This is a genomic window from Sphingomonas sp. CARO-RG-8B-R24-01 (genome assembly GCF_022662295.1).
Classification (GTDB): Bacteria; Pseudomonadota; Alphaproteobacteria; order Sphingomonadales; family Sphingomonadaceae; genus Sphingomonas.
The window spans coordinates 1-115343 of sequence record NZ_JAKNQI010000002.1 but is presented as its reverse complement, the minus strand read 5'-3'; the positions used below and the strand labels follow the sequence as shown (position 1 = coordinate 115343).

Sequence of the window (115343 nt, the reverse complement as noted above, 5' to 3'; positions counted from 1 at the left end):
ATCGTCGAACACGCTGTCTGGGACGGTCTCGCGGACGCGGACGCGGGTGAAGCTCGCGACGACGTCGTTGAGGCTTTCGACGTGCTGGACGTTGAGCGTGGTGTAGACGTCGATCCCCGCGTCGAGCAGTTCCATCACGTCCTGCCAGCGTTTCGGATGGCGACTGCCGGCGACGTTGGTGTGCGCGAACTCGTCGACCAGCGCGAGCTGCGGGGCGCGAGCCAGCAGGCCGTCGATGTCCATCTCATCGAGGCTGTGGCCCTGATAGGCGATCTGGCGACGCGGCAGGATTTCGAGCGGCGCGACCAGCGCCTCGGTTTCGGCGCGCCCGTGCGTCTCGACGATCGCGATGACGACGTCGGTACCGGACTTGAGCCGCTCCGCGCCCTCCCGGAGCATTTCGAAGGTCTTGCCGACACCGGGGGCAGCGCCAAGGAAGATCTTGAGCTTGCCCCGCGCCTCGCGTTTCGCAGCGCGGAGGAGGGCGTCGGGGGATGGGCGGTCGTCGGTTACCGGCACTTTGGGATCCTTGGGACAGCACGTCGCCCCCGCCTTCCGGCCACCTGCGCAAGACCTGTGCGAAGGTCGCCCGTCACCCCGGCGTAGGCGAGACCTCTGCGAAAATCGCACTGATGCCCCTGCCCGTCACCCCGGCGCAGGCCGGGGCCGCCATGTAAGGGGGCAAAACCGGTGATACCGCACCCAGCCGTCTCGCCGCGCCCGGATAACCACACGTCCCCGGCCTTCGCCGGGGTGACGGATGCGGGATCGGGCGACTTTCGCAGATGTCTCGCGAAGGCCGGGGCCGTGTGGTTACCTTGGTGCGGCGGGGCAACGGCATGCCGTATCGCCGGCCTCGCCAGCCGACATGGCGGCCCCGGCCTTCGCCGGGGTGACGGAAGGGGGTAACGGCGCGCCTTTTGCAAAGGCCTCGCCTGCGCGGGAAGGACGGAAGGGGGGCAGCGGCTAATCACCAACGAAGCCTAGGCACCCCGCCCCGACAACGCCACCGCGCACGCGCAAACCTTATGCGTTCTTAATGCCCCGCCCCCGCCTTACCCGGCGCACCTTAATGCCCCGCGCGCCTATCTCGCATCCCGGAAGCCGCCATTCGGGGCGGAGTCGCCGGGAAAGGCCCCAACATGCCCGATCTTCTCTGGCTCGCCATTCTTGGCGGGCTGTTTCTGCTGACCCTCGCCTTCGTCCGCCTGTGTGATGAAGCCTGAGATGACGCTGCACCTCGCGCTCGCCGGGCTGACCGCTGTCGCCCTCCTCCTGTATCTCGTCGCCGTGCTCGTCCGGCCCGAGCGGTTCTGAAGGACCTGCATCGATGACCATTCAGGGATGGGCGCTGATCGCGCTCTTTGTCGCCATCCTGGCGGCGATCGCCAAGCCGATGGGGATGTGGCTGTTCGCGCTCTACGAAGGGCGGCGCACGCCGCTCCACGTCGTGCTTGGGCCCGTCGAAACCGGCTTCTATAAGCTCGCCGGGATCGACCCGACCGTCGAGCAGGGCTGGCGTCGGTACGCTGTCCACATGCTGCTGTTCCAGCTCGTCACCGTGCTGCTGACCTATGCGGTCCTGCGGTTCCAGGCGTTCCTGCCGCTCGACCAGCGCGGGTTCGCCGGCGTCGCGCCGGACGGCGCGATGAACACGGCGATCTCGTTCGTCAGCAACACCAACTGGCAGTGGTATTCGGGCGAGGCGGTGATGTCGAACCTGAGCCAGATGCTCGGGCTCACGATCCACAATTTCCTCAGCGCCGCCACCGGCATCGCGGTCGCCTTCGCCTTGTTCCGCGGCTTCGCGCGGCGCGAGATGAAGACGATCGGCAATTTCTGGGCCGACCTGACGCGCGTCACGCTGTACGTGCTGCTCCCGATCTGCGTCGTCTATGCGCTGTTCCTGATCGTCAGCGGCGTGCCGCAGACGCTCGCCATGTCGGTCGACGCGACCACGCTGGAAGGCGTCAAGCAGACGATCGCGCTCGGCCCGGTCGCGAGCCAGGAAGCGATCAAGATGCTCGGCACCAACGGGGGCGGCTTCTTCAACGCCAATAGCGCGCATCCGTTCGAAAACCCGACCGCGCTCACCAACCTTGTTCAGATGCTGTCGATCTTCGCGATCGGCGTCGGGCTGACCTGGACCTTCGGCAAGGCGGTCGGCGATACGCGCCAGGGCTGGGCGATCCTCGGTGCGATGACCGTGCTGTTCGTGGCGGGCGTCACCGTCTGCTATTGGCAGGAAGCGCAGGGCAATCCGATCCTCCAGCACATCGGCGTCGCCGGTGGCAATATGGAGGGCAAGGAAGTCCGCTTCGGCACCGCCGCGTCCGCGCTGTTCGCGGTCGTCACCACCGCTGCCTCGTGCGGCGCGGTCAATGCGATGCACGACAGCTTCACGCCGCTCGGCGGGATGATCCCGCTGTTCAACATGCAGCTCGGCGAGATCGTCATCGGCGGCGTCGGCGCGGGTGTCTATGGGTTTCTGCTGTTCGCGATCCTCGCGGTGTTCGTCGCGGGGCTGATGGTCGGACGCACCCCCGAATATGTCGGCAAGAAGATCGAGAGCCGCGAGGTCAAGCTCGCTGTCCTCGCCATCGCGATCCTGCCGCTCTGCATCCTCGGGCTGACCTCGCTCAGCGCGGTGATGCCCGACGGGCTCGCGGGGCCGCTCAACAAGGGGCCGCACGGCTTCGCGGAGATCCTCTACGCCTTCACCTCGGCGACCGCGAACAACGGCTCGGCCTTCGCAGGCCTCTCCGCCGGCACGCCCTGGTACAACGGCATGCTGTCGGTCGCGATGTGGCTCGGGCGGTTCTTCATCATCGTGCCGGTGCTCGCGATCGCGGGCAGCCTCGCCGCCAAGAAGCACATTCCCGCCGGCGCGGGCTCGTTCCCGACCACGGGCGGGCTGTGGATCGGGTTGCTCGTCGCGATCATCCTGATCCTCGGCGGCCTCACCTTCCTGCCCAGCCTCGCCCTCGGCCCGATCGCTGATCATCTCGCGATGATCAACGGCCAGCTCTTCTGAAGGTCCTGACAATGGCAACCGCATCCTCCATGTTCTCGGCGAAGCTGGTCGTCCCGGCGATCGGCGACTCGTTCAAGAAACTCGACCCGCGCCAGCTGGTGAAGAACCCCGTGCTCTTCACCACTGCCGTGGTCGCGCTCCTCCTCACCGTCCTGCTGGCGATGGGGGGCGAGCCGCTCGCCGCCTCGTTCCAGATCCAGCTGATCGTCTGGCTGTGGCTGACGGTGCTGTTCGGCACGTTTGCAGAAGCGCTCGCCGAAGGGCGCGGCCGGGCGCAGGCGGCAAGCCTCCGCGCGACCAAGTCCGAACTCAAGGCGAAGAAGCTGATCGACGTTGCGGGGGCGTGGGAACTGGTCCCCGCCACGCAACTCGCCAAGGGTGACAAGGTCCTGGTCGAGACCGGCGACCTGATCCCCGCGGACGGCGAGGTCATCGTCGGCGTCGCCTCGGTCAACGAGGCCGCGATCACCGGCGAGAGCGCGCCGGTGATCCGCGAGGCGGGCGGCGATCGCTCGGCGGTGACCGCGGGCACGCGCGTGATCTCCGACCAGATCACGGTGCAGATCACCGCCGAACCCGGCCAGGGCTTCCTCGACCGGATGATCGCGCTGGTCGAAGGCGCCGAACGCCAGAAAACCCCGAACGAGATCGCGCTGACGATCCTGCTCGTCGGCCTGACGATCATCTTCCTGATCGCGGTCGCGACGATCCCGGGCTTCGCCAACTACGCCGGGGGCGGGATTTCGGTCGCGGTGCTCGCCGCGCTGCTCATCACGCTGATCCCGACGACGATCGCGGCGCTGCTGTCCGCAATCGGCATCGCGGGGATGGACCGGCTGGTCCGCTTCAACGTGCTCGCCAAGTCGGGCCGCGCGGTCGAGGCGGCGGGCGATATCGACGTGCTGCTGCTCGACAAGACCGGCACGATCACGATCGGCGACCGTCAGGCGAGCGAATTCCGCGCGCTTGCGGGGATCGACGTCGCGACGCTCGCCGAAGCCGCGATGACCGCGAGCCTCGCCGACGAGACGCCCGAGGGCCGCTCGATCGTCGTGCTGGCACGCGAGCAGTTCCACCAGAATGCGGTGCTCCCGGCGGATGCCGAGATCATCCCCTTCACCGCGCAAACCCGTGCGTCGGGGGTCAAGATCGGTCAGGTCACGGTGCTCAAGGGCGCGGTCGATTCGATCCTCAAGACGCTGCCTTCGGACGCGGCTGGCGCGGTCGAGCTCAAGCGCATTACCGACGAGATCGCGCGCGGCGGGATGACCCCGCTTGCGGTGCTCCGCGACGGGCGGCTGCTCGGTGCGGTGGCGCTCAAGGATGTGGTCAAGGCGGGGGTGCGCGAACGCTTCGTCGAGCTGCGCCGGATGGGGATCCGCACGGTGATGATCACCGGCGACAACCCGCTCACCGCCGCCGCGATCGCCGCCGAAGCAGGCGTCGACGATTTCCTCGCCGAAGCCACCCCCGAGGACAAGCTCGCGCTGATCCGCAAGGAACAGCGGGGCGGCAAGCTCGTCGCGATGTGCGGGGACGGCACCAACGACGCCCCTGCCCTTGCACAGGCCGATGTCGGCGTCGCGATGAACACCGGCACGCAGGCCGCACGCGAGGCGGGCAACATCGTCGACCTCGACAGCGATCCGACCAAGCTGATCGAGATCGTGGGGCTCGGCAAGCAGCTCCTGATGACGCGCGGGGCGCTGACGACCTTCTCGGTCGCCAATGACGTCGCGAAGTATTTCGCGATCATCCCCGCGATGTTCGTCGTGCTCTATCCGGGGCTTGGCGTGCTCAACGTGATGGGGCTGTCGAGCCCGAACAGCGCGATCCTGTCGGCGATCATCTTCAACGCCCTCATCATCCCGCTGCTCGTCCCGCTCGCGCTCAAGGGCGTCAAATACACGCCGATGGGTGCCGGGCCGCTGCTCGCACGCAACCTCGCGGTCTACGGCCTCGGCGGCCTGATCGCGCCGTTCATCGGAATCAAGCTGATCGACCTCGTCGTCGCCGGCCTTCACCTCGCCTGAGGATCTGAACCATGCTTACCGATTTCAAATCCGCGCTGCGCCCAGCGATCGTCCTGACGCTCCTGTTCGCGGTCCTGCTCGGCCTCGTCTACCCGCTCGCGCTCACCGGCCTCGGCCAGGTGATCGCGCCGGGGGCGGCCAACGGCAGCCTGCTCCGCGACGCGAAGGGGACCGTGATCGGCTCCGCGCTGATCGGCCAGGGCTTTGCAGGGCCCAGCTTTTTCCACGGTCGCCCGTCGGCGGCCGGCAAGGGATATGACGCGACCGCTTCGTCGGGCTCGAACCTCGGTCCCACCAGCAAGGCGCTGGTCGACCGGGTCAAGACCGACATGGCCGCGGTAAAAGTTACGGCACCAGGTTCTACTGTTCCCGCCGATCTGGTGACGGCCTCTGCCTCGGGGCTCGACCCCCATATCAGCCCCGAGGCGGCTTTTTATCAAACGGCGCGCGTCGCCAAGGCGCGCGGGATCGACGAGGCACGGGTTCGCCAGTTGGTCGAGCAGACCGCGGAGACTCCGCTGCTCGGGTTCCTCGGCGAGCCGCGAGTCAACGTGCTCGCGCTCAACCTTGCGCTCGACCGGATGAGCAAGCGGCCGTAACACGCACGCCATGCCCGCCCACAAAGTCCTGATCGTCGAAGACGACGCGCACATCCGCCGGTTGCTGCGCGTCGCCTTGGAACGCGCCGGGCACGCCGTGTCCGAGGCCAGCACCGCACGCGAGGGCCTGTCGCTGGTCGACATCGCCAAGCCCGATGCGGTGCTGCTCGACCTCGGCCTGCCCGACCGCGACGGGCTCGAGATGATCCAGCTGATCAAGGCGCGCTCGCAGGCGACGGTGCTGGTCGTCTCGGCGCGCGACGAAACAGCCGAGAAAGTCGCTGCGCTCGATCTCGGCGCGGACGATTATCTGATCAAGCCGTTCGATACCGAGGAACTGCTCGCGCGGCTGCGCACCGCCTTCCGCCACCGGCTCGCGACGCAGGCCGAGCGAGTCAACGTGACCGCGGGGGACGTCGAGATCGATCTCGAGCATCGCCGCGTGCGGCGCGGGGGCGAGGTCATCCATCTGCCGCCCAAGGAATATGACGTGCTCGCCGAGCTTGCGAAGCGGCCCGACCGGGTGATCGGCCATGCGCACTTGCTGCGCACCGTCTGGGGGCCGGCGCATGAGAGCCATGTCGATTACCTGCGCATCGTGATCCGCGGGTTGCGACAGAAGCTCGAGCAGGATGCGGCGGTGCCGCGGTTGCTGATCAACGAGCCCGGGGTCGGGTATCGGCTCGCGACGGGGGAGCGGTAGACACCTGCTCCGTCCCGTTCGAAACGAACGGAGAACACCCCCTTCCCTTCGCGCCCGCCCGCGCTAAGCTGCCCCCGACACAACCGGGGGGACGTGACGATGCAGGGCAAGGTCTTGGGGTTCGATACCAACAGCGGCGAGGGCATGATCAGCGCCGAGGACGGGCGCCGCTACGCCTTCACCCCCGCCGACTGGCGCCACCGCGCGCCGCCGCAGAGCGGGCAGCGCGTGGATTTCGAGGCGCAGGACGGCCGCGCGACCAGCATCTACGTCACCGGCGGCACCGCCATGGCCGCCGACAAGAACCGCTTCGTCGCCGCGCTGCTCGCTTTCTTCCTCGGCACGCTCGGGCTCCACAAATTCTACCTCGGCAAGATCAAGGCCGGGATCGTGATGTTGTGCGTCGCGGTGTTCGGATCGATCCTGTTCGGCGTGCCGACCGCTATCATCGGCGTGATCGCGCTGATCGAATGCATCATCTATCTCGCAACCCCCGACGAAGCGTTCGAGCGCAAATATGTCGAGGGCGATACCGCCTGGTTCTAACCCCGCCCGAAAGGTCGTTGATGAAAGTCGTCCTGCCCGCGCTTGCCCGCCAGTTACTCGAACCGCGGCTGCCCGCCGGGCTCGACATCAGCTGGGTCACGACGCGGGCGGAGGCGACCGCGGCGATGGTCGACGCGGACATCGGCTGGGTCGACCTGTACCCGCACGGGCTGACGCAGGAAGCGGTTGCCGCCGCGAAACGGCTGCGCTGGCTGTTCACCGCGATCGCCGGAATCGAATCGCTCGATCTCGTGGCGCTGCGCGATGCGGGGACGATCGTCACCAACGGCGCCGGGATCAACGCCATCGCCGTCGCCGAATATGCGGTGATGGGCGTCCTGGTCGCCGCCAAGCGGTACGACGAGGTGGTGCGGATCGCCGACCGGCGCGCATGGCCCGATTCGGCCCCGGGACGGCAGGAACTGTTCGAAACCCGCGCGCTGGTGGTTGGCTATGGCGCGATCGGGCGCCTGATCGGCGAACGGCTCGCGGCATTCGGGGTTGCGGTGACCGGCGTCACCCGCTCGGGCCGCGACGGAACGCTGACGCCGGATGAGTGGAAACCGCGACTCGGCGACTATGATTGGGTGATCCTCGCCGCGCCCTCGACCGGAGACACAAAGGCGGCAATCGGCGCACCCGAACTCTTGGCGATGAAAGCGAGCGCATGGCTCGTCAACATCGCGCGCGGCGACATGGTCGATCAGGCCGCGCTGATCGCGGCGCTTGGCGGCAAGACGATCGCGGGCGCGTTCCTCGATACGGTCGACCCGGAACCGCTCCCGCCGGAGCATCCCTTGTGGACCACCCCGAACGTCATTCATTCGATGCACCTCGCCGGACGCAGCCAGACCAGGATGTTCGTTCGTGCTGCCGAGCTGTTCCTGCGCAACCTCTCCAGATTCCAGGCGGGGGAGACGATGGAGAATGTCGTCGATCTCGACGCGGGCTATTGAAGCACGGCACACGAATCCGCGCGGGATAACGGTCGAGGTGGGCTGGCGAGCAAGGGTAATTGTCGAGCTCGCACGGCCGGGTACTACCCGGCACTAGCGACGTCTCCGTCGAAAGACGAACAACCGTGAAGGCCAGGCGCAGCAGCCGTGGCCTCCCAGCGATCCTGCTTTAGTTTGCGCCCTTGAGCGACTTGTCCAACATCATGAGTTCGATTGGGGTAAGGCCCGCCCGCGGATCGTCGTTCAGGCGTCTCGGAGCCTGGAAAGTACGCCGAAAAGAACCCGAGCCAAGTGTTTTACGCACCATTTTTTGTGCTTCCTGAAGAGCATGTTAACCAGTTGGGCATCGAAACGACGCATTCCGTCGGGGGTTCCCGCAAAGCGACATTCGGCGGCTGACAGCGTGTATCAGAACGGTACGGGCGGGGTCGTACGCGTGCCGGCGGACCCGACCCACGCAAAACGCATGTTTACCCGAATGTCATTGCCGGCGACCGCAAACTCGGTCCAGCCCGTCCCCACGAAAGAAATTGCGCTCGAATTACCCCACAAGGGAAAAACAGCGTTGCGCACTTTACCCCGCTTGGGTAATGCCCTCCACATGACAACGATGGCCGGCCTCAAGATCAAACGCTTCCGCGAAGAACGGGGCCTTACCCGCGCCGCCTTCGGGGCGTGGTATGGTGCGCCGGGCTCGACCGTCCAGGGCTGGGAAGAGGATGGCAAGCGCGCCAGCGGCCCGGCGGTCAACCAGATCGCCGCCAACGCCATCGCGGCGCACGCCGACTGGTATGTACAGATTCGCACGGAGAATGACATGAGCAGCTGGGCCCCCGATAGCTGGACCCGCGCCGAAGCGCGGCAAATGCCAACCTATGAGGATCCCGCCGCGCTCGACGCCGCGACCGCGCAACTCAGCTCCTTCCCCCCGCTCGTCTTCGCGGGCGAGGCGCGCAACCTCACCGCCGATCTCGCGCGCGTCGCCGAGGGCAAGGCGTTCCTGCTCCAGGGCGGCGACTGCGCCGAGAGCTTCGCCGAGCATAGCGCGAACAACATCCGCGATACGTTCCGTGTCATCCTCCAGATGGCGGTGGTGCTGACCTTCGCCTCCAAGCTGCCGACGGTGAAGCTCGGGCGGATGGCGGGGCAGTTCGCCAAGCCGCGCTCCGCCGATACCGAGACGATCGGCGACGTCACCCTGCCCGCCTACCGCGGCGACATCGTCAACGACATCGCCTTCACCCCCGAGGGCCGCGCAAACGATCCGCAGCGGATGATCCGCGCGTACAGCCAGTCGGCGGCAACGCTCAACCTGCTCCGCGCGTTCGCGGGAGGTGGGTATGCGAACCTTCACCAGGTCCATCGCTGGACGCACGATTACATGGGCCGCAGCCCGTGGGCGAAGAAGTTCGCCGACGTCGCCGACCGCATCGGCGAGGCGCTCGACTTCATGGAGGCGTGCGGGATCAGCCCCGAAACGGTGCCGCAGCTCGCGCAGACGAGCTTCTACACCAGCCACGAGGCGCTGCTGCTGCGCTACGAACAGGCGCTGACGCGGCAGGATTCGCTGACCGGCGACTGGTATGACACCAGCGCGCATTTCCTGTGGATCGGCGACCGCACGCGTTTCGAAGGCAGCGCGCATGTCGAATATCTGCGCGGGATCGGCAATCCGATCGGCATGAAGTGTGGCCCGAGCCTCGAGCCCGACGCGCTGCTGCGGCTGCTCGACACGCTCAACCCGTCGCGTATTCCGGGACGGATGACACTGATCACTCGCTACGGTCACGACAAGATCGAGGCGGGGCTGCCCAAGCTGGTCCGCGCCGTCATGCGCGAGGGGCATCCGGTGGTGTGGAGCTGCGATCCGATGCACGGCAATACCGTCAAGGCGGCGACCGGCTACAAGACCCGGCCGTTCGATCGCATCCTGGCGGAAGTCCGCGGGTTCTTCGCGGTGCATCGCGCCGAGGGGTCAATCGCCGGCGGAATCCATGCCGAGATGACGGGGCAGAATGTCACGGAGTGCACCGGCGGTGCGGTCGACGTGACGGAGCAGTCGCTGGCGGATCGCTATCATACGCATTGCGACCCGCGGCTCAACGCGGGCCAGAGTCTGGAACTGGCGTTCCTGCTGGCGGAAATGCTCAACGTGGAAATGGCGGAAAGGCGGCGCGCGGCGGCTTGAGCCACCGCGCGGCCGGCCGGACTATACCGCGGAGCGGCCCTGAAGCAGGCGCACGACCACGACGATCGCTGCGATGACGAGCAGAAGATGGATAAGGCCGCCGCCGATATGAACGGCAAACCCGAGTGCCCAGAGCACCAGCAAGATGACTACGATCGTCCAGAGCATGTAACGTCCCTTCTAAAAACCGGCCCCTCGCCGGAACGGACGACGGTTCGTCCGACCCCGAAACAAACGTGGCAATGCGGTTCGAGTTCCGGAGCGGAAGGATTGCGATCGGCAGTTGACGTCCTTGCGCAGCGTGCGTAAGGACGCCGCTTCGCTAACGGCCCCTTCGTCTAGCGGTTAGGACGACGCCCTCTCACGGCGTAAGCACGAGTTCGATTCTCGTAGGGGTCACCAGCGTCGTCAGGCTACCCGATATCTAGAAGCGTCCGCTGTAACCGTATAACCTACGGCCATTAGCCTTCGCTGCGGTGGCATGTCGTAGCAAACGCGCGCGACCCGTACCAAAGCTGAAATTGTCTCCGCGGTCACGCGCGACACTCGGGTGATGCCCGCGAAATATCGGTTCAAGGAAAAGCAGCGGCCGCGTGCTCGCAATCGCGAGATGCTAGGCCGCGTATCGTCTGCTCGATCACATAGACGCTGCTCAGGGTCGTCGCGGCGGCGCAGGTAACGTCCGCCTGAAGCCGACGCGGGTCCCGCAAGGCGGCGTCGCGCCACTGGCCGCGGGATGGCGCGACTCGCGCGCAAGCGGACGGACTCGTCGCTTCATATGATCGTCTTGCCGATAGCAGGAGCAGCGGACTGCAGCGGCCTGGTACGGTCCACGCGCATCGCGACATTTACGCGGCAAAGAACCGGGGGCGACGGCAGCCGCCCCCGGAAACCCGGTCAGAACGTAACGCGGGCGCCCATCGACAGGACCACCGCATGCGCGTTGCGCAGCAGGCCGTTTGTCACCACCGGGGTCTGCGCTGCCGTACCGGCATAAGCCGCGGTGACCCGATCGATCGTCGTATTGTCGAAGTCGACGTAGCTTGCAGCGGCGTCGAGCGCGATGTGCCTGTTCAGCTGGTAGCTGCCGCCGGCCGCATAGGTCCAACGGTTGGAATCCGGCACGCGCGCATCGCGCAGGCCGTCCTGAGTCGGCGTGATCGTGCGCTGCCCACCGGCACGCAGCGTCACCTTCGGCCCGACCGCATAATCGACGCCGCCGGCGAGGCTCCAGCTGTCACGGTAAGTCTCGGGGATCGCGACGTTCAGCGGTGCGCCAAGGCGGATCGCGTCGAACTTGCTCCAGTTATAGGCGACGACCTGCGCATTGAGCGTCAGCGCGTTGGTCGCGCGCAAACGACCGGCAACGATCACCTGACCCGGGGTGCGGAACTTGGCCTGGACCCCAGACAGCGAGACATTCGATGCGGCAAGCGGACCGACCAGGCCCGCGATGTCGAGGTTACCGGTCAGCGTATGCTCGATGCTCGACTTGTAGCTGATGCCGACGGTGGCGATCTTGTTGTGCAGTTGCACGCCCGCCGTCCAGCCGAAGTCCCACCCATGGCCTCTGAGCGTCTGGCTGCCGTCGGGCAGCGTTGCCAGGACGTTGGGCAGCGCGTTGCTCAGGTAGGCGTCGGTATATTCGACGTTGAGGGCGCCACCGACGCGAAGCCAGTCAGTCAGCACGACGCCGATCGACGGCTGGATGTCGATCGTGCGCAGGCGGGTCTTGTCCGCGCTGTAGCGCGCCCAGCTGTTCGCATCATAATCAGTGGTGAAGCTGAACGGCGACGTGATCGCCAGGCCGATCGCGATCCGGTCGTTGACCGGATAGGCGATCGCGCCGCTCGGCAGCACGCCGTTGTTGATCGGATCGCGCGACACCGCATTGCCGCCAACCGGCGCAAACGCCTGTCCCGGCCGACGGATCAGCGTGCCGTTGTCGACGACATCGCCCTTGGGCAGGATCGCGGTCGCGCTGACCGCTGCTTCCGGGTCGGTGATGCCGGCGATCGCGGCCGGGTTCCACCACAAGGACGACGGTCCGGTATCGGCCGCCTCGCCCGAGAAGGCACGCCCCGCGCCGCGCGCCGACTGCGCCTCGAGATAAAAGGCATCGGCATGCGCGATACCGGCGAAGCCAAATGCCGAGACGAGCGCGGTCGCGCCCAGCAGCGGGGCCTTGATACGATTGAACATGAAAAATTCCTGTATTGGTCTGGGGGGGAAATGCGGTTAGCGGACGCGCGTCCAGGTCTGCGTCTTGCAGAGCGGGAAGAACACGCAGCCGCGCAGTTTCAATTGGTTGGCGCCGAGGGGGGTGATCTTGCCGCTATAGGTCCTGCCGTCTTCGGCATTATAGACCTGGCCGTTGCTCCAGACGCCGTCTGCGTCCGGCTTGAAGCCGCTCAGCATCATCATGCCCTCGATCGGGCGGGACCGTAGCTTGGCATCCGCGTTCTTGGCGTCCTTCATCCCCGGATTCGCGCGCAGGGCATCGGACGTCAGGATCTTGCCGCAGATCGACGGACCGCAGCGGGTGATTTCGACGATGGCGTTGTGGGTTTCGGTCTTCCACCGACCGATGACGGTATCGGTGGCAAGCGGCGCTCCGGCGAGCAGCGCGCTGATGATCAGCAGGGACATCGTCTTTCCTCTCCATCCTCGCCGCCCCCTGTCGGGAGGACGGCTGCAGACTTTTCGTCCGGCGCCGCATCTGTACGGTCGCCACTGCACGCCTCGCGTCTTATGCGCGAGACAGATGCCGTATACGGCATGTGTCATCTCGCCTATAAGGATGAGCCGCCACGTCAAGGTTTGTCGTCCAGCGTGGCGACAATGCCCCCCTTTTTCACTGCGTTGCGTGGCCTTTTGGCAACGCCTGCACGAGCGCGGTCCACGCCTCGCCGGTCGGCGCAAGATGCCGCTTCCCCCGCGGTCGCAAATCCGCAACACTCCGATGAATGGCGCAAGCGCGGGCGACGATCCATACCGGGCGGAGTCACGACGCGATAAGAGGCGTCGCGGGAGGGACGGATTGGACGATCGGCAACCGGAACTTACCGGCATCAACGAGGTCGCGCGGATGCTTGCCATCACGCCGCGAACGCTGCGTTTCTATGAGGATCGCGGGTTGATCACGCCCGGGCGGGTCGGCGCCATTCGAGTCTACACCCGGCGGGAGATCGCCCGGATGCAGCTGATCCTTCGCGGCAAGCGGCTGGGCTTCACACTGAGCGACATCACCGAGTTTCTCGATCTGTACGATGCCGACCCGCAGCATGTCGAACAGATGCGCGCGCTGGCGGACCGCGTCCGGCAACGCATCGACCGGCTCGACGCGCAACGCGACGCCATTGCCGAAACGCTGGACGAACTCGAGAAGATCGAAGCACAGGCGCTGGAACGCATCGCGGCGTCGACGCCCGAACGATCGCGCGCAGCGGGGTAACGGTGCGGCGCGGAACGACCCGCTTACTCGCAGCGTCGCGCCGGCTCCACCCCCGTCACGACGCCTGAACAGTGATTGCCGAAGACGAATGACCGCAGAACCGCGGCGTCGTGGCGGGGAGTAGTGCGGTGTCTGGACCAGCCTCATGTGCCGCCTTGCGGGCAAGCCTGCCGCCCTCGGACGCCGGGCACCAGGCGTCGCACGAGGGTCGTCCCTAGCGCGCCGCGGCGGCGCTGCGCATGCGCAGCGCCAGCACCAGCACGAGCCCCCCGCCCGCCATCACCGCACCCGCGAGCGACACCGCGGGATAGCCCAGCCCCGCGCCGATCACCACGCCGCCCAGCGCGGCACCGATCGCGTTGCCGAGATTGAACGCGCCGATGTTCATCGCCGACGCAAGGTTGGGCGCGTCCCCCGCGGCGGTCATCACGCGCAGCTGGAGCGGCGGGACCAGTGCGAAGCTCGCCACGCCCCACAGGAAGATTAGCACCGCCGCAGGCACGGACCAGGCCATGGCAAACGCGAACGCCACCAGCAGCGCGACCAGCCCACCCAGGGTCACGATCAGCGTCGCGTCGACCGAACGATCCGCATAGCGCCCGCCGAGCCAGTTGCCGACCGTCAGCCCGACGCCGTACAGCACCAGCATCGCGGTCACGAACGCGGTGGAGGCGTGTGTCTGGGTCTGCAGGATCGGGACGATATAGGTGAATACCGTGAACATCGCGCTCGACCCGATCACCGTCAGCAGCAGGGCGACCAGCACGTCCCCGCGCGCGAGCACGCGCAGTTCGGCGCGCATGTCGCTGTCGGTGTCCGCCGGAATAACCGGGACGGCAAAGCGCAATGCCGCCATCGCCAGCACGCCGAGACCCGTGATCGCCCAGAAGATCGTGCGCCATCCGAACGCCTCCGCCGCCCAGGCCGCCAGCGGGACGCCGCCGACGTTGGCGATCGTCAGCCCCATGAACATCGTCGCCACCGCACCCGCGCGCCGCTCGGGCGGCACCAGCCGCGCGGCGACGACCGAGCCGACGCCGAAGAACGCCCCGTGGTTGAACGAGGTGACCACCCGCGCGATCAGCAGCGTCGCATAGCTGCCGGACAGGGCCGCAAGCAGATTGCCGACCGTGAAGATCGCCATCAACCCGATCAGCAGCGTCCGGCGCGGGATCCGCGCGGTCGTCAGCGTCATCAGCGGCGCGCCGATCAGCACGCCGACCGCATAGGCGCTGATCAGCAACCCCGCGGTCGGGATCGATACGCCGAGATCGGTCGCGATCACCGGGAGCATCCCCATGGGCGCGAATTCGGTGACGCCGATGCCGAACGCACCGACGGCAAGGGCGAGAATGGCGGGGTTGAACTTCATGCACTTCTTCCGATCTGTGATCCGTAGCAAATGGTCGAATGCGACGCCTTGCGGTAGTAGGCGCAAGGGACCAGCAGCTTTGCCGGGGAATCACAGATGGTGCGCAGGATCGACCGCGCGGGCGAGATGGAAGCCTTTGACGCGGTAGTGCGCGCAGGTAGCCTGTCGGCCGGGGCGCGAGCGCTGGGTCAGACGCCGTCCGCGCTCAGCCGGATCATCTCGCGGATCGAAGCACGGCTCGGCGTGCGGTTGCTCGTGCGGACAACACGCACGCTGACCGTGACGCCTGAGGGCGAAGCCTACTTACTGGCGGCGCGGCGCATTCTCGCGGACCTGCGCGAGTCCGAAGCGGCGATCGCCTATCAGGCGGCACCGCGCGGACGGCTGCGGGTAAGCGCGTCGCTCGCTTATGGGCGGATCACGATCGTTCCGTTGCTCGCCGATTTCGTCGCGCGTTATCCCGAAATCCTCGTCGACCTCAGCCTCAGCGACGAGCTGACCGACGTGCTCGGCGGCCAGGCGGACGTCGCGATCCGCTTCGGCCCGCTCGCCGACAGCCCGCTGACCGCGCGGCGGATCGGATCGAACGGGCGCACGATCGTCGCCGCGCCCGCTTATCTCGCGCGCGCCGGGACGCCGCGCGTGCCCGAGGATCTGTACGCGCACAATTGCCTCAACTTCAACTTCCGCCGGGTCGATCCCGGCTGGCCGTTCGTCCGCGACGGTGCGGCGTTTGCGCTGGACGTCGGCGGGACGATCGAAGCGAACAATGGCGAGACGCTGGTGCAACTGGCGCAGCAGGCGGTCGGAATCACGCGGGTTGGGAGTTTCCACGTTGCGGGCGATGTCGCGTCGGGGCGACTGGTTGCGCTGCTCGAAGTGTATAATCCGGGGGATACCGAAGACATCCACGCGATCTTCGTCGGCGGTGCGAGCACGCCGCGGCGGGTGCGGGTGTTCGTCGATTATCTGGTGGAGCGGCTTGCGGGGCAGAACTGACTCTCTGTTCTCCTGCGACGGCAGGAGTCCCGGGTTACGGGCGTCCTGCTCCATCCTCTGGCTCCTGCCTTCGCAGAAGCGCGCGCTCTACCCCTTCAGCCCCGCCTTCACCGCCGCGGGCGTGATCGGGATATGCCGCAGTCGCACGCCCGTCGCCGCGAAGATCGCGTTGCCGATCGCCGGCCCCACCACCGTGGTCGCCGGCTCGCCTAGCCCGACGGGGACTTCGGTGCTTTCGACGAAGCTGATGTCCATCTCCGGCACGTCGGCGATGCGCAGCGGCAGATAGGTGTCGAGGTTGGTGTCCTTAACCTGCCCGGCTTCGAATCCGGTGCCTTCGTGCAGCGCCATGCTCAGCCCCCACAACGCCGCGCCCTGCACCTGCGCGAGTGCGCCGTCGGGGTCGACGATCGTCCCCGCGTCGACGACCAGCGTCAGCTTCTGCACGCGGACGAAGCCGGTCGCGCGATCGACATGGACCTGCGCGACGCACGCCGACCAGGTCGGCATGTCGCGTTCCTGCCCAAAGCTCGTCGCGATTCCGAGCGCAGTGTCGGCGGGGAGCGTCGTTCCCCAACCCGCCTGCGCCGCCGCGCGCCGCACGACCTCGGCCTGCCGCAAGGCGCCGCCGACCGCGTTCGGCGCGGTACCCGCGTTGCGGCCCTTGCCGGTGAGCAGCTTGAGCCGGAACGCGACCGGATCGGTCTTGGTATGATGCGCCGCCTCGTCGATAAAGCTCTCGAGCGCCCAGTTGGTCCAGCCCGGCCCGACCGAGCGCAGCCAGCCCGGGCGGAAGGTGGTGTTGGCGAGATCGTTCGCGACCGCGCGCACCGTCTGATGCCCGACGTCATACCAGTGGTCCGCGCCCGAAATCGCGAACGGGTCGTATTGTCCGCCCTTCTTGGTCTTGGCGAGCAACGCCGGACCGGCGAGCACCTGCGTCGGCCAGCCCGCACACGCGTGATGCTCCATCGCCTGGATCTGCCCGTCGTTGCCGAACGCCATCCGCAGCCGTTGGACCGAAGGCGAGCGGACCGAATCGAACCGGACGTCGTCGGAGCGGGTCATGATCATCTTGACCGGACGCTTGAGCGCCTTGGCCGCGAGCGCCGCGGGCACGGTATAATCGCCGTTCAACCGTCGCCCGAACCCGCCGCCGAGCAAATAACTGCGCATCACCACCTTGGTCTCGGGCACGCCGAGCGCCTTGGCGAGCGTCGGCAGGATCAGGCTCTGCCACTGGTTGCCGGCGTGGATCTCGAACACGCCATCCTTCTCGAACGCGAGCGCGTTGAGCGGCTCGAGCTGGAAGTGCAGCACGGTCGCGGTCGTGTAGCGTTGCTCGATCGTCTGGCCCGCGGTGTTGCCGAAGGCGGGCGTCGAATCATCGTCGGCGATATCGAGCTTGATCCCGCCCTCCGCCTTGGCGACGAGCGCGGCGCCGTGATCGAGCAGCGCCTGCTGGGTCATGTCCGCGCCGGGGCCAGGGGTCCAGGTCACCGCGAGCAGGTCGGTCGCCTTGACCGCCGCCCAATAGCTCGTCGCGATCACCATCACCCAGCCGGGCACCGTATCCGACGGATCGTCGAGCACGAGATAGCGCAGATAGCCTTTCACGCCCTTGGCCGCGCTGTCGTCGACCGAGACGACCTTCGAGCCGTTGCGCGTCGGCGGCATCTTGGGCCGGGCATAGACCATCCCGGGAACCTTCGCGTCGATGCCGTAGATCCCGGTGCCGTTGATCTTCGCATCCATGTCGAGTGCATGGACCGGCTTGCCGATCAGGCGGCGGTCCTTGACCGGCTTGGTCGGGAGCGCCTTGAGGTCGTCGGGCGTGAACTGCCGCGCGACCGTCCCGCTCCTGGCGATATCGCCATAGGACATTGCGCGCCCGCCCGCATGGACAGCGCCCGCGCGCGCGGTGCAGCCGGCCGGGCTGACGCCCATCAGCTTCGCGCCCGCTTCGATCAGCGCGATCCGCCCCGCCGCACCCGCCTGGCTGAACACCGGATAGGTCTGCCACACCGACCAGCTGCCGCCGGTGACCATTAGCCCCCATTTGGGGTCGGTATCGACATGGACGATGCGGACCTTGTCCCACTCCGCCTCGAGTTCGTCGGCGAGGATCCGCGCGAGCGCCGTGCCGACATGCTGGCCCATCTCCGCGCGGATGATGTTGACGGTGACGATCCCGGCGGAATCGATTCCGAACCACATGCTCGGCTCGAACGACGGCCCGGTCGTTGCCACCGGCACGCTCCCCGGAACCGCCGGGTCGATCGCGGCGAGCACGCGCGAGAAGCCGAAGGCGACCCCGCCCGCCGCACTGGCGACGAGAAAGCCGCGACGGCTGAGCGCCTGGTCGGCGGCGGTGCGCAGCCGGCTCATGCCTTTGGCTCCACAGCCGCGTCGGTCTCGCTGACCGCCGACTTGCCGACCGCCTGCTTGATCGCGGCGCGGATGCGGACATAGGTCATGCACCGGCACAAATTGCCAGTCATCACCGCGTCGATCTCGGCATCGCTGGGTGCGGGAAAGTCCTTGAGCATCGCGGCGGCCTGCATGATCTGCCCCGACTGGCAGTAGCCGCATTGCGGCACCTGCAGCTCGCGCCACGCCTGTTGCAGTGGGTGGTTGGACGCCGGGTCGAGCCCCTCGATCGTCGTCACGTCCGCGCCCTCGACCGCGGCGACCGGCGTGATGCACGACCGCGTCGCGCGCCCGCCGACATGGACCGTACACGCCCCGCACATGCCGATCCCGCAGCCGAACTTGGTGCCGGTGAGGCCGATGTCGTCGCGGATTACCCACAACAGCGGGGTATCGTCCTGGACCGCGGTGGTGACGCGGCGTCCGTTGATCGTGAAGCTTGTCATTGGCCCCTGTCCTGCGCGCGGATCGCGGCGACCTTGTTCTGGAGATCGGCCCAGCCGGGCTTGCCGGTCCGGGTCGCGCGCAGCCAGTTGGCGAGGCGCGCGATGTCGGCGTCGCTGAACCCGCTGAACCCCGGCATCACCACGCCCGGCGCGCCATCCTCGGCGCTGACGCCGTGGAGGATCACGCGGACCAGATTGGTCGGATCGTCCATGCTGACCGCGCTGTTGAGCGCGAGATCGGGACGCAACGGGTTGAGCGCCTTGCCATTGTAATGACACGACGCGCACGCCCCCGCGTACAGGCGCGCGGCTGGGTCATATTGCAGACCGAGCCCGATGCCTTCGCGTGCCATCGCCTGGCGGATCGCGGCGTCGGCCTGTGCGCCCTGCGCCGCCGAGCCGTTCCGGCTCGCGAAATAGGTCGCGATCGCGGCCACGTCGGCGGGTGGCAGCTTCGACAGGCCGCGCGCCACCGCGCCCATCGGACCGGCGGCGGTGCCGTGATACTGGCTCACCCCGGTCGCGAGATAGGCGACGAGTTCGTCCTTCGACCATGGCACCGGGGCCTGGTTGGTCCTGGTCAGCGATGGCGCGACCCAGCCGTCGATCGGCGCGCCGGCATAAGCCTGGTCGTGCTTCTCCGCGCCCAGCGACCCGCGCGGCGTGTGGCAGGCGCCGCAATGGCTCAGCCCTTCCGCGAGATACGCGCCGCGATTCCATTCGGCGCTTTGCTTGGGATCGGCAACGAACCGGCCCGGATGGAAGAACAGCAGCTTCCACCCCGCCTGGAGCGCGCGGATGTTGAGCGGGAACGGGATGGTGGACGAGATTTCCTTCGCCTCGACCGGCGGGCGCGTCATGAAATAAGCGTAAAGCGCCGCGACGTCGCCGTCGCTCAACTTGCTGAAGTGATCGTAGGGGAACGCCGGGAACAGATGCGCGCCGTCCCGCCGGACGCCGTGCCGCATCGCGCGTTCGAACGCGGCCTCGGACCAGCCGCCGATCCCGGTCTTGCGGTCGGGGGTGATGTTGGTCGAATAGATCGTCCCGAACTGCGTCGCCATCGCATAGCCGCCGGCAAAGGGCTGACCGCCGCGTACCGTATGGCAGGCGGCGCAATAGCCAGCGCTGGCAAGGACTTCGCCCTTGGCGACCAGGGCGGGCGCGAAGCTCGTCGCTGCGGGTTGCGGGATCTTCGCGATCGACGGACGCCACGCGAACACGCCGAAGCCGACCGTCCCGAGCACCACGACGCCGATCACGATCAACAGGATCCGTTTCAGCATGACACCCGCGACTTCATCGATAACCCCTTGGCCGGTGACAGAGTATTTGCCTCCCATCTACCTCCCCTCGTCGAACGTCCAGTGGAACATGACGCGCGCCGCGCCTAAGGACCGGACGAGCCTCCGCGAACGGGCCGCATCAGGACTTTGACGATTGATGATAGGTACTTGGAATTCGGTAATATTTGACGAAGACGCGAAGCCGCAACGGCGCGGTGAGGGCGACACCGTGCTTTGGGATGTCCACCGCCATGATCTCGGCGCGATTGCCGAACGGGCCCGCCTGCGGCGGCTGCAGCCGCGCAGGGGAGTCGACTTCGCATCGAACGACTATCTTGCGCTCGCAACCTCCCAGCGGCTGCGCGATGCGGTTGGCGCGGCGCTCGATCGCGGAGTGTCGATCGGATCGGGCGGGTCGCGACTCCTGCGCGGCAACGATCCAGAGCATGAAGCGCTCGAGGCGGAGGCTGCGGCGTTCTTCGGCAGCGAGACCGCCTTGTTCTTCGCGAGCGGTTTTGCCGCCAATGCGGCGTTGTTCGCGACGCTGCCGCAGCGGGGCGACCTGGTCGTCCACGACGCACTGATCCATGCGAGCGCGCATGAGGGCATGCGGCTCGGCCGAGCCGAGACGATCGGCGCCGCCCACAACGACCCGGACGCCATCGACGCCGCCATCACCGGCTGGCGCGCACGCGGCGGGACCGGCTGCGTGTGGATCGCGGTGGAGACCCTCTACAGCATGGACGGCGACCGCGCCCCGCTCGCCGCTTTGGCAGAGGTCGCGGCGCGCCACGATACGATTCTGCTGATCGACGAAGCGCATGCCTCCGGGGTATTCGGGCCGGACGGTCGCGGACTGGCTGCGGGTCTGGAAGGACGTGAGAACGTCATCACGCTGCGGACCTGCGGCAAGGCGCTGGGGTGCGAGGGCGCTTTGCTATGCGGACCGGCCGTCGCGCGCGACTTCCTGGTCAACCGCGCGCGCGGCTTCATCTTCTCGACCGCGCCGTCGCCGCTGATGGCGAGCGCGGTGCGCGAAAGCCTGCGCATCCTCGCGGACGAACCCGAGCGCCGCGTCCGGCTCGCCGCGCTGGTGGCCTATGCCGAACGCGCGCTCGCCCCGTGCGGGGTGACGCCGACCGGATCGCAGATCCTGCCGCTGCTGATCGGTGACGACGCCGCGACGATGCACGCGGCGTCCGCGTTGCAGGCGGCGGGGTTCGACATCCGCGGCATCCGGCCGCCGACCGTCCCCGCCGGGACCTCGCGGCTGCGCATCTCGCTGACCCTCAACGTCACCGAGGCGGACATCGATCGCCTCGCCCATGCCTTGCACGAGATCCTGCCATGACCGCCCCGACCTTCATCGTCACCGGCACCGACACCGACGTCGGCAAGACCGTCTTCGCCGCCGCGCTCGCCGGCGCGCTGCACGCGCAGTACTGGAAACCGGTGCAGGCGGGGCTCGATCCGCGCAGCGATGCCGACAGCGTCGCCGCGCTGTCCGGCCTGCCGCCCGAACGGATCCTGCCCGAGGCATACCGGCTCGCGACGCCCCGCTCGCCGCACCGCGCGGCGGCGATCGACGGGGTGACGATCGACCTCGACCGGCTCGCGCTGCCGACGGTCAGCGGGCCGCTGGTCGTGGAGGGCGCGGGCGGTGTGCTGGTGCCGATCACCCCGGACCTGCTGTTCGCCGACCTGTTCGCGCGCTGGGGCAAGCCGGTCGTGCTGGTCGCGCGGACCGGGCTGGGGACGATCAACCACAGCCTGTTGTCGATCGAGGCGCTGCGTCACCGCGGCGTGCCGATCCACGGCGTCGCCTTCATCGGCGATGCCGAGCCCGACAGCGAGGCGACGATCGCACGGATCGGCGGGGTCACGCGCCTCGGCCGCTTGCCGCGGCTGGGCACGCTCGACGCGACGACGCTGGCCGCCGCTTTCGCCGAGCATTTCGACACGGCGGCGTTCCGATGAGCCACGGGCCGATCTGGCATCCCTTCACCCAGCACGGTCTCGGCGAGCCGATCCCGCGGGTCAGCCATGCGTCGGGCGCGATCCTGCATACGGCGGACGGGCGGCGGATCGTCGATGCGATCTCGTCCTGGTGGGTGACGACGCACGGCCATTGCCACCCGCGCATCATGGCGGCGATCGCCGAGCAGGCGCAGCGGCTCGACCAGATCATCTTCGCCGGCTGGACCCACGAACCCGCCGAGACGCTCGCGCGGGCGCTCATCGCGTTGCTGCCGCCCGTGCTGACGCGCGTGTTCTTCTCGGATTCCGGGTCGACCAGCGTCGAGGTCGCGCTGAAGATGGCGCTCGGCTATTGGGCCAACCGCGGCGCCCCGCGCGACCGGATCCTGGTGCTGGAGCACAGCTATCACGGCGATACGATCGGCGCGATGTCGGTCGGTGCGCGCGGCGTGTTCAACCAGGCGTACGGCGCATTGCTGTTCGACGTGGGAACCATCCCCTTCCCCGCCGCCGGGCACGAGCAAGCGACGCTCGACGCGCTCGAGGCGGCGTGCCGCGAGGCCCCCGCCGCGTTCATCGTCGAGCCGCTCGTGCTCGGCGCAGGGGGGATGCTGTTCTACCCGGCATGGGTGCTGGCCGAGATGCGCGCGATCTGCGCACGGTACGACGTGCTGTTCATCGCGGATGAAGTGATGACCGGCTGGGGCCGCACCGGCACGTTGCTCGCCTGCGAACAGGCCGCGGTGGTGCCCGATATCCTGTGCCTGTCGAAGGGGTTGACCGGGGGCGCGGTGCCGCTCGCGGTAACGCTCGCGACCGAGGCGATCTACGCTGCGCATTTCTCGACCGACCGGTCGAAGATGTTCTTCCATTCGTCGAGCTACACCGCCAACCCGATCGCCTGCGCCGCCGCCAACGCCAATCTCGCGATCTGGCGCGACGAGCCGGTCGCAGCACGGATCGCCGAGCTGGCCGCGCGCCAGACGGCGCGGCTCGGGGGACTGGCCGGGCATCGCAACGTTCGCGCGGCGCGGACGCTGGGGACGATCGCCGCGCTCGACCTGGTCGATCCGGCAGGCGGCGGATATCTGTCGACCCTCGGGCCTGCGCTGCTCAAACGGTTCCGGGACGCGGACCTGCTGCTGCGGCCACTTGGCAATACGGTGTACGTCATGCCGCCCTATGCAATCGAAGCGGACGATCTCGATCGCGTCTACGCCGCGATCGGCGAAGCAGCGGACGCCCTGGGGTGACCGGGTAATGGTCGGCCGGCGGCACTGCGGCCAGTAGCGCAGGATCGCCCGCTAACCCGTTCCCCTTCCGTTCGTTTCCCCCTATCAGACGTTAATGGAGCCGCCGCCCCGGAAAATCATCCACGTCGACATGGACGCCTTCTTTGCGTCGGTCGAACAACGCGACGATCCGTCTTTGCGCGGAAAGCCGATCGCGGTGGGGTCGTCCGCCGCGCGCGGGGTGGTGGCCGCGGCGAGTTACGAGGCGCGTGTGTTCGGCGTTCGCTCCGCCCTGCCCTCGGTGACCGCAGCGCGGCGCTGCCCCGACCTGATCTTCGTCCCGCCGCGATTCGACGTGTACAAACAGGTGTCGCGGCAGATCCAGGCGATCTTCCAGGACTATACCCCGCTCGTCCAGCCGCTGTCGCTCGACGAGGCGTATCTCGACGTGACCGCCAACCTGCAGGGGCTGCCGACCGCCTGGGCGACCGCCAAGGCGATCCGCGCGCGCATCCTTGCGGAAACCGGGCTGACGGCCTCGGCCGGCATTTCGTACAACAAGTTCCTCGCGAAACTGGCGTCCGACCAGCGCAAGCCGAACGGCCAGTTCGCGGTGACGCCCGACATGGGAGCGTCGTGGGTCGAGACGCTGCCGGTCGCGCGCTTCCACGGCGTCGGCCCGGTGACCGCCAAGAAGATGCACAGCCTGGGCATCACCACCGGCGCGGACCTGCGCGCCAAATCGCTGGAATTCCTGCGCGCGCATTTCGGCAATGCCGCCGATTGGTATCACGCGATCGCGCGCGGCGAGGACCATCGCCCGGTCGACCCCGACCGCATCCGCAAATCGTCGGGCTCGGAGACGACGTTCAACCGCGACCTGTTCGATCCGGTCGAGATCGAGGCGGGCGTGCAGCAGATGGCGGACGACGTCTGGGGCTGGTGCGCGAAGGCGCAGGCTTACGGCCGGACGGCGACCGTCAAGGTCAAATACGCCGACTTCCAGCAGATCACTCGCAGCCGAACCTATCCGACGGCAATCGACACCGAGGCAAAGCTGCGCGCGGCGAGTCGCGAGTTGATCCGGACCGTGCTGCCGCCGATCAAGGGGATCCGGCTGGTCGGCGTCACGGTCTCGACGTTCGACCCATTGGCGGAAGGGACCGTCGCGCTGCCGCTGTTCGACGCCGACGGTCCCTGAGCGCGCTCAGAACAGCCAGTTGCTCCATTGGGCGACCGCAACCCAGTCGTTGTTGCGGCGCTGGAACGCGTAGGTCGTCCCCCAATGCTCGATGTTGATCGTCACAAAGCCCATCGTGTCCGACCACACCGGATCCGAGATGACGTATTTGAGATAGCATTTTTGCGAAAGGCGCACGAGCGGCCACCAACGGGCATCGACCCTCGGCACGCCGAACCCACCACCCAGATCGACCGTCTTGCTCTGCCCCGTCCGCGACAGGACCATCGCCGCGCTGTTCAGCCGCTGCTGGTCGAGAAAGCCGAGCGCCGGCGTTGCGTTGACCGGGTCGGGGATGTGCGCTGGCTTGTCGACGATCGTATCCTGGTAGATCTGCCGCGCGGTCAGTGCCGCGTTCGATCGCAGCGGCGTTACGACGTGCCAGGCGAGCGGACGGCGCGACGGCGGTGGTGCCACCGACATGGTCGCGAAGATCGCCAGCGGCTTGCCGTTGGTACGATTGTCGACACAGATCGTGTTGCCATCATCGGTCAGGATTTTCAGCGTCGCGCGAACGAGTTTTTGCGAATCGTCGAAAGGCGGCTGCGGCGTTCGCGCGCATCCACCGATCGCCAGCACCGCGGCCATTGCCAACATCGCCCGCTGCATCCGGCTCCCCCGTCGTTGAACCCGCTCAGTCACAGATCGATCGCCGCATTCTTGATACTCCCTTCGGCTGAAACACGCCGTTTATTGCCCCCAACGTAAAGACTTAAATGCATTCCCCAGACGGACGAAGCCGTCCCGCAGCAGGATTCGACGCCATCAAAACTGTCGCAATCGTCTTGCAGATTGCCTATAGGGTAAGAATGGCTGTGCAGGTATCCGAATTTAACCGCGGCGAAAACAAGGCTCGCTCGCTGATCGTGGGGGCGCTTTCCGCCACGTTGTTGCTTGCCGCCCTGTTCCCGCAGAACACGCGCGCGGTGTTCATCACCGACGGCGGACTGCCCGGGGCCAAGGCCTTCACCGCAACGCTCGGCACGACGGGTCCGGGACAACGCAGCAGCTATCTGTCCGGCATCGCCGCACCGCGCGGTCCGCTGGACCGGCGCTCCGCTACGACCCCGGCCGCCTACGGTCCCGCGCGTCGCGCCGATACGCCGGCGGTAGCCTTTACACGCGGGGTTCCGCCGACGGCGCCGGTCGGGACCGGCCCTGTCGAAGTCGCCGCCAACACCGTCTCCCCGCCCGGGCGCGATGCGCTCGTCGACGCCGGTCTGGGAACGCCCGCGTCGGGCACCGCCCAACCGTTCACGCCCGCCATCTCCCAGCCCGTCGCGGGAGCGTCTGGCTTCAGTGGGGCAAATCCGGGAACCGGAACGCCCGGAACGACGACGCCGGGGACGACCACCCCTGGAACGACGACGCCGGGCACGACCACGCCCGGAACGCCGACGCCGGTGTCCGCCGTGCCGGAGCCTTCGACCTGGGCGATGCTGCTCGGTGGCTTCCTGATGGTCGGTTGCGCATTGCGGTTGCGCCGACGGGGCGTCCGCGGCTTTGGCGAGAGCGTCGGCGAAGCCTGACGCGCGACCGGGTCACTTGAGTTCGAGCGCGTTTCCGGAAATCGTGACCGGGCCAAGGCGCGAGAGCAGGTCCTGTCCCAGCAACGACACGCGCAATCCTCGCCGCACGACCGCCGCGTCGACACCGGCAACCGTATGCCCGGCAAGGGCAACCTGATCCAGCGTGACGCGATCGATGGCGGACGGCCCGGCCGCCGTCTCCATCACCGCATGCCGTGATGCCACCGTGTCGGTGGCGCCGACCCGCATGGCATCCCCGGGCGTAAGGACGACCATGGTCGCGCCGGTATCGACCAGGAACCGCACCTTGACGCCGTTCACGCGCGCGGTGACGTAGAACAGCCCGTCGGTGGCGCGCGTGAAGCGCCGCCGCATCGTCGGCGGCGCGTCCGAATCTTCCGGCACCGTCCGCGCGGCGACGATCCGGGCGGTCTGCGCCGACGCCGTGACCGACTCACCCGATGGCGCATGCGCGCTGAGCGAAAGCCCGGCAAAGGCCAGTAATCCGACCAGGCCGGGAGTCGCCAAGAGAGCTTTGACCGCGAACATGCCGCTGCAATGCCCCACCGGGCATAAACAGCGGGTGCGCGGGTCTGGTTAGCGCGGCCTTAAGCGTCCGCGGCACCCGTCTCCAGCAGGTCGCGTTCCCGCACGATCAGACGACGCCGCCGGAACCACTGGACCAGCGCCCCGATGCCGATCAGCAGGCCTGCCACCCCGAATTCCGACGCCCACACCCAATAGGGCCAGCGCATCGTCTTCAGCGACCGGAACAGGACATAATGGTCCGGCGCAACGCGGAAGCCGGCATAACGGTACAGCCGGAACAGTTCGCCCGGCAGGGCATTGCGCACCAATATCCCCTGTCGCGCGCTTTCGGTCGCGTTCTGCGCGGTTCCGTCGGTTGCCGACAGTTCGATGAAGTACCGGATATCGGACGGGTCGGCACCGACATCGACCATCGGCGCGAACCGCACGTTGCGCCGCGCCAGCCACAGATCCTCATCGAACGCGGACGTCCGCGTGTACAGGACGTTGCCGCGCAATTCGGTGAAGCCCTCTGCCGGAACGGCGGGAACGGTCGTGCTCGCGGTGATCCGTTGCAGCGGGCGTTGCACGCTTGGCAGCATCAGCACCATGATCACGGCGATCAGCGCCGCCACGAAACAGCCGCCCGCAATGAACAGCAGGACATTCAGAAACCGTGTCGCCTCGAGGATCGCACGGCTGAGGTTGTTGCGCACCGGCAGCACGTCCGTCGCGGGGACTGCCGCACTGGAGGCCGCCGCGGACTTGCGGCGCCGTCGCGTGAACAGGAAGGGCAGCGGGGCGAGGATCAGAACGAACAGCAGAAACGTCAGCAGCGGATGATAGACGCCGAATTCGTTGAACTGCCACTCGGCGAGCAGCGCCACCACGCCACGATAGGTACCGGCCTGCCAGGTGAAGAATGCCACCACCAGGATGATCCAGAGCGGCAACAGCACCCGCGACGGATGCCGACGCACCGAATGGAACCGTACGCGCATGCTACTTCCTACTCACACAACTACAACTGCTTAATATCAGGTTCATAAAGAGGATCACGCCGGTGTCAAAACACGATCGCGCGCCCAGCGCGCCTGGCATGTCCGAGTTCAGGAATGGTCGATCGGGACCCTCCGGTCGCCGCGGCGTTGCCGCACGATCGCAACCCCTGCAAAGCGCCTGCAACGAGAATTGGTCCATAGTGCGACCGCCCCATCAGCCCGATTTCGGAACAGGGCTTAGCGCTTTATCGAATATTTTCCAAAAGGTTAGAAAGTCGACATGTATTTCCTAGCCAAAACAGCGGCGTGATCCCCGGTGTAGCGCGGCTCGTCTTAACAAATACTCGCAACCACCACCGTAAAACTGTCCGTCATCCGAATGTATGAGACGATTCGGACCCGAACGCTTCACGTCGTCGTCGATTTACGACGTCCCGGAGCCCGACCGGCCTGCCTGACGCCTCCGGGTCTACGAGAGCTTGCGGATCGTCTCGTCGAGTGCGGCAACCCGTATCCCGAACTTGCGCACGACGAGGTGGTTCTGAACCAGTTTGCCGCCGGGCTGGAGGTACATCCACTGCTGCACGTCGAAGCCGCCCTTCAGCCGGAACCGGACATGGAAACGGTTGCCCGCCACATCGCCGCGCACCGGACCGATCGCATCGGTCAACCGGCCATCGAACTTCCCGCCCCCGACGGCGTGCAATGTCCATTGGCGATCCCGCGGTGGCTTGCCTTCGACCACGACATGCTGCGCAAGAACGATCGTGTCGGGCGCGGTGAGCGTACCCGTCCCCTGCACATGCGTCGCCTTGTGCCGGGACGCGATCCGGTGGAACACGCCCTCCCCCTCGGTCCGCCCCGCGAAAAAGGCGGTGGGGGAAAATTCCGGCGTCGCGGCGTCCGCCAACGCCGGAACGAGAGCGGAACCGCTCAGGAGCGCGATGATCCCGTATCCGTAGCGCATCCTCAGCCCTTATGCCGCGGTCGCCGGGGCGGGCGTGTCCGCGACGATCCGCACGGGGACGGACTTGCTGGCCGGTGTCTTGGACAGTTCGTCATGATGGCTGACCGGGACCAGCACGTTGCACTCGGGATAATAACCCGCCAGCGTCCCGCGCGGAATCTTGTACGCGGTCAGCGTGAGGTTGCCGAGCTGGCGGTCCTGCCCGTCGTCGACATCGGTGATCAACCGGATCTTCTGGCCATCCGACAGGCCGGCCTCGGCGATATCGTCGGGGTTCATCAGCAAGACGTCGCGAGTCCCCTCGATCCCGCGGAAGCGGTCCGAATAGCCGTAGATCGTCGTGTTGAACTGATCGTTCGACCGGAGCGTGATCAGCCGGAAACGGCCGGGCGCATCCTGGAAGCCGATCGAATTGAGTTCTCCGGGCGTGGTGAACACGGCCTTCCCCGATTCGGTCTTCCAGATCCGCTGGTGCGCGCCGTTGCCTCGGTAGAAGCCACCGGCCTGGTACATCCGCGCATTATAGTCGCGGAAATCGTCGGGATAGGTCTTCTCGATCAGGTCCCGGACGAGTCCGTAATCGGCGGTCCAGGCATCCCAATGGAGATGCTCGCTCGGTGGCAGCGTGGCCTTGGCGATCGCGGTGACGATCGCGAGTTCGCTCATGACCTTGTCGGACACCGGCGTGCGGTGCCCGATCGATGCGCTGATCATCGAGAAGCTGTCTTCGCTGGTGATCGTCTGCGCGCCGCCCGCCTGCTCGTCTTCCTCGAACCGGCCGAGGCACGGCAGGATATAGGCGAGCTTGCCCGGGAAGAGATGGCTGCGGTTGAGCTTGGTCGAGACCATCACGGTCAGGTCCTGCCCGGCCCAGGCCTGCTCCATGCGCTTCTGGTCGGGCACCGCCCGCACGAGATTCCCGCCGAGCGAGATGAACGCGCGCACCTTGCCCGCGAACAGCGCCTCGGTCGCCTCGACGATGTTCATGCCGTCCTCGGTCGGCGGGTCGAAGTGATACAGTGCCTTCAGCTTGTCGACGGGGATGAGGTGGATCTTCTCGGCGATGCCGACGGTCCGCTGCCCCTGGACGTTGCTGTGCCCGCGCACCGGGCAGCACCCTGCTCCGGGACGCCCTATATTACCGCGCAAGAGCAAAAGGTTGACGAGCATCGCGATGTTCAGCGCCCCGTGCGTGTGCTGGGTCAGGCCCATCCCGTACACGCCGATGACGTTCTTGGCCGCAATGTAGACGTTGCCCGCATCGCGCAGCGCGGCTTCCGTCAGCCCGCTTTCCTGCTCGATCTCCGCCCAGGTGACGGCACGGCACTTCTCCAGGAAGGAATCGAACCCGGTGGTGTGCTGCGCGATGAACGCATGATCGATCACCTGCGCCTTGCCGGCGGCCTTGGCGGCGTCGTCGGCCTCGACCACGACCTTGCACATGCCGAGCATCGCCGCGATGTCGCCGCCTGCCTTCAACTGGTGATACTGGTCGGAGATCTTGGTCTCCTTCCCGGTCAGCATCGCCGCCGGGCTTTGCGGGTCGACGAAGGACACGAGGCCCTGTTCCACGATCGGGTTGAAGGTGACGATCTTCGCGCCACGATCCTTCGCGTCCTTCAGCGGATGAAGAAAGCGCGGGCTGTTCGTCCCCGGGTTCTGCCCGAAGAAGAAGAAGGCGTCCGCCTCCGCCAGATCGTCCCACACGATCGTACCGACGGGCGACCCGATCACCTTGGTCAGTCCGACCGAGGTCGTCTCGTGGCACATGTTCGAGCTTTGGGGCAGGTTGTTCGTGCCATAAACCCGGGCGAGCAACGCGTAGAGATACGATGCCTCGAGCCCGGCATGGCCCGACGCGTAAAAGACCGCGCTGTCGGGATCGAGCGGCTTGAGCACCCGGGCGATGCCGGCGAAGGCTTCGTCCCAAGTGGTTTCGACATAGCGGTCGGTCGCCGCGTCGTAGCGCAGCGGATGCGTCAGCCGCCCGGTCTTTTCGAGATCATGGTCGCGCCAGCTGCGCAACTCGGTGACGCTGTGACCGTCTTTGTCCCAGAACGCCGGCGTACAGCGCGCGCTGGTCGATTCCCACAGCGTCGCTTTTGCGCCATTCTCGCAGAATTCGAAGGCCGAATAATTGACCGGCTTGGGCCAGGCGCAGGACGCGCACATCACGCCCTTTGGCTTGTTCAGCTTGCCCAGGCTCGAAAGCGCGGCCGGGCTGGCCCAGGTTTCGCCGAAAATCTGCGCAATGCCCTTGAGCGACCCCCATCCTCCCGCCGGACCCGGCGAATGTGGCAAGTCCTTCGGCAAGTTCGAAAGATCCGACGGCGCTTGCGACAGGTCCTTGTCCGACATGATCAATCCTATTCCCTCTCGCCCCATGGTCCGGGGCCCAGTGTCGAAGCGTGCGGGGAACGGCTAGGTTCCCGCTTGCGGATGGCATCCGCAATTTAACGCTGCTTCCACCGGTCCGCGCCGTGCGTTAGGCGAGGCAATGCCCGATATTGAACCTCCTCCCCGGTTGGAGACGATCTCCATCGATGGCCATCGCGCACCCGCCGCGCGGGGGATCGCGCAGGAAGTCGCGGTCGCGATCGAACTCGACGGTGTCGGGTTTGCCGTGATGATGGCGACTCCGCACGACCTGGAAGACTTCGTGACAGGTTTGCTGCTGGCCGAAAGCGAGATCGGCACGGCGGGCGACCTGGCAAGTATCGACGTAGCGCCGGTCGATGTGGGCGTGATCGTCCGGGCCGATCGACGGCGACCCGATCCGGTCGCGGTCCTCGAACGGATGCGCCCCCGCACCACCGATTCGGCCTGCGGTCTCTGTGGCCGCGACAGCCTCGACCGCGCGCTCGCCCCGCTGCCGCATGTTACCACGCACTCGCGCGCGGATGCGACCGCGCTGTTCACGGCGGCGGCCACCCTGCGCGACCATCAGCCGCTGAACCGGGCAACCGGTGCGGTGCATGCCGCGGCACTGGCGGCGCATGACGGGACGATCCTGCTGGTGCGCGAAGATGTCGGCCGCCACAACGCCTTCGACAAGCTGATCGGCGCGATGGCGCGGCAGGGGCTCGGCTGGGACGGCGGCTTTGCACTGCTCAGTTCGCGATGCTCGTTCGAGCTCGTCGACAAGGCGGCGCGCGCCGACTGCCCGTTGCTCGCGACGATTTCGGCGCCGACGTCGCTCGCGCTCCAACGCGCGGCCGGAGCCGGGCTGACGCTGGCGACGCTGGTGCGGCAGGACAGCCTGACCTTGCAGCTTTGCCCGGCGTCGGCACCCGGGTTGATCGCATGACGATCCTCGGCGTCGTTCTGGCAGGCGGCGAGTCGCGCCGTTTCGGCAGCGACAAGTTGGCGGCACGGCTCGGCGAACGCACCCTGCTCGATCATGCGATCGACTGGCTTCGCCCGCGCACCGATGCCGTGGCCGTATGCGGACGTACCCTTGCGGGGATCGCGTCGCTCGCCGATCGCCCGGCTGCCGGCCTTGGTCCGCTCGGCGGGCTCGCGGCGGCGCTGCACTATGCCGGGACGCAGGGTCACGACATGGTGCTGTCGATCCCGGGCGATACGCCTGACCTGCCCGAAGATCTGTTCCCGCGCCTGCTCGCGCTCGGGGCCCCCGTCTTCGTCCGGGGTTGCCCGGTCATCGGCTTATGGCCAGCCAGCGCCGCGGCGGCATTGGCGGCGCGGCTGGCGCACGACGACGATCGCTCGATGCGGGGGTGGGCGCGCACCATCGATGCGCAGGTGCTGACGCTGCCCGCCCCCATCGCGAACGTGAACTTCCCCGCGGATCTCGCCGCGCTGGGCGACGGCAAACCCTGACGATCCGCGCGGATCGCCCGGAGCTTCGATCCGGGATGCTCAGAACCGCAGCGTCGGCACCATCGTCCCGGCAGACAGGGCATCGCCATGCGCCGGGCGCACGACCAGACGGTCCGCTGCCGCCAGCATCATCTCGCCGGATCCGTCGCGACGGTCGAGCAGACGTACGCCCCCGGCCTCGGCCGCCGCGCACAGGAACGATTCTCGGGCGCCGTTCGCCGGGACCGGCGCGATCAATGGGAGCATCTCCCAGGCAAGCATCGCGGCAGCAGGGTCCCCGCCGAGATGCCCGATCAGCGGCGCCAACAGCAGGCGCGCAAGCGTCATTGCGGCCGTCGGATTGCCAGGTAATCCCAGAACGTGTGCCGATCCGATTCGCCCATACCAGCTCGGCCGGCCGGGCCGGATCGCCAGCCCGTCGAAGATCAGGTCGAGGCCGAGCGGGCGCAGTGCCTGCTGCGCGGCATCGCGGGCACCATGCGCTGCGCCGCCGGCGAGCACGATCACGTCGACGCCACCCCGCATAGCGTCCACCGCCGTGACGAGCGCCGCGGGATCCTCCCCGATGCGCACCGCACCGCCGGCTTGGGCGCCACATCCGGCCGTCAACAGCGCCAGCGCCCCGCCGAGGCTGTCGGGGATCGCGCCATCGCGCTCCGCTGCCAGTCCAGGCGCGACCAGCAAGTCGCCCCGCACCATCACGCCGACCCGTGCCACGCGACGGACCGCCACCGTTTCGACATCTGCGGCAGCGGCGGCCACCAACGCGCGCGGATCGATCCGGCGGCCGGCGGCAAGCGTGATATCGCCAACCCTGAAATCCGATCCCCGCAACCGGATGTGCGACCGTCCGTCCGGTTCCGCACAAGACACCCATGTGCCGGCCACCGTCGCCCGCTCGATCGGCACGATTCGTTCCGCTCCCTCGGGCAGCGTGGCTCCGGTGGCGATTCGCACGGCCTCGCCCGATGCCAGCCGACGGTCGGCCGCGATCGGGCCGGCGACGATCCGCCAGCGCAGGCCATTCTCCGCATCGGCACGCGCGAGCGCGAATCCGTCCATCGCCGCGGCGTCGCTGCGCGGAAAGTCCGTCCGCGCGCGAACCGGCGCCACGAGCATGCGCCCGCCCGCCGCCGCCAGCGGAACATGTTCGGCACCGAGCGGAATGGCCTCATGGGCGATGCGGCGGATCGCCTCCGCCAGCGTAGGCAGCAGCGCTGGTGCGGACATGACGGCGGGAGGATCGCGGGGCGGCATCGCCGCGCTATAGCCCCGGTTCATCGCTCCGGCGAGCATGGCGCACAACACCCGCTGCGCCGGCTTCGGACGGTTCACCCCCCATTAACAGGTTTTTGTCATGATTAGAGCCTAATACGCGACTTCACTCCAATCGTACGACCTTATGATGCCAGATTGGGGAATTCGCACATGCAATATGGCCTTCGTTCGGCTACACTACGCCTTGTCGCGGGACATTTCGCCCCTGCAAAGCGTGCGCGTAAACGATCGTTAGTCCCCAGGAATTTGCTGGAATGAACAACCCGTAGGGCCGCAAGATCGCTGTTGAAGTTACCAGATTGACCGATTATTCGAAGAGCCCGCATGCCTCAAAAGCTGTGCGTGGCGCTGAAGAATCTGCGCGAAAACAAGCAGTTCGCGCAGACTCTCGTACCGACCACGCCATGCTTGCACCGGAGTCTGCCTTAGACATGCTGCAAAAAGCAGACGGCGAAACAGAATTTCAACGCCTGCATGCCGGGGCGAAGCCAATGTCGAAGCAGGGGCGCCGGTTCCAGCTGTATGCGCTGCTGGCGCTGTTCGACGCGGTCGCGATCCTGCTGGCGTTCCTCGCCGCCGGGCTGCTGCGTCCCGAAATGACGTTCGGTGCCAACGGCCTGCGGCTGGCTTTGCTGATCACGCCGATCTATCTGCTCGTCGCGATCAACGGCAACGCCTTTGGCTATCAGGTGCTGGTCAATTGGAAGCGCGGGCTGGCCAAGGCGATCGGGGCGCTCACCTTTGCGATGGCCGCGGTGCTGTTCGTCGCCTTCTTCTCGCGCGCATCGCTCGAGTTTTCGCGGCTGGTGTTCGGCACCGGCGCGGCTGCGGCGATCGCGTTGGTGGCGGTGGGACGCTATGGCTTCAACGCTCTCGTCAAGCGGACGCTCGGCTCGGTCCTCCGTACGGAGTTGATCATCCTCGACAATTGCGAATTGCCACCGCTTGGCGACGCCTGGGTGATCGATGCGGCGGCTTACGGGCTGCGCCCCAATCTGCGTGACCCCAACATGCTCGATCGGCTGGGCACGGCCGTAAGCGGCGCGGATTTCGTGCTGGTGTGCTGTGCCGTCGAGGATCGCGCGGCGTGGTCGCTGTTGCTCAAGGGGACCGATGTCCAGGGTTTCGTCCTGGCTCCCGAGTTCGACGAGGCGGGCGCCAACCGGATTATGCGCTACGAAGGCCAGAGCGTCATGCAGGTCGCCTCGGGACCGCTCGACGTGCGGAGTCGCGCGATCAAGCGCGCGATGGATCTGGCCGTCACCGTGCCCGCGATCATCGCCCTGTCGCCGCTGTTGCTGACGGTTGCGATGGCGATCAAGCTGGACAGCAAGGGACCGGTGCTGTTCCGCCAGCAGCGGCTGGGTCGCTCGAACCGGCTGTTCTCCGTCTTCAAGTTTCGCTCGATGCACGTCGAACATTGCGACGCGGAGGGCAACCGCTCGACCACCCGCAACGATCGGCGCGTCACCCGGGTGGGGGCGCTGATCCGCGCGGTCAGCATCGACGAGCTGCCTCAGCTGTTCAATGTCCTGCTCGGCGAAATGAGCCTGGTGGGTCCCCGTCCGCACGCGCTCGGATCGCTTGCCGGCAAGGAACGCTTCTGGGAAGTCGACCAGCGCTATTGGCATCGCCACGCGCTAAAGCCGGGCATCACCGGGCTCGCCCAGGTCCGCGGGTTGCGCGGCGAAACGCGGGAGCGCGATGATCTCGTCAAGCGACTGCAGGCCGATCTCGAATATCTCAACGACTGGTCGCTGGGGCGCGACATCGCGATCCTGCTGGCGACGTTCCGGGTCATCGTCCATGACAAGGCCTATTGACGGGGCGCATCGCCGGCTCGTTTGCGCAATCACCGGCTCAAAAAATTGCCGATGTATTCATCGCGGTTATGAGGCTATTTACCGCAAGCAGCGTAGCTAGCCGAATTCGGCATACGTCCTCTTCGCGCGGGCAAGCGCGAAGATCGGGAGGGAAAAACTTGGAAACGCTTTATGATTGGCTCACGCTCGCAATCTTCGCAGGATTGATCATCCTGTTTTTGCAGCGCTCAACTGCCGAGACCCCAAGCGACCGCATGATCCAGTACGCGCCCCCCGCGATTGGATGCGCAGTCGCCAACTATCTCGGGAATCACGATCAGCACGCGGTGGCGATCGTCGCGATCGTCGCGATCGTCGCGTATATCTGGTTCGTCCTCAAGCCGTTGCAGCACACATGACGGCACGGTCGCCCCGACCCCGCCGATGATTCCCAACGCCATGACCTAACCGACTGAATTCGGTTTCTTTTATCCCGTTCGCGTCAAGGTACCGTGCAATGTTGACCACGATGTCTCCCCCTGGAATGGCCGTGACCCGTCCGCGTCAGTGGACGCCGGCGCTGGTGTTCCTGATCGTCGCGACGCTGGCGTTTCTGATCCCAACGATGCTGGACGTCGCCCGCGAGAGCTGGGGGACGGAACAGGGCGCGCACGGACCATTGGTCCTCGCGACCGGGCTGTGGTTGATTGCGCGCGAGCGGCACCGAATCGCGGCGGTCGCGCGCCCGGGGTCGGCAGTGCTGAGCTTCGGGCTGATGATCCCGCTGGTCATCCTGTTCGCCCTCGCGCGTATCACGTCGATCATCGAAATCGAGTCGATCGTGATGTACCTGAGCCTTGTCGTCGTGTTCTACGCGCTGTGCGGCGGCGCGGCGGTACGCGCGGTATGGTTCCCGCTCGTCTATCTGCTGTTCGTGTTTCCGCCGCCCGACACGCTGTTCGCGGCGATCACGCAACCGCTCAAGATCGCGATTTCGCAGTGGTCGGTCGATATCCTGCACGTGCTGGGGTACCCGGTCGCGGGATCGGGCGTCACGATCCAGATCGGCCAGTACGAAATGCTGGTCGCCGCAGCCTGCGCTGGCCTGAACTCCCTGATCAGCCTGACCGCGCTTGGTCTGTTCTACACCTATTTGCGGCATAGCTCGAACTGGCGGTACATGCTGTTGCTGGTGGCGTGCATCATCCCGATCGCCGTGCTCGCCAACCTCGTCCGCGTTCTGATGCTGCTGCTGATCACCTATCACTTCGGCGAAGCGGCCGGTCAGGGATTCTTCCACGAACTCGCGGGCATGACGATGTTCGTGACCGCGCTCCTCGGCATTTTCGTGATCGACTGGGTCTTCACGCCACTGCGTCAACGCTGGGCCCCGACAGGACAGACTCTATGACCGACGCCATCGTTACCCCCCGCGCGTCGAGCCCCCTCAGTGGCCCGGGCGCGTCGCGTCGCCAGCTGTTGGTCGGCGCGACGCTCCTCGCCGCGGCGGGCGCAGCCTATGCCTTCACGCCGCGCACGGTGATCCGCACGCTGGGAACGAGCAAGCTGGACGCGCTGGTGCCGCATGCGTTCGGTGGCTGGCGCTTCCAGGCGAGCAGCGGCCTGGTGCTGCCCCCGGCGGACCAGCTGCGCGACCGGATCTACAGCCAGCTCCTGACGCGGGTCTACAGTCACAGCGACGGCAGCTCGATGATGCTGCTGATCGCCTATTCGGGGTCGCAGGACGGGACGATCCAGGTTCATCGCCCCGAAGTCTGCTATCCGGCGAGCGGGTTCCACCTGTCCACCGTCGAGGATCGCAGCGTCCAGCTGGCGCCGAAGGTCGACGTGCCGTCGCGCTACATCGTCGCGGAAACCGAGTTGCGCACCGAACAGATGATCTACTGGACCCGCCTGGGACACCTGTTCCCGCGCAAATGGTCCGAACAGAAGCTTGCAGTGGTCGAGGAAAACCTGCGCGGCCTGATCCCGGACGGGGTTTTGGTCCGCATCTCCACGCTTGGCCAGGCCGACGCGCGGCCCAGCCTGGATGCGTTCGCCAAGGCACTGTTCGGCGCGGTAGGGCCGCAAATGAAGTCCGTCCTCATCGGTCCGGCCTGACGCCGGACCTTCCACCACCGACGCGATGATTCACCAAAGGGGTAAGAAAATGACGAGCAAGAAAACCATGCTGATGACGGGCGCGAGTGCGTTGCTCCTGCTCGTTGCGGGCTGCGAGAAGAAGGTCGGCGGCCAGGTCGTCGCGGTCGTCAACGGCGAGGAAGTCACGCAGCAGGAGGTCAACGCCGAGCTGCAAGGGGCCAACATTCCGCCGACAGCCGACAAGAAGGCGATCATGGCGCAGGTCGTGCAGCAGATCGTCGACCGCAAGCTGCTGGTGCAAAAGGCCAAGGCGGACGGGCTCGACAAGTCGCCCAGCTATCTGGACCAGCTGCGCCGTGGCGAAGACGCGCTGATCATCAATCTGTTGACGACCAAGGCCGCCAAGAGCGTTTCGCTCCCCGATGCTGCTGCGGTTGACAAGTTCATCGCGGACAACCCGACGCTGTTCAGCGGACGCAAGCGCTACGCGCTCGACCAGATCTCCTTCGCGCAGCCGAGCGATCAGACCGTGCTCCGTCAGCTCGAGCCAGCCCATTCGCTCGAGGCGGTCGCAGCCACGCTGTCCGCAGCCGGGATCCAGTTCACGCGCGGGACGAGCACGCTCGACACCGCGATGCTGCCCCCTCCGATCGCCGCAAAGATCGCCGCGCTCCCCGCGGGCGAGCCGTTCGTCGCGCCCGACAAGGGTCGCATCATCGCCAGCGTGATCACCGCGACCACGCCAGCGCCGACGCCCGAAGCCCAGGCACGCCCGGCAGCGCTCGAGTTGCTGCGTCGCCAGGCACTCGGCAATGCGATGCAGAAGCAGCTCGAGGCGGCGCGCGCGAGCGCCAAGATCACGTATCAGCCGGGCTTCTCGCCACCCAAGACGCCTACGCCGGTCGCGCCGGCAACCGCGCCCTGATCCTCGGGGGGACGCGCTGACCCACGGGTCAGCGCGTCAACGGATCGTTCGAAAGATGAAAGCTTGCGAGGACCGCCTGCGCGCGCGGGCTGATCTGCGATGCGCGAACCATGTCGCGCAACACCGTTCCAGCCTCGTCCCGACGTCCACTTGCAATCAGCATCGTGGCCAGTCGCGCGGCGGCGCGGCTCGAATCCGGTGAGACGCGTAACGCCTCGCGCATATTGCTTTCCGCCAGCGCCGGCTGATTCTGCGCCAGCAGAATGTCGGTCAGCGCCAGTCGCGCGGTGATATTGGCGACGTCGTCGCTGACCAGCTGGCGCCCGTCGGAAAGCGCGCCCTCGAAATTGCGGGTTGCGGCGCGGAGCCGGGCGCGGGTCAGCAGCGCGCGGGGCTGCGAAGGGTCCGTGTCGAGGATCTGTTGCGTCCGCGACAGCGCATCCTGCGCGCGCCCCTTCAGCCCGACCGCAAAGGCGTAGGTCGCCTTGGCATTCGAATTGCCGGGATCCGGCGCCGTTCCGGGCAGATCCGTTCCCAAGACCTGCAGCGCCAGATCGGGCTGGCCCGTCTCGTTGGCAAATTGCGCGAATGTCGCCTTCGTCTCCAGCGCGGCATCCGAACCGCCGAGCAGGATCTGCTGCGCGGTCAGCGCGTCCCGCCCTTCGTCCAGCCACATTTCGAGAATGGTCGATGCAATCGCGATGTCCTTGGGGTGTTGCCGGAATACCGCACGGACGATCGTGAACGCGCGGTCCGGTTGCCCGGTCTGGTACAGCCAGTCGGCGAAATCGAGCTGCATGCGCGAATCCGTCGGATTACGCTCCGCAAGGCGAGCGAGCGTCCGCTGATATCCATCGCTGTTGGCGCTTCGCTGATACAGGTCGCGCAGGAAAACGAGGCGCGAGGTCGGATCGCTTCCAGGCACCAGCGATTCCTCGATCAACTTCGCGGCAGCGGCATTGTCGCCGCGATAGGCCAGGGCCTGGCCTTTCAGGATCAACGCGCCGATGTCCGTGGCATTGGCCGCAAGCACCCGCTCTGCGAACACCAGGGCGTTCTTCGAATCCCCGCGTTGCAGCGCGGCGCCACCCTTCATCGTCAGCGGCAGCGAATCGTTCGGATTGATCACCAGCAACTGGTCCGCATAGCGGTCGACCTTGTCCGGTTGGCGGACGTTCAGCCCGAGCTGGCACAATTGGCGCAGCGCTTCGAGATTGCCACGATCGAGCTGGTAGACGTTTTCATAGGCTTCGAACGCCTTCGTCGGGTCCTTCATCGCCATCGCAACGCGCGCAAGCGTGAGCCAATAGTCGCTGACGTCGTCGCGGAAGCCGATGGCGGTCTGGATATTCTGCCGCGCGCGCTGAAGATCACCCTGCTGCAGGAACGCATCCGCCTTGGCGGCGGCGGCGGCGGCGCGCTCGTCTTTCGATGCGCAGCCCCCTGCCCCGCCCACCACGAGAACCGACGCGGCCAATGCCGCTGCCAACCGGACGAACGAAGATTTCATTGGGTCACGCAATCCGATGACGCGATAGGATGAGACGGACGGACCGTGCCGGGCGGCGACATGCCTTGTCAATGTCTTCATCTGGGATCGCTGGAACGCCTATAGCATCGCCGATCCTCAGATATAGGGCGCCGTGAAGGATGCTTTAACCTAGCATCCGATACGGCAGATGCGCTAGGAACCGCAAAACCGAGTAACAGGGAAATGACTATGGTATTGTCGGTACGGGCTGCGCGGTGCTGTGCGGCGATGGGTCTTCTGGCGCTTGCGACACCGGTCGTGGCGCAATCCGCGTCGAACGCCCCGGCACAGTTGCGCGCGTATCGCATCAACCCCGGCGATGAGCTGGAAATCTACGTGTGGGGCGAGGAGCGCCTCCAGCGCGAGGTCAAGGTCCTTCCGGACGGCACCTTCTCCTTCCCGCTGGTTGGTCAGGTCGATGCGCTGAACAAGCTGCCGAGTGATATCGAAGCGCTCGTGTCGAAGGGCCTTCGCTCGCAATATCGGGACGCCGTTCCGCAAGTTACGGTGTCGGTCAAGGCGCCGGTCGGCCTGCAGTTCAGCGTCGCAGGGAAGGTCAAGACGGCCGGGGCGTTCACCGCCGGTCGGTACGTCAACGTGCTCGAGGCCCTCGTCATGGCGGGCGGCCCGGCAGATTTCGCCGACGTCGGCAATGTCGCGATCCTGCGCAAATCGGGAACCGGCCTGAATGTCATCAAGGTTCGCCTGACCGACATTCTCAAGGGCAACCCAAGCGGGCGTGATCTTGCTGGCCTGCCGCAGCTGGAAAGCGGCGACACGGTGATCGTACCGTGAAGGCGGCCCGTTATGTCGCGCTGTGCGCGGTCACGATGGCAGTTCCCGCCTTTGCGCAGACGAGCGAAAAACGATTGAGCGCGGATGTGTCGAGCACGCTCGGCTATTCCAACAATCCGTTCGCGACCACGGGGTCCAATACGGGCGCTGGGTTCGTGCAGGTCGACATCCGCCCACAGCTGCGCATTCTCCGCCAGAACAGCACGCTGACGATCAACGCCGATGCGAACGTCCAGCAGTATTTCAGCCGGTATACCCGATCCGACAACTATTCGGGCGGCGTCGACTACAGCTTCATTCCGGCCGAACACGTCCAGGCGCACTTGAACGCCGGGATCGACAGCTCGCTGGTGGGATCGACCAACGACCTGGCGAACCGGTTCGTGACGGTTAATCCGATCGGGTCCGGAGCGGCAACGGGTGTCGGTACCGGTACCGTCGGGGTGAGCCCGATCAGTTCCACGCCGATCACGACGGGAACCGATATCGCGCTGTTCGGCATCGGCGCGCGTCGTCGGACCATCAACGGCGGCGGTGACGTTTCGGCGACCTTGTCCGCCCGTGACGTCGTGACGGCCAGCGCCTTCATCGTTAATTCGCGCTATTCGCAAACGGGGGCGACCAGCAGCCCCTTGAACCCGACCGGCGATTACACCGGCTACGGCGGCACGATCGGCTATAGCCGGCAGGTCACCGCCAATATCCAGGCCGGCCTGCAGGGATCGGTTTCGCGGTACGATTATGTGACCCCGGGCGCCAACACTAACGTCTATTCGATCCAGGCGACCACGACCGGGCGCATCAACGAATATTGGACGGTCAACGGCGCGCTCGGCATCTCGTTCGTCAACCGTCAGGTCGGTGGGAACCAGACGTCGCTGTCGGGCAACCTGTCGCTTTGCCGTCGCGGCATCCGCGTCGTCTATTGCCTGAGCGCCAATCGCGCGGTCCTGCCGACCGGGATCGCCGGTACGCAGGTCTCGACCTCGGCGGGGGGCAGCTACTCCTATCGCCTGACCGAACACAGCAATATCAATGCCTCGGCGGACTATAGCCGGAACAGCACCCCCGGCGGGCTGAACGGAACGGTCAACCCGGTCGGCTTCGGCATCGGCAACGAATATCTGCGTACGACGGTCGGCTATGACCGCCAGATCCGGCAGCGGCTGCGGCTGATCGCCTCGGCCAACTATCGCCAGATCTTCGGCGCCAATCTCAACCGCCCGAGTGACTTTGGCGGACAAATCGGCGTGGCGTATCGCCTCGGGGATATTCGATGAATGACGAACTCGACCTGGTCCAGAACCAGGAATCGGATGCCTCTTCGAACTTCATCGGAACCCTCCCGGTCATCCTGTGGGAGCGGCGCTGGCTGATCATCATTCCGTTCGTGATCCTGAGCATCGCCGGAATCGCGGCTGCGTTCCTGTTGCCACGGTCCTACCGGTCCAGCGCAACGCTGCTGGTCGAGTCGCAGAACCTGCCGACCGACACGACCGCGTCGGGCCCCGGCGACACGGTCATCGACCGTCGCATGGCGAAGATCCGCCAGCAGATCCTCAGCCGCCCCGATCTAGTCGGGCTGATCCAGGCGAACAATCTGTACGACGCATCGGCACGGCGCGAGCCGTTGTCGAAGCTGGTCGACCGTATGCGCAACGCGACCAACATCGCCGCGGTCGATGCCGATATCGCGCGCGGCGGCGGCAATGCCGGGTCGATCGCATTCGCGCTGACCTTCGACTATCCAAGCGCCCCCCAGGCGCAGCTGGTGGCACAGACCTTCGTCGACCGACTGCTCAAGCTCGACGCTTCGGAAACCCAGGCACAGGCGCAGACCAACGCGCGCTTCCTGGAGGACCAGGAAGCCAATCTGCAGGCACAGGTCAATGCGATCGAGACCCAGATCAACCGCATCACGGGCCAGAACGGTGCGGCGCTCGCCGCGTCGAACATGGGCATGACGGTGATGACCGGCGGTGGCGACTATGACGGCCAGATCGCCACGCTCGAGCGCCAGAATGCCGATCTGCAGGCGCAGACCGGCAAGCCTGCGGTCGGCCGGGATCCCAACGTCATTGCCGCCGAGGCACAGCTTGCCGCTGCACGTGCGCAATATTCCGACGATCATCCCGACGTGAAGCTCGCCGAGAGCCGCCTCGCCGCGGCCAAGACGACCGCGGCCGCCTTCCAGACCAACAGCGTCTCGTCGGTCGTCCAGCGCCAGATCGCTGCCAACAACGCCGCCATCGGCCAGTTGCGCAACGCCAAGTCGGCGGAGCGCGGTCGCGCCGCCACCATGGCGGCGGCGCAGGCCCGCGGCCCGGTGATCGCGCAGCAGGTCGCGCAGTTGCAGTCCCGCGCCGACGTGCTTCGTGCCAATCTCGGCCGGGTCCAGACCAGCCTGCTCAACGCGCGCTCGGTGGTCAAGATTTCGGACGAGCAGCGCGGTGAGCGGCTGACGCTGATCGATCCGCCGGTCACGCCCGACACGCCGACCCAGCCGAACCGCCCGATGCTGATCCTCGGCGGGATCTTCGGCGGCCTTGCCGTCGGGGTTGCGCTCGCGTTGCTGATCGAACTGATCGCGCGGCCGATCCGCAGCGTGGCCACGCTGACCCGCCTGACCGGCGTGCCACCGCTTGCCGTGATTCCGGTGATTTCGAAGAAGAAGGCTCGTCGCCGCTCGGGTTCCCCCAAGGCCGCAGCTTAACCAGCGCCTTACCTCTATCGACCTAAGGTATCCCAATGCCAAGTTCCTGGAACACCTCGATCAACGACGCGCCAGCGCCGGATCTGGTGCTGTCACCCGACAGCATCGCCGAACCGCTCGACCGGTTCGATTCGCCGCGGCGTGGCGTGTTCGGCTTCAACAGCCGCGATCGTCGCTCGCGCCCGTTCAACCTGTTGCGCTCGCAGATCGTCAAGATCATGCAGGCGAACCAGTGGAAGGTGATCGGCATCACCTCGGCCACGCCGCGCGTCGGCAAGTCGTTCATGGCAGCGAACCTCGCGGCATCGCTGTCGCGCATTCCCGGCACGCATACCCTGTTGTTCGATCTCGATCTGCGCCGCGGCTCGATCGCGGAGATCTTCGAAATTCCCGAAGGCGTTGGCATCAACACCTTCCTCGCCGGCGAAGTCGATTCGCTGGACGCTGCGTCGCGCGAGATTACCGGCACCGGACTGACGGTATTCCCGTCGTTCCCGACCGATCACAGTTCGGCCGAATTGCTGGCAGGCGAGCGTCTGCGCACGCTGGTCCAGGCGATGCGCAAGCTGCCCGACGACGTGATCTGCATCTGCGACCTTCCGCCCGCCTTCGCCAACGACGATGCGGCAATCGTCCTGCGCGAGATCGATGCGTATCTGATGATCGTCGAAGAGGGCAAGACTACCGCGCGCCAGGTTAAGGATACCCTTGAAATCCTGCGTCCGGCGCCGTGCATGGGAACCGTCCTGAACCGCTACAAGGGCGGCATCGGTGGTGACGATTATGGTTTCGGATACGGCACGCAGCGCTATTACGACGCCTATTATTCCTGATCGCACCGGCTGATCACGGACTCGGTAACGGGGGAACGCCGTGCGCATAGCCTATCTGGTCAACAAATATCCGGCGGTCAGCCACAGCTTTATCCGGCGCGAAATCGCCGCGGTCGAGGAAGCGGGCAGTTTCGTGCTGCGCTTTTCGATCCGCGCCGCGCCCGGTGCCCTGCCGGATGCGCAGGATCGCGCCGAGCTCGACCTGACGCGGGTCGTGCTGGCCAACGGGTTCGCCCCCCTCGCGCTGGATACGGTGCGGGTCGCCGCGGCCAATCCGTCACGGTTCCTGCGCGCGGCGCGGTTGGTCGGACGGGCAATTGCCGACGATCCGAAACGCGGGTGGAAACACCTAGCCTATCTGGCCGAAGCATGCTGGCTGGCACGCCGGCTGGACGGCGCACAACATGTGCACGCCCATTTCGGGACCAATCCCGCGGCCGTCGCGCGACTGGTCCATCATCTGACCGGCCTGCCCTACAGCTTCACCGTCCACGGCCCCGATGAATTCGACTCTCCCCGCGGGCTCGACCTGTCCGGCAAGATCGCCGACGCTCAACAGGTAATGGCGATCAGTTCCTATGGCCGCAGCCAGTTGATGCGCTGGAGCAGCCCGGCTGACTGGCACAAGATTTCGGTCGTGCGCTGCGGCGTGGACCAGCTTTTCACGGAAGAACCGCCACAGGCGGATCGCAGCCCGCCTATTTTGTGCGCGGTCGCACGGCTGAGCGCGCAAAAGGGTCTGCCGCTGTTGCTCGAAGCGGCCGCGCGGTTAAAGGCGCAAGGCCGGACGTTCCGGCTGGTGCTGGTCGGCGATGGCGAGATGCGGGACGAAATCGAAGCGCTGATCCAGCGCCGCGGCTTGTCCGAGACGGTGACGATCACCGGCTTCGTCGATGCCGGCCGCGTCCGCGAGATCCTGCTGACGTCCCGCGCGATGGTCCTGCCGAGTTTCGCGGAGGGTCTGCCTGTCGTGATCATGGAAGCGCTCGCGTTGCGCACGCCAGTGATCGCCAGCGCGATTGCCGGGACTCCCGAACTGGTCGACTCGACCTGCGGCTGGTTGATCCCGGCCGGATCGATCGACGCATTGGTCACGGCGATGGAGCAAGCGCTCGACGCGACGCCCGGCACGTTGCACGCAATGGGGGCGATCGGCCGGGGTCGTGTCCTGGAGCAGCATGATTCGGCGCGCAACGGCGCGCAATTGGCGGCTCAGTTCGCAGGAGCCGCGTAATGGGACCGTTCGACCTTGTCGCTGGCCTGGCCCTTGCCCCGATCGCGGCGATCGACGCGGCCTTCTTGCTCGAGACCGGCCTTGGCCTGTTGCCCGACCGCACCGTTCCGCCGCCGAAGCGTACCAAGCGAGTCGTCGTGCTGGTACCGGCCCACAATGAGGAACGGACGCTGGCGACCTCCGGCGCGGGGCTCGTGCGGTTGCAGGGGGCGTCGACCCGCGTGGTGCTGGTTGCGGACAATTGCACCGACGCCACCGCCGACACGGCACGCACGCTCGGGCTGGAGGTGGTCGAGCGGCATGATCCTGTGCGGCGCGGCAAGGGCTATGCTTTGGCGCATGGCCGCGACCACGTTGGCGCCACCCCGCCGGACGTGATCGTCGTGCTGGATGCCGATTGCGAGATCGATCCGGACGGCCTCGCCCGGCTGACCGATGCCGTGCTCGCCACCGGGCGCGCTGCGCAAGCCGCCTATCTGTTCCGCCCCGCCCCGACCGCGCCGCCGGTCGTCCAGATTTCCAACTTCGCGTTTTTCGTCAAGAACCGGATCCGGCAGCGCGGTATCGCGCGACTGGGCGGTGCTGCGATCCTGACGGGGTCGGGGATGGCGTTTCCGTGGAAGGACTATGCCGCGCTCGACCTGGCGACCGGCAACGTCGTCGAGGATCTCGCAATCGGGATCGGACTGATCGAGCTCGGGCATCCGGCGCAGTATCAGGACGGTGCGACCGTGCGATCGGATTGCAGCAGCGACGACGGATCGAGCACCCAGCGCGCGCGCTGGGAAGGCGGGTTTCTTGCGATGGCGCGACGGCACGGGCTTGGCTTGCTCGGGTCGGGGATCGTCCGCGGGAACTGGTCGCGATTCTGGATGGGGGTGCATTTGTGCGTGCCGCCGCTGTCGATGCTGCTCGCCGCGAATGTCGTCATGACCCTGCTGCTGGCGGTCGCCGCCCTGCTCGGCGTTTCGGCACTGCCGTTGATCCTTGTGGTCGTGCTGCTCGGGATGCTGGGAACGGTCGTGCTGCTCGCATGGGCGGGCGAAGGGCGGATGCATCTGCACCGCGATGCGGCGGTCCGGCTACCGCGCTATCTGATTTGGAAGCTCGCCATGTACGCCCGGCTGCTGACGGGACGACAGCGCGTAGCCTGGACGCGCACCGAGCGGATCGACCCCTAATTCGCGATTTCACCAGCGCGCTTACCCGGTAGATCCAGGTTTTCTTCAGCAGTTTGCCCCGCTCGTTCCCCGGTAGCCGTCAGTCCACGGCCATCCACGCGGGCGGCTGGTCGATCGCATCGTCCCAGCGCGCAACGTGCGGGCGGAGGTCGGCAGCGCTGGGCAAGATTCCGTGCCGCAAAAGGTCGCGTGCTTCGTTCGCTACCGGGACATGCTTGCCCCCCAGCCCGACCGTCCGGCGCGCCAGAAACAGTGCGTGCCCGACGACCCAGTAGCTGCCTGCCAGGATCGCGCCGGTCCGCCCCCGGGTCCGCGCATACATCCGGCGCCGCGCCTCATACCAATAGCGAGGCAGCGGCGGCAGCGTGCGGGCGACCTTGCGATCGTAATTGATTCCGGTCGATGCGCCGCCGATATGCCGGACGCGGCTGACGGGTTCGTGCCTGATGCTCCACCCCGCCTTGGCCAGCCGCCACATCAGCTCGACCTCCTCGAAATAGAGGAAGAAGCCGGTATCGAACAACCCTGCCTGCTTCAGCGCCGCCCCGCGGAACATGGTGCTGGCCCCGGTGACCCAATCCGCCTCGCCGGGTTCGGTCACCAGCATCGGCTTGATCCCAAGCACGCGACGCATCGCGTCAAGCCGCGCGCCGCGGACCAGTTCGCGCAACGGCGACATGGCGCCGAACGCGGATCCCGAAAGGCTGCCGTCCTCGTTGAGCAACAGGCTGCCGACCGCGCCGCACCGCGGATGGCGGTCGAGCACGTCGCGCAACGCGCTCACCGCGCCGGGCTCGACTTCGGTATCGGGGTTGAGGACGTGGAAATAGTCCGGCGCATCGTCGGATTGCAGCAGTCGCTGGATTGCCTGGTTGTTGGCCCAGCCAAAGCCGCCGTTGATCGGGAGCGCCAGCACGTCGACCCACCCGGCCAGGGCCGGATCGACGACACCGGCCTGCAGGACGTCCGCCGAATTGTCGCCCGATCCACCATCGACGATGACGACCCGGAGCGTGGGATTGCCGGCCCGTTCCGGGATCAGCGCGCGCGCTGCCGACAAGGCGAGCGCCGGTGTCCGATAATTGACGATGATCACCGCAATCTTCGTCGAAACGGCAGCTTCGGTCATCGAGCTTCCTTCATGATGCTCTTGGCCGGGATGCCGATTGCAACCGCGCCAGCCGGGACATCGCCCAGCACCACCGCATTCGCGCCGATCGCCGCGCCGTTGCCGATGCGCACGCGACCAAGAATCACCGCCCCCGCACCGACGTCGACACGAGTGCCGAGGATGGGCGCATCGTCGGGCGCATCCATCCGGCGAATCCCGAGGGTGCAATTCTGCCGGATGACGCAATCGTCGCCGATCACGCTGTTCCCGTGGATCACGATCCCGCCCTGATGCTCGATCACGACCCGTCGCCCGAGCGCGACCGAATAGGGCAGTTCGATACCATAGCCATTGCGACAGCGCCGGAACAGCATCCGGTACATCAGGCTGAACGGACCGCGCAGCGCCTTGGGGCCGATCCCCATGCGCCACACGCCGAAGCGGTGCACCGCAACCGCGCGGAACCCCGGGCGCGTCCAGTCACGACCATGGGCAACCCAGTCCTCGCGGATCTGCGCCCGTAACGATGCAAGACTGCTCATTCGTGTGCCGGGCCCCGATGATATTCGATCAGGTCCGACCGTCGCCCGGTCAGGCGCCCGACGTGAAAGCGTGCAAGGCCGATCATCTCAGAGACCTTGCCGATCATCAGGAACAGCCCGGTCAGCATGGCCTGCCGCAGCGGCAGGGTACGGCGCAGCCGGCTGCCGATGCGCAAGACCTGGGCCAGCCAGATCAGCGCCAGCGCAAACGCGGGCAGCAGCCAGATCGGCCCGAGCACGATTGCCAGCAGCAGCATCGCCACCACCACCGCGGGGTATATTCCGCCCCAAACGAGGATGCTGCGGCATTGTCTGCGCCAATAAGGGTCGTCCAACCCGGGATGGCGATCGGCGAGTTCCCCGAAAGCATGGCCACCGCGCTCTGCCCGGCGCCACCATTGCGCGAACCGCAGGATCGCGGCGTCGTGCACGGTCATCGCATGGTCGATCCGGTACAGACGCCAACCGGCCTTGCGCAGTCGGATCGACATGTCCGGATCCTCGCCCGCGATCATCGCTGGATCGTAGCCACCGATCGCGGACAGCGCATCGACCCGGACCATCACGTCGCCCCCACCCGACATCGCCTCGCCGATGGGGACATTCCATTCCTCATCGCAAAACGCATTGTAGAGCGAACGTTCGGGAAACCGCTCCCGGCGGCGGCCGAAGACGAGCGCCAGGGTCGGGTCCGCCTGCAGCGCGTCGCGCGCGGCGTCGAGCCAACCCGGGGCGAGCTCGCAGTCGCCATCGACCATCTGGACATAGGCAAGGCCCGGAAAGTCCTGCAGCAATCGCTCGAACCCGGCATTGCGTGCGCGCGCCGCGGTGAACTTGGGCGGGACCGCGAGTTCCACCACCGTCACGCCCTGTGCCCGGGCCCACGCGACGCTGTCGTCGGTCGATCCCGAATCGACATAGACGCGCGCGGCGACGGCGCTGGTCGAGGCGATGCAACGCCGCAGGCGCTCGCCCTCGTTACGGCCGATCATCACCACGCCGATCGTGGCGTCGCGCGAGTCCGGCAAAGGCGACACGATTCGATCCATGCGTTCGGCTAGCCTCAGTGGGCACCCGCTTGTCAACCGCTTGACGCCCCCCCGCTCGACCTGTCACCGGGACCGACGATCATGACGGGGGAAAGATTGCCGTGACGCCGACGCGACGACAGCCCGACTCCGTGGCCAGCCCCTTCCCCCGGACGAGCTTCCTGGGGCTCGATTTCGACACGCCGACCGCTGCGCAGGTTGTCGCGTTTCTCGAGACACGGCGCGCGAGCGATCCGTTCGGCTACATCGTCACGCCGAACGTCGACCATATGGTCCAGATCGAGGCTCATCCCGAGCTTCGGCCGCTCTATCAAGGCGCGATGCTGTGCCTCAACGACAGCCGCATTCTCGCTCGGCTCGCCAAGCTTTACGGTATTAGCTTGAGCGTAGTGCCGGGCAGCGACCTGATCGTCGCGCTGTTCGGATCTGTGTTGCAGGACGGGGACCGCCTGTGCCTCGTCGGCGGCAGCGATACGCTGGCGGGTCAATTGCGGTCGCGCTATCCGGGGATCACGCTGATCCATCACGCACCACCGATGGGGCTGCGTCGCGACCCCGTCGCGCGCCAGGCCGCGGTTGCCGCCGCGGCAGCGGCGCAGGCGCGTTTCACGCTGCTTGCGGTCGGTGCACCGCAACAGGAAATCCTGGCGGCCGAGATGGCAGCGGCGGGAACTGTCACGGGAACGGCCTTCTGCATCGGTGCGGCGGTCGACTTCATCGTCGGTGCGCAGGTCCGCGCGCCGCGAATCGTCCAGCGGGCCGGGATGGAATGGTTCTGGCGGCTTGCCGGAAACCCCCGCCGGTTGGGACGGCGGTATCTGGTGGAAGGTCCGAAGATTTTCCGTATTGCACTGCGCTGGCGCGCCGCGCAGCGACGCCAGCCCAGACCCTGAAACGGAGCCCTGCCGAGAAGCGGTCCGCTTCCGGCAGGGCCGGCCGATCAGAACACGAAGTCGCTGGCGAGGACGCCGCTCGTCGACTTCACGGTCAGCACGATGTCCGCGATCCCGTCGCCGTTGGTATCCGCGGACACCAGCCAGTCGTTTCCGCTCGCCTGCACGCGCAGCTCGCCCGCCCGCTTGGTGAAGTCTGCCGATCCGACGAAGCTGAACGCATCGCGGGTCGCGGTCGCGCCATTGGCGTCGATCGCACTAAGGTCGATCTTGTCACCCTGCCCCGCCCCGAGCACGACCGTCGCGGATGTTGCCGCCGTCGCGCCGAGATCGCCCGGCAGGAAGCGGTAGGTATCCGCCCCGGTTCCGCCGTCGAGATAGTCGTGACCGCCACCGCCATACAGGACGTCGTTGCCGGCATCGCCGAACAGCTGATCGTCGCCGGTCCCGCCGTAGAGTGTATCATTGCCGGCGCCGCCATGGATCACGTCGTTGCCGCCGCCGCCGCGCAGGATGTTGTCGGCGTAGTTCCCCCACAGCGTGTTGTTGCCGCTGTTGCCGGTGCCGTTGATCGGCGCGATGCCGTCCAGCCACAGCGTCTCGACATTGTCCGACAAGGTATAGCTGACCGACGCGTGGACCACGTCATTGGTGCCCCCGCCCGGCAGTTCGATCACCTTGTCGTTGACGTTGTCCACCATGTAGGTGTCGTTCCCGTCGCCGCCGTACATCGTGTCGGCGCCAGTGCCCCCGTCAAGCACGTCGTCGCCGGCATTGCCGTACAGCGTGTCGTCACCCGCGCCGCCCCACAGGTAATCGTTCCCGGAACCGCCCGTGATGACATTGGCGCTAGCCGTGCCCATGCCGATGAAATTGGAGGTGCCGAGATAGCGCAGGTTCTCGATGTTGGCCGACAACATGTACGTCGACAGCGTGGTTTCGACCGTGTCGGTGCCGCCGTTGGCGAGTTCGATCACCTGATCCGCGTAATTGTCGACGACATAGGTATCGTCGCCCGCGCCGCCGGTCATCTTGTCGGCACCGGTCCCGCCGTTCAGATAGTCATTGCCGTCGCCGCCGAGCAGCGTGTCGTTCCCGGCGCCACCGATCAGCGTGTCATTGCCCGCGCCACCCGACAGGATATCGTTGCCTGCGCCCCCGGTGATGACGTTGTCGAGCGCATTGCCCGTCCCCGTGAAGCCCGCGGTGCCGGTGTAGGTCAGGTTCTCGACGTTATCTCCCAGCGTATAGCTGGCAAGCGTCGTGCGCACTTCGTCAGTCCCGCCGTTGGCGAGCTCGGTGACCACGTCGCCGACATTGTCGACGATGTAGGTGTCGTTGCCAGCCCCGCCGCGCATCGTGTCCGCGCCAGTGCCGCCGTCGAGCACGTCATCGCCCGCACCACCGATCAGCGTGTCATTGCCCGCGCCGCCCGACAGCGTGTTGCCGTTCGCACCGCCGGTGATGACGTTGTCGAGCGCGTTGCCCGTCCCCGTGAAAGCCGCGGTGCCTGTGTAGGTCAGGTTCTCGACATTGTCCCCCAGCGTATAGCTGGCAAGCGTCGTGCGCACTTCGTCGGTCCCGCCGCCGGCGAGCTCGGTAACCACGTCGCCGACATTGTCGACGATGTAAATGTCGTTGCCGGCCCCACCGCGCATCGTGTCCGCGCCGGCGCCACCGTCGAGCACGTCATTGCCCGCACCACCGACCAGCGTGTCATTGCCCGCGCCGCCCGCCAGCGTGTTGCCGTTCGCACCGCCGGTTATGACGTTGTCGAGCGCGTTGCCCGTCCCCGTGAAGGCCGCGGTGCCGGTGTAGGTCAGGTTCTCGACATTGTCCCCCAGCGTATAGCTGGCGAGCGTCGTGCGCACCTCGTCGGTCCCGCCATTCGCGAGCTCGGTAACGACGTCACCCGCATCGTCGACGATGTAGACGTCGTTGCCGGCGCCACCGATCATGGTGTCGGCGCCGGTGCCGCCATCGAGATAATCGGCGTCGCTGCCACCGATCAACCGGTCCTGCCCCGCGCCGCCGCTGAGCGTGTTCTTGCCATTCCCGCCGACGATGACGTTGTCCAGCGCATTGCCCGTACCGACGAACGCGCCCGTACCGGCGAAGGCCAGGTTCCGTGTCGTGGCATCCAGCGTATATTGGTTCAGCGTGGTCGCCGCATCCATCCTGTCTGCGGAAAATACCGTCGCGACCGGCGCGGCGGCGACGTTGCCGGCCTTCGCCAACGCGACCAGCACATCGTATTTGACGCTACCGGTATCGTAGGTGCTGTCCAGCGCGCCCCATTCGCCCCATTTGGAAGAAGCCCCGACGTTGTTGAACGCGTTCAGCAATGTCCCGCCGGCGGCGGTGAAATCGGCCGCCATGATCTTATACAGGTCCGCCATGCGCGGGTCCGTGTTGATCTTTTCCATGAACGCCTGGATCTCCGGCTGCGCAGCAGCCGAATATTGGTACGACGTCATGGAGATCCCGCCTTCGTAGGCGACGAGGTTCAATCCGAGCTTCGACGCAACGGCGCCCTGATACTGCTCGACCGTCTTGTAATACGCCAGGTTACCCTTGAGCGCGGCGAACGCAGCATCAAGCCCCGAACTTCCCGATCGCGCCCACGACAGCAATTGGTCTTCGGTGGCGTTGTTCATATCGAAATAGGTCGTGATCGCGTAGTCGTCGAACAGTTTGGATACATTCCCGACCCGCGCGACGCCTTTGAGAATCGAATTTTCGAGCCCCGTATAAGCGGTCTGGGTAGCGAGCACGCCCTGCTCCCGGCTCGGCGCGTCCGAAAAGATCGATTTCGCGATCGTGGCGATCTGGGCGGACCGATAGCCGTAATATTGCATGTAGCCGTCGCCGACATGCTCGGCCGGATTGGACGAGTCGATCTTCCCGTCGCCGTTGACATCCTTGCCGAACAACTTGTCGCCCATTTCAAGGGCGTAATGCGACTGCGCAAATCCGAAGTTCCAGACTTCGTTGGAATATTCGACCTTCACCTTCAGCGCAGGGTCCAGGTTGTCGTGAATATACTGCATGGCCTTGGTGACATAAGCGTCGTCAGCCTGCGCCGGAACGTTGTACCACATGTCCGTATGGGTCTTGTTGGCCAACGCCACCATGACCTCGATCGGCACCGTCGACCAGGACGCCGAATTGACCGTCGTGCGGCTATCCCAAGTGGTCTGGCCCGACCCGTTCGTCGCGCCCCAATCCATGAACCGCAAATCGGCGAACGGACTGATCTTGTCGAGGAACGCCGGATTGAAGATCTCGCCGGCATCGAACATGGCAAGTTGGTCCTGCCGAACGATATGTATATTGGACGGCGGATTTGCGGCATTGATCGAATTGATGCTGAACTGCGCCTGATTTCCGCCGCTATACTTGAATACGATCTCACCCGGCTTTTTGCTGATGACCTGGCTCGACGAAATATCGAAGGTTGCTTCTCCGGTATACCGCAGGACATACACGTCCGGCATCGACAAGGACGCTGGATCGAGTTCGATCATTGCGTACATGTTCGTCGCTGACGACGGCATGGCGGTCGGGTACCCGTTTGCATCTAGGGGCGGGCTGCCCAGAGGTGTGTAGTTTTTGTCGCGAGCGGTCCACGATCCCGACGTCTTGTAGCGGTCCAAAAAGGGAAACTGACTGCCATAATAGCTTATGCCCGCCAGGTTCATGCCAATAGCAGTTGAGTCGGTCATCTTTTCTTCCCCAAAGTCAGCGCTCTGGCGGCTTTTCTAGCAAGGGCGGGGTGTCAGAATCGATATCCAGCAAGGTTAACGTGGCGAAAACGAGATGCCGGTCTGCCCTTCTGGGTATCGGCATGATCGGCCTCACCCGCCGCCGCGCGTCGGCAGACTTTCCTCAGCCGGCAAACGTCCGTAGGAGCGAGGCTTAGCCGCCTCCGATCGTCCATGGCCACCCTGACTCCGAGCACCTCATGCTAGCACTCGCCAAGAATTTTGCCTACCTAGAGATCATGCTCCTAATGGGCTGGGCGGCCTATTTCCTATGCTTGAGCACGCAGTCCAAAAAGGAGGTTGGCCACTTTCCGCTTATAGTGCTCTCGTCCTTCTACCTGTGCCTCTTCTTTTCACCGTTGTTTTTGCTGATCCACATTGCCCTGTTGTTGCTGCCATTGCTGCTGGCCCGCACGCGGGGCCAATTACTGACCGTAATGATCGTTGGCTGCCTGGGGATCCCCACGCTTTCCTTTTCCTTGACCACCGGCGGGATTTACTTGTTCGACTGGCCGACGCACGCAACGTTGGGTCTTGGTGGCCTGATGGCGTTGGCAACTACCCGTCGGGATCCTCGATCGGAGTCGACCCACCGCAATGTGTCGGTCATTATTTTCCTCGTCCTCATGATCTTTATCGCCCTGCGAGGAACAAGCTCGACGAACTGGCTGCGGCAGACGGCCGCAGTCCTTCTCACGTACGGCATTCCGGTGTTCGTCATCGGCAATTGCCTGCGATCGCCCGCCGACCGAAGGACGCTGCTTTCAACCCTTACCGGCATGGGAAGCATGCTAGCGGTCGTGCTGACCTATGAAGCACGCGCGCACTGGCCGCTATTCGTAAGCCTTTACAACAAATTCGATATCAGCCTGCCAGGGTTGGTGGCGAAGTTCCGCGGGGGCGCGATGCGCGCTTATGGTCCGCTCGACGAATCCACCGCGGCCGGCTTTGCCCTCGTCATCGCGTTTGCGGCCGCTCTGGCATGCGGCCAGGACTTCCGACGCGGGCCTGCGCGATACGCGATCCCCGCCCTGATGATGCTGGGGGTGTTGGCACCGCAATCACGGGGGGGCGTCCTGGGGATGGCGACCGTGATTCTCTGCTATGCCTTCTACCGATATGGCACCGCTGGGTTGCTGAAAGCAGTAGCCGTCCTAGTGCCGTTCGCCACCGCCTATCTCGTCCGCAACAGTTATAAAGCGGGGCAGTTGACCGACACTCAGGTAACTGTCGATTATCGACAGCAACTGTTTGCAAGGGGGGTCCAGGAGTTCTGGAAGCACCCCATTGCGGGCGACACCATGAGCAACGTGAGCAATCGATTGATCGACCTGAAACAGGGCGAGGGCATCATCGATTTCGTCAACAGCTATCTGTATTTTGCACTGGCAACGGGGTTCGTCGGCCTTTTGGCATTTTGCTTTGTCATGTTCTATCCGCCGGCCACCCTTTTCCTCCGTCGCCGGAAATGGGTCCGCGATCCGTCGACGATCGCCTTCGGCGCGTTCGCCTTCGGAGCGCTGATGGCCGCCAGCGTGATGCTGGTGTTCACGTCGATTCCCACGCGTCCCATGATCATAGTGCTCGCGATCGCCGGAGCGGCACTGGCGTTGCGTGCTCCCATGGCGCGACCAACGACCGCCGTAAAACCCCGTCGACCCGAACCCCGTGGCGCACCGGAAGCCGTCTAGCGCCAGCCGGGGATCAGCCTTGCGAACAGCGGTCAGAAATAGAAGAACTTTACCGCCACGGACATGACGACGATCAGCAAGAGGCACACGGCGTCCACCTTCGCGGAGAAAAGCCCCTCCTTCGCCGCCATATAGGCGACATAGGTGTACCCGAGGAACGTGCCCGCACCGCCGCCGATCAGCATTCCGATCGTGCCACCGATGTAGAATCCGGCAACCGTACCGACCACGCGCGTCACCATGAAGACCGCCATGAGATTGGCGTACAATCGCACCTTGCCCAATGCCATGAACGCGCTCTGATAACCGGCGGCCACGATACCAATCGGACCGGTAACGCAAAGCAACGCCATGAACCCTGCCGCCGCGTGATAGCGCCCGTCGTAGAGCGACCAAATGATCGGCCCGGCCGCAAGCGCCAGAACGAAAAATAGCGGCAACGAGCTGATCAGGATTCGCGTCCGGATCTTGTCGAACGTCCCGAGAAACCGCTCTTTCCCGTGGACGCGCGCTTCCGACAGCGCCGGAAACCCGACGAGGTTCTGCACCTGCGCGGCCAGTTCGGCTGGCATCGTCGCAAAGGTCTGCGCAATGCCCAGGATACCCAGCGTCTCGATGGGAATGAGGCCGCCCTGGATCGCGCGGATGCCTTGGCCGCCCAGGAACGTCACCATCGTCGACACGAAGATCCAGCGGCCGAAACTCAACAGCTTCTTTGCAGCCACGGGGTCGAGATAAAGACGATGACGGTGCCCCGGCAGGGCGACGAACCCGAGTGCGGTATAGGCCAGTGCACCCACCACCGCACCGTAGGCCAAGGCCCATACGGAACCCAGCAACCACGCGAACAGGGCAGTGATCGTCAACGTCATGAACTGACCGACGACCTGGACCGTCGTCAACGCGCCGAGATGCAACCGCTTTTCGCGCAGCGCCAGGGTGGTCGATCCAAATCCGTTGATCGCGGCGGTCGCTCCTAGGACGCACAGCAGCGGAAACAGGATCGGCTGACGGTATAGGAGCGCGGCGGGCCAGGCGATCAGGCAGCATACGCCCCACAGAATGAAGCCGCGAATGACCTGCACCGTCCAGGCGGTGTTGAGATAGCTCTCACTTCCGCCTTCTTCACTCTGCACGATCGCCGGCTTGATACCGATATCGCTGAACATCGCGATCCCGATCAGGATCACGTTTGCCAGCGTCATGAGCCCAAATGCTTCCGGGAACAGCAATCGTGTCAAAACGAGATTGGACGCAAGCTGCAGGACCCGCTGCAGCCCGAAGCCCCCAACCGCCCAGACGCTCGCCAGCGTTGCCCGCTGGCGCAAACTTTGTGCGTTGGAAGCCCAGTTCGTCAAGCGAGCAACAACCATCAGACATTCTACCGCTGGGAAAGGGACATTGGGGATCAGACAGAATAGCGCCAATTCTCGGCCGCCTGCGACGATACGTTGGTATTACGGTCGTAAACAGGGACACAAGGATGGCCAGCAAGGTTGGCCGCGTATATAGCTCGCCCATGCTGATCGATAGACGAAATCTTCTCCGCTGGTCCGGCGTCAGCGCGAGTGCACTGGTGTTCGGGGCTTGCGCGCGCGCCGGCTTGGGGGATGCCGCGTGGCCGGGGCCAGACGTTCCTGCAGGACAGGTTCCAAAACTGCCCATCGGGATGAACCTGGCCGGCGTCTCCGACTACGGCGCCGGCTTTCCGTTCCGCAATCTGATGTGGGGCGCTCGCATGTGGATGACGCACAATGCGGACGGCAGCGGCCCTTGGGACACCCAGAAACAAGATCTGTTTAGCTTCGATGCGGACGGCTACCCACGCGCGGTGCCGGTCAAGCAAGGCGGGTCCCTGCCGGACCAAGCCGTCTTCACGCTGCTGCCCAATACCCTCAAGAGCGGTAAATACGTCCTGCTGTATGATGGGGACGGAACGTTCGCCGGCGTGGCAAGCACCCGTGTCATAAGCCAGAGCCGTGGCAGAGTGGTGCTCCACATGTCGCATGACGGAAAGTTGGTCGAAGGCTTTTTCATCAACCGCTCCAACCCGGCGGACCCGGTACGCAACATCCGCGTGGTCGCTTTGGCAGATGAGCATATCGACCTTGCCGCCGACCCTTTCCTGCCCGAGTTCCTCGAATTCTGCCGCCCATTCCATGTCCTGCGCTTCATGGATTGGGGCATCACGAACGGATCGATCGAAGAGGAATGGAGCAACCGGCGCCGACCAACCTTCTATACGATGACCGGGACGAGCGGGGATCCGGACGATACGCAAGGCCATGCCCCGAACGGCTTTGCGCGCCATTTTGCCGGCGGCGTCGCCTACGAAATCATGATCCAGCTTGCCAATACCCTCGGGATCGATCCCTGGATCTGCATCCCTCATCGCGCGACCGACGACTATGTCGCGCAATTGGCGAAGCTCATCCACACAAAGCTCGACCCCAAGCGGAAGGTCTATGTGGAGGTTTCCAACGAGATCTGGAACTTTCAATTCTACCAGACGGGCTGGATGCTCCATTCGCGGCGCCTCGGGGATATGGTCGAGGCAAAGGGCGAAAAGGCGTGGGACGACGATGCCAAGACCAAGGGCACGAACCATCCGGCCCGGATCGGCGCGCTGTTCGGTCACGTGTTCCAGGTATGGCAGCGTGCATGGCCTGCAGCGGACCGGGCCCGCTACGTTCGGGTGTGCGCGACGCAGACCGCATGGCTCGATGTCGCCTTGCGGACCATCGACTCGTGCATGGCCCATGGCGGGTGCGATGCCGTCGCACAGTCCGGTTATTTCGGTGCGGGCGACGAGCAATATGCGCGCTGGGAAGCCCGCGGCGCCGCGCTGACGGCAGAGGAAGTCATCAACGACATGCGGATCGTCATCCGCAAGCAGGCGGAACCGGGAGCGGCGCTGACGGCTGCGCAACATGCCAAGAAGCTCGGGTTGCGGTACGTCGTCTACGAGGGGGGGCAGCATCTGCAACCCAAGGGGCAAGCCGACTTGCCCTATAACCCCGCCTTGGGTGCCGCGCAGAGCCAACCGGGGATGTATGACCTGTATTTGGATACATTGCGCCTAGAAGTGCATCTTGGCTGCGATCTCTTCTGTGCCTTCAACAGCATCGGGGGTCAGGGGTCGCGTTACGGAAGCTGGGGTGTCGTGAGCAGCTATGACCAGCCGAGTGCCACCGCCCCCAAATACAGGGCGTTGCTCGCGGCCAACACGGTCCGCGCTTAAACCTGCAACGGCGCAGCGTCAGGCGGGTCGGGGCCGGCAGCCGCAATGGCGCTTTCCCCGTTCGCCTCCGTATCGTCGGCGCGAGAAGCGGGCGGGCAAGAAGGGGTCCCTGTTCCCCCCCATCCCTGCCCGTCCCCTTCTCGGTTCGTCCTTAGCGCTCGTGCAGCGCCGTCCCGCGCGCCTCGTCGATCGGGCTGGTCAGATAGCTGAAGAAACTGCGGTCACCGGTCACGATGTCTGCGGTCACCATCATGCCCGGCGTGACCGGAACGTCGCGATCCCCCCGCGACATGCGCGTGCGGTCGAGCGCGACGCGCAGGACATAGACCGGACCGAGCTTGTCGTCATCGACCGCGTCGGGGCTGATCCCCAGCACATGCCCTGGAATCAGACCGTAGCGCGCGAATGGGAACGCATCGAGCTTGACGCCCACCTTCTGCCCGACATTGACGAAGCCGGCATCGCGATTGAGCAGTTTCACTTCGGCGACGAGCTTTCCGTCACCCGGCACGACCGTCATGATGGGCTTGGCCGCCTCGACCACGCCCCCTTCGGTATGCACCGAAAGCTGCCCGATCGTACCGGAAACCGGCGCGCGCAGCGCCTGCAGCGTTGCCCGTTGCGTCGTCTTCACCAACTCATCCTGGCGCAACCGCATTTCGGCGGTCGCCTTGACCAGTTCGTCCAGCAGGGCCGATCGCGCATCGGCCCGCGCCTTGGCCGAATTGCTCGCCGCACCGCCCGCCTGCGCTGTTGCGCGGCGGATCGATTGCAGCGCCGAGTCGCGGTCGCGAACCTGCGAGATCCGCTGGCGGCGCATCTCCAGCACCTTCAGTTTCGAGACGAACCCCTTGGCCAGCAATTGCTCGTTGGCGGAGATCTGTTCGTCGAGCAGCGGAAGCGTCTCGGTCAACTTGGCAGCTTCCGCCCGGGCCGCGCCGATCTCCGCGCTGGCAACGGCGTTCCCCGCGGCCTGCGCCTGGATCGAGGCATTGACCTCGGCGAGCTTGGCGCGCGCTAGCGAACCCTGGAGCGTGACTGTCGCCGCGTCCGTTCCCGCAGGCGCGGCGAAGCGGAAGCCCTTGCCATCAAGCGCGTCGATCACCGCCCGAGTGCGGGCGACTTCGAACGATACGGTGTCCAGCGACTTGCGCGCCTGCGCCGCTTCGGCCGTCGATACCGTCGGATCGAGCAGCACCAGCACCTGCCCCTTGCGGACATGGTCGCCGTCATGGACCAGGATGCGCCGCACCACCCCCGCCTCGGCAGGCTGGACCAGCTGAACCGCGCCGGTCGGCACGATGCGACCCTGTGCCGACGCGATAATGTCGGTCCGGCCCAGCGCCAGCCACAGGCCCAGCGCAGCAACCCCGGCCAGCAGCATCTTGGCGGTGACCCGGGCGGTGGGCGATACCGGCCGCTCGATCACTTCGAGCGCGGCCGGCAGGAACGCTGCGTCCTCGATCCGCAAGCGTCCGACGTTGCGGGCCTTTTCCTCGGCGATCGTGGCGGTGATCATCCGCCAGTTGGTCGTCAGCGCGTTCATGCGGCGATATCCTTCAGGCCCGATTGGCGACGGTGCAGCTCGGCATAACGGCCACCCAGTCTGATCAGCTCTTCATGCGTTCCGATTTCGACGATCTTGCCCTTCTCGAGCGCGACGATGCGGTTGCAGTCGCGCACCGCGGACAGGCGATGCGCGATCACGACGACCGTGCGCCCCTTGGCGATCGCGCTGAGATTGTTGCGGATGATCTCCTCGCTCTCGGCGTCCAGCGCGGAGGTCGCCTCGTCCAGGATCAGGATCCGCGGGTCGGTGACGAGCGCCCGCGCGATCGCGATCCGCTGGCGCTGCCCGCCTGACAGGTTGACGCCGCGTTCGACGATCGGCGTGTCATAGCCCTGCGGTTGTTGCAGGATGAAGCCGTGCGCGCCTGCAAGATTTGCCGCGCGCATCACCCGGTCGAGCGGCATCGCCGGATTGACCAGCGCGATATTCTCGCGGATCGAGCGGTTGAACAGGATGTTTTCCTGCAGGACCACGCCGATCTGGCGACGCAGCCACGTCGGATCGACCTGCGCGATGTCCATCCCGTCGATCAGCACGCGGCCGCTTTCGGCGAGATACAGCCGCTGGAGCAATTTGGTCAGCGTCGACTTGCCCGACCCTGAGGATCCGACGATCCCGATCGATTCACCCGGCGCGATGTCGAGCGAGACACTGTCGAGCGCCGGCGGGCTGTCGACCGCATAGCGGAACCGCACCGCATCGAAGCTGATTGCCCCCTTCATCGCCGGGAGCGTGACCCGCGACGACGCCTGCGGCTCGACCGGATGGTTGAGGATGTCGCCCAGCCGTTCGACCGAGATGCGTACCTGCTGGAAATCCTGCCACAATTGAGCGAGCCTGATGACCGGGCCGGACACACGCTGCGCGAACATGTTGAAGGCGACGAGCCCGCCGAGCGTGAGGACGCCGCCCATCACCGCCTTGGCCCCGAAGAACAGGATCGCGGCGAAGGTCAGCTTGGAAATCAGCTCGACCGCCTGGCTGCCGGTGCTGCCGAGGTTGGTGACCCGGAGCGACGCGGCGCTGGTGGCGGCGAGCTGGCGTTCCCAGCGATCCTGCCACTGCGGTTCGACCGCGGCGGCCTTGACCGTCTGGATGCCGCTGACGCTTTCCACCAGCAGCGCGTTGCTGGCGGCGCCGCGCTCGAACTTCTCTTCGATGCGCTGGCGGAGCGTCCCCGTAACGGCGACCGACACCACGATATAGCCGACCAGGCTGACCGCGACGATTCCGAACAGCGCGGGCGAATAGATCAGCATCGCGACCATGAACACACCGATGAACAGCGGATCGACCAGCACGCTGAGCGACGCGGTCGTCAGGAATTCGCGGATCGTCTCCAGCTGACGGACCCGCGTCACGGTGTCGCCCACGCGGCGCTTCTCGAAATAGCTGAGCGGCAGCGCGAGCAGGTGGCGGAACAGGCGGGCGCCGAGCTCGACGTCGATTTTCTGGCTGGTTTCGGAATAGACCCGGCTGCGGATCCAGCCGAACATGGTTTCCCACACGGAAACGGCGACGAAGCCGACCGCGAGCACGTTGAGCGTGGTCTGGGCATTGTGCGCCAGCACCTTGTCGATCACGTTCTGGAACAGCAGCGGCGCTGCCAGGCCAAGCAGGTTGAGCGCAAAGGTGATCAGCAGCACTTCGCCGATTAACCGGCGATACCGCACGATCTGGGGCACGAACCAGCTGAGATCGAAACGCCCCTTCCCCGCGCCGCGCGCCTCGCGCGTGGTGAGGAGGATGAGCTCCCCGTCCCACAATGCATCGAGGGCGGCGCGGTCGACCTTTTCAACCTGGTTGCCGGGCCGCTGGATCAGCACTCCGTCCTCGACCAGCCGACCGATCACGAACCAGCCTGCCGGCCCGTTGGCGAGCGCGGGGAGCGGCTGGCGGGACAGGCGACCGGGTTCGACCGTGACCGCCTTCGCCTTGGCGCCTTCCTGGCGACGTGCAAGCCGGATGATGTCGCGCGCGGTCAGCGCTTCGGCATGCCCCAGTTCGTGCCGCATTTGCGCGGGATCGACCGACACGTTCTGGATCGCGAACAACAGGGCTAGCGCGCGGAGGCCGGATTCGGGATCTGTTGGCCTTGCCTGTTCCGGGCCAAAGGCTTCGGACAATCGTTGTTCGACGCTCTCGTGCAGTTTCATGAATGCGGACCTGGCTGCCTTGGGATGCAGCCGATGTGCCTGACATTGGTAAAGATTATGGTAACGATGCCGGGCCGTGGCGCGCCCCGACACCGCGTGTCGTCACAGCACCAAGGCCTTCGGCGACGACGCTGCGAAGCCGCACCGGCTGTCGGCCGGCACGCACAATTTTGCGAAAGTTCCATGACTGTGGAAAAAAGTTTCCACAGGAGTACGGCGCCCCCTTTTCGTTTACGTTACCATATGCCACGGTCTGTCAACGGCGCACGGTAAACGATGCACCGCGATAAATTACTCCTAGGAGAGTGAGTTAGACGATGATGTTGGCTGCTACGCTTTCGCGTTCCGGACGCGCCGCCCGACGCATTCCAGCCGCCCGGCCAGCCACGCTGCGGGACGCGTCTCAGCAGCCGATCGATATTTTCATCGAAAACCTGTCCGCCGTCGGGTTTGGCATGTCGACCTTGGCCGATCTACCCCATGGCGCTCGCGTGAGCCTTCGACTGGCCGGGATCGGTCCACGGGAGGCGCAGGTCGTGCGACGGCTTGGCCTGAGTTACGGTTGCGAGTTCGCTCGGCCGCTCGACGCCAACGATTTGGCGACTGCGCTCGATGCCGGGGCGGTGGTCAATGGGCGTTTCGGCTCTGAAGACGAGAAGTCTTCCGGGAGCGCAGATACGACGCGCGTTCCCCCGCTCGGCCGCATCGCCGTTTTGTGCAGCGTGAACATCCTGTTGTGGAGCACGATCATCTTCAGCTTGCGGGCCTTCATCGCTTGACATCGGCTATAACGCGCAGAATTAACCTAATAGACCGATGTCGTCGCCTCCGCTTACACATACCAATAGTGCTCAATCCTAGTATTCTGAAAATGCTGATTTAATGGATGTGGCATCGGTCTTGCTTTAGCAGACGCGATGTCTTTGGTGTCCGTTATCGACCCCGGGCTCGAGTGAAGCGTTTGCAGCTGTTCTCGCGCAAGGGGTTTATCCATGATTCGCAATCTGTTTTCGTCCGCAATTCTCAAGAGCGCGCTCGGCGCGTCCGCCTTACTTCTCTCGACGACGTCGGCGCACGCCGTCGTGAGCACCTTTGCAACGTTCACCTCGCTGAACTCGAGCAAGAACATCAGCCTCGTCAACGCAGGACCGAGCGGCATCGGAGCGACCGTCTACTCGACCAGCACCGACACCGCGACGAGCGCCGGCGTATCCAAAGTCCAGTTCAGCTTCATTCAGCCCGGCATCAGCACGTATATCAACAATGTGGTTGCTGACTTCACTCTCAATGCGAACATCACGAAGCCGCTGACCGAGGTCGACGGGACCTTCACGCAGCCGGTCTTCTCGGGCACGATGACCTTCCTGAGCACGACCGCCATCACCTTCGTCGGCGCGGACTCGATCACACAGACGCTGGCTGCCGGATCGAACCTGCTCACGCTGAACTTCAACGCCAAGATCTCGGGCGATGAGTTCGGCAGCACCGCCACTTTTGGCGCCTCGACCGCAGCGCACAACTACAACATCACGTACACGTCTGACTTTCTTGATTTCTCCAGCGTGATCAACAAGGATTTCTCCACGTCCTTTACCGCGCTGACGCCTGCGCTCACCAAGGCAGCCAACGGCAGCCTGGACAGCTTCCGCGCCACCATCGGCGGACAGTTCTCCTCCGACCCGGCGCCGCTGATCGTCAGCACCGTCCCGGAGCCGGCAAGCTGGGCCCTGATGGTCACTGGCTTCATGATGCTCGGCGTAGCCTTGCGGCAGCATCGCAGCACGACCGTCGCGGCAGCCTGATCGCCACGGACGTGATCGTTCAGATCCTCGGTCGGGCAACGCCTGAACGAGCGTGAGCTACCTGGCCGGCGTGCCATGACGATGTCATGGCACGCCGGTTTTGGGACGTCCCGGACTGAGGTTGGCGTAGAGACGACCGCGCCTCCCCCGACGGCTTGATGCCTTGCTGGACCGATAGCTGCCGTGCTGGCCTTATATCCGGCCCGCCACGCGGTCTTCGCCTCCACGTCCGGATGGGGTCGCTGACCGGACCTCGGACTTGTTTCGACTCCTAGGTCCGACGCTGCTGGGCGGCCGCTCGGCATAGCCAAGCCAAGATCGAGACGGTGACGGGTCCGACACAACGCCTTTTTCTCGAAACCCGCGCCACGGGACGGCCACACGGGCCAGGTGAAGACATCCTTCGACCGGAACCACCTGCACCAAGTGTCAGCTGTGCTTACAGATAGAAAAAGACGGCGCACCTTACAGCTTTGATTCAGTTGCAATGACGTGTTTTGCACGATTATTGCAGGACGTATTGTTGGATCGACAGTGTATAGCCGTTACACCATCCGAGTTACGCGTTTTCAGCCATGAGCGTGTAAGGATTGTTGAAATGTCTCAGGGGATATTATTTCGACTTAAGATTGCTTTGATCGCCATGACCGCGTCGCTTGCGCCTGTCTCGGCCGCGAGCGCACAGGTGACGACGTTCGCGACTTTCAGTTCGCTGAATTCGCAGAAAGATGTCAGGTTGATCAACTCAGGTACCGCCGCCACGCGTACGGAAGATGCCCGGCTCTTCACCTCCAATAGTCCAAATTCTACGACGGTGGGGAGCACGCAGGTCAAATTCAGCTTCCTTCAGAGCGACCTCAGCCCTTTCGTGAACGGCGTCGTTGCGAACTTCACGCTCGATGCAAAAGTCGACAAGGGCGCACCGGCCACGACCATCGGGAGCGTTATCGTTCAACCGATCGTGTCAGGCAGCATGACGTTCATCAGTGCCAACGACATTACGGTCACCGGCCCCAACTTCGCGACGCACACCTATCTGGCGGGATCGAACCTTCTGACGGTTACGTTCGACGGATTCATGTCCGGGGGCAAAAACGGTAGCCAGACGACTCTCGGGGGCTCGACGGAGGCCGACAATACCGTGAGTTTCACCTCCGATTTCCTCGATTTTTCGGACGTGAGCAGTGGCGATCTGTCCGCAAGCTTCACGGCATTGACCACCAAACTGGGCTTGGGGGCGAACAACTCGCTTGCCACCTTCAGCGCTACCGGCGGCGGACAATTTTCTGCGGACCCGGCCCCGAAGATCATCGGCCTGGTCCCCGAACCCGCAAGCTGGATCATGATGGTCGCCGGTTTCGCGATGCTCGGCGTTGCCTTGCGGCGCCCCGTACCGCTCCGGCTTCGGAGTCGCTGATCATCCGCAGAACGGCGTATTCGGCCAATTCGGGCGCCACCATCGCCCGCGCGCACGAGACCTTCCGTGCCCCGATCGCTCCGGGGCACGTTTTTTTTGTTCGTTTTCCCCGTTGACCTTCACGGGCAATCGCGTCGACCAAATTGCCCCAAGGCTGCAACAATTCTATACGCTTCAGTCATGACTACGGTGTAGACACCGGCCGTGTTGTTGTTCTGGATCCTCGTCGCCGCTGGCGCCGCCTACGCCTTGCTGGCGGCCTGGCGCATATCCCTTGGCACCGGACCCGGCCGGGCGCCGCTGCTGGTGCTCGCCTTCGTCGGGATGTCGGCCTGGGCCCTGTCGGGACTGACGCAAAGCCCCCTGCTCGTGATCACCGCGTATTTCCTGCGCAACGTGACGTGGCTGGCCTATCTATCGACCGCCACCCAGCCCTTGGCGGATCCCGCTGGTCGTCGCACGCACAGCGCCGTGCTGCTGGCGATCCTCGCCGGCGCAGGCGCCTGCGCTGCTCTGATCGGGGCCATGCAAACGCCGGACTCGCCGGGCACGGTGCCGTGGCTGCTGGTGACGATCGGATGCCGGCTGCTCTTTGCGATCGGCGGGATCATCTATCTCCACAATCTGTACAACGGCTTGACCAGCAGCAGTGGCACCGGATTCCGGCTGATCCTGTTCGGGTTGGGCATGCTGTGGGCGTATGATCTCAACCTCTATACGGTCAGTCTGTTGGGTTATTCCGTAGCAAATCCGCTCGCGACGGGACGCCCGATACTCGCCTTGCTTCTGGTGCCCCTCTTTCTCGTTGCGGCGCGGCGGCAGGAGCATTGGAAGATCGCGCTTTCCCGCAAGGCGACGTTCCAGTCGCTTTCGCTGGTCGCGATCGGCCTGTACTTCGTCAGCATGTCGGTGGTTGCCCGCTCCGAATCGTTCTTCGCGGGTTCGGCCGGGCCAATGCTGGCGGTCGGCTCGGTTATGGGTCTTTCCGTCGTCGGAGCCTTCCTGCTCTTCTCGACCCGCGCGCGCGCCTGGCTCAAGGTCGTGATCGTCAAGAACCTGTTCAGCCACCGCTACGACTATCGCGCGGAGTGGCTGCGCTTCAGTGCGACGATCTCGGATTCGAGCGGCTCTGCCTTGTCGCTGGAAGAGCGCGTCGTGAAGGCCGTTGCCGATATCACCGAATCCCCGGCGGGCTTACTGCTGCTGACGAGCGACCGACAAAGCTTCGACGTGGCGGCCGGTTGGTGCTGGGGCCATCGTACCCCGCCCCCGAGCGGCTCGATCCACTTCCCCGAGGCGGAATTGAATCTGCTGCAGCAGGGCTTGATCGTAACGCTCGACCCGGAAGGCGGGCGCGGCGGTCCAACCCGGGAAGACCAGTCGGACCTCGCCATGATCGGGGATGCCTGGGTCGCTGTACCGTTGATCTGGCTGTCCGCGATGATCGGCGTTGTCATTCTCGCCAAGCCGCGGCTCCAGCGCGCGCTCGACTGGGAGGATTTCGACCTGCTGAAGGTGATCGGGCAACAGGCCGCCGTGCATATCTCGGATGCCCACAACCAGCTCGAGCTCGAGGAAGCGCGTCGGTTCGAGGAGTTCAATCGCCGTTTCGCCTACATCATCCACGACATCAAGAATGTCGTCAGCCAATTGTCGCTGCTTGCCAGCAACGCACAGCAGCATGGGTCCAACCCCAAATTTCAGGCCGAGATGAGCCGCAGCCTGACCAGTGCGGTCCAGAAGATGAACGTCCTGCTATCCCGCCTATCGCCCGACCGCGTGCTGCAATCGGCAGTGCCGGCCAGCATCGACGTGGATCGGCTGATCGACGCGATCGTGTCGAGCCGGGTCGACCGGCGCTCGCTGTCGGCCGGCACGCGGTCGGGCGCTCAGGCCCGCGGGGATCTCGAAAAGCTGAAGCTCGCTATCGAGCATCTTGTCCAGAATGCGATCGAGGCCAGTCCAGCGGATCAGCCCGTGATCCTGTCCGCGACCGCAGCCGGGTCGCATTGCCATATCACGGTTGCCGACACGGGCGTCGGCATGTCCGCGGACTTCATCCGGAAGGGCTTGTTTAAGCCTTTCGTTTCTACAAAAGGGGGCGGGTTCGGGATCGGCGCGGCAGAGGCCAAAGCCCTGGTCTCCGGAATGGGGGGATCCCTGCGGGTGGCCAGTACCGAGGGCCATGGCAGCATCTTCACGATCGAACTTCCGCTCAGCGACGCGCGTGATTAGGGTATGGCGGACATGGTCGACACAAACGGAAAACCGAAACTTCTGATCGTCGAAGACGATCTCGATCTCCAGGCGCAGCTCGAATGGGCCTTCACCGACTACGACGTCGTTGTTGCCGGTGATCGCGCCGCCGCACTGACCGCCCAGCGGACCGAAAACCCGGCCGTGATCACGCTGGATCTTGGGCTGCCGCCTGATCAGGACGGCACGTCCGAAGGGTTCGCAACGCTGCGCGAACTGATCGCGCACAATCCCGCGGTTAAGGTCATCGTCGCGTCCGGGCACGAAGCGCGCGAAAGTGCCCAGAAGGCGATCGCGCTGGGTGCGTATGATTTCTATTCGAAGCCGATCAATATCACCGACCTGAGCCTGATCGTCGCGCGAGCGTTCCACCTGGCGGAAATCGAGGCGGAGAATCGCCGCCTCGCGGAACAGGCCGACCAGCTTGCGAGTGCGGACGGAATCATCACCGGCGCACCGCAGATGTTGACCGTCCTGCGCACGATCGAAAAGGTCGCCGATGTCGATGCCTCGGTCATGCTGCTCGGCGCATCGGGCACGGGCAAGGAATTGCTCGCCAAGGCGATCCATACCAAGAGCGCGCGCGCGCGCGGCAATTTCGTCGCGATCAATTGTGCGGCGATCCCGGAGTCGTTGCTCGAATCCGAGCTGTTCGGACACGAAAAAGGGGCGTTCACCGGCGCCGTGAAGGCGACGATCGGCAAGATCGAGCTGGCGAACGGCGGTACGCTGTTCCTCGACGAAATCGGCGACGTGCCCTTCGCGATGCAGGTCAAGCTGCTACGCTTTCTGCAGGAGCGCGTGATCGAGCGGGTCGGCGGTCGCAAGCCGATCCCGATCGACGCGCGGGTCGTGACGGCCACGCATCAGGACCTCAAGACGCTGATGCAGGACGGACGTTTCCGCGAGGATCTGTACTTCCGGCTGGCCGAAATGGTGATCCGTATCCCGTCCCTCGCGGAGCGGCCGGGCGACGCGGTGCTGCTGGCCCGCTATTTCCTGCGCAAGATGAACACCGGGAAACAGGCGAAGATCAAGGGATTTGCACCGGACGCCCTCACCGCCATCAACAATTGGCCCTGGACCGGAAACGTTCGGGAGCTGGAGAATCGGATCCGTCGCGCGACGATCATGGCCGAAGGCTCGATGATCACCGCGCAGGATCTCGATTTCGAACAGACCGGTTTGGCAATGGAGCGCACCGAATTGCGCGTTGCACGGGAGCGTGCGGACCGTTCGGCCATTGCGTCGGCAATCGCGCTGAACGACGGCAATCTCTCGGCGGCGGCGCGCGATCTCAATATCTCGCGGCCGATGCTGTACGATCTGCTCAACACCTATGGCATGGCGAAAAGCTGACAACGCGTCGCGCGCGTCGAGGGCATGCGATGCTCCTGCGCAAGCAGCAGTCCAGGATTACGAGCGCGCCGGGCGCACGCCTGAACGGCTGCTTCCGCAGGAGTTGACGCGACCCTATCGGGTACCGAGCTTCGCGCGCTCGAGCATGGGCTGCCACCAGGCTTCGTTCGACAGATACCAGGCAAGCGTGTCGGCCAGGCCACCCGCGAAGTCGCGCGCCGGTGTATAGCCGATCTCCGCCCGTGCCTTGCGCTCGTCGATCGCATAGCGCCGGTCATGCCCCTTGCGGTCTTCCACGAAGGTCTTGAGCGTTTCGGTCGCCTCACCGCGCGCGGCAGGGGCGTCGGGGTAACGTTCGGCCAGCGACGGGTCCGCCGCGAAAGCGGCATCGACGCTCCGGCAGATCTCGTCGATCACGGTCAGATTCGGGACTTCTTCCCCGCCGCCGATATTGTAGACCTCGCCGGCGGTGCCGCGCTGCAGCGCTGCCTCGATTCCCCGGCAATGATCCGAGGTGTGAAGCCAATCGCGCACGTTCATCCCGTCGCCGTAGATCGGGAGATGACGCCCGTTCAGCGCGTTGATCAGGAACAATGGGATCAGCTTTTCGGGGAATTGGAACGGACCATAATTGTTCGAGCAATTGGTCGTCGTCACGTCCAGCCCGAAGGTGTGATGATACGCGCGGACCAAATGATCCGCCCCGGCCTTGGACGCCGAATATGGCGAATTGGGCGCATAGGGCGTGGTTTCGCTGAAGGCCGGGTCGTGCGGGCCAAGCGAGCCATAGACTTCGTCCGTCGAGACGTTGTGGAACCGGTGCGGCGTTCCGCTGCCGGTATCCAGCCAGACCGTCCGCGCCGCCCGGAGCAGGCTGTGCGTGCCAAGCACATTGGTCGTGACGAAGGCGTCAGGGTCGAGGATCGAGCGATCGACATGGCTTTCGGCGGCGAAATGGACGACCGTATCGATCTTGTGGTCGCGCAGCAGCGTCGTCACCAGGTCGGTATCGAGGATATTGCCGTGGACGAAATCGACGGCAGCGACCCCATCGAGATTTTCGCGATTCCCGGCATAGGTCAGCGCGTCGAGCACGACGATGGCGTCGTCGGCATGATTGGCGCGCCAATAATGCACGAAGTTCGCGCCGATGAAGCCGGCGCCGCCGGTGACGAGCAGATTAGCCATGCGTGTGAATCTCTTCGATCATGATGTGGAGGTTTTCGCGCCACGGCGTGGCCGGATGGCCGAGCAGCGCATACGTGGCCCTGCAGTCGAGTACCGAATAGGCGGGCCGTTGCGCGGGTGTCGGATACTCGGCGGTCGTGATCGGGATGATCGGCACGGCGGTGTCGAACAGCCCCCGCGCCATCGCTTCCTCCTGGATCGCCACCGCAAAGTCGAACCAGCTGGCCTCACCGCCGTCGCTGAAGTGATACACGCCGGTCGCGTCCTGCCCGGCCATCGCCCACAGCGCGGTGGCAAGCGCCGGCGCGTAGGTCGGGCAACCGATCTGGTCGGCAACCACTCGGACCTGCGGATGTGCCTGCATCAGACGCAGCATGGTCCTGACGAAATTCCCGCCGACCGGCCCGTAGAGCCATGCCGTCCGAACCACAAGTGCGTCCGGCCCGGCGGCGCGTTCACCCGCCAGCTTGGTACGGCCATAGACCCCGAGCGGCGCGGGGGCAGCGTCCGGCGCGTAGGGATGCCGGGCAGCGCCGTCGAACACGAAGTCGGTCGAAACATGCACCAGCTTCGCCTGCGCAGCCCGAGCCGCGGCGGCGAGAAAGCCAACGGCGTCCGCGTTCACCGCTTGCGCGCGCTCCGCGTCGCTTTCAGCCTTGTCGACCGCGGTATAGGCCGCCGCATTGAAGATGACGTCCGGATCGCTCTCGGCGACGAACGCCGCCACGCGCTGCGCGTCGGTGATATCGACGGTATCCTGATCGCAGGTGACGATCTCCACGCCCTCAGGCGCCGTCGCCAGGAGCGCATGGCCCAGCTGTCCGCCCGCGCCGACGATCAGCGCCTTCATGCTGCCGCGACCTGCGCTAAGGTCTGTGCAACGCGATCTTTCGCCGACAGCATCGGCTCGATCCCGTCGAGCGGCCATTCGATCCCGATCTCGGGATCGTTCCACAACACCGCATGCTCATCCGCTGGCGAATAGGCCTGGGTGCACTTGTAGAGGAAATCGGTGTCGTCCTCGAGGCTGAGAAACCCGTGTGCCAGTCCCGGTCCAATCCAGACCATGCGCTTGTTGGCGGCACTCAAATGGACTCCCACCCACTTTCCAAAGGTCGGCGACCCTTTCCGAATGTCGACCGCGACGTCGAACACCGACCCCGAAACGACGCGTACGAGTTTGCCCTGCGGATTGGGCTGCTGGTAATGCAGCCCCCGCAGCACACCCTTTGCGGAACGACTATGATTGTCCTGGACGAAATTCCAGTCGAGCCCCTGCGCCTTGAAGGTCGCGTCGTTCCAGCTTTCGAGGAAGAACCCGCGATCGTCGCCATAGACCTTCGGCTCGAGAATCAGGACGTCGGACAGGGCGGTCTCGACGATCGTTACCATGGTGCCTGCCCCTCTTCGATCAGACCCAACAGATAGTCGCCATAGCCGCTCTTGCGCAATTCGCCGCCGAGCCGTTCGAGCTGCGCGGTATCGATGAACCCCTTGCGCCAGGCAATTTCCTCGGGGCAGCAGATCTTGAGCCCCTGCCGCTCCTCGATAATGCGAACGTAATTGCTGGCATCGATCAGCGAATTGTGTGTGCCCGTGTCGAGCCAGGCATACCCTCGACCCATGATCTCGACGTTGAGGTCGCCAGCATCGAGATACATCCGATTGAGATCGGTGATCTCCAGCTCGCCGCGCGGCGACGGCTTCAACTGGTGCGCGAAGTCAACGGCGCGCTCGTCGTAGAAGTACAGCCCGGTCACCGCATAGTTCGACTTGGGATTCTTGGGCTTCTCCTCGAGATCGATCGCCGCACGGGTCTTGGGATCGAACGCGACCACGCCATAGGCGGAGGCATCGCGCACATAATATGCAAAAACCGTGGCGCCGGTCGACCGCGCGTGGGCCGCATCGACCAGGGCGGGCAGTCCGTGCCCGAAGAAGATGTTGTCGCCAAGCACCAGCGCGGACGGTTTCCCGCCAACGAAGTCGGCACCGATCAGATAGGCCTGGGCGAGCCCGTTCGGTTCCGGCTGAACCGCATAGGTGATCGAGATGCCAAGCCGGCTACCATCGCCCAGCAACCGCTGGAACGCCGACTGTTCGTGCGGGGTGGTGATGATCAATACCCGCCTGATCCCCGCAAGCATCAGCGTCGACAGCGGATAATAGATCATCGGCTTGTCGTAGATCGGCATCAACTGCTTCGACACAGCCTGCGTCAGCGGATGCAACCGCGTTCCCGAACCGCCTGCCAAAATGATCCCGCACCGTTCCACCGTCATGCTGTATCTCTCACCTGTTGCTCCGGAACGCATCCCCCACGCCACTGGCGTGCACTCTGTCGCCTATCCAAGAACCGCGTCGGTTCCTAGGCGCTATCGACCATTCGTGTCGGAATGGTTGCCGCACGCGCAGAGCCGTATGGCTGACTCGATCCCGGTGTTGCGGCGAGAGCAGGAAAAAGGTCTGCCATCGCCAAATGAAACCGTATATTTCCTAGTACAATACCCCGGCTTTTGACGTATTTGACAATACGGTTCCGACCACCGCAATGTCTTCGCTAAGCACTAAAAGTTTCCCGCCTGAAAAAACCTACCACGTTATTCGAAAACGTTACGCGGATCATGCCGTTGTTGCCCTCCCGAACAGCTTCGACCTGATTACGCCGCTTCCATACCGCATTTGTATGGTATGGCAAAGACGCCGAGCGCTGCTCGTTAGCCAGCTGCGTTACAGCCGTTCGGTTGTGCGCGCCCGCTTCAGAACGATATAGAGCGCTCCAGCCCCACCGTGACGCGGATGCGCCGCCCGCACCGCAGCGATCGATGAGGCGTGGCGCGATCCGGCAAGCCAATCCCCCGTCGCTGCGCGGATCGCTCCCCGGGCATGAGGGCGCTCGCTTGCCGGGCGCGGGGGCTTTCCGGTCACGAGCAAGATCATCCGGTCGCCCGCGCGGATCGCCATGGCCAGCGCCGCGTCCAGCAGGTCATAGGCGCTGGCCAGGGTATGGCCGTGGAGATCGACCGTGCGGTCGGGCGAGACCAGACCGCGCGACAGGCGGCGGTCCCACGAACCGTCGAGCGTGTTGGATGGCGCGGCCGGGGCAGCCCGAACAGTCCCCCTGGCGGCCTTGCCCAAAACACTCGGCGCGGGAGCCTTCGGGACGATCGCGGTTGGGGCAACGGCCTTGACCATCCTGGTCGACGGTGTGGTCTGCTTCTCCGGCTTCGACGACGTGCCAGGCACGGGCTGAGGTTCGGCCGGGCGACGCGCGATCGGCCTGACGCCCGCCATCACCCGGACCCACAAGGCGGCTTCGTCAGGGCTGAGGGATCGGTGCCCCATTGGCCCTCTCCCCGGTCAGGCGCGCGAGCGTACCGCTCGGCAGCAGCAGGAAGGCCGTACCGCGCGCCGCCATGCCACCCGCTGTAGCCTCGGCATTGGGGCCGGCACCCCAGAACGTGTCGATCCGGTTCGGTCCCTTGATCGCACCACCGGTATCCTGAGCGACCCAGAGCCGGCTCGCGTCCGTGCGATCCATCGACAACAGGACCGGCGCGCCGAGCGGCACGAACTTGGGATCGGCGGCGGCGCTGACACCCCCCGTCACTGCGACACCAAGCGCGCCCTGTGGTGCGCTCGCCTGTTCGCGGAAGAATACGTAGCTTTTATTTTCGCGCATGATCGAGGTCGCTTCCTCGGGATGCGCGTGCAGCCAGGCGACGATTCCCTGCATCGAGGTCTGCCCCGGCGCGAGCAGCCCGCGCCGCTTCATCAGCGCCCCGATTCCCGTATAGTCGCGGCCGTTCTGCGACGTATAGCCGATCCGTAATATCGATCCGTCCGGCAGTCGCAGCCGCCCCGACCCCTGGACCTGAAGGAAAAACAAGGCGACCGGGTCCGCGGCATAGCCAAGGATCGGGGCGCGGCCGTCCAGCGCGCCCTGTTCGATTGCGGTGCGATCGTCATATGGCACCAGGCTGGAGCCGGCAACACGACCGCGAACCTTCCGGCCCTTCAACGTGTCGCTGAACTGACCAAGATCGACGTCGATCAGATCGCTTGGTCGACCGTAGATGGGAACGTCATACCCGGGACGACGGTCACGCGAGGCCGCGATCTCTGGCTCGTAATAGCCCGTCGCGAAGGCCTTGCCGTCGCCGATCTGCACCGCTTCGAAATAATGCGTAAAAAACGCCACCGCGCCGCCTGCGGCGACGGTCGGCGCCGCGGCGCACGCCGGCTGCCAATCCGTACCGCGCGTCAGTCCGGAGGTGTCGGTGCGCCGCTGGACGGAAGCGCAGGAGAGGCGAAAGGCCGCAAGCGCACGTCCGGCGTCATCTTCCGCAAGACCGAGCTGGTCGATCGGCGGACCAGCGACGAAGCCAATGCTCGCGGCATTGGCCGCGCCCGCCAGAGCGACGTTAGGAACGGCCGGAATCGGCGTGGCCGCCACTGGCATTGCCACCGGGGCGGGGCGCGAGACGGCACCCGGATGGGCGACCTGCCCGCCGCAAGCCGACACCAACACGGCCGCGCCGATCACCAGCGCGCGCGAAACACTCCCCCCCCACACGATCGTCACACCTCGTCGGTGTCGGCGAGCTTCCAGTTCGGATCGCTGCTCTTGAGCGTCCGGGTGAAGGTCCAGGCGTCGTGCGTCTCGACCGCGTCGGTCATCGATCCCGCAATCACGACCGATTCGGCATCGCGCGTGACCGCGGCGATATCCGCATCGAACCGCACGGTAATTCGCGCAACCTTGCCCTCGAGTGTCGCGTCGGCGATTACCGCGCGCTCGATCGAAACGAGCCGGTTCTCCAGGCTATGACCGGCGGCGTTGCGCTCCGCGATGGCGGCGACGAAGGCATCGCGCACGCCGGGTTCGGCGAGCCAGCCAAGCTGCTCCTCGTCCCCCTGCCAGAACGCCTCAAGGATCATGCGATAGGCGGCTTGCGCCCCTTGCAGGAAGCGCGTGGCATCAAACGACGAATCCGCTGCGATGATCGCTCGGACGCCGGCTTCCGCCTTGGCCTCGACCATTCGGCTCGCGGGTTCGCGCGCATCGGCGATCGCCTCGATCGGTCGCGGCACGAGCGTCAGCGGCGTGCGCTCCTCCGCCGGTTTGGGCAAAGGCTGCTCATGTCCGGTGCGCTTACCGAGAACACGGTACAATTGGAGCGCCATGAAACCGGCGATCATCGCGAGGATAACTAATAGGAACACGCGGCCTCCGGCGGATTGGCAGACAGGGATACATAGGCGCAACGCACGAAGGTTTCAAATGATGCGCACGACCGTGGAGTTCGGCGCCCGTTGAACTCCGCTCGCCCCCCTGCTACGCGCGCGGCTTCGACTGCGCCACCCGTGGCGATACCTATAGTACGGACATTAAGGACGCGTTGCATGAGCGAGCAGGATGACGGCTTCATCACTTCGACCGGCGTAACCGGCGACTCCTTCGCCAACGGCGCTGACACGGCCCCGGCCGCGGGAATGATTTCCCAATATATTAAGGACTTCTCCTTCGAGAATCCGAACGCCCCGGCGATCTTCCAGAATCAGACGGCTCCCGCGATCGACGTTCAGTTCAACATCGCATCGGCGCAGGTCGGCGACGACGTGTACGAGATCGTGTTGCGGATCGAAGTGAAGGCGGAGGCCGACGGCCAGGTCGCGTTCCTCGTCGACCTTTCCTACGCCGGCCTGTTCGGGCTGCGCAATTTCCCCGCCGAGCATCTCCAGCCGTTCCTGCTGGCCGAAGCGCCGCGGCTGATGTTCCCGTTCGCGCGCCGGGTTCTCGCCGACGCGATTCGCGATGGCGGCTTCCCGCCCCTGCTGCTCGAGCCGATCGACTTCAGCGGCATCTTCCTGGCCCAGCAGGAAGCGGGCGCCGCGACGGCCAACCCGTTGGGCTCGGCCTGAGCACCCGCGATGCCCCCGGCGATTCGCCGGGGGCTTTCGGGCTGCGATTGGCGATGAATGTGAGAAGCGGTCCGATTTGACATGAAGCTTGTCCGTGCGCTGGGTTCGATCGGTGGCCTGACCCTCGCCAGCCGCATTCTCGCTCTGGTGCGCGATTCGCTCGCGGCGCGCTATGTCGGGGCCGGATTCGCCTCCGACGCCTTCAACGGCGTCGCCTTCCGCCTGCCCAACATGTTCCGCGCGCTGTTCGCGGAAGGCGCGTTTTCGGCGGCGTTCATCCCGCTCTTCAACAAGAAGGCGGCCGGACCCGGTGGCTTGCCCGCAGGCTATGCCTTTGCCGAACGCGCGCTCGCGGTGCTGTTGCCGGTGCTCATCCTGTTCACCGCCGGTTTGCTGATCGCCGCCTGGCCGATCACCTGGCTGCTGTCCGGCGGATTCGCACGGCAGCATCCGACGCACGACCAATTCGCCTTCGCGGTCCTGCTGTCGCGTATCACGCTCCCCTATCTGGCCTTGATCTCGCTTGCGTCGTTGCTGGGGGGCATCCTCAATTCGCTCGACAAATTTTGGGTCAATGCCGCAGCGCCGATCCTGCTCAACCTCGCGATGATCGCCGGGCTGTGGTTCTTCCACGGCCACGATGTCTATGAGACCGCGCGCGTCCAGGCGATTTCGGTGACGGTCGGCGGGGTGCTGCAACTGTTGTGGCTGATGCTCGCGTGCCATCGCGCCGGGGTCGACCTGCGGCTGCGGATGCCGCGGCTCGACGCCGACGTCCGCAAGATGCTCCGCCTCATCGTTCCCGCCGCCGCGGGCGCGGGCGCGTCGCAGATCAACCTGCTGATCTCGACCTCGCTCGCAGGCAGCCTGCTCGCCTCGGGGTCGATCACCTATATCTATTATGCCGACCGCCTGAACCAGCTGCCGCTCGGGCTGATCGGGATCGGCCTCGGCACGATCCTCCTGCCGACGATCTCGCGGCTGCTGTCGTCGGGACAGGAGCAGGCGGCGATGGACACGCAGAACCGCGGGATCGAGCTCGCGCTGTTCCTCACGCTCCCTGCGACGATGGCATTCCTGATCGCGGCGGAACCGATCGTCCGCGGGCTGTTCGAATATGGCAAGTTCGACGCGATCGACGCGCGCCGCTGCGGCTGGGCGCTCAGCGCCTTCTCGATCGGACTGCCCTCCTATGTGCTCGTGAAGGTGCTGACCCCCGGCTATTATGCCCGCGGCGACACCAGGACCCCGGTGCGCTTCGCGATGATCTCGATCGCGGTCAACATCGTCGGCAATCTGATCCTCATTCCGCTGATCGGCCATGTCGGCCCGCCGCTCGCGACCGCGCTGGCGTCGACCGTCAACGTCGCGATGCTGTACCGCACGCTCGCGCAGCGGGGGCATTTCGTCGCGGACGCCGCGCTGCGCCGCAAGGTTCCGCGGCTGCTGCTCGCGGCATTGCTGATGGGCGCGACCGTCTATGCGTTCGAACGGTGGCTCGACCCCTATCTCGGCGGCGCGATGGTCGTCCGCTATGCGGCGCTCGGCGTACTGGTCGGCGCGGGCAGCGCGGTCTATGTCGTGGCCTGCTTCCTCACCGGCGCCTATCGCATCGGCGACATCCGCGCGCTGCTCCGCCGCCGCGCCGCCACCCCCAAAACCGTCCAGGAATAAACCATGCGCGTCGTCTCCGGCATTCAGCCCACCGGCAACCTCCACCTCGGCAACTATCTCGGCGCGATCCGCCAATGGGTCGCGATGCAGGATGCGATGCCCGCTGGCGACGACTGCCTGTTCTTCCTCGCCGACCTCCACGCGCTGTCGCAGCCGGTCGTCCCCGCCGAGCTCGATTCGAACACGACCGAGATGGCGGCGACGCTGCTTGCCTGCGGGATCGACCCGGCGCGCGCGATCCTGTTCAACCAGGCGCGCGTCCCCGCGCACAGCGCGCTCCACTGGATCCTCGGCGGGACCGCGCGGATGGGCTGGCTCAGCCGGATGACGCAGTGGAAGGACAAGGCGGGCAAGAAGGGCGAGACGCAAAGCGTCGGGCTGTTCACCTATCCCGTGCTCCAGGCCGCCGACGTGCTGCTGTATCAGGCGACTCACGTGCCCGTCGGCGAGGACCAGAAGCAGCATCTCGAGCTCGCGCGCGACATCGCGGTCAAGTTCAACGGCGATTATGGCGAGACCTTCGTCCTGCCCGAGCCGCTCATCTCCAAGGCCGCCCCGCGAATCATGAGCTTGCGCGATGCGAGCGGAAAGATGTCCAAGTCCGATCCGTCGGATGCGTCACGAATCAATCTGGTCGACAGCGACGAGCTGATCCTCGCGAAATTCCGCAAGGCCAAGAGCGATGCGGATGCATTGCCGAGCGAAGTCGCCGGGCTCGCCGACCGCGCGGAGGCGCGTAACCTCGTGACGATCTATGCGGCGCTCGAGGGATCGACGCCCGATGCGGTGCTTGCGCAATATGCGGGCCAGGGGTTCGGGGCGTTCAAGCCGGCGCTGGCCGATCTGGCGGTGGCGACGCTTGCGCCGATTCGCGAACGGCTGACGGCGTTGCTCGATGATCGTGCGGCGGTGGGCGCGGTGCTGGAGGATGGCGCCGGGCGGGCGGCGACGCTCGCGGCCCCGACATTGGCGGCGGCACAGCGTGCGGTTGGGTTGCAGGTCTGAGGCTGAACGACCTCACTTGCGCTTCCCCGGCGAAGGCCGGGGCCCAGTCGAGGAACGGAAGACTGCTGGCGACTGCGCGCCGTTACCGCCGCCATCGCTAGTGGGCCCCGGCCTTCGCCGGGGAAGTGTAAAGGGGGAAGCAGACGTGAGGCGCATGCTTCCGCGTCCCCTTACCCCTCGAGCTGCCGCATCAGCGTGCGCACCGAGCTGTCGATCTCGTGGTCCTCTTCGCGCAGGTCCTCGATCCGGCGCACCGCGTGGATCACGGTCGAGTGGTCCCGCCCACCGAACTTGCGCCCGATCTCGGGGAGCGAGCGCGTGGTGAGGCGCTTGGCGAGATACATCGCGATCTGCCGCGGCCGCGCCACGACGACCGCGCGGCGGGCCGACACCAGGTCGATCGGCTTGATCTCGAAATGCGCCGAGACCGCCTTCTGGATCTCGTCGATCGTCACGCGGCGTTCCGCGCCGCGCAGCACGTCGCCAAGCGTCGCAATCGCGAAGTCGAGGTCGATCTCGACATTGCTGAGCTGCGCATACGCGACGACGCGGTTGAGCGCGCCTTCGAGGTCGCGAATGTTCGCGCTGATCCGCGACGCGAGCAGGTCGAGCACTGCGACCGGGACGCGCGCGCCCGGCATGTCGGCCAGCTTGCGGTCGAGCACGCGCCGGCGCAGCGCCAGATCGGGTGCCTTGATGTCCGCGACGAGGCCACACGAGAGACGCGAGGTGATGCGTTGCTCGACGCCGTCGAGGCCCTGCGGGCAGCGATCGGCCGAGATGACCAAGCGCTTCCCCGCGCCCATCACCTCGTTCATCGTGTGGAAGAATTCCTCCTGCGTCGCGTCCTTGCCGGCGATGAACTGGAGATCGTCGATCAGCAGCAGGTCGGCCGCGCGCAGCCGGGTCTTGAAGGCATGCGTCTCGCGGGTGCGGAGCGCCTGGACGAATTCGTACATGAACCGCTCGGCCGACATCAGCAGCACGCGTGCGTTCGGCACCGCCGCCAGATACGCCGCGCCGATCGCGTGCATCAGGTGGGTCTTGCCCTGCCCGGTGCCGCTGTGAAGGAACAGCGGGCTGAATCGCGGCACGCCCGGCTGCGCCAGCGCGACGGCCGCGTTATACGCCACCATGTTCGACGGATCGACCACGAAGCGGTCGAAGGTGAAGCGCGGGTCGAGCGACGGCTGCTCGATCGTCGGAACAGCTTCCCTGACGATCGCGGTCGGCGCGGCCAGCGTCTCGACCGTCACCACCTGTGCCGAACGCGCAACCGTTTCGATCGAAACGCTGCGCACTGCCGGGATCAGGACGCGAAATTCCTGCAACAGCCGGTCGGCGTAATGATTCCGTACCCAATTTGTCATGAATGCCGACGGCAAACCCAGACGCACCGCATCCAGGTCGCTTCCGGGAATCAAAACGATCGGCTTAAGCCACTGATCGAACAGCCGTACGCCCGACAGTTCGCGGAGATTCGTACGGACCGTGGCCCAGGCCTGCGCAACCATGTCGTCCTGCGTCTCGCTGGAACTATGGTTGTTCGCGATCGCTACCCCCTGCCCCAAAGATGCCACGACAAAACCCTTCCTTCGCCCCCCGGTCACACCGGCGGAGCCTTAATTTACAACGGACAAAAACCCCCACAGCCGGAATCGAGTCCGCCTGAACGTGCCATTCGAATTGAGTCGCGAGACGATCGTCTGCGCGGTGGAGGGCCAGTTATGAAGAACGGGCCGAGTCTATCAAGGCCTGCCCCTGTCAGATTTTTGAAATAATCAGCATTGACTCGGATTCAGCCAAGGATTCGCGTCAAAAATCGCATAAGTATCGGTAATTACTCAATTTAAAGTCGTTACACTTCCGTGAAGGTTATGCGAATCGCAGTAAAACCGAGCTTTCCCAAAACAGGACTGTTGAAGTTCTTGTGATGTTCTATTCGGACTGGAAGTGCGTGTTTTGCGACGCACAAAACACGACAAAAAGCCCGCCGGACGACGTCCGACGGGCGAATTTGTTACTCGGGAGAAACGGTTATGCGAGCGCGGTGAGGCGCTTCGTCAACCGTGCAAACTTCCGCGATGCGGTGTTCTTGTGAAGCACGCCCTTGGCGACGCCCCGCATGAGCTCCGGCTGAACCTGCAGCATCGCAGCAGCGGCTGCCGCCTTGTCGCCGGACTCGAGCGCCGCTTCGGCCTTCTTGACGAAGGTGCGGATTCGGCCGACGCGGTTGCCGTTCACCAGTGCCCGTGCAGCGTTGCGACGGATACGCTTTTTCGCCTGTGGCGTGTTCGCCATGAAGCCCTCTGACTTTAGAAATAAGAAAGGGCGGGAGATGTCTCCCGGCCCCGGAAGCCGCGTCCCTTAGCGAGAAGCATCCGGGTGGTCAAGAACACTCGCCACGATTAGCGCTGGCACGTGGGGCACCAGAAGGTCGACCGCCCCCCTTCCGCATAGCGCTCGACCAGCCCGCCACAGGCGCACGGCTGCCCTTCGCGGCCATAGACCGCGAACTGTTTGGAAAAATATCCGAGCTCGCCGTCCGGCTTGGCATAATCGCGCAAGGTCGATCCGCCCGCCTCGATCGCGGCGAGCAGCACCGTGCGAATCGCTGGGACGAGTCGCTCGAGCCGCGCGCGGGACACCTTGCCGGCGGCGCGCTTCGGCGAGATGCCCGCGGCGAACAACGCCTCGCACACGTAGATGTTACCCAGCCCCGCGACGATCCGCTGGTCCAGCAGCATCAGCTTGATCGACGCGATCCGGTCCTTGAGCATCCGGTGGAGATACCCGGCGGTCAGATCGGGCCCGAGCGGTTCGGGTCCGAGCGCCAGGAACGCCGGAAACGCCGCGAGCGATTCGGTCGCAACCAGATCGACCGAGCCGAACCGCCGCGCATCGTTGAGCGCAAGCCGGTGCCGCGCGGTCTCGAGGATCAGATGATCGTGCAGCAACAGCTCCGCCGGATCTACTCGCCAGCGCCCCGACATGCCGAGGTGGAAGATCATCGTGTCGCCGCGATCCGTATCGATCAGCCCGTATTTCGCGCGGCGCCCGAGCGCGGTCACGGTCGCGCCGGTCAGGCGCTGCCCGAGATCCTCGGGGAACGGCCGCCGCAGGTCGGGGCGGCGGATCTGCACCGCGGTGATGCGCTGCCCTTCGAGCACGGGGCGCAGGCCCCGCACGGTGGTTTCGACTTCGGGCAATTCTGGCATCGCAATCAGCTAGGTTGCGTTTGCCCGCGCCACAAGCACTGGCTAGAGCGGTCGCCATGAACGCCCCCGCACCCGATACCGTCTCCTTCGGCTACGAAGACATCCCCGCCTCCGAAAAGACCGCCCGTGTCGGCGGCGTCTTCTCGAGCGTCGCCGCGCGCTACGACATCATGAACGACGCGATGTCGGGCGGGATGCACCGCGTCTGGAAGGACCGCTTCGTCCGCCGTCTGAAACCGCGCGAGGGTGAGCAGATCCTCGACATGGCGGGCGGCACCGGCGACATCGCCTTCCGCATCGCCGAATCGGGTGCGAGCGTGACGGTCGCCGACATCAACCCGCAAATGCTCGAAGTCGGGATGGAGCGCGCGGCAAAGCGTGGTATCGACGGCCTCGTGTGGACCGAAGCGAATGCCGAGACGCTGGCTTTCCCCGACCGCTTCTTCGATGCGTACACAATCGCGTTCGGGATCCGGAACGTCACCGACATCCCCAAGGCTTTGCGCGAAGCGCACCGCGTCTTGCGGCGGGGCGGGCGGTTCTTCTGCCTCGAATTCTCGACGACCGTCTGGCCGGGCTTCGCCGACGTGTACGATGCCTATTCGCACAAGGTCGTGCCGCAGCTCGGCAAGCTGCTCGCGCAGGATGCGGACAGTTATCGCTATCTGATCGAATCGATCCGGCGCTTCCCCGACATGCCGACCTTCGAGGGGATGATCCGCGACGCAGGGTTCATCCAGACGGGGGTGGAGCCGATGCTCGGCGGGCTGGTGGCGATTCACCACGGCTGGAAGATTTGATGGCGTCGACGCTTATAGCCCCTCCCCTTCAGGGGAGGGGTTGGGGTGGGGCCGTAGTGGGCGCAACCGCCCAATTCGGCGCGACCACCCAGTCCTTCCCCACCCCCAGCCCCTCCCCTGAAGGGGAGGGGAGTCAGATATGACCGCGCCTGCTGTCCATCTCTGGCGCCTGCTCAAATGGGGCCGCATCCTTGCGCGGCACGGTGCGCTGCAGGGGATCGAACGCGATCCCAACACCCCCGCCCCCGTGCGCCGCCTCGCCCGGATCGCGCGGTTCGGCGCGCGCGTGCCGAAGGTGCCGCGCTATGCCGATGCACTCCAGGCGATCGGTCCGGCAGCGATCAAGCTCGGGCAGACGCTCGCGACTCGTCCCGACATGGTGGGCGATGCCGCCGCGCTCGACCTGATGCGGTTGCAGGATGCGCTGCCTCCCGTCCCGTACGAGACGATCCACGCCGCGCTGACTCGCGCGTTCCAGCGGGACCCGGCCGAGCTTTTCCGCTCGATCGAGCCGGTCCCCGTCGGCGCCGCGTCGATCGCGCAGGTCCACCGCGCGGTGACGACCGATGGCCGCACCGTCGCGATCAAGGTGCTGCGCCCCGGCGTGGAGGAAGACTTCACCCGCGCGATCGACACCTACGAATGGGCCGCCGCCCAGGTCGAGGCGATGGGCGGCGAACTTTCCCGCCTGCGCCCGCGCCTGACGATCGAGACGTTCAAGCGCTGGACCGCGCGCGAACTGGATCTGCGGCGCGAGGCCGCATCCGCCTCCGAACTCGCCGATTCGATGCTTGCCGAGCCCGACTTCACCGTCCCCAAGATCGACTGGCAGCGGACCACCGGCAAGGTGCTGACGCTCGAATGGATCGACGGGATCAAGCTGTCGAACCGCACCGCGCTGATCGCGGCGGGCTATGACCTGCCGCAACTGGCGAACACGCTGGTTCACGCCTTCCTGCGCCAGGCGATCGCGGAAGGATTCTTCCATGCCGACATGCACCAGGGCAACCTGTTCGCGCTGCCCGGAAACAAGATCGCGGCGATCGACTTCGGGATCATGGGCCGGATCGACCGGCGCGCGCGGGTGTGGCTGGCGGAGATCCTCTACGGGCTGATCACCGGCAATTACAAACGCGTCGCCGAGATCCATTTCGAGGCGGGCTATGTGCCCGCGCATCACAACGTCGCCGAGTTCGCGACGGCGCTGCGCGCGGTCGGCGAGCCGATGCGCGGGATGGCGGTCAAGGACATGTCGATCGGAATGATGCTCGACGGGCTGTTCAATATCACGCGCGACTTCGACATGCAGACGCAGCCGCATCTGCTGCTGCTGCAGAAGACGATGGTGATGGTGGAGGGCGTGGCCACCAGCCTCGATCCCGAGATCAACCTGTGGGATGCGGCAGCCCCGTTCGTGCGCGAGTGGATCCGTACCGAACTCGGCCCGGAAGCTGCCGTCGCGGACCGGATCATCACCGACCTGCGCACTTTCGCGCGCCTCCCCGACCTGATCCGCAATATCGAGCGGCGCTTCCCCAACCCGCCCGGCGCACCGCCCGAGCCGCCACTGCGACATATCGAGATCGTCCGCTTCGGGGGCTGGCGCTATGCGGCCGTCGCGCTGGTCAGCGCAACCGCGAGCCTCGGCGTCGGATGGATGCTGTGGGGGTAGCCACGCCACCCCCCGCCGCGCCGCGCGCGCCGCTATGGCTCGTCCTGCCGTCCCGCTTTGCCGCTCTCACTCGGCTGCAGGCACGCTGGGGTCTGGGGTTGGTCGCGCTGCTGCTGGCGGCCACGCTGCTGGCGCTGGCCAGCCCGCCCCCGCCCGCCGGCAATCCGGATGATCCGGCGCGCATGGAGGCGCAGACCGATCTCCTCTTGTACGATTCGATCGTCTCCGGTGTCCGGGGCGGCGGTGACTATTACAGCGTTGCCGCCAACGCCCTGCGCCGGGGCGACTATCCGCTCCGTCCGTTTGTAACGTTCCGCCTGCCAGCGTTGACGATGATCCAGGCGCACGTTCCGCCGACGGGCATGCTGGGTATCCTCTATCTGCTCGCGGCCGGCGTAGCAGCGGCGTGGTTCGTGCGGTTGCGCCCGGCCTTCCGGCGCACGCCGCCCCTGGTGTTCGCGATGCTCCTTCTCGCCGGCGGGATGGTTGCGTTTGTGCAGCGCGGGCTGATCGGTTTTCACGAAATCTGGGCCGGTTTGCTGATCGCCTTGTCGCTCGCGCTGCGCCGCGACGACCGATGGCTCACGGCGGTTGCGATCGGGCTGGTCGCAATGTTGCTTCGCGAAACAGCGGCGCTGTACGTCGGCATCATGGCGGTGCTCGCCTTCGCCGAGGGCAATCGGCGCGAGGCATTGGGATGGGGCATCACGCTCGTGATTTTCGCAGTTGTCGTCGCGTTCCACGCCCATGCCGTTGCCGCCGTCGTGCGCCCGACCGATCCGGCTTCCCCGGGCTGGGCGGGCTTGCTCGGCTTCGGTTATTTCGTCCGGACGATGACCCTGTCGACGGCGCTTGCGATCGCGCCGCTGCTGCTCGCCGCGCCGCTGGTGGGTCTCGCCTTGTTCGGCTGGGCGAGCTGGCCGGAACCGCTCGCGCTCCGCGCCCTGACGATTTTCTGCGGGTATGCGGCGCTGCTCGGGCTGTTCGGGCGGAGCGACACCTTCTATTGGGGATTGATGATTGCCCCGGCCCTCCTCGTCGGCCTCGCATTCGCGCCCGACGGGATCCGCGACCTGATCGCGCGCGCACGGGATCGCCGCAAGATCACCGTCACGCGGCTCGTGCGATGAAAATCCTTCTGATCATCGGCGGTGGGATCGCGGCCTACAAGGCGAGCGAACTGATCCGCCTGTGCCGCAAGGCTGGAATTTCGGTCAAATGCGTGCTGACCGCAGGGGGCGCGCATTTCGTCACGCCGATGACTTTGGCGGCGCTTTCCGAAAACCAGGTCCATACCAGCCTGTGGGACCTGAAGGACGAGGTCGAGATGGGGCATATCCAGCTCAGCCGCGAAGCCGATCTGGTCGTCGTCGCGCCTGCCACGGCCGACCTGATGGCGAAGATGGCGGCTGGCATCGCGGACGACCTTGCGACGACGCTGCTGCTCGCGACCGACAAGCGCGTGCTTGCGGCCCCCGCGATGAACGTGCGGATGTGGCAACACCCCGCCACCGTCCGCAACGTCGCGACGCTGCGCGCCGACGGCGTCACCGTGCTGGACCCTGACGAGGGCGCGATGGCGTGCGGCGAATTTGGCCCGGGCCGGCTCCCCGAACCGCCTGCGATCCTGACGGCGATCCAGCAGATGCTCGGGCGCTGAATGGCCGACGACGCGATGCTGAGCGGCACGCATATCCTGGTGACCGCCGGCCCGACGCATGAGCCGATCGATCCCGTGCGCTACCTCGCCAACCGCTCGTCGGGAAAGCAGGGCTTCGCGATTGCAGCGGCGCTGGCGCGACTCGGTGCCCGGGTGACGCTCGTGGCGGGGCCGGTAATGCTTGAAACGCCGTCGGGCGTCCTGCGCGTCGATGTGGAAACCGCGCTGGAGATGGCAGCGGCGGTCGAGGCGGCGTTGCCGGTCGACGCAGCCGTAATGGTAGCGGCGGTTGCCGACTGGCGCGTCGAGGGCGCGGCGCAGAAGATCAAGAAGGGCTTGGAGACGCCGGTACTTCGTCTGGTCGAAAACCCGGATATCCTGGCAACGCTCGCGCGAAGCGCGCTGCGTCCGCCACTGCTGATCGGCTTCGCGGCGGAAACCGAGCGCGTGGTCGAGCATGCCACCGCCAAACGCCTGCGCAAGGCCGTCGACTGGATCGTCGCGAACGACGTGTCCGGAGATGTCATGGGAGGCGATGCCAATACCGTTCATATCGTGACGGCGACCGGCGTGGAAAGCTGGGAACGGATGGCTAAGGACGTCGTAGCGGGACGTCTGGCCGAGCGAATCGCGAAGACCGTGATGGAGCATAAGCGAGGCTAAAGCATGCGCCTATCCGGCACCCCCGAATGGCCCGCACCAGTCCCGACCAAGGCCCACTCCGGCGCCAAGCCGGGGTGGGCAAACTCCGCTCTGCCTTCAGTGGCCGAGCTTCTGCTTCAGTTCGTCGATCATCTTGGAGGCATCTGCCTTGCTCAGGTTAGCGCTCGGTGCCTCAACCTTGGCTTCCTCGCACAAGGTGGTGAGATAGGATGCCTGCGCGCCCGTCATCGGGTCGCCGCCGGACACCCAATTGTCGGGATCCTTCTCGGTATTCGAATCGGGATGCTCATCGAGCTTCGGGTTGTGCAGCGGTTCATCCATGATACGTCTCTCGATGTTTCTTGTATGTTCCTAACCCGTAAGCGGCTCTACGGTTCCAGCGCAGACCACTGTCGGCGTGCCTTTAGGGCACGAAAGACAGACCCGTCTTCGCGCCGGGGCCAAGGCACGCTATTGGCAGTGGATGACGACTTCCCCGATCAAGATTCAGCTCAAGACCCTCGCGCATGGTGAGGGTCTGCCCCCACCCGCTTATGCGACCGACGGTGCCGCCGGCATGGATGTGGTCGCCGCCGAAGCCATGACGCTCGCACCCGGCACCCGCGCGGCGATCGCGACCGGCTTCGCCATCGCCATCCCGCCCGGGTTCGAGGTGCAGGTACGGCCGCGTTCGGGTCTTGCACTGAAGCATGGCGTGACGTGCCTCAACACCCCCGGTACGATCGATTCCGACTATCGCGGTGAGGTCAAGATCATTCTGGTCAACCTTGGGCAGGAGCCCTTTGTGATCGCGCGGGGCGACCGCATCGCACAACTCGTTCCGGCCTCGGTTCAACGCGCGACGCTGGAACGCGTCGAAATGCTGGACGATACCGCGCGAGGGGTTGGGGGTTTCGGGTCGACGGGACGATGATCGCCGCATTTTTCTTGCAGATGGCCGACGCGCCCCCCGCCGCGCCCTCGCTGCCGTCGGATTGGTCGGCGCTGCCGGCATTGCCGTATGTGGCACCGCGCCAGGCGACTCCGCAGGTTTCCGCCTTCGTCGCTGGGGAAATCGCTGCGGGACGGTGCGTGGCGCAGCGCCCGGCCGACGGGCACTACGTTCTCCGCGTCGATGTCGCCACGCTCGTCGGGGCCGACGGGACGATCCACCGGGTGGTCCCCCATGCGATCGCCTGCCCCACGATCGAGCAATATGCCGCTGGCCTGGTCACCGGGTTCGCGCGCGGGAATATCGCGCTGCATCCGGGAATGACCGATAGCTGGTACCGCACGACCATCGTGTTCGACTGGCGCGGATGAGCATGCTCGGCGACGCCGAACTCGATCGCTACGCCCGCCACATCGTCCTCCGCGAAGTGGGCGGTGCAGGCCAGTTGCGGCTCAAGGCGTCAAGCGTCGCGGTGGTTGGCGCCGGTGGCATCGGCAGCCCGGCGATCCAGTATCTGGCGGCAGCGGGAGTCGGGCGGCTCGTCCTCATTGACGACGATCACGTCGATCTTTCCAATCTCCAGCGTCAGACGTTGTTCGGCGACGCCGACGTCGGCACGGCGAAGGTTGCGGCCGCCCGCGCCGCTGCGTTGCGGATCACGCCGCATGTCACGGTCGAAACGTGCGCGGTCCGGCTCGATGCGGGCAATGCCACAGCCTTACTGGAGGGGGTCGACGTCGTCCTCGACGGCACGGACAGCTTCGCGACGCGCCTCGCCGTGGCCGATGCGGCGCATGCGCTGCGGATACCGTTGGTGTCGTCCGCCGTCGGCCAGTTCGAGGGCCAGCTGGGCGTGTTTCGCGGGTGGGAGCCGGACAAGCCGTGCTACCGCTGCTTCGTCGGCAACGCGCACGATGCCGCGGGCGACAGTTGCGCGGAACAGGGCGTGATCGGGGCGATGACCGGGGTGATGGGCAGCCTCGCCGCGCTCGAGGTGATGCGGAGCATCGTCGGCTTTGGCGAGGACAGTGCGGGCAAGCTGCTGCTGGTCGATGCCCTCGCCTTCCGCTTCCGCACCCTTACGCTGCCCAAGGATCCGGGATGTCCGTGCTGCGGTTAGCGCGGCTTTAAGCGATCCGCGCTAAGCCCGCCGGATGATCGACCGACCCGCCCCGTCCGTGCTCCGCAAAGTCCTCGTCATTTTCGGGACTCGTCCCGAAGCGATCAAGCTGTTTCCGGTCGTTGCAGCGCTTGCCGCGACCCCAGGGCTGATCGTCCGTACCTGCGTCACCGCGCAGCACCGCGGACTGCTCGATCAGGTGCTCGCGATTGCCGGCCTGGTCCCGGATATCGACCTCGACCTGATGGAGCCCGGCCAGTCGCTCGACCGGCTGACCGCGCGCCTCCTGACCAGCCTGGGCGACGTGATGGATGCGGAGCGGCCCGATCGCGTGATCGTCCAGGGCGATACCGCGACCGCGATGGTCGGGGCGCTGGCGGCCTATTATCGCAAGGTGCCCGTGTCGCATGTCGAGGCCGGGCTGCGGTCGGGCGACATCTACCATCCCTGGCCCGAGGAGGTGAACCGCCGGATCGTGGCGCCGATCGCGGACCAGCATTATGCGCCGACGGAAACCGCAGCCGAAGCGCTCCGCCGCGAGGCGATCGATCCGACGACCATCCACGTGACCGGCAATACGGTGATCGACGCCCTCCATGCCACACGTGCCAAGCTCGCCGCCGACCCGGCCCTCGGCGCCGGGCTTGACGCCATCGCCGAACGGTTCGCGGGGAAGCGCATCATTCTGGTCACCACGCATCGGCGCGAGAATTTCGGCGGCGGGATGGAAAATATTGCGCACGCCCTCGCCCGGATCGCGGCGCGCGACGACGTGGCAATTCTCTTCCCGGTGCACCCCAACCCCAATGTCGTGGCTGTCATGGATGCGATGCTCGGGAACCGGCCGAACATCGCGCGGATCGATCCGCTCGATTATCCCCATTTCATCCGTGCGCTCGATCTCGCGCATATCGTGCTGACCGATTCGGGCGGCGTGCAGGAGGAAGCCCCCGCGCTCGCCAAGCCCGTGCTGGTGATGCGAGAGACGACCGAACGCCCCGAAGGGGTGGCGGCGGGCACCGCGCGCCTCGTCGGCACCGACGCCGATCGCATCGTTTCCGAAATATCAACGCTCATCGACGACAAGGCGGCGTACCAGGCCATGGCCCGCGCCCACAATCCGTTCGGCGACGGCCATGCGTCCGCACGGATCGCAAAGGGTGTCGCCGATGGTTTCGGATTCTGAGCTTAACGTCGTCGTCGTCGGCCTCGGCTATATCGGCCTCCCCACCGCCGCGGTGATCGCGCGGACCGGCGCGAAGGTGCTCGGCATCGACGTGTCCGAGCATGTCGTCGAGACTGTCAATTCGGGGAAGGTCCATATCGAGGAAGTCGATCTCGACGGACTCGTCTCGGGCGTCGTCGCGCGCGGCTATCTGCGCGCCGCGACCCAGATCGAACCCGCCGACGTCTTCGTCATCGCGGTCCCGACGCCGTTCGCGGACGATCACGCTCCCAACATCGGCTATGTCCTGCGCGCCGCGACGACGATCGCGACCGTGCTCAAGGCGGGCGACGTGGTGATCCTCGAATCGACCTCGCCGGTCGGCACGACCGAGAAGGTCCGCGACCTGCTCGCGCAGCTGCGCCCCGACTTGAGGGTCCCCGGCAGGACCGGCGAAAGCGCCGACGTCGCGATCGCTTACTGCCCCGAGCGGGTGCTCCCCGGCCGCATCCTCGTCGAGCTGATCGACAATGATCGCGTGATCGGCGGCATCACCCCGCGCTGTGCGCGGAAAGCATTGCAATTCTACCGCCGCTTCGTCCGCGGCGCATGCGTGACCACCACCAGCCGCGCGGCGGAAATGACCAAGCTCACCGAAAACGCCTTCCGCGACGTCAACATCGCCTTCGCAAACGAACTCAGCCGCGTCGCGGATACGATGGAGGTCGACGTGTGGGAGGTGATCCGCCTCGCCAACCGCCATCCGCGTGTCAACATCCTGTCGCCCGGCCCCGGCGTCGGCGGGCATTGCATCGCGGTCGACCCGTGGTTTCTCGTCCACGCCGACCCCGCCAACACCCCGCTGATCCGCACCGCGCGCGAAGTGAACGACGCGAAAATCGACTATGTGGTGGAGCGTGCCGAGGCGATGGTCGCCGCCAATCCGGGGGTGACGGTCGCGTGCCTCGGGCTCGCGTTCAAGGCAAACATCGACGATTTCCGCGAAAGCCCCGCGCTCAAGGTCGCGACCGCGCTCGCGCAGCGCTTCGGCGACCGGCTGTGCGTGGTCGAGCCCTATACCAACACGCTTCCTGCCGCGTTCGACGGGACGGGCGCACGGCTTGCCGACATCGACACCGCGATCGAGACGTGCGGGATCATGATCGTGCTGGTCGACCATGACGTCTTCAAGTCGGTCCCGGTCGACGAACGCGCCGACAAGCTCGTCTACGACACGCGCGGGATCTGGCCGGACCAGCCGCGCCAGCCTGCGCGGATCGAGCCGATGCGGTTGGCGGGCTGACGTCAGGCGGTCGCGGTCAGCGCGGCACTTTCGGTTTCCTCGATCCAGCCGCCGCCGATGACCCGGTCCCCACCGTACAGCACCGTCGCCTGCCCGGGCGCGACCCCATATTCGGGGGACTCGAAGACAACCCGGTCCCCCTCGCGCCATGCCGGCACGGGCTTCGCCATCGAACGGACCTTGGCCGTCATCGGGCCGTCATAGCCGCCACCAAGCCAGTTGATTCCGCTGAGCCGCGCCGACCGGACCGCCAATGCCGCGCGCGGGCCAACGACGACGCGGCGGGATTCGGCTTCGAGCCGCAGGACATAGAGCGGCTCGGGCGTACCCCCGATCTCGAGACCGCGCCGCTGCCCCACGGTGAAATGGATCAGGCCCTGGTGTCGCCCCAGCACACGCCCCTGCGCATCGACGATTTCGCCTGCGGTATCGGCTTCGGGCCGCAGCTTCTTGACGAGACCGGCATAATTGCCGTCCGGGACAAAGCAGATGTCCTGGCTGTCCGGCTTGCCCGCGACTCCGAGCCCCAGTTCGGCGGCGATCTCACGGACCCGCGGCTTGGGTAGCCCACCCAGCGGAAAGCGAAGATAGTCGAGCTGCGCCTGCGTCGTTGCGAACAAAAAGTAACTCTGGTCGCGCGCCGGATCGAAGGCACGATGCAGTTCGGCACCCTCCGCCCCCTCGATCCGCCGAACGTAATGACCGGTCGCGAGGCAATCCGCCCCGAGGTCCCGCGCCGCCGTGAGCAGGTCGGTGAATTTCGGGCCCATGTTGCATTGGATGCAAGGGATCGGCGTCCGCCCTGCAAGGTAATCATCGGCAAACCGATCGATCACCTGGTCGCGAAAACGGGATTCATGGTCGAACACATAATGGGCGATCCCCAGCCGGTCGCACACCGCCCGGGCGTCACGAATGTCGCGTCCCGCGCAGCATGAGCCGGCCCGGCCGACCGCTTCGCCATGGTCGTACAGCTGCAAGGTAATGCCGATCACCTCCGCCCCGCTGCGCGCCGCAAGCGCTGCCACGACGGAACTGTCGACGCCGCCGGACATCGCGACGACGATCCGCTTGCCCGCCACGTCGGGCCCCAGTTGAAAATCTGCGTCTATCATGATGGGCGGGAGATAGGCGTTCCCGCCCTCACATGCAAAATCCCGCGAAAAAGACGACGTGCTTTACGTCGCCTTTAGGACCTTTCCTTTAAACATCCACGAATCGCTAGTGGAAGTGTGTGCGTGGACCTGAGTTTTTCCCGATTTGAAGCCGATGGACCGGCGGTGGCACTGCCACCCGACCTGGCCGTGCTGATGGTCGGTGTGGCGGCGCGTCAGGCGGCAAGCCCCACGGCAATGGTCCAGGCGCGTCTGCCGCGACCAGATCGAAACGATCCGTTCACCCCCGCCCACGGGGCGTTCAACCTGCTCGTCTGGGAATTGATCGAAATGCGTGCTGACCGGAGAAAGGCATGAACCCGTCGTTTACCCCGACGCTTTAGCGAGCGTTCAAGTCCGGTGGTTATGACCGTAACGATTGAGATGCAAAGGGGCCCCGCCCCGAGACAAGGTCCTTCAAGAATGATCGAGAACCAGAAGATCCGCCCCGCAAGAGTGATCGGCCCGCTTGGAGAGCCGCTGACTCTCGAATCGCTTCCGCCACCCGAAACGACGCGATGGGTCGTGCGGCGCAAGGCCGAGGTCGTCGCCGCGGTCAATGGCGGGCTGCTGTCGGTCGACGAGGTGTGCGAACGCTATGGACTGACGGTCGAGGAATTCGCCAGTTGGCAACGGGCGATCGATCGTTCGGGCATGCCCGGCCTGCGCGTTACGCGGATTCAGCACTATAAGTCCTTGTACGAGCGTCAGCAAAAATACTGATTGCGGTTTCTGTCGGCTTTGCTCGATCCGGAGCCGGAACAAAAATCGCCAGTCGAGAGTCTTGTCTCCGTCATCCCGGACATAACCGGGCAACGGAGGGTAAAATGGTTGGACTTATTGTTTGGCTCGTCGTCGGTGGCGTGTGCGGTTGGCTTGCCAGCATGATCATGCGTACCGATGGCCAGCAGGGGATCGTTCTCAACGTCGTCGTCGGCATCATCGGTTCGGTGATCGCATCGTTCCTGTTTGGCGCAGGAATCAATGAAGCGATCACGATCAACACCTTCATCTATTCGCTGATCGGCGCGGTCATCCTGCTCGCGATCGTCAACCTGGTTCGTCGCGGCACCGTCCGCTAAGATCCTTTGTCCAACCGGACGATCGGGCCGCTGGGGAAACCCAGCGGCCTTTTTCATGTCCGTCGTTATTTGAGCAGGAAGCGGACCGAGACGGTGACGCTCACTTGCGTTTCGCCCGCTGCAATCGGGGTCGACTCACTATTCTTCATGACCCGCGCTATGGCGTACATCGGCGGTTGCGGCGACGACCCGTCGTTCGCGCCATTTTCGCTGATGGTCACGATCCGCGCCACGCTCAAACCCGCCGCCTTTGCGTAGAGCTCCGCGCGCGACCGCGCGATCCGTACCGCGTCGGTCCGGGCCTCGTCGAGCGCGGCTTCGGGCTTGTCGAGCGACAGCGTCGGGCCATCGATCTGGTTCGCGCCTTGCGCCACCAGCGCGTCGAGGATGCTGCCAGATTTGGCGACGTCGCGGAACCGGATCGAAACGCTGTTGCTTGCCTGATACCCGGTGACGGCCGGTGGCTGGCCGTCGGTGTAGCGATACTGCGGGCTGAGCGAGACACTGGCGGTACGTATGTCGCGCGTCGCCACCCCGGCCTGTCGGAGCGCGGCCAGCACGCGGGTCATGCGCGTGGCATTTTCCGACAGCGCCGCCGCCGCGGTCTGGCCCTGCGTCACGACCCCGGCACGAATGGTGGCAACGTCCGGCACGCGCGAGGTCCGCCCCTCGGCGGAAACATCGAGCAACGTGCCATCGGGCACCATCGTCGGCGCCGTCTGTGCGAGAGCGGGGGTGGCCGCCGCCAGAACCGCGGGCGCCAGCAGCATGATCGTCGAACGCATCGTCTTCTCCCAGTGTGCCCGGCAGGATAGGCCCGGCATGGATCCCTGGTGGCAGCTTTGGCTGAAACCCGCGATGAACAATCGTTCCGCTGGCCAATCCGTTTGGCAACACGCGGCAGTGGAATGACCGCCTCCTGCAACCGCCCGGGAAACCTAGCGTGGCGCGCTGGTTGCGATCGCGGTGCGGCGTTGGCGGCCCCAGCTTTCCCGCCCGGTGAGAAAGGCATGCCAGCCCCATACCGCACCGGCGTGGCGCAACAGCTGGAAACTGAACGGCTCGGCCAGCGCAGCGATCAGGGCGGGGACAAGCGACAGCCCTTCCCGCTGTCCGGTCCAGCGCTTGTAGATGCCAAGCGACCAGAGGTGGAAGCTGAGATCGACGGTGATCTTCGCGACCATCACGATCAGGATCGGAAGGGCGACGGTGAAACGCCCGCTGGCCACCAGTCCGACGAGAATCGCGAAGGCTGCGAGGCCATAGATCGGCTGTAGCGTATCGAGCGCCTTGACCGGCAGCATCGCGGTGCCGAGCCACCCGAAACGCCGTGCGCCCACCATGTCTCGGTTCCAATATTGCGTCTGCAGAAAGCCCCCGAACCAGCGCCGGCGCTGGCGCAGGAACGCGAGCGGGCTGGCCGGCGCATCGGTCCGTGCCAGCGCGCCGCCCACGACCCGCACACGCCAGTCGCGCCCATGATCGACCGCGTGCCGGTGCAGCCGGTGGATCAATTCGTAATCCTCCACCATGCAATCCGGATCGAAACCACCGACCTCGACGACCGCATCCCGTCGGAACGCGGCAAACGCCCCAGAGATCAGCAACAGGCTGCCGAGTTGCTCCCAGGCATGTCGGGACAGGAAATTGCGGACATATTCGTAGCTCTGGAACCACTGGAACAATCGCCCCTGCAGGTCCGGCCCGCATATCGGCGCCAGGACCCCGGTGGCCGCGACGAGTTCGGGTTCCGCTGCAAACGCAGCGCGCATCGCGACGATCGCGCCCGGTTCGAGCAACGTATCGGCATCGACCGTCAGCACCACCTCCGTATCGATCCGCAGCATGGCGGCGTTCAGCGCGCGCGCCTTCCCCCCATGCGGCAGGCGGAGCCATTCCACCGTCGACGCGCCGACGACCTGACCGGTCATCGATCCGATCGCCGGCATGGCAAGCGCGTAGCGCTCGGCCAGCACGTCCGCGGTCGTGTCGCTCGATCCGTCATCGGCGATCAGGATCACGTCCGGGGGTTGCGCTTGCCCCGCGAGCCGATCGATCGCGGCGGCAATCACCCCCGCTTCGTTGTGCGCAGCGACGATCACGCCGAAGCGCGTCACCGTACCCGCCGCGCGCGGCGGCGCATGCCGTAGCCCGCGAATGTTCCACGCGGTGAACAGCAACAGCAGCGTGTCGTAGAGAATATAGGCGATCCCGACCGACCATATCGCCAGCCCTTGGCGCGAGAAGGCCTGGATGGTCAGGACGATGAACAGAATCGGGCCGACCGCACCGATCAACCGGCTGACCAGCGGGATGGCGCGGGGCGTAAGGCGCGGCGACTCGACGACGAGCGTCTGCGAAAGCGTGGTCATTGCGCGGGCGATACCAATGGTGGATGAACCATGGCTGACGGCGCTAGCCTGTCGCGCGCGACGCGACTAGGCTTGCATCCAATTAACGATTGCGGAGCAGAGAGTTGATCCAGCGCTACACCCGAACGGCGATCGTCCTGCACTGGGCTATCGCGTTGCTCGTGCTGCTCAACATTGCCCTGGCGTGGAGTTGGCCGAACTTTCTTCCCGATGCGCAGGTCCGCCCGGCGATCGACCTGCACAAGTCGGTCGGGGTCACGATCCTCGGGCTCGCGCTCCTGCGGTTGCTATGGCGCTTCGGGCACCGCCCCCCGCCCTTCCCGCGCGGCTATGCACGGTGGGAAGTGAACGCGGCGCATGCCACGCATTTCCTGCTCTACGCGATCCTGTTCGCGATGCCGTTGACCGGCTGGATCATGGATTCGGCCTATGAACATGCGGCCGCAACGCCGATGTACTGGTTCGGCCTGTTCCAGTGGCCGCGGCTCGGCGTCATCATGAACCTCGACCCGGTGACCAAGAAGAGCGTCCACGACACGTTCGGCGCGGCCCACGAGCTTATTTCCTATCTCGTCTATGCCCTGTTCTTCATCCACCTCGTCGGCGCGTTGAAGCATCAGTGGCTCGACCGCACGCAGGAATTGCAGCGGATGTGGCCCGGGCGGCGGTAGCGTCGGACTATTTGCCGCGGCGCTGCTCGAACACCGCCTTGGACAGCGCGACGTGGACGCCCTTGTTGCGGTCGACCAGCTCGGTCACCTCGACATCGCCCGCGACGCTCAGCAGCATATAGGCGTCGTCGCGGGTCATGCCCTTCTCCGCGACGAGGAAGTCGATCATGTTGCGCAGCGCCTTGCGCGTCGCGTTGCTGAGATCGTCGTCGAACCCCATCGCGATATAGTGGGTCGGCGTCTCGGCGCGTGGATAGGACGTCAGCTGGCGCTTGTGCAGGATGAACTGTAGCCGCCCGGTGAGCGAGGTTTCGAGCGCGGTGATATCGACCTCGCCATTGCCCTGCGCGGCATGGCCGTCGCCGACCTGGAACAGCGCGCCCGCGGCATGGACCGGGAGGAACAACGTCGTCCCCGCCACCAGCGCCTTGTCGTCCATGTTGCCGCCGTTGATCGTCGGCGGCGCGCTGTCATAACGCCCGAACGACGGCGGGGGCGCGACCCCCATGCTGCCGAAGAAGGGATGGAGCGGCACCGTGATGCCGGGCCCGAACCGCGCGACCATCGCCTTGGCGTCGAGCGGGACGATCTTGGTGCGGGCGTAGGGGAAGTCGTCGGTCAGGAACCCGGCCCCATAACGGAAGCCGTTATAGGCATAAGGGACCGCGAGATCGACCTTGAGGATCCGGACCTCGAGCGTGTCGCCGGGCTCCGCCCCCGCGATCGCAATCGGTCCGGTCAGGATATGGCCACCCGGGCCGCGCTCGGACGCCGGGACGCCGGCGAATACGGCGCGTAGCGCCGGTTCGACGTCGGCAGGCGCTACGCCCGCCTTCTCGAGCCCGGTCGGGCTGTTGGTGAGCAGTGTGTGGACGATCACCGTATCGCCCGAATCGATCGTCAGGACGGGCTTGGAGGTCGCATCGTAATGCCCCCAGGCGACGGTCGTCGGGGTCGCCGGCAAATCGACCGTTCTCGCCGCAAGCGGCGCCGCCACAATCAGCCCCATAACCGCCGCCAGATACCGCATCCGCTTGTCCCCATTCGCTTTTCGATGCGACCGAGGATGGCGGATGCCGCCGTCAGCGTCCAGCCAGGATCGCCGCGATCGCCTCGGCCACCCCATCGTCATTGTTGCTCGCGACGACATGGGTCGCCTTGGCGCGGACCGGTTCCGGCCCCTGCCCCATGGCGTAGGAAATCGCGGCGCGGGCGAACATCGGCAGGTCGTTCGCCTGATCGCCGAACACCGCGATCTGGTCGAGTGGAACGCCCATCGCCTCCGACAATGCCGTCAAGCCATCGCCCTTGTTCCCCGACAGCGGGGTGACGTCGAGATAGTAAGTCTGCGACTGGACGATCGTCGCGGCATCCGCGAACCGGTCCATCCGCCCGCGCAGGTCGATCAGCAGGTCGGGATCGTCGCTGACGAAGGTGATCTTGTCCGCCCGGTCGAGCAGGTCGGTGAAGTCCGTCGTGACGACCGGCTGCTGATTGGACGCGCGGCGTTCGCTGTCGACATGGCCGCCGACGTCCGTGGTCGCATACCATTGGTCGTCGGCGAACACCCAGGTGTCGACCGCAGCGCCCTTAGCCGCGGCCAGCGTGCCGTCGACCACCGCCCGGTCGATCCGGTCCGCGTTGAGCACCGTGCCGTCGCGTTTGAACAGCGTACCGCCGTTGAAGGCGCCCATCGGCGCGTCGATCCAGAGCGTCTCGGCAATCGGCATCATCCCCGAACGCGGCCGCGCGCTGATGATGCTGAACCCGATGCCGGCGGCGCGCAGCTTCGCGACCGCCGCCTGGACGCCAGGCGTGACCTGCTTCTTGCCGTCGACCAGCGTCCCGTCGACGTCGGAGACGACCAGCCTGATCGTCCCGGTCTCGTGCTGCCGATCGCTCACTGCGGCATCTCGACATGCCCGCCGAAGCCGAAGCGCATCGCCGACAGCAACTTGTCGCCGAACGTATGATCGACGCGGCTGCGGTAGCGCGCGAACAGTGCTGCCGACAGGACGTAGACGGGGACCGCCTCTTCCATCGCCGCCTCGACCGTCCAATGCCCCTCGCCCGAATCCGCAACCTTGCCGGAGAACTGCTCGAGCGACTGGTCCTTCGCCAGTGCCGATGCCGAAAGATCGAGCAGCCATGACGAAATCACCGATCCGCGCCGCCACACTTCGGCGATGTCGGTCAAGTTGAGATCGAAGCGCTCGTCCTCGGGGAGCTTGTCGGACGCCTTGCCCTTGAGCACGTCGAAGCCCTCGGCATAGGCCGCCATCAGCCCGTATTCGATGCCGTTGTGGACCATCTTGACGAAGTGGCCCGCGCCCGGGGCGCCCGCATGGATATAGCCCTGCTCGGCGCGCGGGTCTTCCTTGTCGACGTTGCGGTCGGGGGTGCGCGCGATCGTGCCCATGCCCGGTGCCAGCACCGCGAGGATCGGGTCGATATGGTCGACCGCCTCCTTCTCGCCGCCGATCATCATGCAGAAGCCGCGTTCCAGGCCCCAGACGCCGCCCGACGTGCCGACGTCGACATAGCGGATGCCCTTTTCCGCGAGCATCTTCGCACGGCGGATATCGTCCTTGTAGAAGCTGTTGCCGCCGTCGATCACGATATCGCCCGCCTTGGCGAAGCCGCCGATCGTCGCGACGGTCTGCTCGGTCGGGTCGCCCGCCGGGAGCATTACCCAGTAGATAGCGGGACTGTCGAGCTTGCCGGCCATGTCTTCCAGTGACGTGGCACCGACCGACCCGTCGCCGACGAGCTTTTCGACTGCCGCGGTGTCGCGGTCGAACACGACCGTCTCGTGCCCCGCGCGCATGATCCGGCGCGCGATGTTGCCGCCCATTCGGCCAAGGCCGATGATACCGATTTTCATGTCGCGCGCACTCCTGAGGGGATCCGAGAAAAAAACGTCCGCCCCGGAGAGTTCCGGGACGGACGGCTAAACGTGCAAGGTCGCTTTAGGCTGCAACCGGATGCTTGGCAGCGATCGCGCCGAGCAGATCGTCGAACGCCTTGGAGAAGGAAGCGACGCCCTCGTCGACCAGTTCGTCGGTGACGCCGTCGAGATCGAGCCCGAGGCGTTCAGCTTCGGACAGGACATGGCGGGCACCCGCGATATCCTGCGTCAGCGTTTCGGTCGCGGTCCCGCGCAGGCGGTAGGCGTCGAGCGTCTTCGGCGGGATCGTGTTGACCGTGTCCTTGCCGATCAGCGAGTCGAGATACAGCGTGTCGGGATAGTCCGGGTTCTTCGTCCCGGTCGATGCCCACAACAGCCGCTGGACCTGCGCACCCTTGGCCGCGAGCGCCTGCCAGCGCGACGACTTGATGAACTCCTCATACCACGCATAGGCCAGCTTGGCGTTGGCGATCGCGACCTTGCCCTTGAGCGGCTTGGCGGCATCGCCACCGACTCCGGCGTCGATCTTGTCGTCGATCTTCGAATCGATCCGGCTGACGAAGAAGCTCGCGACGCTGGCGATCCGGTCGATCGGCTCGCCGCGTGCGGCGCGCTTTTCGAGACCCTCGACATAGGCTTCCGCCACCGCCTGATACGCGCTCTGCGAGAACAGCAGCGTGACGTTGACGTTGATCCCGGCGTCGATCGTCGCTGCGATCGCGGGGACGCCAGCCGGCGTGCCCGGGATCTTGATCATCACGTTGGGCCGGTTGACTGCCTTCCACAGCTTCTGTGCTTCGGCGATCGTCGCATCGGTGTCGTTCGCCAAATAGGGCGAGACCTCGAGGCTGACATAACCATCCTTCGCATCGAGCCGGTCATAGACCGGGCGCAGCGTGTCCGCCGCCGCCTGGATGTCGAGGATCGCGAGATGCTCGTACCGGTCGATCGTCGGCGCGTCGGGGTTGGACTTGTCATAGGCGGCGAGCTCGGCGTCATACGCGTCGCCATGCCCCATCGCCTTCTCGAAGATCGACGGGTTGGAGGTCACGCCGGTCAGCGCGTCCTCGTCGACCATCTTCTGAAGGCTGCCCTCGGCGAGGAACTTCTTCTCGACGAAATCGAGCCAGACTGCCTGGCCAAGCGCGGCCAGTTCGTTGAGCTTGCCCATCAGTTCTTCTCCCGCAGTTCGTTGGCGATCTTCACGATGTGCTCGACCGTGAAGCCGTATTTGTCCTGGAGTTTGGCGATCGGCGCGGACGCCCCGAAGGTCGCCATCGTCACGGTCTTGCCGTCGAGCCCGACATAGCGATCCCAGCCGATCTCGCCCGCCATCTCGATCGCGATGCGCGCCTTGACGCTCCTGGGCAGGACCGATTCCTTGTACGCCGCATCCTGCAGCTCGTAGCGATGCCAGCTCGGCATCGACACGACGCGCGAGGCGACGCCGCTTTCCTTGAGCTTCTCGTGCGCCGCGACTGCGAGCGAGACTTCTGAACCGGTCGCGATCAGGATGACCTCCGGGTTCTCGTCGCCGTCGAGGACATAGGCGCCCTTCTTGAGCCCATCGGCGCTTGCGTACTTCGTACGGTCGAGCGTCGGCAAAGCCTGGCGCGACAGGACCAATGCGGTCGGATGGCTCGCATCCTCGACCACGGCGCGCCACGCGGCGGCGACTTCGTTCGCGTCGCCCGGACGGATCGTATCGAGCCCCGGGATCGCGCGCAGCGTCGCGAGATGCTCGATCGGCTGATGGGTCGGGCCGTCTTCGCCGACGCCGATCGAGTCATGCGTGAACACCCAGACCGAGCCAACTTCCATGATCGCCGACAGGCGGATCGGCGCGCGCATGTAATCGCAGAACACCAGGAAGGTGGAGCCATAGCCGCGCAGGTGCGACAGCGTCATGCCGTTGACGATCGCGCCCATGCCATGCTCGCGCACGCCGAAGTGGAAGTTGGTCCCGCCGTAATTGTCCGCCTCAAACGAAGGCGCACCCTTGATGTCGGTCTTGGTCGACGGCGCGAGATCGGCGGAACCGCCGAGCAGCCACGGCAGCTTCGGCGCGATCGCGTTGAGCACCTTGCCCGACGAATCGCGCGAGGCGACGCCCTTGGCATCGGCTTCGAAGACGGGAATGTCGGCGTCCCAGCCGTCCGGCAAGCTGTCCGACAGCATAGAATCGAGCATGTTGGCGAGCTCGGGATGCGCCGCGCGATATTCGACGACCTTGGCTTCCCATTCCTGCCGCAGCGGGCCGGCGCGGTCCAGCATCGACGCCTTGAAGCGCTCGGCGACGCCTTCGGGGACGTAGAACTGCTTGTCTTCGGGCCAGCCGTAGGCCTGCTTGGTCAGGCGCACGTTCTCAACGCCGAGCGGCTCACCATGGGCCTTTTCGCTGCCCGCCTTGGGGCTGCCATAGCCGATCACCGAATGGACGACGATGAAGGTCGGCTTGTCGGTGGTCGCCTTGAACGTCTCCAGCGCCGCGCTCAGCGCCGCCGTGTCGTTCGCATCGTCGACGTGGATCACGTTCCAGCCGTAAGCGACGAAGCGCGCGCCGACGTCTTCGTCGAACGCGAGCGCGGTGTTGCCCTCGATCGAGATGTGGTTGCTGTCGTAGATCCAGCACAGGTTGGACAGCTTGAGATGCCCGGCGACCGAAGCCGCCTCGGCCGAAACGCCCTCCATCATGTCGCCATCGCCGCACAGCGCGTAGACGTCATGGTCGAACAGCGTGAAATTCGGCTGGTTGAACTTCGCCGCCAGCCAGCGCTCGGCGATCGCCATGCCGACCGAATTGCCGCAACCCTGGCCGAGCGGACCGGTGGTAGTCTCGACGCCCGTCGTGTGACGATATTCGGGATGGCCCGGGGTCTTCGAATCGAGTTGGCGGAACTGCTCGAGGTCGTGGAGGCTGAGCGCGGGCTTGCCGGTCTTGTTGCCCTCGGCATCGATCTCCTCGATCCCGGCAAGGTGGATCAGCGAATAGAGCAGCATCGACGCATGGCCGACCGACAGGACGAAGCGGTCGCGGTTGGGCCAGTCGGGCGTGGTCGGGTCGTAGCGCAGGAACTTGGTCCACAGCGTCTGGCCGACCGGAGCGAGCGCCATCGGCGTGCCTGGGTGCCCGGAATTGGCGGCCTGTACCGCATCCATCGAAAGCGTGCGGATCGTGTCGATCGCGAGCCGATCCGGGCTGCCGTCTTCGTGGACGCCGGCGGCTGCGGCGGGCTGGGTCTGGGTATCGGCCATGAAGGGGGTTCGCCTTATCGTTTCGCCCTGAACGCTCGCGCGTCGGTCGGGTTGCGGTGGTGAGCGGGCTTTAATCTGCAGTTGCGTCGCGTTCCAGTCGCGTCACGACGCCGTGGTCCGCAATATAGGTAGCGGACACCTCGGTTAAAAACAGGCCGTGCCCCAAAGCGCCGGGAATCGTGCTGATTTCGGCGGCAAGGCGGGCATGGTCCGCGTCAGGCGGAAAAGCGCAGTCGAGCACGACATTGCCCTGATCCGTGGCGAACCCGGCCCGCTGCGTCACCACGGCGCCAGCCGCGGCGAGTCGGTCGGCGACGAACGCCGTGGCGAACGGCAGCACCTCGACCGGGATCGGCGCGGCTCCGATCGCGGCGACGCGTTTCGATGCGTCGGCGATCACGATCATCCGGGCGCTGGCGGCGGCGACGACCTTCTCGCGCAGCATCGCACCGCCCGCGCCCTTGATCGCGCGGAGCCGCGAATCGATCTCGTCCGCGCCGTCGATCGTCAGGTCGATTCGCGCCGGGAGATCGATCAGCGCGATCCCCGCAGCGCGCGCGGCCGCGGCGCTGGCCAGGCTGGTCGGGACCGCGCGGATATCGAGCCGCCGTTCGCCAAGGGCAGTGATCGCGAACGCCGCGGTCGACCCGGTGCCGAGCCCGACGATCATCCCGGCGCGGACTTCCTCGATCGCGGCGAGGGCGGCCGCGCGCTTGTCGGACTCGTTCATGGGCGTGCCTTAGCACCACGGCGGGGCACGGGAACCCGGGAAAGGCGCGGACACGGCATTCCGCTACCCCTCGACAGGGGGCGAGGGGCAAGATGGCTTCAGGGCGGCCGCGTCCTCCGCAAATTCCACTGGCTCCCTGCGCGTCGGCAGGGCAAAGCCCCGGTCCATGTTCGAGAAAATCCTGGCCACGCTCGCCACCTTCACCATCTGGGTCATTTCCAGCGGCGGCTATGTCGGCATCGCGCTGCTGATGGCGATCGAGTCGGCGTGCATCCCGCTGCCGTCCGAGATCATCATGCCGTTCGCCGGCTATCTCGTCTCGGTCGGGCGGTTCAACCTGTACCTCGCCGCGACCGCCGGCGCGATCGGGTGCAATCTGGGGTCGATCGTCGCGTATGAGATCGGGAAACGCGGTGGACGCCCGCTCGCCGAGCGCTGGGGCCGGTACGTGCTGGTCGGGCCGGGCGAGCTCGATACGGCGGATCGGTTCTTCGCGCGGTTCGGCGGGCTGGCGGTGCTGATCGGCCGGCTGCTGCCGGTGGTCCGCTCGTTCATCGCCTTTCCCGCCGGCGTCGCGCGGATGCCGCTGATCCCGTTCCACCTCTACACGTTCCTCGGCTCGTGGCCGTGGTGCTTCGGGCTCGCCTGGGTCGGCATGACGCTCGGCGACAAGTGGAACAGCGACCCGCGGATCAAGGCGGCATTCCACAGCGCCGATCTCGTGATCGGGATCGTGCTGATCGCGGCGGTCGGTTTCTACATCTGGCACCGTGTACGCGGCTTGAAGCGGCGCTGACGCATCCCGACATCCTTTTCATGGCAGACGCGTAACTTCGCCGGTGCGGCCGACGAATAGCATGCTGCTCCAGAAAAGGTTTTCGCGATGCTCAAGCCCGTTCTCATCACCGCCGCCCTGGCCGGCGCCGCCGCGTTCGTTTTCGCCGGTGGCGCGGCGCAAGCCGAACGCGCCGTTCCGATCCCAGCCGCCGCGGCCGACGTGACCGGCGTTTCGGGGCCGCAGACCGCCGTCTTCGCGGGTGGCTGCTTCTGGGGCATGGAAGCGGTGTTCGAACATGTGAAGGGCGTGCGCCAGGTCACCGCGGGCTATGCCGGCGGCACGCGCGACACCGCAACCTACGACCAGGTCTCGACCGAGACGACTCGCCATGCCGAAGCGATCCGCGTCGTCTATGACCCGGTCAAGGTCAGCTATGCGACGCTGCTGCGGGTCTATTTCTCGATCGCGCACAATCCGACCGAGCTCAACCGGCAGGGTCCGGACAGCGGCCTGAGCTATCGCTCGGCGATCTTCCCGCAGACGCCCGCCCAGCGCGGCGTCGCGGCGGCCTATATCGCGCAACTCGGCAAGGCACATGCCTTCCCCAAGCCGATCGTCACGAAGATCGAGACCGGCGGGTTCTTCCCGGCCGAGGCCTATCACCAGAACTTCTTCGACCGGAACCCCAACCACCCGTATATCGTGACGTTCGACAAGCCGAAGGTCGCGGCGTTCCGTGCCGGGTTCCCGCAGCTGGCGAGCTGAGGGAAGCTATTCCACCCCTATCTGCTACTTCCCCGGCGAAGGCCGGGGCCCAGTAGCGAGACCGAAGAATGCAGGTGGCTGCGCTTCGTTACCTCGGCCACCTCGACTGGGCCCCGGCCTCCGCCGGGGAAGGTATCTAAAAGAACTAAAGTCCTAAGCCGCCAGCCGAAACCGCAGCAACCGGTCCTCGACCGGGATCAGCGCCTCCGCGCCCTTCCCCACCGCGCGGACGATCTCGGGATGCTGCGCGTCCAGCCCGCCGGTAAGCGCGCCGAACGCCGGCAGGATCAGCTTGGTCGGCGTCGCGACGAAACACCGCCGCGAGACATTCTGGCCGCGCACCCGCAGCCGCAGCTTGGGGTGGAAATGCCCGGAAAGTTCGGGCCGCGTCTCGGTCGGGTCGGCCTCGTGCCGCAGCACCAGGGCATCGACCACCGCCTCGTCGACCACCGCGCCGCCGCAGCGATCGACCAGCCCGCTGTCGTGGTTGCCCGTGATCCAGGTCCAGCGCGTCGCGCCGGTCAGCTCCCGCAACCGCTCCTGCGCGATCGCCGGGAGCCGATCGCACCCGCCGTCATCGTGAAAGCTGTCACCAAGGCACCAGACTTCCCGCGCGCCGGTCGCCGCGACGTCCTCCGACAGCCCGCCCAACGTGACAAGCGAGTCATACGGCGGCAGCATCTGGCCCCGCTGAGCGAACCAGCTCGCCTTTTCGAAATGCAGGTCGGCGACGAACAGCGCCGCGCGTTTCGCCCAGAACACGGCGCCGCTACGGAGCGCTAGCAAATCATGTCCGGCGAACGAAAAGGGAACCATGTCGCCGCCCATGCCTCAAAGGATGGCTTCATGCAACGTTCACGAAAGCGCTTGCGCTCCGTGTCCACAAGCGTAAAGCGCGCCGTCCTTCCCGGCAGGTCGCCCAACCCCTTATGTCTGCTGCCACCGCCACGTCCACCGCTTCCCCGTCGCATGGCGCGACGCCGCATCCCGCGTTGTTTGCGCTGACGATCGGCGCGATCGGCGTCGTGTTCGGCGATATCGGCACGAGCCCGCTCTACGCGTTTCGCGAGGCGCTCGAGCTGACCGCCAAGGACGGGCTCGACCCGGGCGAGATCCTCGGCGTGCTGAGCCTCGCGATCTGGTCGCTGATCCTCGTCGTGACGATCAAATATGTCGTCTTCCTGATGCGGATGGACAATCAGGGCGAAGGCGGCGTGCTCGCGCTGACCGCGCTCGCGCGGCGGGCGCTGGGCCGCCGGTCGCTGATCGCGCTGGTGCTGGGCGCGGCGGGCGCCTCGCTCTTCTATGGCGACGCGATCATTACCCCCGCCCTGTCGGTCCTGTCCGCGGTGGAAGGGTTGAAGACCATTCCGGGCATGGAAAACGTCTTCGACGAACAACTGATCCTGCTGATGACGATCGTCATCCTGATCGCGCTGTTCGCGATCCAGAGCCGCGGCACGGCGAGCGTCTCGCGCCTGTTCGGCCCGGTCTGCCTCGTCTGGTTCCTGGTGCTGGGCGCGCTCGGCCTGTGGCATATCGCGGACGAGCCCTCGATCCTGCGCGTCATCTCGCCGCATTACGGCGCGCTGTTCCTGCTGCACCACGGCGTGACCGGGCTGTTCGTGCTCGGCGCTGTCTTCCTGACGGTGACCGGCGCGGAAGCGCTGACGGCGGACATGGGGCATTTCGGTCGCCTGCCGATCCGGATCGGCTGGTTCGCGCTCGTCTTCCCGTGCCTGATCTGCAACTACCTCGGCCAGGGCGCCTTTGCGCTCAATGCGCTCGAGGCGGCGAAAGCGGCGGGGCAGCCGTTCCACAACCAGGACTGGTTCTTCCTGATGGCGCCCGTCGGCCTGCGCCCGTATCTGATCGTGCTCGCCATGGCGGCGACGGTGATCGCGAGCCAGGCGGTCATCACCGGCGCCTATTCGCTGACGCAGCAGGCGATCCAGCTCGGGCTGCTCCCCCGCCTCCGCATCCGCCAGACCTCGGCGACGCAGGCGGGACAGATCTACCTTCCCTCGATCAACTGGCTGCTGCTGTTCGGCGTGCTGGTGCTGGTCGTCCAGTTCCGCACCTCGTCCGCGATGGCGGCGGCGTACGGGATCGCGGTGACGGGGACGATGGTCGTCACCACGCTGCTCGCTTATATCGTGGTGCGGCATCGCTGGAACTGGGGCCGCCCGCTCGCGCTCGCGGTGATCCTGCCGTTCCTGACGCTCGACCTGATCTTCTTCGGTGCGAACATCCTGCGCGTGATCGAGGGCGGCTGGGTGCCGCTGGTGGTCGCGGGCGCGATCGGGCTGGTCATCTATACCTGGAACCGCGGCCGCGGGATCGTCCGCGCGTTCGAGGCGCGGCAGAGCGTCCCGCTCGCCGACCTCGCCGCGGCGCTCGCCAAGCGCCCGCCCGAGCGGGTCGAGGGGACCGCGGTGTTCCTGACCGCCAACCCCGACAGCGCGCCGGGTGCGTTGCTGCACAACCTCAAGCACAACAAGGTGCTCCACGAGAAGAACCTGATCGTCAGCATCCGCACCGCCGACCGCCCCTCGGTCGCGCCCGAGGAACGCGCCGAGATCCGGCAGGTCGACCCTAATTTCACAATCGTCGTGCTGCATTACGGCTTCATGGAATCGCCCGACGTGCCACGCGACCTCGGGCTCGAGGCGACGTCGCACAAGAAGGTGCTCAACCCTGCCAAGACGAGCTATTTCATCGGCCGCAACACGATCAAGCCCGCCGCTGACCAGGGGATGCCCTTGTGGCAGGACCGGATCTTCATGTTCCTCCAGCGCAACGCGAGCGACCCGACCGACTTCCTCAAGATCCCGCCGGGCAAGGTGCTGGAACTGGGCGAACAAGTTACGGTCTGAGGCGATCCTCGCAACGGTTGGGTACTCGGAAGGTTAGGGGAAAGTTAGGCGGAATGCGTTCCGCGTTCCGCGCCCCGGCCGGCGGAAGGTCGTCCCAGCGTTGCATTTTGCGGATCGGTGCCGAGCGTGTCGCGCGCGGCCGAGGCGCAGCGTTGCGCCCTGCGTGCAGGTGCGTGCCGACGGTTTCAAAGAGCGGGGACGAGCTATGGCAAATCCTCCGCTTGTAGGACAGGCTTCTGACCAGGGTGCGCGCAGCGGTGGCGGTGGCTGGAAACGACCACTTGCGGACATTGTCACCCGGTGACACTCTGACGGAATGCAAAGCTACCGTCGCTTACAAGTCGTTGCTTCGCTCTCCTTCTTACTCGTCGGTGCTTGCGACAGCCATCAGCTTAGCGAAGAAAAACGCGGACAAATTCGGACAGAAAGCATCAATGCGGACACCTGCTTGTCTGGTTTAGTTGTTCCAAGCAATCCCGAACTGGCTGCTAAATCAGCGATAGCACGGCATGATTATCGTCTTTTTAGATACTCTGAAAATGGCGAAGCTGCGGAGATCTACGAAGCCGGCTATGAGAGCTGCCATGGGAATGCACTGGAGATATACGGAAGTCCGTCGCCGCCTACGATCGATTTGGGGGCATATGACCGGGACACACTCTTCTTAGACGGGATAAGAGACCGATCCGTTCCGCGGCCGTGCGTTGCGGATTGCGATCAGCCGATATCAAAGTGCGGTCGCAAGCGACTAAGCTATGCCAGCCGGTATAACCACGCTGTAATTAATTCAGGCGTTCGTGGTGCGCAGCCGATATGCCGTAAGCCTAACGGTTCACTCGATCCTTTGCGCTAACGTCTGCTTGCCACCAACTTTCGCCGTTCAGCCTGACAAGTCGCGGCTGATTTTCAAAGGATCACTGCCCCCCTTCCGTCATCCCCGCGACGGCGGGGATCCATACTGGCTGGCGGCGCAGGACAGGACGGACGGTGCCAATGGATTCCCGCCTGCGCGGGAATGACGGACGGGTTTCGGACAGTCTCCCCTCCCCACCGTCATCTCCGCGAGGGCAGCGCCCCACCACACCACGACAATCTACTTCCGTCAGCCCCCGCCACACGCCACCGCCACACCGCACCCCACCTTTGACCGCAACGCCGCACCACAATAAGCGCAACACCACCGCTGCTCCGCGAGGATCGGCCCCGCTCGCAAGGAGGCGCTATGTCCGACGATTACGACCACGGCCGGCGCGATGGACTGCGGCTGGCGCTCGCCATCCTGTCGGCGGAGGAAGCGAAATGGGCCGCGCTGCTCGGGGAAAGCAAGTCGTGGCGGACCAACCAGATCCGCGAGGTCCGCCACAAAGCGTTGCAGGTCGCACAGAAGCGGATCCAGACCGTGCTGAACCGTCTGTCGCCCAAGGAGGAAAGCGGGATCAGCGACGAACTTGCAGCGGCCCTCGACATCGCGGGGCTGTGAGAAGCTCGCCGGGACGACGCTCGCCTACCCCGCATAAGCCTTCACCACGTCGAACAGATAATCCCGTCCATCGTACAGGGACTTGACGTTCATCCGCTCGTTCAGCCCGTGCGCGCGATTGATATCCGCCCCGATGAACAGCCCCGGCACGCCATAGACCGGGATCCCGATCGCCTCGAAGAAGACCCCGTCGGTCGCGCCGGTCGACATCAGGGGCAGGATCGCGATCCCCGGGAAATGTTTGGCCGCGACCGCCCTGGCGGGTCCGAGGATCTTGGGGTCGAGCGACGGCGGTACCGCCGTCGGGCGGACCGGCTGGTTGGCGGTGACGGTCACCTTGGGGCCGGCCAGTGCCTTCAGCCGGGCCAGCGTCGCATCGACCGTCTCGCCCGGGAAGATCCGGCAGTTGACGTTGGCGGTCGCGCGCTGCGGCAGGGCGTTTTCGGCATGGCCCGCGCTCAGCAGGGTCGCGACACAGGTCGTGCGCAGCATCGAATGATAGGTCTTGCTGGCACTGACCACCGCATTGGCCGCGCTGTCCGCCGGATCGGCCAGCAGGCGCTTGATCGCATCCGCCATCGGCCCGGGCTGCGCGGCGGCGTTTCCGGCAAAGAAGGCGCGCGTCGTGTCGGTGAACCGGATCGGGAATTCATAGCCCTGCACGGCCTTCAGCGCATCGGACAGTTCGTAGATGGCGTTGTCGGGGGTCGGCTGGCTGCTGTGCCCGCCGGGGTTGGTGGCGAGCAGCGTGAAGTTCTGCGCGGCCTTCTCGCCGACCTGGAGGAACAGCGTCTTGCGCTGCCCCTCTTCGGTCAGCAGTCCGCCGCCGCCCTCGTTGAGCGCGAATTCCGCGGCGATCAGGTCGGGCTTGTTCTTCGCCAGCCATTCGGCACCGTTGAAGGCGAAGGTCGTCTCCTCGCCACAGGTCAGCGCAAGCTTGATCGTGCGCTTTGGCCGATATCCGCCCGTCTTGAAGCGCACCATCGCGTCGGCCCAGATCGCGGCCTGCGCCTTGTCGTCGGTGCTGCCGCGCGCGTAATAATAGCCGCCGTCCTCGACCAGCGTGAACGGATCGCGAGTCCAGTCCTCACGCTTGGCCTCGACCACGTCGAGATGCGCCATCAGCAGCATCGGCTTGGCGCGCGCGTCACTGCCCTTCAGCATCGCGACCAGGCCGCCTTCCCTGGGGTGATCGGGCACCGAGAAATAGGTGATGTCGGAATCGGCGTAACCCGCCGTCTTCAGCCGTGCGCCGATCTGCGCCGCAGCCTGGGTGCAACTGCCCGAGGACAGCGTCGTGTTGGTTTCGACCAGTTCCTTGTAGACCTGGAAAAATGCCTTCTGGTCGGGGCGATCCTGCGCCGACGCGGCGGGTGCGAGCGACGCCCCGATGGCCGCGGTGCCGAGAAGGATCGCCAGAGTGATCGTGCGCATGGTGCCCCCTAAATGCTTATCGGGGGAGGCTAACGCGGTGCGCGGGGAACGCAACGGGTTCGTCCCCGGCGCGGCCTGCCGCCGGGCTGCGCTAGAGCGGCGCCGGGCCCGGCTTCGGCCGCGCGAGGTGCAGTTCGCGGTTGGCGAAGTCGATCCGCACCTGCCCGAACAGCCGCAGCGCATCCATCCCGAGGAGCAGGGCCGGCCGCTTGCCCAGCCCGAACCGCTCGAACGGGGCGGCGTCGGAAAACGCGATCGGCAGGTTCGCCAGGCCGATCTCGCCGATCCGCACGCCGGTGACCACGCCGTACTGCGCGTTCAGGATGGCGCCGGTAACGCTCAACAGACGAACCCCCGTCATCTGGCTGCTCGTCCTCGCGACCAGCCGCTGGAGCGCGACGTTGCCCATGCTGACGACCGACCCCGTGTCGATCACCACCCGGATCCGCCGTCCTTCATAGGTCGCATCGGTGACCACCAGCTGGCCGAACAGGCTGCGCGCCCGGATCACGATATCGTTCGGCCCGAAACGCTCGGCGCGAGTCCGCCGGGAGGCCGGCGACACCGTCATCGCCTGCCGCGCGAAGTCGATCGTCACCGCCTTGCCCTGGAGCGTATCGATCCCGACCAGCCCGTCCGCGCCGAGGTTGCGCCGTTGCAGGGCAGGTGCCTCGATCCGGTTCGCGACGAGCATCGCGCCGGCGCGCGGCAGGCCGACCACGATCTGCGGCACCAGGACGGTCGCCGTCCACATCGGCCCCGCCATCGCGGTGACCTTGACCGAGCGCCCCGGCGCAAGCCGCAACGTCGCGCCGAGCTCGCGTGACACCACGGTGCGTTCGGAGCCGGTGTCGACGATGAACCGGAACGGGCCCGCTGCCCCGATCGTCACCGGCACCGTCATGCGGTTCTCGCTGGTTCCGAATTCCAGCTCCTCGGCCGCCCGTTGCTGCGGGTCCGTCGGTGGCGGCGGCGACACGGTCTGGCCGGGGCTGAACAGCGCAGCCAGCGGGACGGCGAGGAACAGCGCCGGGATCATGCGCGAAAGATACGCTCGTTCCGGGTCGACAACAAGCGATCTCAATCGAGCCGCATCGCCTCCGCCGCCAGCACTTCCGCCTCCTCGAGCAGCGCATCGTCCGACAGCCCCTGCGCGACCTTCTCGCGGCCGATCAGCGTCAGCACCGGCACCGCGAGCGGCGAGATCCGCTCCAGGTCGACGTGCAGCATCGTGTCCGCCGCGCGGTCGAGCAGGCTGGCGAGCCGCCCGACATCGGTCATCCGCGCGCGCGCATCCGCCCAGGCGGCTTGCAACAGGATATGCGCGGGCTCGTACTTGCGCAGCACGTCGTAGATCAGGTCGGTCGAGAAGGTCACCTGCCGCCCGGTCTTGCGCTTCCCCGGGATCTGCCGCTCGACCAGCCCGCCGATCACCGCGACCTCGCGAAACGCGCGCTTGAGCAGCGCGGATTGCTGCACCCATTCGACGAATTCGTCCTCGAGGATATCGGGCGAGAACAAGGCGGCGGGATCGGTGATCGGATCGAGCCCGTAGCAGGCGAGCGCATAGTCGTTCGACACGAAGCCGATCGGCCGCAGCCCCTGCGTCTCCATCCGCCGCGTGACGAGCATGCCGAGCGACTGGTGCGCGTTCCAGCCTTCGAAGCTGTAGGCGACCATGTAATGCCGCCCCTCGCGCGGGAAGGTCTCGACCAGCAACTGCCCGGGGCGCGGCATCGTCGAGCGCGCCTGCTGCACCTCCAGCCATTCGCGCACGTCGTCCGGGAAGCGCGCCCATTCCGACGGATCGGCAAGGAATCCGCGCACGCGGTTGGCGAGGTTGGTCGACAGCGGCATCCGCGACCCACCATAGCTCGGGATCCGCGCCGGACGGGCGGTCGCGCGGACCACCAGATCCTCGGTGTCGATCCGCTCGACCTCCAGGCTCATGCCCGCAAAGAAGAAGGTGTCGCCCGGGCTCATCGTCGCGGCAAACGCTTCCTCGACCCGCCCCAGCGTCCGGCCGTTCTTGAAGCGGACGCTGAGCATCGTCGCCTCGACGATGATGCCCGCGTTGAGCCGGTGCTGGCCGATGAACTTGGGGTGCGTGATCCGCCACAGGCCATCCGCGTCCTGCGTCAGCCGCTTGAACTTGTCATAGGCCTGGAGCGCATAGCCGCCGTCGCTGACGAAGCGCAGCACCTGGTCGAACGTCTCGGCGGTCAGCGCGGAATAGGGCAAGGCCGAGCGGACCTCGTCGAGCAGGGCGGCCTGGTCGAACGGCGCGGCACAGGCGCAGGCCATGACATGCTGCGCGAGCACGTCGAGCGCGCCCGCACGGAACACGTCCTCGTCCAGCTCCCCCGCCTCGACCGCGTCGAGCGCGGCGCGCGCCTCGAGATATTCGAAGCGGTTGCCCGGCACGACGATCGCCTCGGACGATTCGTCCAACCGGTGGTTGGAGCGTCCGATCCGCTGCAGCAGCCGCGACGATCCCTTGGGTGCGCCCATCTGGATCACGCAATCGACGTCCCCCCAGTCGACGCCGAGATCGAGGCTCGCGGTCGCGACCAGCCCGCGCAGCCTGCCATCCGCCATCGCGCCCTCGACCTTGCGGCGCGCCTCGAGGCTCAGCGAACCGTGGTGGACGCCGAGCGGCAGGTTCATCGCATTGGCCTTCCACAGATCCTGGAAGATCAGCTCGGCAAGCGCGCGGGTGTTGCAGAAGACGATCGTGGTCTTGTGCGTCTCGATCTCGGCGATGACCTGCTCGGCGGCATAGCGCCCCGAATGGCCCGACCATGGAATCCGGCCCTCCGGCAGCAGGATCGCGATATTGGGTGGCGCGCCGGGGTCGCCGCGCACCAGCTGGACCGTATCGATGTCGCCATCGGGCGCGAGCCAGGCGCGATAGCCGTCGGGATCCGCGACCGTCGCCGACAGCGCGACCCGTCGCAGCCCGGGCGCGATCGTCTGGAGCCGCGCCATCCCGAGCGAGAGCAGGTCGCCACGCTTGCCGGTCGCGAAGGCGTGGACTTCGTCGACGACGATCGTGCGCAGGCCCGCAAACATCGTCGCGGCATCGGGGTAACTGAGCAACAGGCTGAGCGATTCGGGCGTGGTCAGCAGGATTTGCGGCGGGCGGATTCGCTGGCGCGCCTTGCGGTCGCTCGGCGTGTCGCCCGTGCGCGTCTCGATCCGGATGTCGAGCCCCATCTCCGCGACCGGCGCGAGCAGGTTGCGCTGGATGTCGACCGCCAGCGCCTTCAGGGGCGAAACGTAGAGCGTATGGAGCCCCTCGCTGGGCGTTTCGATCAGCTCGGCGAGCGTGGGGAGAAACCCCGCCAGCGTCTTGCCCGCCCCGGTGGTGGCGACGAGCAAGCCGTGCGCGCCGGACCGCGCGACCGCGAGCATGTCCAACTGGTGCCGGCGCGGTGCCCAGCCCTTTTCGGCGAACCAGTCGGTCAGGACAGCGGGAAGAGACGGCGCAGGATCAAGCACCTGTGTCATATGGGGCGTGCGGTGCGGCGGGGCTAGGATCGAATTGTTGGCAGCGTTCGGGCTCCCGGATTTGCAGATACCGGAAGCCGCTATCGTGCTCCTGCGCAGGCAGGAGCCCAGAGTTACGGGCGTGGCGTTTGCGACTCTGGGCTCCTGCCTACGCAGGAGCACGGTCGCGTGCGTCACTGCACCGCCCGCTCAGTTCTCCCACGCAGGCGGGAGCCCAGGGTTACGGGCGTAACGTCTGAAACTCTGGGCTCCTGCCTGCGCAGGAGCACGGTCGCGTGCGTCACGGCACCGCCCGCTCAGTTCTCCCGCGCAGGCGGGAGCCCAGGGTTACGGGCGTAACGTTTGAAACTCTGGGCTCCTGCCTGCGCAGGAGCACGGTCGGGTGCGTCACGGCACCG

General features: G+C 65.8%; 102 protein-coding genes, 1 tRNA gene and 1 pseudogene (1 of these 104 running past the window's edge). 58 read left to right on the top strand and 46 right to left on the bottom strand.

Features of this window, described 5'->3' with window-relative positions:
- On the bottom strand, positions 1-519 hold the beginning of the coding sequence (locus L8G49_RS05215) for a sensor histidine kinase KdpD (protein WP_242182981.1). The gene continues 2109 nt to the left of window position 1, outside the view; the window shows 519 of its 2628 coding nt (coding positions 1-519); the start codon lies at positions 517-519; the stop codon falls past the left edge of the window.
- A 696-nt stretch (positions 520-1215) separates the two neighbouring features.
- Here L8G49_RS05215 and L8G49_RS05210 point away from each other — a divergent pair.
- The 8 genes from L8G49_RS05210 (at position 1216) to L8G49_RS05175 (ending at position 10059) form a co-directional block, all read left to right on the top strand.
- Entirely contained in the window at positions 1216-1317 is a 102-nt protein-coding gene (locus L8G49_RS05210; RefSeq protein ID WP_242139376.1) for a potassium-transporting ATPase subunit F, read from the top strand.
- Positions 1318-1330: 13 nt separating this feature from the next.
- Positions 1331-3034: a potassium-transporting ATPase subunit KdpA gene (gene kdpA, locus L8G49_RS05205; protein ID WP_242182978.1), complete on the top strand. Its 1704-nt coding sequence runs from the start codon at positions 1331-1333 to the stop codon at positions 3032-3034.
- Positions 3035-3045: 11 nt separating this feature from the next.
- A complete protein-coding gene (gene kdpB, locus L8G49_RS05200) occupies positions 3046-5067 on the top strand; it encodes a potassium-transporting ATPase subunit KdpB (RefSeq protein ID WP_242182976.1) in 2022 nt (673 codons plus the stop codon).
- 11 nt (positions 5068-5078) lie between these two features.
- Positions 5079-5666 (top strand): potassium-transporting ATPase subunit KdpC, encoded by a 588-nt coding sequence (gene kdpC, locus L8G49_RS05195; protein WP_242182974.1) that lies wholly within the window; start codon positions 5079-5081, stop codon positions 5664-5666.
- Positions 5667-5676: 10 nt separating this feature from the next.
- Entirely contained in the window at positions 5677-6369 is a 693-nt protein-coding gene (locus L8G49_RS05190; protein WP_242182972.1) for a response regulator, read from the top strand.
- Between the two features lie 99 nt (positions 6370-6468).
- On the top strand, positions 6469-6915 hold the full coding sequence (locus tag L8G49_RS05185) for a TM2 domain-containing protein (protein ID WP_242139371.1): 447 nt from the start codon (positions 6469-6471) through the stop codon (positions 6913-6915).
- A 20-nt stretch (positions 6916-6935) separates the two neighbouring features.
- A complete protein-coding gene (locus L8G49_RS05180) occupies positions 6936-7871 on the top strand; it encodes an NAD(P)-dependent oxidoreductase (protein ID WP_242182970.1) in 936 nt (311 codons plus the stop codon).
- Between the two features lie 817 nt (positions 7872-8688).
- Positions 8689-10059 carry a 3-deoxy-7-phosphoheptulonate synthase class II gene (locus L8G49_RS05175; protein WP_242183751.1) on the top strand — a complete coding sequence of 457 codons (1371 nt, stop codon included), beginning with the start codon at positions 8689-8691 and terminating at the stop codon, positions 10057-10059.
- A gap of 21 nt (positions 10060-10080) precedes the next feature.
- Here the strand turns inward: L8G49_RS05175 and L8G49_RS05170 are convergent, their stop codons facing one another.
- Complete coding sequence (locus L8G49_RS05170) at positions 10081-10227, bottom strand: lmo0937 family membrane protein (protein WP_010162657.1); 147 nt, start codon at positions 10225-10227, stop codon at positions 10081-10083.
- Between the two features lie 159 nt (positions 10228-10386).
- On the opposite strand from L8G49_RS05170, the gene L8G49_RS05165 reads away from it, so the two are divergent.
- A tRNA-Glu gene (locus tag L8G49_RS05165) sits at positions 10387-10461 on the top strand.
- A gap of 495 nt (positions 10462-10956) precedes the next feature.
- Here L8G49_RS05165 and L8G49_RS05160 read toward each other — a convergent pair.
- Positions 10957-12261, bottom strand: a complete 1305-nt coding sequence (locus tag L8G49_RS05160; RefSeq protein WP_242182969.1) for an outer membrane protein transport protein — start codon at positions 12259-12261, stop codon at positions 10957-10959.
- Positions 12262-12297: 36 nt separating this feature from the next.
- A complete protein-coding gene (locus tag L8G49_RS05155) occupies positions 12298-12708 on the bottom strand; it encodes a DUF2147 domain-containing protein (protein ID WP_242139368.1) in 411 nt (136 codons plus the stop codon).
- A gap of 391 nt (positions 12709-13099) precedes the next feature.
- Between L8G49_RS05155 and L8G49_RS05150 the strand changes: the two genes are divergently transcribed.
- The gene (locus L8G49_RS05150) at positions 13100-13513 is read left to right on the top strand and encodes a MerR family DNA-binding transcriptional regulator (RefSeq protein ID WP_242139367.1); all 414 of its coding nucleotides are present in this window, start codon (positions 13100-13102) and stop codon (positions 13511-13513) included.
- 214 nt (positions 13514-13727) lie between these two features.
- Here the strand turns inward: L8G49_RS05150 and L8G49_RS05145 are convergent, their stop codons facing one another.
- The gene (locus L8G49_RS05145) at positions 13728-14885 is read right to left on the bottom strand and encodes an MFS transporter (protein ID WP_242139366.1); all 1158 of its coding nucleotides are present in this window, start codon (positions 14883-14885) and stop codon (positions 13728-13730) included.
- A 96-nt stretch (positions 14886-14981) separates the two neighbouring features.
- Here L8G49_RS05145 and L8G49_RS05140 point away from each other — a divergent pair, with 96 nt between their 5' ends.
- Positions 14982-15884, top strand: coding sequence for a LysR substrate-binding domain-containing protein (locus L8G49_RS05140; RefSeq protein ID WP_242182967.1), 903 nt, complete (start codon positions 14982-14984; stop codon positions 15882-15884).
- Between the two features lie 87 nt (positions 15885-15971).
- On the opposite strand, the gene L8G49_RS05135 is transcribed toward L8G49_RS05140, so the two are convergent.
- The 3 genes from L8G49_RS05135 to L8G49_RS05125 are packed head-to-tail and all read right to left on the bottom strand — an operon-like array spanning position 15972 to position 20046.
- On the bottom strand, positions 15972-18272 hold the full coding sequence (locus tag L8G49_RS05135) for a molybdopterin cofactor-binding domain-containing protein (protein ID WP_242182964.1): 2301 nt from the start codon (positions 18270-18272) through the stop codon (positions 15972-15974).
- Positions 18269-18760, bottom strand: coding sequence for a (2Fe-2S)-binding protein (locus L8G49_RS05130; protein WP_242182962.1), 492 nt, complete (start codon positions 18758-18760; stop codon positions 18269-18271). Before L8G49_RS05130 ends, L8G49_RS05135 begins: the two co-directional genes overlap by 4 nt.
- Entirely contained in the window at positions 18757-20046 is a 1290-nt protein-coding gene (locus L8G49_RS05125; RefSeq protein WP_242182961.1) for a cytochrome c, read from the bottom strand. Before L8G49_RS05125 ends, L8G49_RS05130 begins: the two co-directional genes overlap by 4 nt.
- A 154-nt stretch (positions 20047-20200) precedes the next feature.
- Between L8G49_RS05125 and L8G49_RS05120 the strand changes: the two genes are divergently transcribed.
- The 4 genes from L8G49_RS05120 to dinB all read left to right on the top strand — a co-directional run bounded on the left by L8G49_RS05120 (position 20201) and on the right by dinB (position 24456).
- Positions 20201-21397 carry an 8-amino-7-oxononanoate synthase gene (locus tag L8G49_RS05120; RefSeq protein ID WP_242182959.1) on the top strand — a complete coding sequence of 399 codons (1197 nt, stop codon included), beginning with the start codon at positions 20201-20203 and terminating at the stop codon, positions 21395-21397.
- On the top strand, positions 21394-22023 hold the full coding sequence (gene bioD, locus L8G49_RS05115; protein WP_242182957.1) for a dethiobiotin synthase: 630 nt from the start codon (positions 21394-21396) through the stop codon (positions 22021-22023). Before L8G49_RS05120 ends, bioD begins: the two co-directional genes overlap by 4 nt.
- Positions 22020-23276: an adenosylmethionine--8-amino-7-oxononanoate transaminase gene (locus tag L8G49_RS05110; RefSeq protein WP_242182955.1), complete on the top strand. Its 1257-nt coding sequence runs from the start codon at positions 22020-22022 to the stop codon at positions 23274-23276. Before bioD ends, L8G49_RS05110 begins: the two co-directional genes overlap by 4 nt.
- A 94-nt stretch (positions 23277-23370) precedes the next feature.
- Positions 23371-24456, top strand: coding sequence for a DNA polymerase IV (gene dinB, locus L8G49_RS05105; RefSeq protein ID WP_277923107.1), 1086 nt, complete (start codon positions 23371-23373; stop codon positions 24454-24456).
- 6 nt (positions 24457-24462) lie between these two features.
- On the opposite strand, the gene L8G49_RS05100 is transcribed toward dinB, so the two are convergent.
- Positions 24463-25104, bottom strand: a complete 642-nt coding sequence (locus L8G49_RS05100) for a hypothetical protein (protein ID WP_242182950.1) — start codon at positions 25102-25104, stop codon at positions 24463-24465.
- Between the two features lie 200 nt (positions 25105-25304).
- On the opposite strand from L8G49_RS05100, the gene L8G49_RS05095 reads away from it, so the two are divergent.
- Complete coding sequence (locus tag L8G49_RS05095) at positions 25305-26024, top strand: PEPxxWA-CTERM sorting domain-containing protein (protein WP_242139356.1); 720 nt, start codon at positions 25305-25307, stop codon at positions 26022-26024.
- A gap of 12 nt (positions 26025-26036) precedes the next feature.
- Here L8G49_RS05095 and L8G49_RS05090 read toward each other — a convergent pair whose 3' ends face one another.
- From L8G49_RS05090 to L8G49_RS05075, 4 genes are all read right to left on the bottom strand, one after another.
- Positions 26037-26552, bottom strand: a complete 516-nt coding sequence (locus tag L8G49_RS05090; RefSeq protein WP_242182948.1) for a TIGR02281 family clan AA aspartic protease — start codon at positions 26550-26552, stop codon at positions 26037-26039.
- A gap of 80 nt (positions 26553-26632) precedes the next feature.
- On the bottom strand, positions 26633-27553 hold the full coding sequence (locus L8G49_RS05085; protein WP_242139354.1) for a hypothetical protein: 921 nt from the start codon (positions 27551-27553) through the stop codon (positions 26633-26635).
- Positions 27554-28022: 469 nt separating this feature from the next.
- Positions 28023-28520 carry a DUF3833 family protein gene (locus tag L8G49_RS05080; protein WP_242182946.1) on the bottom strand — a complete coding sequence of 166 codons (498 nt, stop codon included), beginning with the start codon at positions 28518-28520 and terminating at the stop codon, positions 28023-28025.
- Positions 28521-28529: 9 nt separating this feature from the next.
- Positions 28530-30878, bottom strand: coding sequence for an FdhF/YdeP family oxidoreductase (locus tag L8G49_RS05075; protein WP_242182944.1), 2349 nt, complete (start codon positions 30876-30878; stop codon positions 28530-28532).
- 139 nt (positions 30879-31017) lie between these two features.
- Between L8G49_RS05075 and fdhD the strand changes: the two genes are divergently transcribed.
- The gene (gene fdhD, locus L8G49_RS05070; protein ID WP_242182942.1) at positions 31018-31827 is read left to right on the top strand and encodes a formate dehydrogenase accessory sulfurtransferase FdhD; all 810 of its coding nucleotides are present in this window, start codon (positions 31018-31020) and stop codon (positions 31825-31827) included.
- Positions 31824-32360 carry a molybdenum cofactor guanylyltransferase gene (locus L8G49_RS05065; protein WP_242139350.1) on the top strand — a complete coding sequence of 179 codons (537 nt, stop codon included), beginning with the start codon at positions 31824-31826 and terminating at the stop codon, positions 32358-32360. The genes fdhD and L8G49_RS05065 overlap by 4 nt, the downstream gene beginning before the upstream one ends.
- Before the next feature lie 39 nt (positions 32361-32399).
- Here the strand turns inward: L8G49_RS05065 and L8G49_RS05060 are convergent, their stop codons facing one another.
- On the bottom strand, positions 32400-33695 hold the full coding sequence (locus L8G49_RS05060; protein ID WP_242182940.1) for a molybdopterin molybdotransferase MoeA: 1296 nt from the start codon (positions 33693-33695) through the stop codon (positions 32400-32402).
- 434 nt (positions 33696-34129) lie between these two features.
- On the opposite strand from L8G49_RS05060, the gene L8G49_RS05055 reads away from it, so the two are divergent.
- From L8G49_RS05055 to L8G49_RS05035, 5 genes are all read left to right on the top strand, one after another.
- The gene (locus L8G49_RS05055) at positions 34130-35461 is read left to right on the top strand and encodes a sugar transferase (protein ID WP_242139348.1); all 1332 of its coding nucleotides are present in this window, start codon (positions 34130-34132) and stop codon (positions 35459-35461) included.
- Positions 35462-35529: 68 nt separating this feature from the next.
- Positions 35530-35859 carry an XrtV sorting system accessory protein gene (locus L8G49_RS05050; RefSeq protein ID WP_347272043.1) on the top strand — a complete coding sequence of 110 codons (330 nt, stop codon included), beginning with the start codon at positions 35530-35532 and terminating at the stop codon, positions 35857-35859.
- Positions 35860-35984: 125 nt separating this feature from the next.
- Positions 35985-36851: an exosortase V gene (gene xrtV / locus L8G49_RS05045; RefSeq protein WP_242139610.1), complete on the top strand. Its 867-nt coding sequence runs from the start codon at positions 35985-35987 to the stop codon at positions 36849-36851.
- Positions 36848-37561, top strand: a complete 714-nt coding sequence (gene epsI, locus L8G49_RS05040) for an exosortase-associated protein EpsI, V-type (protein ID WP_242139346.1) — start codon at positions 36848-36850, stop codon at positions 37559-37561. The genes xrtV and epsI overlap by 4 nt, the downstream gene beginning before the upstream one ends.
- A 49-nt stretch (positions 37562-37610) precedes the next feature.
- Positions 37611-38468: a peptidyl-prolyl cis-trans isomerase gene (locus L8G49_RS05035; protein ID WP_242182938.1), complete on the top strand. Its 858-nt coding sequence runs from the start codon at positions 37611-37613 to the stop codon at positions 38466-38468.
- Positions 38469-38496: 28 nt separating this feature from the next.
- Here the strand turns inward: L8G49_RS05035 and L8G49_RS05030 are convergent, their stop codons facing one another.
- Positions 38497-39978, bottom strand: coding sequence for a tetratricopeptide repeat protein (locus tag L8G49_RS05030; protein WP_242182935.1), 1482 nt, complete (start codon positions 39976-39978; stop codon positions 38497-38499).
- A 204-nt stretch (positions 39979-40182) separates the two neighbouring features.
- On the opposite strand from L8G49_RS05030, the gene L8G49_RS05025 reads away from it, so the two are divergent.
- The 6 genes from L8G49_RS05025 to L8G49_RS05000 are packed head-to-tail and all read left to right on the top strand — an operon-like array spanning position 40183 to position 46755.
- Positions 40183-40794, top strand: coding sequence for a polysaccharide biosynthesis/export family protein (locus tag L8G49_RS05025; protein WP_242139343.1), 612 nt, complete (start codon positions 40183-40185; stop codon positions 40792-40794).
- Complete coding sequence (locus tag L8G49_RS05020; RefSeq protein ID WP_242182933.1) at positions 40791-42074, top strand: hypothetical protein; 1284 nt, start codon at positions 40791-40793, stop codon at positions 42072-42074. Before L8G49_RS05025 ends, L8G49_RS05020 begins: the two co-directional genes overlap by 4 nt.
- On the top strand, positions 42071-43507 hold the full coding sequence (locus L8G49_RS05015; RefSeq protein WP_242139341.1) for a Wzz/FepE/Etk N-terminal domain-containing protein: 1437 nt from the start codon (positions 42071-42073) through the stop codon (positions 43505-43507). Before L8G49_RS05020 ends, L8G49_RS05015 begins: the two co-directional genes overlap by 4 nt.
- Positions 43508-43542: 35 nt before the next feature.
- Complete coding sequence (locus tag L8G49_RS05010; RefSeq protein WP_242139340.1) at positions 43543-44340, top strand: CpsD/CapB family tyrosine-protein kinase; 798 nt, start codon at positions 43543-43545, stop codon at positions 44338-44340.
- A gap of 40 nt (positions 44341-44380) precedes the next feature.
- Positions 44381-45574, top strand: coding sequence for a glycosyltransferase (locus tag L8G49_RS21085; protein WP_242182932.1), 1194 nt, complete (start codon positions 44381-44383; stop codon positions 45572-45574).
- Complete coding sequence (locus L8G49_RS05000) at positions 45574-46755, top strand: glycosyltransferase family 2 protein (RefSeq protein WP_242139338.1); 1182 nt, start codon at positions 45574-45576, stop codon at positions 46753-46755. The genes L8G49_RS21085 and L8G49_RS05000 overlap by 1 nt, the downstream gene beginning before the upstream one ends.
- A 79-nt stretch (positions 46756-46834) precedes the next feature.
- Here the strand turns inward: L8G49_RS05000 and L8G49_RS04995 are convergent, their stop codons facing one another.
- Genes L8G49_RS04995 through L8G49_RS04985 form a run of 3 tightly spaced genes read right to left on the bottom strand, consistent with a single transcriptional unit; the run spans position 46835 to position 49457 of the window.
- On the bottom strand, positions 46835-47884 hold the full coding sequence (locus tag L8G49_RS04995; protein ID WP_242139337.1) for a glycosyltransferase family 2 protein: 1050 nt from the start codon (positions 47882-47884) through the stop codon (positions 46835-46837).
- Positions 47881-48408, bottom strand: a complete 528-nt coding sequence (locus L8G49_RS04990) for a serine acetyltransferase (RefSeq protein WP_242182930.1) — start codon at positions 48406-48408, stop codon at positions 47881-47883. The genes L8G49_RS04995 and L8G49_RS04990 overlap by 4 nt, the downstream gene beginning before the upstream one ends.
- The gene (locus L8G49_RS04985; RefSeq protein WP_242182928.1) at positions 48405-49457 is read right to left on the bottom strand and encodes a glycosyltransferase family 2 protein; all 1053 of its coding nucleotides are present in this window, start codon (positions 49455-49457) and stop codon (positions 48405-48407) included. The genes L8G49_RS04990 and L8G49_RS04985 overlap by 4 nt, the downstream gene beginning before the upstream one ends.
- A gap of 131 nt (positions 49458-49588) precedes the next feature.
- Here L8G49_RS04985 and L8G49_RS04980 point away from each other — a divergent pair, with 131 nt between their 5' ends.
- Positions 49589-50350, top strand: a complete 762-nt coding sequence (locus L8G49_RS04980; protein ID WP_242139334.1) for a WecB/TagA/CpsF family glycosyltransferase — start codon at positions 49589-49591, stop codon at positions 50348-50350.
- A 47-nt stretch (positions 50351-50397) separates the two neighbouring features.
- On the opposite strand, the gene L8G49_RS04975 is transcribed toward L8G49_RS04980, so the two are convergent.
- Positions 50398-53886, bottom strand: a complete 3489-nt coding sequence (locus L8G49_RS04975; RefSeq protein ID WP_242182926.1) for a calcium-binding protein — start codon at positions 53884-53886, stop codon at positions 50398-50400.
- Between the two features lie 503 nt (positions 53887-54389).
- Here L8G49_RS04975 and L8G49_RS04970 point away from each other — a divergent pair.
- Positions 54390-55805 (top strand): O-antigen ligase family protein, encoded by a 1416-nt coding sequence (locus L8G49_RS04970; protein WP_242182924.1) that lies wholly within the window; start codon positions 54390-54392, stop codon positions 55803-55805.
- A gap of 32 nt (positions 55806-55837) precedes the next feature.
- On the opposite strand, the gene L8G49_RS04965 is transcribed toward L8G49_RS04970, so the two are convergent.
- Positions 55838-57178: an oligosaccharide flippase family protein gene (locus L8G49_RS04965; RefSeq protein ID WP_242139331.1), complete on the bottom strand. Its 1341-nt coding sequence runs from the start codon at positions 57176-57178 to the stop codon at positions 55838-55840.
- Here L8G49_RS04965 and L8G49_RS04960 point away from each other — a divergent pair.
- Positions 57139-59046: a hypothetical protein gene (locus L8G49_RS04960; protein ID WP_242182922.1), complete on the top strand. Its 1908-nt coding sequence runs from the start codon at positions 57139-57141 to the stop codon at positions 59044-59046. The two genes, L8G49_RS04965 and L8G49_RS04960, sit on opposite strands and share 40 nt — an antisense overlap.
- 151 nt (positions 59047-59197) lie before the next feature.
- Here L8G49_RS04960 and L8G49_RS04955 read toward each other — a convergent pair whose 3' ends face one another.
- Both L8G49_RS04955 and L8G49_RS04950 read right to left on the bottom strand, forming a co-directional pair.
- A complete protein-coding gene (locus L8G49_RS04955; RefSeq protein ID WP_242182920.1) occupies positions 59198-60592 on the bottom strand; it encodes an HlyD family type I secretion periplasmic adaptor subunit in 1395 nt (464 codons plus the stop codon).
- The gene (locus L8G49_RS04950) at positions 60589-62772 is read right to left on the bottom strand and encodes a type I secretion system permease/ATPase (RefSeq protein WP_242182918.1); all 2184 of its coding nucleotides are present in this window, start codon (positions 62770-62772) and stop codon (positions 60589-60591) included. Before L8G49_RS04950 ends, L8G49_RS04955 begins: the two co-directional genes overlap by 4 nt.
- A gap of 317 nt (positions 62773-63089) precedes the next feature.
- On the opposite strand from L8G49_RS04950, the gene L8G49_RS04945 reads away from it, so the two are divergent.
- The 5 genes from L8G49_RS04945 to prsR all read left to right on the top strand — a co-directional run bounded on the left by L8G49_RS04945 (position 63090) and on the right by prsR (position 69606).
- Positions 63090-63551: a PilZ domain-containing protein gene (locus L8G49_RS04945; protein WP_242139327.1), complete on the top strand. Its 462-nt coding sequence runs from the start codon at positions 63090-63092 to the stop codon at positions 63549-63551.
- 213 nt (positions 63552-63764) lie between these two features.
- Positions 63765-64574 (top strand): PEPxxWA-CTERM sorting domain-containing protein, encoded by an 810-nt coding sequence (locus L8G49_RS04940; protein ID WP_242182916.1) that lies wholly within the window; start codon positions 63765-63767, stop codon positions 64572-64574.
- 643 nt (positions 64575-65217) lie between these two features.
- Positions 65218-65991 carry a PEPxxWA-CTERM sorting domain-containing protein gene (locus tag L8G49_RS04935; protein WP_242182915.1) on the top strand — a complete coding sequence of 258 codons (774 nt, stop codon included), beginning with the start codon at positions 65218-65220 and terminating at the stop codon, positions 65989-65991.
- A 204-nt stretch (positions 65992-66195) separates the two neighbouring features.
- Complete coding sequence (gene prsK / locus L8G49_RS04930) at positions 66196-68226, top strand: XrtA/PEP-CTERM system histidine kinase PrsK (RefSeq protein WP_242182913.1); 2031 nt, start codon at positions 66196-66198, stop codon at positions 68224-68226.
- A gap of 12 nt (positions 68227-68238) precedes the next feature.
- Positions 68239-69606 (top strand): PEP-CTERM-box response regulator transcription factor, encoded by a 1368-nt coding sequence (gene prsR / locus L8G49_RS04925; protein ID WP_242139323.1) that lies wholly within the window; start codon positions 68239-68241, stop codon positions 69604-69606.
- 114 nt (positions 69607-69720) lie between these two features.
- Here prsR and rfbB read toward each other — a convergent pair whose 3' ends face one another.
- The 7 genes from rfbB to L8G49_RS04890 all read right to left on the bottom strand — a co-directional run bounded on the left by rfbB (position 69721) and on the right by L8G49_RS04890 (position 76020).
- Positions 69721-70794, bottom strand: a complete 1074-nt coding sequence (gene rfbB, locus L8G49_RS04920; RefSeq protein ID WP_242139322.1) for a dTDP-glucose 4,6-dehydratase — start codon at positions 70792-70794, stop codon at positions 69721-69723.
- Positions 70787-71644 carry a dTDP-4-dehydrorhamnose reductase gene (gene rfbD / locus L8G49_RS04915; RefSeq protein ID WP_242182911.1) on the bottom strand — a complete coding sequence of 286 codons (858 nt, stop codon included), beginning with the start codon at positions 71642-71644 and terminating at the stop codon, positions 70787-70789. Before rfbD ends, rfbB begins: the two co-directional genes overlap by 8 nt.
- Entirely contained in the window at positions 71641-72186 is a 546-nt protein-coding gene (rfbC, locus tag L8G49_RS04910) for a dTDP-4-dehydrorhamnose 3,5-epimerase (protein ID WP_242139320.1), read from the bottom strand. The genes rfbD and rfbC overlap by 4 nt, the downstream gene beginning before the upstream one ends.
- Positions 72180-73076, bottom strand: a complete 897-nt coding sequence (rfbA, locus tag L8G49_RS04905; protein ID WP_242139319.1) for a glucose-1-phosphate thymidylyltransferase RfbA — start codon at positions 73074-73076, stop codon at positions 72180-72182. Before rfbA ends, rfbC begins: the two co-directional genes overlap by 7 nt.
- A 448-nt stretch (positions 73077-73524) precedes the next feature.
- Positions 73525-74139 (bottom strand): Smr/MutS family protein, encoded by a 615-nt coding sequence (locus L8G49_RS04900; protein ID WP_242182909.1) that lies wholly within the window; start codon positions 74137-74139, stop codon positions 73525-73527.
- Entirely contained in the window at positions 74114-75379 is a 1266-nt protein-coding gene (locus tag L8G49_RS04895) for a murein transglycosylase A (RefSeq protein ID WP_242182907.1), read from the bottom strand. Before L8G49_RS04895 ends, L8G49_RS04900 begins: the two co-directional genes overlap by 26 nt.
- The gene (locus L8G49_RS04890; protein ID WP_242182904.1) at positions 75376-76020 is read right to left on the bottom strand and encodes a Tim44/TimA family putative adaptor protein; all 645 of its coding nucleotides are present in this window, start codon (positions 76018-76020) and stop codon (positions 75376-75378) included. Before L8G49_RS04890 ends, L8G49_RS04895 begins: the two co-directional genes overlap by 4 nt.
- Positions 76021-76200: 180 nt before the next feature.
- Between L8G49_RS04890 and secB the strand changes: the two genes are divergently transcribed.
- From secB to trpS, 3 genes are all read left to right on the top strand, one after another.
- Entirely contained in the window at positions 76201-76719 is a 519-nt protein-coding gene (gene secB, locus L8G49_RS04885; protein ID WP_242139315.1) for a protein-export chaperone SecB, read from the top strand.
- Between the two features lie 81 nt (positions 76720-76800).
- Entirely contained in the window at positions 76801-78393 is a 1593-nt protein-coding gene (gene murJ, locus L8G49_RS04880) for a murein biosynthesis integral membrane protein MurJ (protein ID WP_242182902.1), read from the top strand.
- Positions 78394-78396: 3 nt separating this feature from the next.
- Positions 78397-79398 carry a tryptophan--tRNA ligase gene (trpS, locus tag L8G49_RS04875; protein ID WP_242182900.1) on the top strand — a complete coding sequence of 334 codons (1002 nt, stop codon included), beginning with the start codon at positions 78397-78399 and terminating at the stop codon, positions 79396-79398.
- Between the two features lie 170 nt (positions 79399-79568).
- Here the strand turns inward: trpS and dnaA are convergent, their stop codons facing one another.
- The 3 genes from dnaA to mutM form a co-directional block, all read right to left on the bottom strand.
- Positions 79569-80969 carry a chromosomal replication initiator protein DnaA gene (gene dnaA / locus L8G49_RS04870; protein WP_242183749.1) on the bottom strand — a complete coding sequence of 467 codons (1401 nt, stop codon included), beginning with the start codon at positions 80967-80969 and terminating at the stop codon, positions 79569-79571.
- Between the two features lie 466 nt (positions 80970-81435).
- On the bottom strand, positions 81436-81699 hold the full coding sequence (rpsT, locus tag L8G49_RS04865) for a 30S ribosomal protein S20 (protein WP_010160493.1): 264 nt from the start codon (positions 81697-81699) through the stop codon (positions 81436-81438).
- A gap of 107 nt (positions 81700-81806) precedes the next feature.
- Positions 81807-82616, bottom strand: coding sequence for a bifunctional DNA-formamidopyrimidine glycosylase/DNA-(apurinic or apyrimidinic site) lyase (gene mutM, locus L8G49_RS04860; protein ID WP_242182899.1), 810 nt, complete (start codon positions 82614-82616; stop codon positions 81807-81809).
- A 56-nt stretch (positions 82617-82672) separates the two neighbouring features.
- Here mutM and L8G49_RS04855 point away from each other — a divergent pair, with 56 nt between their 5' ends.
- The 4 genes and pseudogenes from L8G49_RS04855 (at position 82673) to coaBC (ending at position 87411) form a co-directional block, all read left to right on the top strand.
- Positions 82673-83416, top strand: a complete 744-nt coding sequence (locus tag L8G49_RS04855; protein WP_242182897.1) for a class I SAM-dependent methyltransferase — start codon at positions 82673-82675, stop codon at positions 83414-83416.
- A gap of 139 nt (positions 83417-83555) precedes the next feature.
- Entirely contained in the window at positions 83556-85088 is a 1533-nt protein-coding gene (gene ubiB, locus L8G49_RS04850; protein ID WP_242182894.1) for a 2-polyprenylphenol 6-hydroxylase, read from the top strand.
- Positions 85070-86218: a hypothetical protein gene (locus tag L8G49_RS04845; protein ID WP_242182892.1), complete on the top strand. Its 1149-nt coding sequence runs from the start codon at positions 85070-85072 to the stop codon at positions 86216-86218. The genes ubiB and L8G49_RS04845 overlap by 19 nt, the downstream gene beginning before the upstream one ends.
- A pseudogene (gene coaBC, locus L8G49_RS04840) lies at positions 86215-87411 on the top strand (bifunctional phosphopantothenoylcysteine decarboxylase/phosphopantothenate--cysteine ligase CoaBC). Before L8G49_RS04845 ends, coaBC begins: the two are co-directional and overlap by 4 nt.
- Before the next feature lie 96 nt (positions 87412-87507).
- On the opposite strand, the gene L8G49_RS04835 reads toward coaBC, so the two are convergent.
- Entirely contained in the window at positions 87508-87732 is a 225-nt protein-coding gene (locus L8G49_RS04835) for a DUF3072 domain-containing protein (RefSeq protein WP_242182891.1), read from the bottom strand.
- Positions 87733-87874: 142 nt separating this feature from the next.
- Between L8G49_RS04835 and dut the strand changes: the two genes are divergently transcribed.
- From dut to wecC, 5 genes are read left to right on the top strand one after another with little or no spacing between them, the layout of a single operon-like run.
- The gene (dut, locus tag L8G49_RS04830; RefSeq protein WP_242182889.1) at positions 87875-88324 is read left to right on the top strand and encodes a dUTP diphosphatase; all 450 of its coding nucleotides are present in this window, start codon (positions 87875-87877) and stop codon (positions 88322-88324) included.
- Between the two features lie 20 nt (positions 88325-88344).
- A complete protein-coding gene (locus tag L8G49_RS04825) occupies positions 88345-88713 on the top strand; it encodes a hypothetical protein (RefSeq protein WP_242182887.1) in 369 nt (122 codons plus the stop codon).
- Complete coding sequence (gene moeB / locus L8G49_RS04820) at positions 88710-89462, top strand: molybdopterin-synthase adenylyltransferase MoeB (protein WP_242139305.1); 753 nt, start codon at positions 88710-88712, stop codon at positions 89460-89462. The genes L8G49_RS04825 and moeB overlap by 4 nt, the downstream gene beginning before the upstream one ends.
- 34 nt (positions 89463-89496) lie before the next feature.
- Positions 89497-90648, top strand: a complete 1152-nt coding sequence (gene wecB / locus L8G49_RS04815; RefSeq protein WP_242182885.1) for a UDP-N-acetylglucosamine 2-epimerase (non-hydrolyzing) — start codon at positions 89497-89499, stop codon at positions 90646-90648.
- Positions 90632-91930, top strand: a complete 1299-nt coding sequence (gene wecC, locus L8G49_RS04810; protein ID WP_242182883.1) for a UDP-N-acetyl-D-mannosamine dehydrogenase — start codon at positions 90632-90634, stop codon at positions 91928-91930. Before wecB ends, wecC begins: the two co-directional genes overlap by 17 nt.
- A 2-nt stretch (positions 91931-91932) precedes the next feature.
- Here wecC and mnmA read toward each other — a convergent pair whose 3' ends face one another.
- Positions 91933-93045: a tRNA 2-thiouridine(34) synthase MnmA gene (gene mnmA / locus L8G49_RS04805; protein ID WP_242182881.1), complete on the bottom strand. Its 1113-nt coding sequence runs from the start codon at positions 93043-93045 to the stop codon at positions 91933-91935.
- Between the two features lie 123 nt (positions 93046-93168).
- Between mnmA and L8G49_RS04800 the strand changes: the two genes are divergently transcribed.
- The 3 genes from L8G49_RS04800 to L8G49_RS04790 all read left to right on the top strand — a co-directional run bounded on the left by L8G49_RS04800 (position 93169) and on the right by L8G49_RS04790 (position 94166).
- Positions 93169-93402 (top strand): hypothetical protein, encoded by a 234-nt coding sequence (locus tag L8G49_RS04800; protein WP_242139301.1) that lies wholly within the window; start codon positions 93169-93171, stop codon positions 93400-93402.
- Between the two features lie 105 nt (positions 93403-93507).
- The gene (locus L8G49_RS04795; protein ID WP_242139300.1) at positions 93508-93807 is read left to right on the top strand and encodes a DUF1153 domain-containing protein; all 300 of its coding nucleotides are present in this window, start codon (positions 93508-93510) and stop codon (positions 93805-93807) included.
- A 104-nt stretch (positions 93808-93911) separates the two neighbouring features.
- Positions 93912-94166 carry a GlsB/YeaQ/YmgE family stress response membrane protein gene (locus tag L8G49_RS04790; protein WP_242139299.1) on the top strand — a complete coding sequence of 85 codons (255 nt, stop codon included), beginning with the start codon at positions 93912-93914 and terminating at the stop codon, positions 94164-94166.
- Positions 94167-94231: 65 nt separating this feature from the next.
- Here L8G49_RS04790 and L8G49_RS04785 read toward each other — a convergent pair whose 3' ends face one another.
- Both L8G49_RS04785 and L8G49_RS04780 read right to left on the bottom strand, forming a co-directional pair.
- Positions 94232-94951 carry an SIMPL domain-containing protein gene (locus tag L8G49_RS04785; RefSeq protein WP_242182879.1) on the bottom strand — a complete coding sequence of 240 codons (720 nt, stop codon included), beginning with the start codon at positions 94949-94951 and terminating at the stop codon, positions 94232-94234.
- Between the two features lie 153 nt (positions 94952-95104).
- Positions 95105-96538 carry a glycosyltransferase gene (locus tag L8G49_RS04780; RefSeq protein WP_242139297.1) on the bottom strand — a complete coding sequence of 478 codons (1434 nt, stop codon included), beginning with the start codon at positions 96536-96538 and terminating at the stop codon, positions 95105-95107.
- Positions 96539-96642: 104 nt separating this feature from the next.
- Here L8G49_RS04780 and L8G49_RS04775 point away from each other — a divergent pair, with 104 nt between their 5' ends.
- Complete coding sequence (locus tag L8G49_RS04775; RefSeq protein WP_242139296.1) at positions 96643-97209, top strand: cytochrome b; 567 nt, start codon at positions 96643-96645, stop codon at positions 97207-97209.
- 7 nt (positions 97210-97216) lie between these two features.
- Here L8G49_RS04775 and L8G49_RS04770 read toward each other — a convergent pair whose 3' ends face one another.
- The 6 genes from L8G49_RS04770 to rpiA form a co-directional block, all read right to left on the bottom strand.
- Complete coding sequence (locus tag L8G49_RS04770) at positions 97217-98239, bottom strand: acetamidase/formamidase family protein (protein ID WP_242139295.1); 1023 nt, start codon at positions 98237-98239, stop codon at positions 97217-97219.
- A 52-nt stretch (positions 98240-98291) separates the two neighbouring features.
- On the bottom strand, positions 98292-99113 hold the full coding sequence (locus L8G49_RS04765; RefSeq protein WP_242182877.1) for an HAD family hydrolase: 822 nt from the start codon (positions 99111-99113) through the stop codon (positions 98292-98294).
- Positions 99110-100093, bottom strand: a complete 984-nt coding sequence (gene gnd / locus L8G49_RS04760) for a phosphogluconate dehydrogenase (NAD(+)-dependent, decarboxylating) (RefSeq protein ID WP_242182875.1) — start codon at positions 100091-100093, stop codon at positions 99110-99112. Before gnd ends, L8G49_RS04765 begins: the two co-directional genes overlap by 4 nt.
- A gap of 85 nt (positions 100094-100178) precedes the next feature.
- Entirely contained in the window at positions 100179-101288 is a 1110-nt protein-coding gene (tal, locus tag L8G49_RS04755; RefSeq protein ID WP_242182873.1) for a transaldolase, read from the bottom strand.
- On the bottom strand, positions 101288-103372 hold the full coding sequence (gene tkt, locus L8G49_RS04750) for a transketolase (protein ID WP_242182871.1): 2085 nt from the start codon (positions 103370-103372) through the stop codon (positions 101288-101290). The genes tal and tkt overlap by 1 nt, the downstream gene beginning before the upstream one ends.
- Before the next feature lie 70 nt (positions 103373-103442).
- Positions 103443-104102 carry a ribose-5-phosphate isomerase RpiA gene (rpiA, locus tag L8G49_RS04745; RefSeq protein ID WP_242182869.1) on the bottom strand — a complete coding sequence of 220 codons (660 nt, stop codon included), beginning with the start codon at positions 104100-104102 and terminating at the stop codon, positions 103443-103445.
- A gap of 166 nt (positions 104103-104268) precedes the next feature.
- Between rpiA and L8G49_RS04740 the strand changes: the two genes are divergently transcribed.
- Both L8G49_RS04740 and msrA read left to right on the top strand, forming a co-directional pair.
- Positions 104269-104898 carry a DedA family protein gene (locus L8G49_RS04740; protein ID WP_242139289.1) on the top strand — a complete coding sequence of 210 codons (630 nt, stop codon included), beginning with the start codon at positions 104269-104271 and terminating at the stop codon, positions 104896-104898.
- A gap of 87 nt (positions 104899-104985) precedes the next feature.
- Positions 104986-105645, top strand: a complete 660-nt coding sequence (gene msrA, locus L8G49_RS04735; RefSeq protein WP_242182867.1) for a peptide-methionine (S)-S-oxide reductase MsrA — start codon at positions 104986-104988, stop codon at positions 105643-105645.
- A 153-nt stretch (positions 105646-105798) separates the two neighbouring features.
- Here the strand turns inward: msrA and pdeM are convergent, their stop codons facing one another.
- On the bottom strand, positions 105799-106461 hold the full coding sequence (pdeM, locus tag L8G49_RS04730; RefSeq protein ID WP_242182865.1) for a ligase-associated DNA damage response endonuclease PdeM: 663 nt from the start codon (positions 106459-106461) through the stop codon (positions 105799-105801).
- 113 nt (positions 106462-106574) lie between these two features.
- Here pdeM and L8G49_RS04725 point away from each other — a divergent pair, with 113 nt between their 5' ends.
- The 3 genes from L8G49_RS04725 to L8G49_RS04715 all read left to right on the top strand — a co-directional run bounded on the left by L8G49_RS04725 (position 106575) and on the right by L8G49_RS04715 (position 110001).
- Positions 106575-108521: a potassium transporter Kup gene (locus L8G49_RS04725; RefSeq protein ID WP_242139286.1), complete on the top strand. Its 1947-nt coding sequence runs from the start codon at positions 106575-106577 to the stop codon at positions 108519-108521.
- Between the two features lie 316 nt (positions 108522-108837).
- Complete coding sequence (locus L8G49_RS04720; RefSeq protein ID WP_242182863.1) at positions 108838-109374, top strand: hypothetical protein; 537 nt, start codon at positions 108838-108840, stop codon at positions 109372-109374.
- Between the two features lie 369 nt (positions 109375-109743).
- Positions 109744-110001: a hypothetical protein gene (locus L8G49_RS04715; RefSeq protein ID WP_242140436.1), complete on the top strand. Its 258-nt coding sequence runs from the start codon at positions 109744-109746 to the stop codon at positions 109999-110001.
- 24 nt (positions 110002-110025) lie between these two features.
- Here L8G49_RS04715 and L8G49_RS04710 read toward each other — a convergent pair whose 3' ends face one another.
- The 3 genes from L8G49_RS04710 to L8G49_RS04700 all read right to left on the bottom strand — a co-directional run bounded on the left by L8G49_RS04710 (position 110026) and on the right by L8G49_RS04700 (position 114945).
- A complete protein-coding gene (locus tag L8G49_RS04710; protein ID WP_242182861.1) occupies positions 110026-111435 on the bottom strand; it encodes a M20/M25/M40 family metallo-hydrolase in 1410 nt (469 codons plus the stop codon).
- 91 nt (positions 111436-111526) lie between these two features.
- Positions 111527-112474 (bottom strand): aspartyl protease family protein, encoded by a 948-nt coding sequence (locus tag L8G49_RS04705; RefSeq protein ID WP_242182858.1) that lies wholly within the window; start codon positions 112472-112474, stop codon positions 111527-111529.
- Positions 112475-112515: 41 nt separating this feature from the next.
- Positions 112516-114945, bottom strand: coding sequence for a ligase-associated DNA damage response DEXH box helicase (locus L8G49_RS04700; RefSeq protein WP_277923106.1), 2430 nt, complete (start codon positions 114943-114945; stop codon positions 112516-112518).
- Positions 114946-115343 lie beyond the last annotated feature (398 nt).

Bases quoted from the DNA above. Each gene is read 5' to 3' on its own strand.
- L8G49_RS04715 (WP_242140436.1), top strand. From the start codon at position 109,744: ATGTCCGACGATTACGACCACGGCCGGCGCGATGGACTGCGGCTGGCG.
- L8G49_RS05145 (WP_242139366.1), bottom strand. From the start codon at position 14,885: ATGAAGTTCAACCCCGCCATTCTCGCCCTTGCCGTCGGTGCGTTCGGC.
- L8G49_RS04795 (WP_242139300.1), top strand. From the start codon at position 93,508: ATGATCGAGAACCAGAAGATCCGCCCCGCAAGAGTGATCGGCCCGCTT.
- L8G49_RS05010 (WP_242139340.1), top strand. From the start codon at position 43,543: ATGCCAAGTTCCTGGAACACCTCGATCAACGACGCGCCAGCGCCGGAT.
- L8G49_RS04705 (WP_242182858.1), bottom strand. From the start codon at position 112,474: ATGATCCCGGCGCTGTTCCTCGCCGTCCCGCTGGCTGCGCTGTTCAGC.
- L8G49_RS05110 (WP_242182955.1), top strand. From the start codon at position 22,020: ATGAGCCACGGGCCGATCTGGCATCCCTTCACCCAGCACGGTCTCGGC.
- L8G49_RS04945 (WP_242139327.1), top strand. From the start codon at position 63,090: ATGATGTTGGCTGCTACGCTTTCGCGTTCCGGACGCGCCGCCCGACGC.
- L8G49_RS05130 (WP_242182962.1), bottom strand. From the start codon at position 18,760: ATGACAAGCTTCACGATCAACGGACGCCGCGTCACCACCGCGGTCCAG.
- L8G49_RS05190 (WP_242182972.1), top strand. From the start codon at position 5,677: ATGCCCGCCCACAAAGTCCTGATCGTCGAAGACGACGCGCACATCCGC.
- L8G49_RS04955 (WP_242182920.1), bottom strand. From the start codon at position 60,592: ATGAACGCGCTGACGACCAACTGGCGGATGATCACCGCCACGATCGCC.
- L8G49_RS04710 (WP_242182861.1), bottom strand. From the start codon at position 111,435: ATGCGCACGATCACTCTGGCGATCCTTCTCGGCACCGCGGCCATCGGG.
- ubiB (WP_242182894.1), top strand. From the start codon at position 83,556: ATGACCGCGCCTGCTGTCCATCTCTGGCGCCTGCTCAAATGGGGCCGC.
- msrA (WP_242182867.1), top strand. From the start codon at position 104,986: ATGCTCAAGCCCGTTCTCATCACCGCCGCCCTGGCCGGCGCCGCCGCG.
- L8G49_RS04845 (WP_242182892.1), top strand. From the start codon at position 85,070: ATGGATGCTGTGGGGGTAGCCACGCCACCCCCCGCCGCGCCGCGCGCG.
- L8G49_RS05160 (WP_242182969.1), bottom strand. From the start codon at position 12,261: ATGTTCAATCGTATCAAGGCCCCGCTGCTGGGCGCGACCGCGCTCGTC.
- L8G49_RS04900 (WP_242182909.1), bottom strand. From the start codon at position 74,139: ATGGGGCACCGATCCCTCAGCCCTGACGAAGCCGCCTTGTGGGTCCGG.
- bioD (WP_242182957.1), top strand. From the start codon at position 21,394: ATGACCGCCCCGACCTTCATCGTCACCGGCACCGACACCGACGTCGGC.
- L8G49_RS05080 (WP_242182946.1), bottom strand. From the start codon at position 28,520: ATGCGCTACGGATACGGGATCATCGCGCTCCTGAGCGGTTCCGCTCTC.
- L8G49_RS04720 (WP_242182863.1), top strand. From the start codon at position 108,838: ATGCAAAGCTACCGTCGCTTACAAGTCGTTGCTTCGCTCTCCTTCTTA.
- rpiA (WP_242182869.1), bottom strand. From the start codon at position 104,102: ATGAACGAGTCCGACAAGCGCGCGGCCGCCCTCGCCGCGATCGAGGAA.
- L8G49_RS05055 (WP_242139348.1), top strand. From the start codon at position 34,130: ATGTCGAAGCAGGGGCGCCGGTTCCAGCTGTATGCGCTGCTGGCGCTG.
- L8G49_RS04780 (WP_242139297.1), bottom strand. From the start codon at position 96,538: ATGACCACGCTTTCGCAGACGCTCGTCGTCGAGTCGCCGCGCCTTACG.
- moeB (WP_242139305.1), top strand. From the start codon at position 88,710: ATGAGCATGCTCGGCGACGCCGAACTCGATCGCTACGCCCGCCACATC.
- fdhD (WP_242182942.1), top strand. From the start codon at position 31,018: ATGCCCGATATTGAACCTCCTCCCCGGTTGGAGACGATCTCCATCGAT.
- mutM (WP_242182899.1), bottom strand. From the start codon at position 82,616: ATGCCAGAATTGCCCGAAGTCGAAACCACCGTGCGGGGCCTGCGCCCC.
- L8G49_RS05085 (WP_242139354.1), bottom strand. From the start codon at position 27,553: ATGCGCGTACGGTTCCATTCGGTGCGTCGGCATCCGTCGCGGGTGCTG.
- L8G49_RS05025 (WP_242139343.1), top strand. From the start codon at position 40,183: ATGACTATGGTATTGTCGGTACGGGCTGCGCGGTGCTGTGCGGCGATG.
- secB (WP_242139315.1), top strand. From the start codon at position 76,201: ATGAGCGAGCAGGATGACGGCTTCATCACTTCGACCGGCGTAACCGGC.
- L8G49_RS04990 (WP_242182930.1), bottom strand. From the start codon at position 48,408: ATGAGCAGTCTTGCATCGTTACGGGCGCAGATCCGCGAGGACTGGGTT.
- L8G49_RS05100 (WP_242182950.1), bottom strand. From the start codon at position 25,104: ATGCAGCGGGCGATGTTGGCAATGGCCGCGGTGCTGGCGATCGGTGGA.
- L8G49_RS04785 (WP_242182879.1), bottom strand. From the start codon at position 94,951: ATGCGTTCGACGATCATGCTGCTGGCGCCCGCGGTTCTGGCGGCGGCC.
- rfbB (WP_242139322.1), bottom strand. From the start codon at position 70,794: ATGGCTAATCTGCTCGTCACCGGCGGCGCCGGCTTCATCGGCGCGAAC.
- rfbC (WP_242139320.1), bottom strand. From the start codon at position 72,186: ATGGTAACGATCGTCGAGACCGCCCTGTCCGACGTCCTGATTCTCGAG.
- trpS (WP_242182900.1), top strand. From the start codon at position 78,397: ATGCGCGTCGTCTCCGGCATTCAGCCCACCGGCAACCTCCACCTCGGC.
- tkt (WP_242182871.1), bottom strand. From the start codon at position 103,372: ATGGCCGATACCCAGACCCAGCCCGCCGCAGCCGCCGGCGTCCACGAA.
- murJ (WP_242182902.1), top strand. From the start codon at position 76,801: ATGAAGCTTGTCCGTGCGCTGGGTTCGATCGGTGGCCTGACCCTCGCC.
- gnd (WP_242182875.1), bottom strand. From the start codon at position 100,093: ATGAAAATCGGTATCATCGGCCTTGGCCGAATGGGCGGCAACATCGCG.
- L8G49_RS04700 (WP_277923106.1), bottom strand. From the start codon at position 114,945: ATGACACAGGTGCTTGATCCTGCGCCGTCTCTTCCCGCTGTCCTGACC.
- L8G49_RS04935 (WP_242182915.1), top strand. From the start codon at position 65,218: ATGACCGCGTCGCTTGCGCCTGTCTCGGCCGCGAGCGCACAGGTGACG.
- L8G49_RS04985 (WP_242182928.1), bottom strand. From the start codon at position 49,457: ATGGATCGAATCGTGTCGCCTTTGCCGGACTCGCGCGACGCCACGATC.
- L8G49_RS05140 (WP_242182967.1), top strand. From the start codon at position 14,982: ATGGTGCGCAGGATCGACCGCGCGGGCGAGATGGAAGCCTTTGACGCG.
- L8G49_RS05185 (WP_242139371.1), top strand. From the start codon at position 6,469: ATGCAGGGCAAGGTCTTGGGGTTCGATACCAACAGCGGCGAGGGCATG.
- L8G49_RS04725 (WP_242139286.1), top strand. From the start codon at position 106,575: ATGTCTGCTGCCACCGCCACGTCCACCGCTTCCCCGTCGCATGGCGCG.
- kdpA (WP_242182978.1), top strand. From the start codon at position 1,331: ATGACCATTCAGGGATGGGCGCTGATCGCGCTCTTTGTCGCCATCCTG.
- L8G49_RS05210 (WP_242139376.1), top strand. From the start codon at position 1,216: ATGAAGCCTGAGATGACGCTGCACCTCGCGCTCGCCGGGCTGACCGCT.
- L8G49_RS05050 (WP_347272043.1), top strand. From the start codon at position 35,530: ATGAGGCTATTTACCGCAAGCAGCGTAGCTAGCCGAATTCGGCATACG.
- L8G49_RS05180 (WP_242182970.1), top strand. From the start codon at position 6,936: ATGAAAGTCGTCCTGCCCGCGCTTGCCCGCCAGTTACTCGAACCGCGG.
- mnmA (WP_242182881.1), bottom strand. From the start codon at position 93,045: ATGATAGACGCAGATTTTCAACTGGGGCCCGACGTGGCGGGCAAGCGG.
- L8G49_RS05155 (WP_242139368.1), bottom strand. From the start codon at position 12,708: ATGTCCCTGCTGATCATCAGCGCGCTGCTCGCCGGAGCGCCGCTTGCC.
- epsI (WP_242139346.1), top strand. From the start codon at position 36,848: ATGACCGACGCCATCGTTACCCCCCGCGCGTCGAGCCCCCTCAGTGGC.
- L8G49_RS04740 (WP_242139289.1), top strand. From the start codon at position 104,269: ATGTTCGAGAAAATCCTGGCCACGCTCGCCACCTTCACCATCTGGGTC.
- L8G49_RS04770 (WP_242139295.1), bottom strand. From the start codon at position 98,239: ATGCGGTATCTGGCGGCGGTTATGGGGCTGATTGTGGCGGCGCCGCTT.
- tal (WP_242182873.1), bottom strand. From the start codon at position 101,288: ATGGGCAAGCTCAACGAACTGGCCGCGCTTGGCCAGGCAGTCTGGCTC.
- dut (WP_242182889.1), top strand. From the start codon at position 87,875: ATGACGACTTCCCCGATCAAGATTCAGCTCAAGACCCTCGCGCATGGT.
- L8G49_RS05135 (WP_242182964.1), bottom strand. From the start codon at position 18,272: ATGAGCCGGCTGCGCACCGCCGCCGACCAGGCGCTCAGCCGTCGCGGC.
- L8G49_RS05095 (WP_242139356.1), top strand. From the start codon at position 25,305: ATGGCTGTGCAGGTATCCGAATTTAACCGCGGCGAAAACAAGGCTCGC.
- xrtV (WP_242139610.1), top strand. From the start codon at position 35,985: ATGGCCGTGACCCGTCCGCGTCAGTGGACGCCGGCGCTGGTGTTCCTG.
- pdeM (WP_242182865.1), bottom strand. From the start codon at position 106,461: ATGGTTCCCTTTTCGTTCGCCGGACATGATTTGCTAGCGCTCCGTAGC.
- L8G49_RS04855 (WP_242182897.1), top strand. From the start codon at position 82,673: ATGAACGCCCCCGCACCCGATACCGTCTCCTTCGGCTACGAAGACATC.
- prsR (WP_242139323.1), top strand. From the start codon at position 68,239: ATGGTCGACACAAACGGAAAACCGAAACTTCTGATCGTCGAAGACGAT.
- L8G49_RS04950 (WP_242182918.1), bottom strand. From the start codon at position 62,772: ATGAAACTGCACGAGAGCGTCGAACAACGATTGTCCGAAGCCTTTGGC.
- rpsT (WP_010160493.1), bottom strand. From the start codon at position 81,699: ATGGCGAACACGCCACAGGCGAAAAAGCGTATCCGTCGCAACGCTGCA.
- L8G49_RS05170 (WP_010162657.1), bottom strand. From the start codon at position 10,227: ATGCTCTGGACGATCGTAGTCATCTTGCTGGTGCTCTGGGCACTCGGG.
- wecB (WP_242182885.1), top strand. From the start codon at position 89,497: ATGATCGACCGACCCGCCCCGTCCGTGCTCCGCAAAGTCCTCGTCATT.
- L8G49_RS04825 (WP_242182887.1), top strand. From the start codon at position 88,345: ATGGCCGACGCGCCCCCCGCCGCGCCCTCGCTGCCGTCGGATTGGTCG.
- kdpB (WP_242182976.1), top strand. From the start codon at position 3,046: ATGGCAACCGCATCCTCCATGTTCTCGGCGAAGCTGGTCGTCCCGGCG.
- L8G49_RS05000 (WP_242139338.1), top strand. From the start codon at position 45,574: ATGGGACCGTTCGACCTTGTCGCTGGCCTGGCCCTTGCCCCGATCGCG.
- rfbD (WP_242182911.1), bottom strand. From the start codon at position 71,644: ATGAAGGCGCTGATCGTCGGCGCGGGCGGACAGCTGGGCCATGCGCTC.
- L8G49_RS05075 (WP_242182944.1), bottom strand. From the start codon at position 30,878: ATGTCGGACAAGGACCTGTCGCAAGCGCCGTCGGATCTTTCGAACTTG.
- L8G49_RS04835 (WP_242182891.1), bottom strand. From the start codon at position 87,732: ATGGATGAACCGCTGCACAACCCGAAGCTCGATGAGCATCCCGATTCG.
- L8G49_RS05125 (WP_242182961.1), bottom strand. From the start codon at position 20,046: ATGCTGAAACGGATCCTGTTGATCGTGATCGGCGTCGTGGTGCTCGGG.
- L8G49_RS04995 (WP_242139337.1), bottom strand. From the start codon at position 47,884: ATGACCGAAGCTGCCGTTTCGACGAAGATTGCGGTGATCATCGTCAAT.
- dinB (WP_277923107.1), top strand. From the start codon at position 23,371: ATGGAGCCGCCGCCCCGGAAAATCATCCACGTCGACATGGACGCCTTC.
- kdpC (WP_242182974.1), top strand. From the start codon at position 5,079: ATGCTTACCGATTTCAAATCCGCGCTGCGCCCAGCGATCGTCCTGACG.
- wecC (WP_242182883.1), top strand. From the start codon at position 90,632: ATGGTTTCGGATTCTGAGCTTAACGTCGTCGTCGTCGGCCTCGGCTAT.
- L8G49_RS05065 (WP_242139350.1), top strand. From the start codon at position 31,824: ATGACGATCCTCGGCGTCGTTCTGGCAGGCGGCGAGTCGCGCCGTTTC.
- L8G49_RS04790 (WP_242139299.1), top strand. From the start codon at position 93,912: ATGGTTGGACTTATTGTTTGGCTCGTCGTCGGTGGCGTGTGCGGTTGG.
- L8G49_RS04965 (WP_242139331.1), bottom strand. From the start codon at position 57,178: ATGGTTGTTGCTCGCTTGACGAACTGGGCTTCCAACGCACAAAGTTTG.
- L8G49_RS05175 (WP_242183751.1), top strand. From the start codon at position 8,689: ATGAGCAGCTGGGCCCCCGATAGCTGGACCCGCGCCGAAGCGCGGCAA.
- L8G49_RS04940 (WP_242182916.1), top strand. From the start codon at position 63,765: ATGATTCGCAATCTGTTTTCGTCCGCAATTCTCAAGAGCGCGCTCGGC.
- rfbA (WP_242139319.1), bottom strand. From the start codon at position 73,076: ATGACGGTGGAACGGTGCGGGATCATTTTGGCAGGCGGTTCGGGAACG.
- L8G49_RS05015 (WP_242139341.1), top strand. From the start codon at position 42,071: ATGAATGACGAACTCGACCTGGTCCAGAACCAGGAATCGGATGCCTCT.
- L8G49_RS05030 (WP_242182935.1), bottom strand. From the start codon at position 39,978: ATGAAATCTTCGTTCGTCCGGTTGGCAGCGGCATTGGCCGCGTCGGTT.
- L8G49_RS05035 (WP_242182938.1), top strand. From the start codon at position 37,611: ATGACGAGCAAGAAAACCATGCTGATGACGGGCGCGAGTGCGTTGCTC.
- L8G49_RS04975 (WP_242182926.1), bottom strand. From the start codon at position 53,886: ATGTACGCAATGATCGAACTCGATCCAGCGTCCTTGTCGATGCCGGAC.